Consider the following 115,343-nt stretch of genomic DNA (forward strand, 5'->3'; position numbering starts at 1 on the left):
TACAACTACCAGGCGTATTCCAAACCCACGTTCACACCGTGGTAGAACATCGTGCCGTTGGTGCTGAGGGCACCGGCGCCGGTGTTCACGTTGGTGGCCGCGAGCTGGTTTGGCGCGAGGGCCAGGCCGGTGACCCACAGCAGGTTATAGCCTGCGACAAATGTCAACCGATCGGTCAAGCGGCGGTTGGCATTGAAGCCGAGCTGGCCGACGAACGACGTTTGATTGCCGTTGAAATTGATCAGCGCCTGAGCACCAGGGAAGCCCGCGGTCTGCGTCACCTGCTCGCCCGAGTTGCTATAGATGCCTGCCTTGCCGACGGCGTTCACGTACCAGCAATCGCCATCGAACAGCACCGCATCGAGACCAACCTGGCCGCCATACAAGCGGTTGCGAGTCGCCACCGTGTGCGTCGAAGCGCCGGCGTTGACGCTGGCCGTGAGGAGTTCATCAACGTTCAGCGCGCGGAAGCCGACGAACCAAGTCACCCAGTCGTTGTAGGCGCGACGGCCGTTCACTTCGAAGTTTTGCAACTCCGAGGTGTAAGTCATTTGCAAGGGCGCGGCTGCAAACACGAGCGGCGGAGTGGTGAGATAAGTCGTGGCGCCGGCCACCGTCTGCGTCCCGCTCCAGCCGTTGATGCCGAAGTACGAAACTTCGAGATCCCAGCAGCTATCGAAAATGCCGTGCTTGATCGCCGTCAGCCGCGGCCCGGCGCGCCAGCCGCCATCCAGATCGGCAGAGTTCACCGCGACCGGAGCAGCGATGAGAGGCACGCTGGTGCTTCCCGCCCGATCCCAGATGATGGCTTCGGCGCGAATCGTCCAGTTCGGAACGCAACTGCATCCGCACACTTGTTCGGTTACACCGCAAGCGTTGCCGTTGTCGTAGGCGCCGCAACTAGGGCTCGCAGTGTACACGCCTTCGTCATACACGCCTTGTGCGCAAGTGGGCGCAATGCCCATCGCACAGCCAGGCGCATAGACCGGCGGCAGCGATTCAGGATAAACGGCCAGCGGCGATTCGATTATCGGCATCGGATCTGGCGGCGGGATAGGTATGGGCTCGCGCCGCTGCGGCGGGAATGGGATCGACGAGTTCGGTTGATAGACAATGTTGTCGCGCCCATCGAGATCTTCATCGACGGGAGAGTGCACCGTGGGCGCTGCCGACAGCGGTTCGATGGTCACCGGTTGCGGTGATCGGCGAGCGCGACTATCGAGTTCCACGCCGTCGGTATCGACAGGTGGCCGCGGGGGCTGGAACAACTCCACACCCAGGCTCAGGCCCGCCGAGCAAACGACGCCAGCGAGAGGCAACATAAAACGACGATACAGCCACGCGCGTTGCATGGGAGAGGTCCTCCTTGAACCTGAGATAGCAGAATCCGATTGCGCTGCCGCAGAGAGTGAATGGCTGACAACTGCGACTACCTGGAGCGGTTAGAGTCGCAGTGCTGGCGCAGTCACGCTGGCATCACGGGTGCTATCGGGTGGCTGTCTTGCGTCAAACGAGAAGAAACAAGTCGCGCGGTGCTAGCCCTAGGACAGCATTTGCCAGCACTTGAGGATTCCCGCGCGCTTTCGGCGGCGTCCGTACGACGCGCGCTCACGGATTTCGAAGCGCAAGTAGGTTTTTCCGTAGAACAGGAATCGAGTTGAGAGCGCGCGTTTGCTACAGACGGTAGAGTTTTCCCGAGCGGTAAACTTGCGGAAGCAAAGGGCGAGAGGGCGAAGCTGCTTCGCCCTCCCGGTAATCGCACTTGCTTAGTAACGGTTATCAATCACTTCGCCGTCGTTCATTTGCACCAGGCGGCGGAGATCTTTGCGATCGATCGTCGCAGGGAGTGTGCGGACGCTGCCGTCGCAAAATGCGGTGAGGAACTTTGTTCGTTTGCCGTCGAGCAAACCAGCCGCAGGATCTTTGGGATCGAAGTTCCAATCGTCGGGCTTGGTCCAGATCACGGCAGACTCGGCGGGTAGCGTGACGGTCATGATCGTGTTGCTCGTGCCGTCGACAATGCTCGCAAACTTGATGCCTCCCGGAACCGAGAACGCCGACTTCTCGCCGACCGGCACGGCGTAGATTGTTTTGCCTACTACGGCGATCTCTGGATGCACGGGATCGAGATAAATCTCCGGCATGAAGGGGATCAGTTTGCGGTTGTGTTCGCTGTCCCATGGCTCGTCGAGGTGAAACTCCTTGAACAGCGCCTCCTGTTCAACGAAAGGCAGAATGTGAACTCGCCAGGAGAGTAGCGGCTTGCCGTCTTTGCTCAGCGACGCCGCACCGGGGAACTTGCCGTTGGCATCGGCATAGTTATGCATCGCCAGCGCGATCTGCTTCAAGTTGTTCATCGATTGCGCCTGGCCCGCCGCTGATCGCATGAGCTTGAGCGGTCCGGCTTGCAGCTGCTTGACGAGGGGCTCGATGTCGGCGCCAGCGAGATTCAGTTCCAGGCGATCGCCTTTCACGGCTGGAGTCAGTCGGATGGCGAGTTCGGCGAAATCGGGCATCAGCTCTTTCAGCTTCGCCTGGTCGCCGGCCAGGTTGATGCCGGCGAGAATCCGTGGCCGCAATCCGGCAGCAGCCGCTTCGGTCTTCGATTGAATGGTCCATTTCAAACTCAGCTTCGGCGGCGGCTCGAGCGCGACGCTCATCCATTGCAAAGCATCGAGCAGATCCTGTCCTTGTCCACCACCAACTTCGGGCGGCAGCTTGCCGACAAGTTCACGTACTACACGCTGCACATCGGCGGGAATGGCCGCGGCAATTTGCACGGGCGCGCTGGCCACGTTTGTCATCGCGGCTGCCAGGTCGGGACGTTCGACCGGCTTGTTTTCGCGCACGCGTTCGATCGTGCGCGCCGAACCGAAGATGAGCAGGTTCTTCTGTCGCAGTCGATGATCGTAAGGGGCAACCGTCAGTGGCTTGAGATGCGTGGCAAGTAAATCCTCATTGCTGGCTGCCGGCTTAAGGGTGAGTACGATCGGCGGCGGACTCTCTGGAAAGTCGGCCAGGCTGAGGATGACATAGGCGTCTTGGGCACCATACTCCCGCAACGTGGCGAGAAAGCCTTGCGCCTTCGGAGCAGTCGCTTTGATCTCGTCGGCGGCATGACCTTCGCCGACAACATTGGCTAAGAACTGCAGCGCAGCGGCGGCATCGATCTTGCCGAGGTCCACTCGCAATACAGCGCAGGTCTGGGAATCGAGCAGTGGAGCCACGGGAGCGAGCGGTGATTCTTGCGCTGTAAGAATCGTCGGTATCAGGAACAGGAAAACAGAGAGCCACTTGTGCATGACGAATGTCCTTAGGTTATGGAAGAGGCTGATGAAGTCATTTGACGAGGCGAATCACGTATCGTTTGCCGGCATTGCGAGGCTGCTCATCGGCGAGCAGCGGAATCTCGAGAACGGCTTCGTTGTCTTTGACTTGATAAGGGTAAGGTTCGCGAGTGATGGGATTGAGCGGCACGGGGACGACCGTGATTTCGGCGAGCGTGGCCGGAAGTTTGCCGTTCGTCGCCGCGTGCATGCGGATTGCTTCGATGGCTTGCAGCGCGGCGAACTGCCGTGGGCTGCGGATCTCGGCTCGTTTCACCTGCAGTGTGCCGGGCAGCAACATCTGGGCAATCGGCAGTCCCTGCGTGCCGAAGAACACGGTCGCCGACATGCGTCCCTTTAGCGACTCATCGACGCGTACGGCCATCTTCAAACTTTCGGGATAAGGAAGGAGCGTGACCTTGTAGACATCGTCGTAGGCTTCACGGGTTTTGCGGGCCGTTTGAATTGCGACGACTTGGGCCACCGACATGGCTTCGACACGCTGCGGATCCATCCCTTGCTCGATGAGTTCTTTCTTGGCGAGCGGATAGGCTTTCGCCAGCATCAATGTCATGCCGGCGTGCTGCAGCCAATTTGGCGTTTGGGCGTTGGTGAGTTGCATGTCGTTCGAGAGCTTGCCGATCTCGTTGACTGTTTCCTCCAACACGCGCTGCCATTCCTGTGGCGAACGATCGACGGTTTCGGCATCCTTGAGGAAGGGAAAAATCTGTTCGGGAAAGCCCCGTTCAAATTCGAGGGCTCGCCGCACATCGACCAGCGGCTGCGGCAGGGTGGCGATGGCCCAATACATATTCGGTGCGCCGGGAGCTTTAATCAGCTCAGTCAACTGCTCGGTCATAATGGCCGAGATGGCAATTCCCACCAGGTTGCTGATCAGCAGCGGCTGTTCGGCACAATCGTGGGCCAGGCGATAACCCCAGCGAAGCGTTTCGATCGCATCGTCGTAACGCCGCTCGGCGATTTCAATGCGGGCTTTCAGTCGCAGTACGCGAGCTAGGGTGCGCGCGTCTTGCATCTCCGGCAGGAGAAAGCTGATGACACTGGTCCCTTTCAACCCCTGGAGCTGCAGGTCCCAATCGCAGTGCTCGCGATAGACGGCCGTCTTCAACTCGCCAAGCGTGGTGCCGAGCGGATTGAGCCACTCTTTCATCGCGGCAAGTTTTTTGTCGTCGAGCGGTTCTTCGAGCCAGGCCTTGTCATTCTCATCGAACTGCTTCCAGTGCGTATCGGGAACGAACCGCCGAGCCATGAGCGCCCGGTAATAAAACTGCGCCGCATTGCCCGGGACGCGCTCACGCAGACCGATCTCGAGGCTGTACTTCAGCGCCGGCCGCGGTTCGGCAGCGGCGGTAATGTTCATTTCGATCCGCTGCGGTTTGTTCGGATCGGGCTCGGCTTCGTCAGCAAAGACGAAGCCTGCGCAGTGCAAGCACAACGCAGCCACAAGGACGCGTGCGATATTCATGAGAAGAACCAGAATGAGGAAAGAATGAAATCAAAGAGATGAGTCGGGATTTTGCGGCGACTCGCGCAACTGTTGCCAAGGCTCGATCGGTGACAAAGGTTGACCGGCCGAAGTGCTGGTCGCGTGTTCGCTAGGAATGGCGTCGACCCCGAACCGCAATGCCATGTTGCGCATCTGCAGCAACCCGCTGGCGGGAAATGAAGACGGGAACGGCGAAGCATTGTTGGATTTTGCCTGCGCGATCACCGGCACTGGCGGCGTTGCGGCGGTGGTCTCAGCTGCCGGCTGAGGCACGTGAATTTCGCGGACGACAATCCGCTCGCGCGGCGGCTGGGCCAGTTGCAAACCAAGCGCGATCGCAAAGCAGGCGGCCAAACCGGTCATGGCAAAAGTGGAGGCGGGCCACAGCCAGGCGGCGCGTGTGCTTGATTGCGACGGCCGTTCCGATTCGCGGCCGGCCAGGAACATTAGCCGATCGCGGTCGAGATTCGCCCGCGGCGTGAATTGTTGCAACGACTTTTCCAGCGAGTCAGCGGGTTGATTTATTTCTTTGCTGTCCATGGAACACCCAATTGTGTGCGCAGAGCTTGCAGCCCCGCTTCGTAACGTCGATGTGCAGTGCTCAAACTCGTGCCGATCAACTCAGCGATTTCCTCGAATCCCAGATTTCCCCAGACGCGCGCGACCACCACTTCCCGCAGATCGCCATCGATCTGCTCAAGGGCAGCCGTGACATCGGCGGTCGACCATTCCGGTTCGCGGCCTTTGACCTCGAAGGCGACATCGCGGCTGGCCGCAGTCTCGTGTCGTTTGCGGCGCTGCCGGGCGCGGGCTCGCGCGATCGCCCGATTGCGAGTGACGCGAAACAGCCAAGCTGGCACATTCGCAGGCAACTCACGCTGGCGAACGAGTTCCAGCAGTGCTTCTTGCACGCAATCGTCGGCGGCGTCGGTCCACTGGCTGGCGTACAGCGACAACACTCCCCCATGCTCGTCCAGCAAGCGACCAAGATATTCCGGATCGGCAGCGGGGTTCATGGCGAGAGTGAGAAGAGGTACGAGCGTCGGCGATTGTCACCATGACGCGCGCCGACCTCATTTTTTCCGCCCGGCGGAGAAATTCTAAGAGAATCTTAGAAAATAGCGGGCAGCTATGTGAGAGTACATCTTCTTAGGCAGTGCGATGGTCCGACCGCGATTGCCGCTCGGCAAAAAGTTGCGGAACCAAACCGCCCAGTTGTTCGCGGAATGATCGCGACGGCTTGGCTGTCTTTCGGTCGTGTTCGGCCACTTCCGCTGGAACTGGTTTAACGACGCCGTGATTTTCCGCCGCTTCGTCTGGCAGATAGGTTCCCATCCAGCGATCCCACACGTTGAAGAACGAACCGAAGTTTTTGTTGGGGTGGGTGTGGTGCAGATCGTGATGCGTGACCGTATTGCAGCCCTGAAACCAAGGGCTTTGCCTGATGAATCGCGGCACGAGTTCATAGCCGGTATGGCCTGCCGTGTTCACCTGCGCGTCGATCCAAAAGAAGAGAAGCATTCCCAGCGGATGGAGCGGCACAATCATGATGACGACGGCAATTCCCAAAAATTGCAGGAACGCTTCGGCAGGTTGAAACGCATAGATCGCCCAGGGCGTGGGACTCACCGAGCGATGGTGGCCCAAGTGCGTGTACTTGAAGACGGGCCGCCAGTGCATGAAGCGGTGCGTCCAGTAAAACCAAGTGTCATGAACTGCGAGTGCTGCGAATACACTCACAAACAAGAACCCGTACGGGTAATCACGCAGATTCCAATAGATGTTTGTGTAGCCCGCTTTGTAAAGTTCGTAGAGAGCCGTGGCCATCACCGAAAAGATCACAACCGTGCTGATCGAGAGTTGCACTTCGCGGCGGATGTCTTTCGCCGTCGGGCGCCGATGTTGGATCGGGTCGAGGTGACGGTCTTCGGCGTGAACGTGAAACAGCCAGTAGTACGCGCCCGCTGGTGCCAAATAGCCCAGAACGAGCACGATCGCGAAGATTATCGCGAACTCAATTAGAAGCGTCATCGCATCCATGGCAGTACAATTTTAGTGACGAGCTGAATCCCTGCTTGTCGGAGATTTGCAAATGGTATGCCGTTCGGCGGAATCAGACAATCGCGAATTCGGGGGTGACAGTTTTTGGCCCTGCTGCTCGCCCTTCGCAAAATAAGACACTAAAATCCAATTTGTCTCGTGAAGAAGCCGTGAAGGGGCCGGAATGTTTCACTCGCGACTGCTCAGTTTCGTTTCGTTGGCAATCGTCATCGTCGGTTCGGCGGCAACGACTGCACAAGATTTTGAGCAAGAACCGATCGCCTACAGCAAACGCCAGCCAGACAATCGCGTTTCACGTTTGATCGAACAGATCAAGCAGGGCAGGCAGAAGCTGAACTACGACGAAAAGCAGGGCTATTTGCCGGCGCTGCTCGACGTCCTGAAGGTGCCGCGATCTTCACAAATGCTTGTCTTTTCGAAGACCAGTTTGCAACGGCAACGAATTGCGCCGCGAACTCCGCGCGCCATCTATTTCAGCGACGATGTTTACGTTGGCTATTGCCACGACGGCGATGTCCTGGAAATCTCCACGGCTGACGATCAACTCGGCGCGGTGTTCTACACGTTGGCTCAAGACGATCAGCCGCCGCCGCGCTTCGTGCGGCAAACCGACAGCTGCCTGATTTGCCACGGCATGTCGACCTCGTTGCGAGTCCCGAGTCATGTGGTTCGATCCGTCTACAGTGACCCGCAAGGTTTGCCCATTCTCGCATCGGGTTCCTATCGCACCGATCACACCAGCCCTTTCGAACAGCGCTGGGGCGGCTGGTACGTAACAGGAACGCACGGCGAACAGAAACACTTGGGCAATTTGATCGTTCGCGGTCGCGACCGGCCCGAAGCAGCCGATAACTCCGCTGGTCAAAATGTGACCGACCTGAGCAAATGGCTGGCAACCGAAAACTATCTCACGCCGCACAGCGACATCGTTGCGCTGATGGTGCTCGAGCATCAGGCTCTCGTTCACAACCAGCTCACGCACGCCCGCTTTGCTACCGAGCAGGCACTCTACTTCGATAAGGCCTTGAGCGAGCAATTGAAAGAGAACTCAGCAGACTTGCGCGATAGTACGAAGAGTCGAATCAAAAGCGCCTGTGAACCACTCGTTGAATGTCTCCTCTTCAGTGAAGAGACGCCGCTAACAGAAAAAATCAGCGGCACGAGCGAGTTCGCCGCGGACTTCATCAAGGCCGGCCCGCGCGATGACCGAGGGCGGTCTTTGCGCGAGCTTGATCTCACACGGCGGATGTTCAAGTATCCATGCAGCTACCTCATTTACTCTTCGAGCTTTCTCACTCTGCCGCAGCCGGCAAAGGAATATGTCGTGAAGCGGATGAAGGAAGTCCTCACGATGGCAGCGCCCGGCAAAAAATTTCAGCACCTGTCGGAGTCTGATCGGGCCAATGTGCTGGCCATCTTGGAGGCGACCCATCCGGACTTCAAACGGCAGTAGTTGGTGTTTTTGCTGCGGTGTGCGGCTATGATGCGGCGATTCACGCTTCTAACGGAAGGCGATCGCTCATGCGCTGCATCTTGTTCCTTTTTTTCTTTGGCAGTTTGTCGGCTGTGGCTCATGGTCAGGTTGGCGATCCCACGCTGCGAACCGATCATCCGCAGTACGCTGGCGAGGGCGCCTTTCAAACGGCTACGGACTGCGTGAAGTTTGCCCTCGGCGACCAGAAACTTACTGACCAAGAGAAAGCCCTCGCCATCTACAACTGGCTGCTGACGCATCAGTGGCACCTGCTGTCGCCGCAAGAGAATTGCGTCCCCGGCAAGCAGGCCGATGCGGCGAAGACGCAGGAAGATCTGATTGTCTACGACGCTGCCCGCGCACGGTTTTCATACGGATATGGCTTGTGCGGCACCGTGCATGCGTGGAACGAGCCCTATTGGAAGGCTGCTGGCTTCAACGCGCGACGAAGAGCGTTTCCCGGGCACGCCAATAGCGAGATCCTCTACGGCGACGCCTGGCATGCGTTCGACACCGATATGGCCGGACTTCTCTTTCGCAAAGACGGCGTTGTCGCCGGTTATGCCGACATCATTGCCGATCCGTCGCTGGCCACTTCGGTGAAGCCGCCGTTTCCGCACTATCCATTCGCCTGGCCCAGCGATTTTCAATCGATGAAATCCGGTTGGCAAGAAGTGGCGAAGAACCCGAACAAGTGGTTCGCCATGTACAACGGCGGCTACGAATGCCAGCCGGGCATTGTGAACCTGCGCAAAGGCGAAACCTTCACTCGTTGGTTCGACCCCGATCATTACGGCGGCCCAACGAAGCGCCGCTTCTGGCACAACTTGAAAAACGGGCCCGTGCGTGATTGGACCTTCGCCAACAACGGCGAACCACGGCATGATGGCAAGGATCACAACGCCCGCGGCAACGCTGCGTATTGCAATGGAGAATTTGTTTGGCAGCCTGATCCGAGCGAAATCTTGCCTCCCAGGAAAGGACGCGATTGGGGAAAGGATCACGTGCTGCCAGAGATTGAGTTTAGACACTGGTCGCCATATGTGATTTGCGGCGATCCCGAAGACGACGCCAATCCCATGACCGGCAAAGCGACCAACGGCTTCGTGGTGGAAGGGGATGCGACTGGCGATGTGTTGATCAAGATTACGACCGCTCGCGGCACCAAGCAACTCGATCACGTCACGTTTCCGCTCGACCTGACGGAGTATGTGAAAGGGGAATACGGCTGGAGATTAGCCGTCGCTTGGGACGGACCAGAGAGCGGCGTGAAGGATTTGAAATTTACGACCACGACGCAAATCAACCAGGCGATCTATCCCAGGCTGAAACCCCAGGGAAGCACGGTGAACTATCGAGCCACGAACCAGGCGGTTCTCGAGCAATTGCCCGATTTTTCGCTCCCCGAAGAAGAGACCAAACGTTTCGAACGCACCGAGATGCGGAGCAGCAATCTCGCTTATCGCGGGCGTGGCGCGAACTCGCGATTGGCGTACGAGACCACCAATAACAAGCCAGCGAGTGTCGTTTTTCCGGTCACTTATGAGGGGAGCTCGCTCGAGGAGGTTCGTGCGGCCATCCGTTATCAGGTGCGTGTTCCGCCACCGGAACAACACGACTATCGCCTTGATGTTTCGTGGGACGATGGCCAGACTTGGCAAACATTCGCCAAGGCCGAGATTCCCAAGGACAACGAATTCTCCAGCGGTTGGTTGGCCGGTTCGGCAAAGAGGCCGAACAAGAATTCGGGGAAAGCACTCGTCCGAGTGACGCTCTATGCCGGCGGTTACAAGACTGGCTTGATCGATGCGCAGCTGTATGGCATCTGCCGCGCGGCTGAAAAAAACGGTCCGCTGCTGATCACTTACGGTTGGCGAGAAAATGGCGAACTCAAAACCGCCGAACAAAAACTCCCGGCCGGTGTGAGCGAGCAGACTTGGAAGATCGCAACCGGGGCAAAAATCCGCGATGAGTTTGTGCGGATGACGGCGAATTAGCAACTCATCGACCCTTCGGTTACAACGGAACCATTCAGCCACGATCACGGAGTTTCTATGAAGCGATCTCCCTTTCTCTGGGCTTGGACTTTACTCTTCACGATTATCGGCGCTTCCATTGCCGCCGATTTGCCTTGGCCGCGCTGGCGAGGGCCGCAAGACAACGGGAATGTCACTGAGGGTGAATATCCAGACAACCTGCTCGATCAAAAGTCGGTCGCTTGGAAAATAAAGCTTTCGGGCATCGGCTGCTCGACCCCGGCCCTACTGCCGAACCGCATTTATTTGACCGGCCCCGTCGATGGTCAGAACGGCGTGATCGCGCTCGATTGGCAGGGCAAGGAACAATGGCGAACGAAGCTCGCCGGAGAACGCCGCGGCAAACATCGCAACGGCTCGGCCGCAAATTCGTCACCGGTGACCGATGGCAATTTGCTATTCACTTATTTCAAGAGCGGCGAACTCGCGGCGCTCGATCTGAGCGGCAAGATTTTATGGACCACGAATCTGCAGGATCGGTTTGCCAAAGATACCCTCTATTGGGATATCGGCACCTCGCCGGTGCTCACCGAGAAAGCGGTCGTCGTCGCCGTGATGCATACCGGCGAGTCGTATCTCGCCGCGTTTGAAAAAGCCAGCGGCGAGCTTCTCTGGAAGGTTTCGCGCAACTACAAAACGCCCGTTGAAGGTGATCACAGCTATGCCACGCCCATCGTCATTCGTCGCGACGGCGAAGAGCAGATTCTGGTGTGGGGTGCCGAGCATCTGACGATTCACTCGACGGCCGATGGCAGCAAGCTCTTCGAATGCGGCGGTTTCAATCCCGATAAGAAGGGAAATTGGGTGCAGGTTGCATCGCCGATTATCGCTGGCGAGATGGCCGTCGTTCCCTACGGCCGCGGCGCAAAGATCGCCGGCGTCAAACTGACCGGCAGCGGCGACGTGACGGAAACGAACCGCATTTGGACCCGCGATGACCTCGGCTCGTTTGTACCGTCGCCAGCGGCAGATCAAAGCAAGGTCTACGTGGTGCGTGACGAAGGTGAAGTTGTGTGCCTCGACATCAAAACCGGCGAAACGCTCTGGACCGATCGCTTCCCGAAGAATCGCAACAAGTACTACGCCTCGCCACTGCTCGCCGCCGGCAAGCTCTACGCGCCACGCGAAGATGGCGTCGTATTCGTCGCCGATATTCGCGACGGCTTTAAGCTACTAACTGAAAACGACATGGGTGAGCGAATCATTGCTTCGCCGGTGGCGGTCGCAGGAAATCTCCTGATTCGTGGCGAAGAAAATCTCACTTGCCTGCGCAAAGCAGCAGCTCCCTAGGTTTGCTGTTACCGGAAAAGACAAATGACGAGCGAAATGAATAGACTTATTCTCACGATCGTTTGCACCCTTTCCGCGTTGTTGTTCGTCACCAACGCGAAGGCGCAATCCATCACTGCCGAGACCGTGGCTTCCAAGGTTCAACCGCCGGCCACCGATGGCAAGCTGCGGATCATCGTCTTCGGCGCGCACCCCGACGACGCCGAGTTCAAAGCCGGCGGCACGGCATCTTTGTGGGCGAAGCAGGGGCATCACGTCAAACTCGTCTCCGTCACGAACGGCGATATTGGTCATTGGCAAATGGCCGGCGGCCCGCTCGCCAAACGTCGCACGGCGGAGGCCAATGCTGCGAACGCCAAGTTCGGCAGCACCAGTCAGGTGCTCGACATTCACGACGGCGAATTGCTGCCGACGCTGGAACATCGCCAGACGATCTGCCGCTTGATTCGCGACTGGCGAGCCGACATCGTGATTGCGCATCGGCCGTGGGACTACCATCCCGATCACCGCTATGTCGGCGTGCTCGTGCAGGACGCGGCGTTCATGGTCACCGTGCCGTTCTTCTGCCCCGATACTCTGCCGCTGAAGAATAATCCGGTCTTCCTTTATTCAAGTGATGGTTTTCTCAAGCCCTACGCCTTTCGCCCCGATGTCGTTGTGGCCCTGGATGATATCTTCGATCAAAAGCTCGCAGGGCTGCATGAGTTGACCTCTCAAGTTTACGAAGGAGGCGCTAGTGGCAGCGAAGAGTTCGTCAGCAAAGTTCCTCCCGAGCGCGACGTTGCCGGTCGCAAAGCATGGCTCCGCGAAAAGTGGGAAGACCGCCAAAGTCGCGAAGCCGATAAATTTCGCGATCAACTTGTCAAACTCTACGGCGAAGAACGGGGTAAAAAGGTTCGCTTTGCCGAAGCCTTCGAATTGTGCGAATATGGTCGGCGGCCCACGCCCGAAGAACTCAAGAAACTGTTTCCCTTTTTCGACTAGCGTTGTCTTTCGCGCCGCGAAAGAACGCGTCTCCCGCGAGGTAGCGATGCGACTTCCCGTTTGGTTCTTCTTCGCCCTCGTTCTGTGCACGGCGAGCACTCGTGCCGAAGATGCGCCAGCTAAAACCCATCGCCCCAACATTCTCTGGTTCATCGTCGACGACATGTCGGCGAACTTTGCCTGCTACGGCGAAAAAACAGTCGCCACGCCGCACGTCGATCGGCTGGCTCGCGAAGGAACCAAGTTTGACAACGCCTTCGTCACCGCGCCGGTTTGTTCGCCCTGTCGCTCGGCGCTGATCACCGGCATGTATCAAACGACGATCGGCGCGCATCATCATCGCAGTGGCCGCGGCGTAGAGAAAATCAATCTGCCCACCGGTGTGCAACCGCTTCCGGTGTTGTTTCAGCAAGCCGGCTACTACACCTGCATCGGCAGCGGATTGGCCAATGTCAATCGCAGCGGCGAAGCGCCAAAGAAGAAGCAAGCTGCCGCGGCGACGGCTTTGGGAAAGACCGATTACAACTTCGAGTACGACGAGAAGATGTACAACTCGGCCGATTGGTCGGGGCGCAAGGAAGGTCAGCCATTTTTCATGCAGGTGCAACTGGCCGGCGGCAAGCTTCGCGGCAACAATTCGGCCAGCTGCCAAAAACTAGCTGAGCGTGCCAAGACGGAGTTTGGCGCGGCAACCGATCCAGAAAAAGTAACGCTCCCTGTCTATTACCCGCGTGATCCCGTGCTACTCGAAGATTGGGCCGCGTACCTTGACGCGGTTCGCTTCACAGACGATCACGTTGGCAAAGTGCTGGCTCGCCTCGAGAAGGAAGGGCTGCTCGAGCAAACGCTTGTCATTTTCATGACCGATCACGGCGTGAGTCACGCCCGCGGCAAGCAGTTTCTCTACAACGAGGGAACGCACGTGCCGTTAGTGATTCGCGGGCCCGGAGTCGCAGCGGGAAAAGTTCGCGGTGACTTGGTTCAGCACATCGATCTCGCAGCCATTTCGCTCGCCGCCGCGGGCATTGCAATTCCCGCGAAGATGCAAGCGAAAAATATTCTCGCCGCTGACTACCAACCGCGCGACGCCGTCTTCGCCGCCCGCGATCGTTGCGATGAAACGGTCGAGCGACTTCGCAGCGTACGGACCGAGCGTTTCCTCTACATTCGCAACGGCTATCCGCAGCGGCCTCATCTCCAGCCGAATGCATACAAGGAAGGAAAGGCGATCTTGCAGCGATTGCGCGCGATGCACGAGGAGAAGTCGCTGACTGAACTCCAAGAAAAGTTGCTCTTCTCGCCAACGCGCCCCGCCGAAGAACTGTACGATTGGCAGGCCGATCCGCAGCAAGTGCATAACCTGGCCAGCGATCCGAATCACGCGGGCATGCTGGAAAAGTTGCGTGCGCGTCTTGACCGCTGGATCGAAGAAACGGGCGACCAAGGTCAGCGACCAGAAGCCGAATCGCGTTACGATAGCGACATGGCAGAATACCTCGGCAAGGGAAATCCCGTTGTCGAAAAGAACATCGCGCTCATGAAGCAGTGGGCGAAAGAAGGAAAGTAAACGCCAGCGATGGAACTGCCGGTTATTCGGACTGCGGGTGAAGAGCATTGGGATTGCCAGAGCTGCGGCGTGTGCTGCCGCGGCTCGCTCATTCTGCTGAGTGAGCAGGATCTGCATAAGCTCCGCGAGCAACAATGGGAGAACGATCCGGAGTTCCAGGGAAAAAAGTTGCTGCTGCGCGACGCTCGCGCCGGCAGCGGACAACGCCTGGCTCAGCAGGCCGACGGCAGCTGTGTGTTTCTCACTGCGGCCGGTCGCTGCCGCGTGCATGAAAAGTTCGGCGCCGAGAGCAAGCCGCTCGTCTGCCGCGTGTTTCCCTTGCAACTCGTGCCGCGTGAGAAACAGGCCATTCTCACGCTCCGCCGCGCTTGTCCTTCGGCGGCCCTCGACACGGGCCGCGAGCTGAACGAGCATCTGCCGGAAATCAAACGTCTGGTCGCGGCCGGCGAGCTCGAAATCTCGCTCCCCACTGCCGAAACGACCGCGCAGCCTGCCTGGCAACAAGCCAATCGCGTGATGGCTGCCGCGGCCCGCATCTTTGGCGATGAACGTTTCCCGCCGGTGCGACGCGTCGTGCATGCACTGCTGTTCGCCAGGCTGCTCGATCGGGCTCGCACCAGTCAACTCGACACAGCGAAGTTCAGCGAGCTGATTACCCTCCTTGAATCGGGCGTGGCCGCCGAAGCATCGTCGTATTTCAGCGATCGCCGACCACCGAGCGCGCTGGGTGGATTGCTGTTTCGCTTAACGGCTGCAGAGTACGTGCGGCTGCATCCAGACTATCTTCCGCCTGGCGGCGTCTTCGCGCGATTGAAGTTGTTTCGCGCCTCGGTTCGCATGCTCCGCGGCCATGGCGAATTACCGACGCTCCATTCAAACTTTCCGCGCACCACCTTTGCCGCGCTCAATGAGCCTCTCGCGACGACCAATCCCGCGCTCCTCTCCACCGATATTCAACAGCCGCTCGCGCGCTACCTCGCGACTTCGGCGGCTTCTTATCAATATGCACTCGCCGGCCGTAAGCACTGGTCAATCGTGCAAAGCATTCGCGCGCTCGCGCTGACCTTTCCCATGGCGATGTATTTGCTGCGGTGGGCGACTGCGGGAAGAGAGCCGACGCGGGACGATGTCGCCCGCATCGTCACCGCGCTCGACCGCGGTCAAGGCTTTTCTTCGCTATCGGGCCCGCGCTACCGAATGGTGCTCGGCTTGCTTGATTTTCAAAACGATCTCGAGCGAATTGCCGTGTGGTATGCCCGTTAGTCGCGCGCGAGCTGAACTTCATTAAGATGCAAGTATGAACAAGGCCTTTGTCCGCGAACCCGATGGCGACGATGTTCTGTGTCCGCGCTGCCGGTCGCTAGGCGAATCGGTGCTCGCCAGTGCGTTCGCGGCCGCCACGACGGTGGAGCAGCGCCGGCAGTTGGCTGAGCGAGTTTTCTTTTGTCCAGCTGCGAGTTGCCCGGTGGCGTATTTCGATGCGCTCGAATCGGCCATCGAAGCCACTGCGCTGCCGCAGCCCGTTTATCCCAAGGATCCTACGGCGCCGCTGTGCGGTTGCTTCGGCCTCAAGCTCGAAGACATAGAAGACGACCTTGCTGAAGGAGCTCCCCGCCGCATCCGCGAACTGCTGGCCAAATCAAAATCGCCGGCCGCTTATTGCGCCACCGCCTCGCCCACCGGCCGCTGCTGCATGCCAGAAGTGCAGCGAGTTTATTTCAAACTGCGGGGCGGCACGTCTTGAAGGCGAGCACACGGCGGCACGGTTTTGCGGCCTGTAACGTTCGTGCGAGCCTCAGCTGCCCATCTGGGCGAGCGAACCTCTCCGGCGTAAACTATCTCCATCCCACTGCCGATAAGCAGTGAGCCACCGGGAGGGTAAGCGAATGGCTAGCGGCCACACTGGAAATGTGGTGCCCCGCAAGGGGTTGCGAGTTCGAGTCTCGTGCCCTCCGCTCTTTTAAAGCTAGGCGTTGCAATATTTTGCAACGCCTTTTTTATTGGCTTCGTTTGCCGATATTACTTCCCGCCAGACAAATACGATCCGCTGTTGTGGCGTCCTGCTGGCCACCAAACTTGGCCGGCGAATCCAGGAATGCGGAAGGCGCGGATTTGGGCCTGGGTTTCGGGGGCGATAAGGAAACGCTCGAAGGCTTTGGCGTCATCGGCATTCACGCCAGCGACTTTGTCCGGCCGAACGAGAATCGTGACCATCAGTCGTTGGAATAGCGCATCGTCTGACTTCAGGGCTTTCATTTCAATCTCGGGGTGCTCTTCACAATACTTCAGGAACGGCACGAGCCCCCACAGCGTGTAACCCTTTTCCTCGATGGCTGCTTTGATGGCATCTTTGGTCTCTGCCTGATTTCGCAGACCTTTGTCTCGGTACCAACCGGCTCGGTCAGGTTTGTCAGCTGCATGCCAGAGTACTTCGGCGAGGTACTTTTCAGTCTGCGAATTGTTCACGACGAATGGCGATTTCGTTTCCGCGATGCGGCGAAACGCGTCCACTGCATCACGGGCATCGGCGATTTTTGCTGGATCCGACGCCGGTCCAATGAGTGCCGCCTGATTCGAGAAAACCGGCCGAGGCCAAGCTCCCAGGCCCTCAGTGAAGAATTCTTCCGTCCCGCGGTGGCCATAATGCGAGATGACCAAATCGGCTTTACCATCGCGAGCCAAGCCGAAGACATCCTGACGACTATCAATCTGAACGGCCGTGCCGGTTTGCTTCTCAAACTCGGCGGCGAGTTGCTGCAGCAACCCGCTGCTCTCCGGCGTAATTACAGCCGCGACCCGCACAACACGCTTCTGCGGCGGATCTGCCGCAAATGCAGCAGTGGAACATACAAGTGATGCCAGCAAACATGCGCGGAGGAAACTCATTTGGATCTCGATGGCAATGGTAGTCTGGCGAAAAAATTCGGCCGCCTTTGCTTCGGCGGCGACAGGTTTTGTTTTACTCGCTGGCAGCGAATGACGGTCGTAACATTAGCTTGTTGCTCACTTCAGTTCTCGGTTTGTTCACCGTCGCGGCTACTCGCATTCAGCAGCTGTAATCGTTCCACTCGATGAGCAATTGCCGGCAAGATTTCCAGTTCGGTATAGAACATCGCACTGGGATCAATTCCCAGCCGCTCTTGCTGCTGAATGTGCTCGCTGACGACCGGCTGGCGGCCAATCAATGGCAAGATCACAAGCCAAACGACCGCCAAGCCCGCGATCGCGAGCAGCAATCGGCTGAAGCCCGCCAACGAACTCGGCTTGCTGGATGTGGTCATTTGGAAAGCGCCTCAGCCGCATGCGGAAAGACTTTCTCGAACATGACCCAGGCCATCAGCAACGTCAGTGCCAGATTTAGGGCTTGTCCACAAACATACAGCACGAGCGGCTTACCACCTTTCATGTACTGCGAAAGTTCGCGGAAATTGGTTTCCAATCCAATGCTGACAAACGCCAGGCAGAAGAACCAACCGCGGAGGATTTCCGTCGTGCCGCTGATTGTCGACTCGGTCAACGATTGGCCAGCGAGGTCGGTGGAGTAGATTGCAGAGAAGACAATCGACGCCCCAACAAAGCCCAAGACGAACTTGGGAAACCGGAGCCAGATTTCAGAAATGCCGGGACGCTGGCGGTCTTCGGACTTTTCGACATACATCACCCAATACACGGCAACGCCGAAGGCCACGGCGCCGATGAGGATGTTTTGAATCATCTTGACTGTGGCAGCCACTTCCAGCGCCGTGGGGCTGATCATGCCGCCGGCTGCCGCCACAGCGCCGGTCGAGTCGATCGTGCCGCCGAGCCAAGCGCCCGCCAGCACGTCGTTCATGCCCACCGCGCGAATGAACATCGGCATGACGACCATCATCACGACGGTGAACGCCAGCGACAAACCGATCGCGAGCGACAGTTCTTCTTTCTTTGCGCGACAGGCCGCCGCCGTGGCAATTGCTGCCGAGACCCCGCACACCGACATGTCAGCCGAAATCACCATATTCAGCGAGCGCGACGACATCCGCAGAACATACTGCCCGAAGGCGTAGGTCGTAATCAAGGTGATTGGCGTGACCACCCAAGACACAAAAATGCCGGGCAAACCGAGCACGAGAAGCCGGCTCAACAGGATCTCGGCGCCGAGCAACACGAGTCCGGTCTTGATGTAAAGTTCCGTGCGCAGCGCCGGCTTGAGGAATGCGGGCGTGCCGATCGTATTGCTGATGATCATGCCGATCAGGATGGCCCAGAGCGCATATTCGAGATTGTAGTTCTTGATGACTTCCTGGCCAGCGAGCACGTACGAGATCACCGCAAAAGCAAATAGCACGATAAAGGCTGCCGAAAACTTCCACGGATTTTCGCCGTTCAGTGCCGCGCCGATGCCGAATACGGTCATCGACGCCAGCGCCGCGCCGAGCAGGCCGTAATAAATGGGCTTGTTGTCGCGGAAGAAAGCCGCGCGCGGGTCATTTTTCCACGAACCGACTTTGGCGAGCGCATTTTTGAACGGGTTGGTATGCAGGCTCTTGAAAACCGACTCCAGCTTCTTTTCGGCTTCTTTCGTCTGCTTTTGTTTGGCAGTCTTTTCCTCGGCGGTGTTTGTCACAACCGCCTTTTCATCGGCCAGCGCTAACTTGAGGCGTGCATACTCGGCGGCTTTGGCATTGAAGTCAGTAGCGCGGCCCCGATAGGTGGCGACCAAGGTGACGGTCAGAATCAGGCCGCCAAGCAGGACGGCCAACCAATCTTCGGATTTGATCAGGGCCCACCTATTTGCTACCGCCACTTCTTCTTTTTCCGCCTCGCCCATCACCGCCCCTTTTTTGCTCTTGCTGCTCGTGGTTGTCCAATTGCCGCGACATAATCATATCGTATAGTGACACGATCATGTCGCAGCGGATGATGCAAACCAACGGGTAGGCGCCTAATGGCGGCTCGCATTTTCGGAGACTAACTCATGTCCCAGGCAGTTCTTGAACGTTCCACTTCTCCCCAGGTCCGGCTCACGAAGCTATTCATCAACAACGAATGGGTTGATTCCGCGCAGGGGCAGACGTTTGAAACATACAACCCAGCCACGGGCGAAGTGATTGCGGAAGTCGCTGAAGGAACTGCCGCCGATGTCGATCGCGCGGTGAAAGCAGCTCGCGCGGCACTGGAGAAGGGGACCTACGCCAAGATGGACGCTGCCGATCGCGGGCAGCTGCTTTTCAATCTGGCGGACTTGGTGCTGAAGAACAAAGCGGAACTCGCCGCGCTGGAATCGCTCAATTGCGGCAAGACGATCACCGATTCGCTGGGCGATATGCAAGGCGTGGCTAATTCGCTGCGCTACTACGGCGGCTGGGCTGATAAGGTCGAAGGGCGCACTCCGCCGGTGCGTGGCAGCTTTCTGACGTACACACTGCGGCAGCCAGTCGGCGTGGTTGGTCAGATCATTCCCTGGAACTTTCCGCTCGCGATGCTGGCTTGGAAACTCGGTCCCGCGATTGCTTGCGGCAACACGGTGGTGATGAAGCCCGCGGAACAGACTCCGCTGACTGCACTGCGCATTGCCGAACTCGCCATCGAAGCCGGCTTCCCGCCAGGCGTGCTCAATGTCATCAACGGTTTTGGCGAAACGGCTGGCAATGCACTTTGCGTCCATACCGATGTCGACAAGATTGCCTTCACCGGCCACGTCGACACAGCGAAGATCATTCAGAAGGCGACAGCCGACACGCTGAAACGCACTTCGTATGAGCTGGGTGGCAAGAGCCCCAATGTCGTTTTTGCTGACGCGAACATCGACGAAGCCGTTGACGGTTCCTTCCATGCCATCTATTTCCATGGTGGTCAGTGCTGTACCGCCGGCAGCCGGCTGTTTGTCGAAGAAAAGATCAAGGACGAATTCGTTGCCAAGCTGGCTGCGAAGGCCAAGGCTCGTCGCGTCGGTGATCCGCTCGATCCGAATACGCAACAAGGGCCGCAGGTTTCGCAAGAACAACTCGACAAGATCCTGGGCTATGTCGATTTGGGGCGCAAGCAAGGCGCCAAACTCGTTGTGGGCGGCGAGCGCGTCGGCGGCAAGGGTTACTTCGTCGAGCCGACGATTTTCGACGGCGTGCGCGATGACATGGCCATCGCCAAGGACGAAATCTTTGGACCGGTCGTCAGCGTTCTTCCCTTCAAGTCACAAGACGAAGTGTTTGAACGAGCCAATCGCACCAATTACGGTCTGGCTGCGGCGATTTGGACCAAGGACATCGACAAAGCGCACCTCTACGCCAAGCACGTCAAAGCGGGAACCGTGTGGGTGAACTGCTACCACGTGGTCGATGCGACAACGCCCTTCGGCGGGTTCAAGCAATCGGGGCATGGCCGCGAAAACGGAGAAGCCGCACTCGAACTCTACACCGAAACTAAGACCGTTACGGTGAAACTCGGCTAATTGGAAAGGCGGAATATGGACGCGGAACGAAGCGTTTTGGTGCTGCAGCACGTCGCGTGTGAGACCCTCGGGACAATCGAGGGAACATTACACGCAGGGGGTTTGTGCCCGCAATACATTCGCGTCCATGCCGGCGAGCCAGTTCCCTCGCAGATCGGAAACGCTGCAGGACTGATCGTTCTCGGTGGGCCGATGAGTGTTTACGAGTACGACCGCCTGCCGCATTTGATGCAAGAGATGCGGCTGATCGGCTCGGCACTCGGCAGCCATCGGCCTGTGCTGGGCATCTGCCTGGGGAGTCAATTGCTCGCGCATGTGCTTGGCAGCAAGGTCCGCGCTGGCCCGCGCAAAGAAATCGGCTGGGACGACGTCACCCTAAGTGAGTCCACATCCGTTGATCCGCTCTTCAGGACAGCTCCTGCGCGCTTCACGGGTTTTCATTGGCATGGCGATGTGTTTGATGTTCCCGCGCAGGCAACTTGTCTCGCCTCGTCGGACATGACCGACTGCCAGGCATTTCGCTATGGCCAGAACGCTTACGGGATCTTGTTTCACCTCGAAGTGACCGAGCCGCAGATCGACAAGATGGTGGCGGCTTTTGAGGACGAATTGACTGCAGCCGGCGTCAACGTTCCGGCGATGCTGTCCCAATCGAAGACGAACTTGCCCCAACTCACTGCCCTCGGTCAGCAGGTGTTTGGTGAGTGGGCGAAACTCGCTGCCGGCGTTTCGATCGCCTAGGGAGAATCCATATGAAGCAACGCGTAGTCATCGCAAACCAGCAGTATTTTTACACGCGAACCGAAACGCGTTTCTATGGCGGTCCGCGCGATGGTGAACTTCTGGCTTGCCAAGATGACACCGTCAGCATGACCGACGCTGACGGAATCCTCTGGCAAACGAACGGCGGGATGCCGGGCGAGTTCTATTTCACGCTCAGCGAATACGGCAGCCAATTCTTGAATCGCCGCTTGCCGAAGTCGCATTGTTACCAGGTGACGGCCCGCTGGATTTGCAAGGAGGCGCTCTGCCTCATTCTCGCCTATCGAGGTCTAGAAAATGTGGGCGAAGTTAGCGACCGCTAGTTCCGCTTGTCGATTTTCGCTGGAGGCATTCGACTAGGGATTGGTCTTTTACCACCGCCTCTCGCTAGAGATTCATCATGGAAAACGTGCCACATCCCCCGATTGTCTCGCAAGCCGAATGGCTCAGCGCACGCAAACACCTGCTGGCTGCGGAAAAACAACTAACGCAGCAGTCCGATGCAGTGAATGCCCAACGCCGCCGGCTGCCGATGGTGAAGATTGAAAAGGAGTACGTATTTAACGGACCGCTCGGCCAGGTTCGGCTGCTCGATCTGTTTGAAGGACGACGGCAACTTATCGTTTATCACTTCATGTTCGATCCCAATTGGGACAGAGGCTGCGACGGCTGCACTGGTTTGGTCGATGCCTTTGGCGACCTCTCGATGCTCGCCAAGCGCGACACCTCGCTGGTGCTTATCTCGCGCGCACCGCTCGAGAAATTGGAGCGATACAAACGCGACCGCGGCTGGATCTGGCCTTGGTTTTCATCCTTTGGCTCCGATTTCAATTACGACTTCCATGCCACGTTCGATCCCGCAGTTGCACCCATCGAGCATAACTTTCTCACGGCTGCCGAAATCGAACAGAAGAACGGCAAACCTTGGACGTTCAAAGGCGAGTCGCACGCGCTGAGCGTCTTCTTCCGAATCGACGTCGACGTCTATCACACGTATTCCAGCTTTGCCCGCGGCTGCGAGTCACTAACCGATTCTTATCGCTTGCTCGATTGCACTCCCTTTGGTCGGCAAGAGGATTTCGAGGATTCACCGGATGGTTGGCCGCAAAAGCCGACGTACGGCTAATATCGCCGTGAGGCTTGTTCAAAACGAATGCTTAAGGTGACCTCACAGTTGCTGCATTGATCTTAGTTTTGCGGCCAGTTCTCGCAGGTCTTCCTCATTGATATCGACAAAAGAGTCTATCGATCGAATCGCAGCCAGTACGCTGTCGTGCGTCTGGCCTGGGCTCGGGACTTCTGGTGGGATCGAGTGCCTGTTGAGGATCGAAGGATAACGCCGCCAGCGTAGCAGGTTGTTGATGATGATGGCCAACAGCACCATGATCAGCGCGTTAGCTAGGACTGGTTGACTTACAAAGCGGAATCCCATCTGACGAATCCCGCTGCCGCCGATGACCGCGGTCAGGGCAGTAGCGCCGCCGGGTGGATGAATGCACTTCAACTGAATCATCGCAGCAATAGACAACCCTACTGCGATAGCCGCCGCGGCATTTTGATCGGGAATGTACTGCGCACAGGCGACGCCGATTGCTGCCGAAACGATGTGCCCTACCAACACAGGCCAGGGTTGAGAAAGTTGCCCATGCGGTACAGCGAACAGCAGGACGGCACTGGCTCCCATCGAAGCGACGATCGCCATCGTTTCTTGCTGTGGCACAAAGTGTTGGGTGATGAATGCGAGCGCTAAGATGGAGAGCCCACCGCCGATGCAAGCCACAAGTGTCTCGACGCTACTGACCTCAATTAACTCAACTCCAACCAATCGGCGAACTACGTCCAGAATCATCAAGTGCCCCTACGATCACGGTCTTCGATCAAAGCTTCAACTGCCATGAGCAACGCCAGTTCGGTTGCAGATTACGGTTGGGATGATTTTTTGAGCGGAATGGTAATCGACAATCCTGCCTTGCGATCTTTGTTGCTAGTCCGGTTCGGCGCATGACATTTCAGGCAATCGGAAGTCAAAGTAACGAGGCCGACGTAGCGGAACACATCGGACTCGCTCTGGGCGAATTCTGCCTTCCCGGACGCTAGCGCTTTGGCGGCTTCCTTTTCAAAACTGCTGCTGGGACGGTTGTCGGCATTCATTGCATCCAAGTCGATGGATAACCATTTCAGTTTCACCTTCTGCCGATTTTCCAGCTCGCGAAATACCTTTTGCAGCGACACGGCGGGGATCGCTAAGCGTTCGTCCTCGCGGTAGTAGTCCGCATGCACAACGTGCAAAGTCGCGTGCAGCGCTTCGTGCAGAACCCGCGCTTGTTGTTTGGCTTCTGTTTCCGTTAATCGTTCTACAGCCGTTGCGGTTTGCTCTTCAGCAGGGAGGCGCTTCTGCGACCAACCGATTGCCAGTAGCAGTGCAACGATCAGGGGCGTGCAAATGAAGCGAACTAGTTTCATGTTCAGCTCGGAATATTTTCGTGGATACGCGACGGCATTACTCAGCAGCGACGGGCACGCCGATGACGAGCGCTGCAAAGCGCGGTGACTTCGGCGAATCTTTGAAAAAGCCGGTATGGCAGGCAACGCAACCTTCGCCAAGAGGAATGGCTGCAGCCCGCCAGTAGTAGCCATCCCGCGTTTCTTCGACGGCCGTCTCTCCTGCGGAAATCTTGGTGGCAGCGTGTTTTTCGAAAGCTGACTTCGGCTCGTGACCAATACTCATCGCCTTGGTATTGACTGCGATCCAACGCGTCTTGAGCTTAGAGTCTCGTCCAACTTCGGCGAAGACATCCTCCAGAGCGCGGGCGGGCACAATCGCTCGTTCGCCGTGAAAGTAGCGCTCATGCATCACATCGAGCGTAGCCGCATAGATCTGATGCATGAGCTTCGCGCGATCACGGGCGACGGCGACCGGTACCTGAGTGTGGCTATCGGATTGATCGCTTCGAGCGGGTGGTTCTTCCGAAAAACTGCGACTCTGCAAGACGCCGCAGGCTAGGCTCAAGGCGCCGGCAATCAATATCCCGGCAAATGCGAATCGGCAAACAGGATTCAAGATTCTATTCCTTTCGGTTAATGACTGACGGCGTCTGTGCGAGCAGGCCAGCCGGACCAGTTGGATTGAGACTGCAGCGATACTCTTCAATCGCGTGGCCAAGTTGCGCAATCAAGGCCCCAAATAGTCCGCGATGCTCCAAGAGAAATATTTCGGCTTGCTGCAGTTCGTCGGGCGAAGGGTAATGTTCTGCAGAGAGCGGTAGGCGAATCGCCTTGAAAACTGCGAAGGGCGCTAACAGCAATTGCTGCAGGCCAGCCAGGCAACACTGGATCGCTTCGCTCTGCGGTGTCCAAGCCAGTTGATGCAGTCCCATGGTGCTTCGCGAACCGAGCCGATTGGGCTTGTTTGTTTCGACTCGATAGCGATTGAAGAGCGCGGCCGACAGACATTGCAGTTCGAAGGTCTCACAGCGCTCGTGCCCAGGGAGCAACCACTCTCCGACACACTGGCCGTGTTTGTAAACCTCAGCGGCAACTTGCAGCGGGTCGACTTCGGCCACCGACTCGCGCGCTATCCAACCCGGCGGCGAAACTTCGATCCAGTAAGACATAGGCCGCTGCTCATGCCGCGAGTGTCGGCGCGTCCGCTCACCAGCCGTGTCCACGATGATGCGAAGTTTCGCGCCCACGACAGCCACGCTGGTGTTGGCTTCACGGCAGGCTTGCTCCAGAGATTTGCCCGCGCAGAAATAATCAATCGAAAATTCTTCGAAGACTCTCATTGACTCGGGGTAATCGATCACCCAGTCAACTACGGAAGCAATGATGTCGACCTCGGGCAAGTGCATGTGCGGCTCGCGCTGGAAAGTGCAGACCGATTGCTATCTCCGCTGACGAAGTCGCCTTGTTGAGAGGATAGGCCCTTACTGATGTTTGGACAATATATGTTTAAACGTCTATTGTCAAGTGATTTGCTGTAACGTCGTTTGTGAGGTGGAATCGCTTCGGCATACCAGCAGCGATAGTCGCGACGAGATTGACTAGGCGCGCATTTCCTTCAATTGCTTGGTTGCGATTCCAATCGGGCGGTCCAGCGGAATGCCGGCGCAGGTGAGTATGGTGGTGAGTAGGTCGCCCTGATTTCCGCGGGTGTCTGGCAGAAAGCGCCCCGTACGCAGGGAACCGCCGCCTTTGCCTGCGAGGATGAAGGGCAGGTTCTCGCGAGTGTGCTTGTTGCCATCCTCCAGGCCGGAGCCCCACATCAAGATGCAGTTGTCTAGCAGCGTCCCTTCGCCTTCGCGCAAACCGTGCATTTTCTTCACCATGTACGCGAACTGCTCGATATTGAAGGACGTGATCGCGGCTACTTTGCGGACCATCTCCGCTTCGTTGTTGTGGTGGGTTTGCGAGTGATGTTGGTTATTGAATCCGAGTTCGGGATAAGAAACGCCGTTCGGCGTCGAGCCGATGTAGGTAAACACACGAGTTGTGTCAGTCTGCAGCGCCAGCACGGCGAGGTCGCACATCACCTGCATGTACTCGCTGCGCTTGTCTCCCTCTGGAATCTTGATTTCGATGGGGGGCGAATCGGAATCGTTGCGCCGGCTGGAACGGACGCCCGCTTTCTCCAAGGCGGCATCTTTCTGGCGCGATTCGATGGCCGCAATCCGCCGTTCAACTGAGCGAACGCTGTCCAGGTATTCATCCAGTTTTTTCTGGTCGGTTGACGGCAAGGTGCGCCTGAGATCCCTCGCGCCTCCCAAGACCAAATCCAGCATGCGCTGATCAAGAGAACTCGTCCCTATTGGACTCTGTTGACTCGAGCCGCCGCCACTCGATTGTTCCTTCGTGCTGAACAACCGCTTGAGCACATTGCGCGGATTGATCTCGGCAGGAACAGGTTGCGTCGGCGATTTGAAACTGCAGTGCGAGTAATAGGCCTCGTTCAATCCTTCCTGGTTTTCCTTCCACGTCTGCGGCATCGTGGCGAGTTCCAGAGACGTCAACGTCGTGGACGCTCCCACGTAGTTCGCGGCAACTTGATCGGCAGAAATCGAGATGTCGATCTCATTTCGCCTGGCCGCGTTCGGCAGCGCCGCCGTCAGCCAGGTTGATAGTTCCAGGGCGTGAGGTGCACCGTTGAAAGGAGCAATCGGAACGCCTGAGATTCCCTTCATCAGGAGACATTGGTCGAGCACAGGCTGCAGCGACGTCAGCGCTGGTGGTGGCGATGACAGAAAACTCTCCGCATCGGCGGGCCAGAACTGATCCATGATGACGCCGTGAGGCATGTACATGAATCCAAGTCGGACCGGTGGCTTGTGCGATTTACTGTCGCCTGATTCCGCTGCCATGGTCTCCAAGAGAGGCAGGGCCAAGGAGAGGCCCATTCCTTGCAGACAGGCACGACGACTCAGAATGTTCTTAGTCATTGGAAATCTTCTTTTCAGGTCCCGCTGCAGGGATTCGACGATGTGTGAAGGGATAACTGGTCACAACCGCGCTAATGAGGGTTTGCATGCGATATTCATCGGCGGCGAAGTCCTGCATCAAACCATCAACCACAATTTCGTCATAGCCTTCCAGCTTTCTGCACAACGCATAGGCCAATAGCCGTTCTACCAGGTTACGTGAAAAATCTTCCCGGCGTTCGCTGATGATCGCCTTTAACTCTTTCGGGCTGGAAAAGCGTTTGCCACCTGGTAGCTCACCCGACGCATCGATTGCCGCGCCGTTCTCTTCCCGCTCACGCCAGCGGCCAATCGCGTCAAAATTCTCCAGGCCAAATCCGATGGGGTCGAGCATCTGATGACAATTTGCGCACACCGCATTCGTGCGGTGCAGTTCAGTGCGCTGGCGCAAGGTCAGGTTTGCGACCTTCGACTGGTCCTGTTTCTCTAATGCCGGAATATCCGGCGGGGCCGGCGGCACGTGATCGCCTAGAACCTGCTCCAGCACCCACACACCTCGTTTCACAGGGCTCGTGCGATTGGGAAACGATGTTGCCGCAAGCACGCCGGGCATTCCCAAAATGCCGCCGCGATTGGCATCGGTTAGTTGAACTCGCCGCATTTCTGGTCCCGCGACCTTCCCTTCCAAGCCGTAGATCTTGGCCAGCGGCTCATTAAGGAAGGTGTAGTCGGCATCGATAAAATTCATTGCATTGCGATTTTCACGCACGATGCTTTCGAAGAAGAGCCGGGCTTCGTCATACATGGCCGAACGCTGCTCCCTGGTAATCACAGGGAACTGCGCAGCGTCGTAGGTCTTGCCCGCGAAATTTTCCAGGCCCAACCACTGGGCCCCAAAGCCGTCGAACAGCGCGCGCGAGCGTGGATCCTCCAGCATGCGCTTCACTTGCGCTTTTAGAATCGCCGGCTCGCTCAGCTTTCCGTTGTCCGCCAACGCCATGAGCTGATCATCGGGCATCGTTGCCCACAGCAGATAGGACAAGCGTGAGGCGAGTTGATAATCGTCCAGACGAACGACTCCCGCGCCCGGCTTAGCTTCTGCGGGAGTAATGAACAGAAATTGCGGCGAAACGATTATGGCCTTGAGCATCAACCGCAGCGACGCGGAATAAGCGAGCTTATTTTCCCGCCCCAGATCGAACACCTTCAGCAGAACATCGAGCTCGTCCTGCGAGGGAGGGCGACGATATGCCTTGCGGGCCAGCGAGCGGGCGACTTCTCGCGCCGCTGCCCGCTCGTCTGCTCCGGAGGGAGGTGGCTCACCAAACAGCCGACGTTGCATTTCGGTCGGCTTCGCATCGTCCGGCGATACCACCAGATCGAGTGCCTTATTGGCGATTGCGAGACACTGCTCCAGTTGCAAGGGCGAAAGAGAATTCAAATATCCAGCGCCACTGACCTCGTCTGGCAACTCGCCAGCAATTGCGGGATCGACACCCAGCAAGTCATGCAACGTGTTCGCGTATTCGGTCTTCGTCAATCGCCGAATGACAAAGAGCCCTGGATCCTTTGGACTAAGAAACTTGATCTTCGTCAGCCAATCGACGAACATCTGCCGATCCGCATCGGCGGGCTGATTCTTTGCGTAGTCCGGCGGCATGTCATGCGCCTTGGCCCGCGCAGTTGCCTTTTTCCACAGCTCGCTGAACGCCGAGTGGCCAGGACTGTTTAGCGCCGGGGAGAAGTTGACTCCGGCTTCGGTCGGTCGCTTATTGGAGTGACACTCTAAGCAATAGGTTTTAACAAACGGTGAGACGTGATCGCGGAAGTATTTCTCGGCGTCGGCTTTGCTGGCAACTTCGCCATCGGCAGCAGGCTGAGCGAAGCCCTTGAGTGGCAGCGCGCACAAAACGCCGAGGACTGCCATGGCTGCCAAACCACCGCGAAAACGTGCTGCTAACATCGCCACCCCACTGGCCAACTACACCAATCTCTATCGAGTTGCTCTAAGAGATCCATTCTCGCTGGCTGTTGGCTATCCAGCAACCTACTGATGCCTATTGATGCGAGATTGAACTGCATCGGAGCGAGCGGGGCGAGCCAAGTGGCAGGCAACGCGAATGCGTTGCCTGAGAACTTTGCAGTGCAGAGAGCCGTCGGCAATCGCCGGCCGGCTCGTAGGTGAGAATTTACCGCTGAAGACTTACTAGTTTCGGCGGTCGCCATTGGTGGCGTTGGTGTTCAGGTCCCAGATCAGGTCCTGCAACGCGTAGTCGACGATCCAGTCGCGGCCGTCGTTGCCGTAGATCGTGTCCACGGCATTATCGCTGGTCACGGTTGTGGAGTTGATCTGGCCCGCGAGGTTGGTGATGCGAGTGGCAAACGGCTGGTTGGCAGCCCAGAGTGCCTGAATCGCCTGCAGACCCGACAGGTTATTGGCCTGAGCAAGGTTGCCGCCGATCAGGAGATCTTCGCCGCTGAAGCCATAAAGCTGATCGCGTCCGGCGCCACCGTTGAGCACATCGTTGCCGAAGCCGCCCCAGATGAAGTCGTCGTTGTCTCCACCGAGAATCACGTCGTCGCCATCATCCCCGTACAGGTAGTCGTTGCCGCTGTCGCCGAAGATGAAGTCGTTGCCGCCGCGGCCTGCGATGTAATCGAGACCTTCGCCACCACGAATCAAATCGTTGCCAGCACCACCGATGATGATGTCGTCGCCCGCATCGCCGTTGATGGTTGTCGGCTTGGTGAAGAGCGGATCGATCACGATCCGATCGCTGCCAGCAAAACCATTGATCAGCACGCGATCGAAAGCGCTGTTGTCGAAGTAGCGAATAATGCCGCTGAGCGGAACCAGCACGAGCGTGCGATCGCCGACGCGAGTCACCGTGATCGCGTCGATCTTCGCCGTGCCATTGATCACCAGCAAGCGGCCGCCAGGATTATCCGGATCGGGAACGATATCGACGAGCCCGGGAGTGTTGATGCTGCCGGAGACCGTGACCGTGAAGGTCCGAGTCACTGTGTTCACGCCGCCGTTGGCGGTGCCGCCGTCGTCGGTCACGGTCACGGTGATGACCGCCGTGCCTGACTGACCTGCGACGGGTGTGAAGTTCAGCGTGCCAGTTGCGTTCGGCGACGTGTAGGTCACCGTTGGATTTGCGATGAGCGCCGGATTGCTCGACGTCGCGGTAACGGTCAAACCCTGGGTCTCGCCGCCGCCGGCGGTGATGCCCGTGAGGCTGACCGTTTGAGCTCCGGCGTTCAGCGGCAGTGCAGCAGGATTGCTGATCGCTGCCAGCGTCGGTGCGTCGTTGACCGCGTTGACGGTCAGCACGAAGGTGTCCGACGTGGTCGTCGTGCCATCGCTGACGGTCACCGTGATCGTCGCCGTGCCTGACTGATTGCTGGCCGGTGCGATATTCAGCGTACGGTTGGCTCCGCTGCCGCCGAAGGTGAGATTCGCGTTTGGAACCAGCGTCGTATTGCTCGACGTCGCAGTGACGGTGAGGCTGGCCGCAGCCGTTTGCGCATCGCCGACCGTGAAGGCGATGCCGTTCAGCGGCGTGTCTTCGCTAGTCGTCTGATTGGCGATGTCGGAGATCGTCGGCGGCGTGTTGTTGCCGGCAGTGTCATTGTCGGTGTTGGTGACCGAAACATCGGCAGCGTTCAGGCCGCTGTAGTTCACATCGGTGCTGGTCGCCGCACCGGTCACGATCAAGTAGGCGATGTTGCCATCGACAAGCGCGTCGTCGACACCAGTGATGGTGATCGTCTGCGGTACGTTCCAGTTGGCCGGAGTGAAGGTAACACTCGCCGCCGAAACGGTTCCTTCGGTCGTGTCGTTGCTGCTGAGCGGAATGGTGACATTCGAGGTCGGCTGCGAGTTGAGCACGATCGTGAAAGTGGCCGTGCCACCGGCTTCGGTCGTGGTGAGCCCGGCAGTCGGGGTCACGGTGATCCCCGCCGCTGGAGTTGCGACTTCGTTATCGTAGTTTGTCAGCGAGACATCAGTTGGGTTGACGCCGGTGTAGCTCGCATCGGTGCTCACGGCTGCGCCTGTGACGATCGAGTAGGCCACGTTGCCGTCGACGAGGGCATCGTCGACGCCAGTGACGATCACCAGCTGCGGAATGTTCCAGTTCGCCGAGGTGAAGGTCACGTTCGTTACGGTGATAGTTCCCTCAGTCGTGTCACTGCTCGACAGCGGGATCGTGACATCGGCAGTGGGTTGCTTGGTGAGCACGATCATGAAGGCAGCCACGCCGCCAGCTTCGGTTGTGCTCAAACCCGTCGACGGGGTCACGGTGATTCCGCCAGGAATCGGCGCCTCGTTGTCGTTGTTGGTTACCGTCACATCTGCGGCATTGAAGCCGTTGTAGCTCGGATCGGTGCTGGTGGCCGGGCCGGTGACGATCGTATAGACGATCGGACCGTCGACAAGCGCGTCATCGGCACCGGTAACGGTGACCGTTTGAGCCACGTTCCAGTTGGCTGGAGTGAACGTCACGCTACCTGGCCCGACGGTTCCTTCGGTAAGATCGCTGCTGCTGAGAGCAATCGTGACGTTCGCGGTCGGCTGCGAGGTGAGCACGATCGTAAACGTGGCGGTTCCGCCGGCTTCGGTCGTGATCAGGCCGCTGGTCGGAGTGACGGTGATTCCCACCACTTCGGCAACGTCGGTCAGATTGATGGTGATCGTGTTGCTGGCCGACAAGTTGCCGGCGTCGGTCACGCTGACCGTCAGGCTGAAGGTCGGAATGGCTTCGAAGTTGAGCGCCGTGCTATTGGCCACCGTGATGGCGCCGGTGCTGGCGTTGATTGCAAACGCGCCACCCGTGTTGCCGCCCGTGATGGCGAATGTGCGGGTATCACCGGCGTCGACATCGTTGGCGAGCACCGTTCCCACGGCAGTATTGTTCGCAGAGTTTTCGGCAACGGAGAAGGTCTGCGGAGCAATCGTGGGAGCTTCGTTGACGTTCGTCAGATTGACCGTGATCGTGTTGCTGGTCGACAGGTTACCAGCGTCGGTCACGCTGACCGTCAGGCTGAATGATGGAGTCCCTTCGAAGTTGAGTGCGGCGCTATTAGCCACCGTGATGGCGCCGGTCGTCGCGTTGATCGCAAACGCACCACCCGTGTTGCCGCCTGTGATGGCAAACGTCCGCGTGTCGCCCGCGTCCACATCGGCAGCGACCACCGTACCAACAGCAGTAGTGTTGGCCGAGTTCTCAGCGACGGAGAAGGTCTGCGGAGCAATCGTGGGAGCTTCGTTGACGTTCGTCAGATTGACCGTGATCGTGTTGCTGGCCGACAAGTTGCCCGCGTCAGTCACGCTGACCGTCAGGGTGTAAGTCGGAGTTCCTTCGAAGTTCAACAACGAACCATTGGCCACCGTAATGGCGCCGGTGCTGGAGTTGATCGCAAACGCACCGCCGGTGTTGCCATCGGTGATGGCAAAGGTCCGAGTATCGCCAACATCCACGTCGGCAGCCACCACCGTTCCCACGGCAGTGTTGTTGGCCGAGTTTTCGGCAACGGTGAAGGTCTGCGGAGCAATCGTGGGAGCTTCGTTGGCGTTGACCACCGTAACGAGCAGCGACTGGCTGTCGGTCAGACCAGTGGCGCTCGGCACGCCACTGTCTTGGGCCGTGACGGTCACTTCATAGACGTTGTCGCCGTTGGTGTCCGTTGGGCTTTCGAAGTTGGGAGCCGTGATGAACGTCAGGACGCCATCGGGAGTAATGTTGAACTTGGCGGCGTCGAGACCGCTCAAGGTGTAGGTCACAAACTGCGTCGGCACTTGCGGGTCGACGATGGTGACGGTCGTCACAGCCGTTGCATTTTCAGTTGCCGTCGCAGTGCCGGTCGCGCCCGCTCCGTTGCTGGTGATTCGCGGCGGAGTGTTGCCGAACCGAAACGTCGAAGTCGCTTCATCGTCCTGAACCGGATTACCCGGCGTGCCATTGTTGGGCGTGGAATCGCTATCGGTTTGATCCGCAGCGGTCACTTGCGCGAAGTTAACGAGCTTGAAGGGAGCGCCAACGCTGAAGGCCTGGGCCGCGCTGGTCGCGGTTGGATTCCAGATCGTGTCGACCGAAACCCGATCCAAGCTGAACGACGATTCGCGAGCTGCGAAGTCGATGGTGTATTGGTCGGCATTGCCGGGCACCACAAACTCGAAGGCCCACGTGTCGCTGGCCCCCATGCCGCTGCCCGTGCGAGCGATCAACGCGTATTCGGTCGGCGAAACGGTGCCGTTGAGGAAGATGCTGTCCGGGTTCAGTTCGGTACCGCCGTTCTTGACTTGCACCAGAATGGTTGTGTAGCCGTTGGCATTGTTGCCAGCGACGCCGTCGATATTGTTCGGCACGACGATGCGCGGAGTAACAACTCCCGTCGGCGAGTAAATGTTACCGCCGCCGGTGACGAATGCGCCATCGGTTGCTGCTGTAGTATCGAACGCGTTAGCCGTGCCGCCTGGGTTGATCGGTGCCCAGCTATCGCCGGTGGATCCACCAAACGCTGGTCCGGGGAGAGTAGCTCCCGGTGCATTCGGTCCGCCAGTGGTCGCGAAGACTTCCCAGCCTTGGTAAGTGGCGTTCGGATTCGGGTTGGCCGCAGTCGGACGATCCCACGCGCCGTTGGCCGTGGTCGGGGCGATGAATCCACCGGCGAGGGCGGCGGAAACTTGATAGGTCAAGTTGATCGAACCGCCGGAAGGAATAACCAGGCCGGTCCACTGCACATCGTTGCCATTAACCACCGTTCCGCCGTTGCTGATCGCCGTTGGCGTGCCAAAGTAGGCAGGCACCACGTCGGAAACGCTCACGCCAGTCGCGGTGTTCGGGCCGGCATTGCTCACCGTGACGTTGTAGGTCGTCGGCGTATTGACCGTCAGGAACGTGGAACCCAGCGAAGCAGCGCTGTTATTGTTGTTGCGAATGCCGTGCAGGAAGGCGTTACCCGAGGTGTCGTTCTTGCCGGTCAGAGCAATCACGAGTTGGGTGTTCGAGCCGTTCGCCCAGTTCTTCACCAGGTTCGTTACGTCGAAATGGATCTGGCCGAAGTCTTTGACAACGGTCAGCGCGGCCGGGTCGGCTGCGAGGATGTTGTTGTTGTAGAAGTCGAGCCAATTGATTGGCCCGGTGGGGTTCGTATTGTCGGTGATGCTCGTGAACGGATCGGCGTTCACGGCATGGGCCGAAATCGTGAAGGGGTTACCTGGGCTGGCATCCGCGCCTTGGCCGCCCGGAATGCTCGTGACCGTCAGAATCGCGCGGTCAATCGTGCTGCCGAGGGCCGCGATCTGGGCAGGGCTAAACGAGATATAAACCGTCTCAGCGCCTGCTTGTCCGAATGGATTATCCGTCGACACGCGGAACGTCGCCCGGTTGAGGTCGCCTGGGTAGCCGCGAACAAGGTCGGTACCTTGGAAGAAGCCCGAAGTCATCACGTCTTCGAGCGGAGCCAGGGTATGCACATTGGCGCCCGTCTTGGTGATCGACAGGTCAATGATGGCGGGGCCATCGGTGACAGTGATCGTGAACACCTCTTCGAACGACGCTCCACCCTGGTCGGTGCTGCGAACTCGGATCGAATAAATGCTTTGCGTATCGAAGTCCAAGCTGGCTGTGGCCCGCAGCGTGTTGCCGCTGATGTTGAACGCGCCGTTGCCCGTACTGCCCGTGCCGGGTACGAGCGAATAGGTAAACGTGTTCCCGGTATCCGGATCGGTCGTCGTGAAGTTGCCGACCGTGGCGTTCGCGCCTGCGTTCTCGGCGATCGTATTCGACGACAGCGCGATGCCCGTCGGAGCTTCATTCACGTTGGTGACGTTCAGCGTGAACGTCGTCGTCGCGTCCGGCGTGCCGCCGACTGCCGGGTCATCGACGCGCACCGTCACGGTGTAGGACGGCTTGGCCTCGAAGTTGAGCGAAGTGCCCGCATTGAGGAATAGCTGATTGCCAACAATCGTAAAGGAAGTGGCATCGGTGCCCGCGAGCGTCAGGTTGTTCGTTCCGAGGTTGTCGTCGGTGACGCTGATCGTGCCCACCAAGAGGTTTGCTGGAATCGCCGTGTTCTCGGCAATGGTTGCCGGGTTGGGCGTAACGCTGACCGCCGTCGGAGCCAAGTTGCCGTCCGAGACGGTTACCGAACCATCGACATTGGCGTCGTTTGCGGCGGCAGTCGCTGCGGGAGCGATGGTCAAATCGTTCGTGTCGTTGTCGCTTGCACCCGCCGCGGTAATGTTGAGCGCCGAAGTACCAATGGGCGCCGCAGCCAGTGCATTCAAAGTCACGGTTGCCAGCAGGCCATCAAAGCCATTGGCGAGGCTAGGGCCTGATTCGCCGGCATACACCAGCCGGATCTGGCCGGGAACTCCGGTGTTGGTGCTGTTCGAGAACCCGAGCCCTTCGATGACCGAACCAGCGAGCGACACGCTGCCGAGGGTGAATCGAGTTGTGTCGTAAGTGAAATTGACGTCGAAGCCGGCCAGCGAAATTCCGGCCGGTTCGGTGACGTTGATCCGCACAGGCACTTGCAGCGTCGCGCCGGGCAACACCGAAAGACCGGTCGGAATGTAGATCCGTGGATCGGCGCCAGTTGTCGGCGTGAGCCCGGTTGGCAACGCAGGAATCTGCGGAAATCCGCCCGAACTACCCGAGATGAACCGCAACAGACCCGTTCCATCGCCCGTGGCCAGAGCGCCGTTGTCGTTCATATCGCCGGCGAGTGCGGGATCAACATTGTTGAGGATGGGGAAGCCGGTGGTGTTCAACGATCCGGAGATTGCCCGCAACAAAGCCGTCACATCGCCCGTGGTGATCGAGTTGCTGTTATTCAAATCACCTCGGTAGGCCGCAATCTGCACGCCGTCGTCACCGACCGACGGCAGGTCAGCCGTGCTGACGTCGGAAACATTGACGTTCGTCAGATTCAGAAAAGCCTTCGAGCCAAGCGGAGCCGTGTTCGGCACTGTTGCCGTCAGGTTCACAATCGTGAGGGCGCCCGCAGTGGAGGTAAACGCGGTGGCGCTGCTCAATGCCACTGTCACCTGTCCAGGGACACCGGTGTTGACCGAGATCGAGGCACCTGGAATCGGCGTGGTGCCGCCCGTGATCGTGAGTAGCGCGGGATCGTAGACGAGCGTGAAGCTTGCTCCAGCAACGTTGACGCCCGAGCTCAAAGTGATTGGAATGCCGTTCGTGCTGTTTGCCGGCAGGTTCACCGCCTGGCCAGCGCCACGGACGAAATCGCCCACGCCGACCGTGATGGTGCCCGCTTGCGGCGCGGCTACCGTAACGGTTGTCGAGAAGTTATCGCCAGGCGTGCCATCGGAATTGCCATCGAGTTGGGCACCGCCGACGAGAGCTACGAAACCGTTCGCTGCGCCGCTACGGAGCGTTACCGTGTAAGTGTCGGCTGCGAGCACACCACCCGTCTTGATGAATTTGAAGCCTTGATTGTCGGCATCCATCACCAGCGAGCCGGCCACTGCACCGGTGGTAGCGCCGACGATCGTGACGTCACGCGGTCCGAGAGCATTGTTCGAATCAAAGAGATTAATTTGTGCCGGATCAATCGGCTTGCTGAGTCGGACCGCAATGTGCGATGGGCCCGAGGTCACGCCAGAAACGAACAGCGTGGTGACCGCTCCCGCTTCGGTAACGGCAATCGTGAACACTTTGTCGAACGACAAGCCGCCCTGGTCGGTGCTACGGACGCGGACCGAATAGCTGTTCTGCGTAGCGAAGTTGAGGCTCGAGGTGGCTCGCAGTGTGTTGCCGCTGATGTTGAAGGCGGCGTTGCCCGTATCGTCCGTTCCGGTCACGAGCGAGTAAGTGAACGTGTTGCCGGTTTCGGGATCGACCGACGAGAAGGTGCCGACCGTAGCATTGGCTCCGGCGTTCTCGGCAACCGTCGCCGACGACAGCACGATGTCTGTCGGCGCTTCATTCACGTTGGCGACGGTGATGTTGAACAATTGGCTGTCGCCCAGGCCAGGCAGTAGCGTGCCGCCGGCACCTGGGCTTACCGGCACACCGTTGTCGCGGACGCTGACGAACACCTGGTAGATGTTGTCTCCATTGGTGTCCGTCGGGGCCTCGAAGTTGGGCGGCGTGATAAACGTCAGCACACCCGCAGGCGAAATGTTGAACTTGGCGGCATCGTCACCGCTAAGGCTATAGCTCAGATACTGCGTCGCATCGGCGTCAACGGCAGTGACGCTGGTGATCGCATTCGTGCTGTTTTCATTGAAAGAAACGCTGGCCGAGCTACCACCGCCATTGCTGGTGATCCGCGGTGGGGAATTGCCAAGCCGATAGACGGAAGTTGTTTCGTCGTCCTCGGCCACGTTGCCCGGCGTACCGTTGTTGGGAGTGGAATCGACATCCACTTGGTTCGCGGCCGTCACTTGGGCATAGTTGACGATCTTGAAGGGAGCTCCCACGCTGTAGGCTTGCGCGGCGGTGGTGGCAGTTGGATTCCAGATCGTATCGACGGCGACGCGGTCGAGGCTGAAGGACGATTGGAGCGAAGTGAAGTCCATGGTGTAGACGTCGGCATTGCCGGCTACCCGGAACTCGAAGGCCCACGTGTCACCCAGCGCCGAGCCGAAGCCCGGAGAAGCAGTTTCCAGACGCGAAGTGAGGGCGTATTCAGTCGGGGCAATCGTGCCGTTCAAGCGCACGCTATCTGGGTCGAGGGCGCTGCCCGTCGAATGGACTTGCAGCAAGATCGTGGTGTAACCGTTGGTGTTGTTGCCGGCAACGCCGTCGATGTTGTTCGGCACAACGATCCGTGGCGAAAGGGGCGCGGAGAACGAATAGATGTTGCCGCCGCTGGTTAGGAACGCGCCGCTAGTTGCAGCCGTGCTGTCGAAGACGTTGGCAGTGCCGCGCGCATTGACCGGATCCCAAGTCACGCCCATGCCGCCACCAAACGAGCCATCCAGACCCGGCAGAATGTTCGGTGGAACCGGAACGGTTTGCGGGGCATTCGGGCCCGCTGCGTCAGCGAAGTACTCCCAACCCTGGAAGGTGGCGTTGGGATTTGGATTGGCGGCAGTCGGGCGATCCCAAGCGCCGTTAGCGACACTAGGAGCCATGAACGAGCCTGGATAGGCTTCTGAAACTTGGTAGGTCAGGTTGACCGATCCGCCGGCAGGAATGGTCAGCCCCGCCCATTGCAGGTCGTTGCCATTAACAACGGTGCCGCCGTTGCTGATGTTGGTCGGCGTGCCAAAGTGAGCGGGCACAATGTCCGATACGCTCACGCCAGTAGCCGTATCCGGCCCGGCATTGTTGACGGTCACGATATACGTCGGCGGTGTGGTTACCGTGAGATACGTCGAGCCAATCGGCGTCGTCGTATCGCTGTTGTTCTTGATTCCCTGGAGGAATTCATGACCGGAAGTATCGTTCTTGCCAGTCAGGGCGATGACGAAGATGGTGTTCGTACCACTTGCCCAATTTTTCACCAGGTTGGTCACATCCAACCGGAGCGAACCTAAGTCTTTGGTGACTGTGACTGCGGCGGGGTCAGCAGAATTGATGTTGTTGTTGTAGAAGTCAAGCCAATTGATCGGCGCGGTGAGGTTCGTATCGTCTTTAATGCTCGTGAACGGGTTGGCATTGACGCTATGGGCCGAGATTTTGAAAGGATTCGCTGGGCTTGAGTCCAAGTTGAAGCCGCCGGCTACCGTTTCGACAGTCAGAATGGCTCGGTCAATCTGACTTCCCAGCCCGGCGATTGAGGCGGCGTCAAACGAGATGTAGACGGTTTCTGGTCCAGAAGCAGCATTCGAGACGCGGAGCGTGGGCCGGTTGCCTTCACCTGCGTATCCTCGGACCGTGTTGTCGCCCTGGAAGAACGCAGAAGTCATCACGTCTTCGAGAGGCGCGATGGTATGAATGTTCTCGCCGACCTTGGAGATCGACAGATCGACCGCCATCAGCGTCCGATTTTCCAGCAACTCCACCCGAGCCTGGCGCTTCTTGGCTTCGGCGCTGCGAGCCTTCAGCTTCCGCTTTTGATTCTTGCTGATCTTGCGAAGCCAAGCGGGTAGAGCGACAAACATGGAGCGATCTCCTTAGGAAACTGAAAGAAAGCGAGAATTTGGAAAGGCGTCCCAATCGGCGGGTCAAAAGCCGTGTCGTTTAAAAGCCTTCCGGTACCGCTCGGATTACGAACGCACCGAAGCCATGCCGTCCGTGGTGGGGCCGCTACTCAGGTGGATGGAAGCGGCTGCGCTTGCCATACCGAGGAGGATTGAAAGCAGTTAGCGACTGCGTGGCTGGAGGCGAAGCAAATTCGCCTCGTGGCGGAGCAGGCTGGTGGGATTGCGCTGGTGAGACTGAATCTCAGTGTCGGGACGAGTATAAGCACCCACACGGCAAGGTCAACCAGGAACCCCGCAAAAAACAGATAAGACCTGCAATTTCTCTCAATTAGAGAATACCCCGGCCTAACTAGGGCCGGCGAGTCTTCAATTTGCCCTCTTGGCGCAGCACTTCGTCGTTCAGATCTTTCAAACGCTGATCAGCTTTCACGGGGTCGCCTGGAGGAGGCGGGGGCGATCCGCAACCTACGCAAACACCAATCGAGAACAACAAGAAGAAAAGTCTCGCGAAAGCTCTACCAGTCATATTTCGCTACTTCCCCGCCGTTACGAGTCGCCAGCGCCCTAAAGGTGGGGCCGGCTGCATAGGGATTAGTACCGCTCAGCGGTGGCGGGACTGCTTCCGGAACAGCGTCGACGTTGACGTTTTCCGAAAGGAAGCGAACCGATCCATCGGCCAGGGCGAAATTGCATCCCACTGGATGGTCGCTCCGGAACGAACCCAGTCCGCTGGTGCGGATCGGATTTAAGACGTGCTGCTTGTGGTTGAGCTTGTTATAGGCCGAGCCATAACTGCTCGCCGGATAGCCGAATGGCCACGACGTTTCGCCCCCCGTCAATCCTGCGGTGGGATAGTCCTTCAACTGATAACCTTGCTCGCCAACAGCTAGCGTGTTGGACAGGCCATCAGTAACGTCTCGCAGGGCGATTTTCTCGGTAACCGCAAAGAAGCCATTAATCGGCGTCGTCGTGAATATGTCCCAGTTGTAGCTGCTGCCGACGCTGGCCACGTAACTGCTGTAAGCAGTAGAAGTTGCGCCAGGTGGCTTACGCATGGACGGGCAGAGATAAGACTTCAGTGGGAGCGAGCTGATGGGCAGGTTCGCAGGATCTGTCGGAGCTTTCGTCGGATCATATCGCCGAGCCATGCCCTCTTGTTCCAAATAAGGAAGCACGGAAGTGAACGGGCTGAACAGGGTCGTGCCCGGTTCTTGGTAGGGTATATAGCCCTTCGAGTCGTGGAAATTGTGAAGCGCTAGCGCAGTCTGCTTGAGATTATTGGCGCATTGAATGCGACGAGCAGCTTCGCGGGCAGCCTGCACGGCGGGCAACAGGAGCGCGACCAACGCCCCGATGATGGCGATCACCACCAGCAATTCGACGAGGGTGAATGCGTTTCGATGTCTCCGCATGACGGGTACCTGCTGATTCATAAATTGGATTGCTCCAAACTCGGAGTCCTCGATTTCAGGCACCGAAGAAGAGGGAGCAAAGCGACCGCTGGCTGGTTTTGGTAGGAGCAAACTGCGAGGAAGTTAGCTGGCGGAGTCAGCGGCTTGGGTGGTGAGATTGGTTCTCAGTACCAGCGAGTATACGGACCTGCGCGTCGTAGTCAAGCATCAGCACCTCGAAGCTCGGCAAGGTGCCGTTCACGCTGGCACTGATTTCGGGAGGGCGAGATACCGCTGAGCCGCGCCGGTTGAATGCAGTCGCCAGCGGCCTTCGCAATTCCACCTCGACGGCTCGGTGGGAGCCTCACACTCCCGTCGCTCGCCGCGACAGGTTGCTGGCGTGAACAGTTACTCGGCAATCGGCAAGAGAAGTGCGGACCGGAGTTATCCACGCGGGGGTGTGTGTCTATTAGATAGATGCCGGAGGTTGGGTGATGGCGTGACGCGCGAGGGGGTGATTGCTATGGGCCAGAGCGAGGTGCAGCGACCTGTTCAGGCGATTTTCGAGCCACCCGTTTTGGCTAGAATAAATCGCAATATTGGAACCCCCGATATTGCAGTGGATTTTCGGCGTAAGTCTTTCGGGTGAAATGTTTTACAGGGAATACAAAAAGTTGCGTTACCTGAAATATTCTGGGGGGTATGAAAGAGGGGTGTTCAGGTTATTCCAAAATTGCTGGCCACTCTACCGCGCAGCTCGAAGCCGAAGAGAGTGGTACAGCAGCGATTTGGTTGACATTCGCAGTGGGCGATACCCCAGTTGCAATCCGCCGCGGTTTGGGAGACCTTAATACGACCCTTCCCTGGTTTGCGGCCAGCCTTCCAATCCCTCGATTTAAATGAGTCTCATGAGCATTTCGAAGTTCGCCCTTCTTACGATCACGGCATTGGCCATGACGTTGCCAGCATTGGCGCTTGCAGCCGATTCGAAGGTTCCGACGACCAAGTCGACTGAGCACGGAATCGAAGCCCACACACCGGCGGTCACCAGCTTTGGCGCCGTCATCGCTGGGAATCAGCTCTACGTTTACGGCGGCAACATGGCCGGAGCTCACTCTTATTCCAATAGCGAGCAAGGCCGAAATCTCTATTCCGCAAATCTGAAGGGCGGAGCTTGGACCAAGGGCGAAGATGGCCCGCCGCTGCAAGGTTTGGCCTTGGTCGAACACAAAGGCAAGCTCTATCGCATCGGTGGCTTCACCGCGCAGAACGCCAAGGGTGAAGAACACAAACTGGAATCGCAGGCCGGGGTCGCCGCTTACGACATTGCTACGAAGAAGTGGACCGATCTCGCGCCGCTTCCCGAACCTCGCTCCAGCGCCGATGCTGCCGTCATTGGCGACACCATCTACGTCGTCGGCGGTTGGAATCTCAAGGGAGGCCGCAGCGGTGATTGGCACAAAACGGCTTGGAAACTCGACTTGACGCAAGCCAAGCCACAATGGCAATCGCTGCCCGAACCGCCCTTCCAACGGCGCGCTATCTCGGTCGCAGCTCACAACGGCAAGCTCTACGTCATCGGCGGGATGCAGCCGCCGGGCAGCCCCTCTCGGCGCACCGACGTGTTCGATCCTGCGACTGGCAAATGGACCGAAGGCCCAGAGCTCCTTGGCGAAGGCCAGATGACTGGCTTCGGCAACTCGTCGTTCGCAACCGGCGGCAAACTCTACGTCAGCACGATCAACGGAGATCTCGAACGTCTCTCGGAGGACGGCAAGCAATGGGAAATCATCGCCAAGATGCCGACGGCTCGCTTCTTCCACCGTATGCTGCCCGTCGATGACAAGCATTTGCTCGTCGTGGGTGGCGCCAACATGGCCGAAGGCAAATACGACCAGGTTGAGATCATTGCGATCCCCTAAGACCTCCAACTCAACTTTACGCAAATAGGACCCCGTCATGAATCGCCGCTTGTTGTGCATCGCCGCGCTGCTTGGAGTTTTCTTGGCAACGCGTGCGGCCGACGCCCACTTCCCGTGGTTGGTTGTCGATGACGCCGGAAAAGCCAACTTCTACTTTGGCGAAACGCTCGCCGAGCGGGCGTATAAACTTCCCGCTTCCTTGGAAGCTGCTGAAGTTCAAACCATCGCTGCGGACAATCCAGCCAAAAAACTAGCACTGGCGAAAGTCGAAACGGATGACTTCATCGGCTTGAAGTCGACGGACGCCGTGGATCGCAACTCGACTCTCACGTCGAGCGTCACTTTCGGCATCTATCAGGGAGCACGGCTCAACTACTACACGATCCACCAAGGTGGCAAGCTGCCAACCGAGCGCGAATCACTGCCGAAATTGCCGCTCGATCTGCAAGCTCGCGTTGTCTCCACCGATAAAGGCGCCGACGTTTTTGTTCTTTGGCAAGGTAAACCATTCGCCGACCAGGAAGTCCAATTGTTTGACTCCAAAGGCAAATTGAAGGGTAAGGTCAGCACCAATAACGATGGAAAAGCATCGTTCTCCAGCGAACAGCTGTCGTCTGGACTCAACGGCCTGATGCTTGGCCATACTGTCAAAGGTGAAAAGGGAGACTTCAATGGCAAAGCCTATGAGTCGGCCGCTCACTACCTGACAGTAACGTTTCATGCGGCCTCGAAGTAGAAAGACGGCTGGCGCGCCGCTAATCAACCATAGGCGGCGTGACGCGGAGGTAGCAGAGCTCAGCGTACTGTCGCTCAAAACTCGGCGGCAACGTGTGCCGCCCCCACCGCCAATCGCTGCCGGGGAATTTCACCAAGCTGACCTCTGAGTCGCACCAAGCTACACAGCGGCCACTCGCCAGTCCATCAGCGCCACGCGGTTGCACGAGCACTTCGAGTCGCACTTGGGCCGGCCCTTGCGCTGCCGCCACCAGCACCGTCAGTTCGACGGCCCAGATTCCCTGCTGCTCCAAGAGCCAGGCCCGTATGCCGTCGCTTTCGAACACCTGACGAAAATCATCCCCAGCCATCTACCGCTCCCTCCGATCCGCCTGCATAGCTTCTCTTCTTGAGGAAGTGCGGGCAGATTTTTTTCTGCGGGTTCCAACTTTTCTTGCGCCAGCCGTCGAAGTTCATGCGTCGGGCATTGGCCGATTGAGCTTGCATTGCCTGCGCCAGTTCAGGTATACCCCGCCGGTCATCCGGTTATTGCGCCTCGAAACCTGCCATCACTAAAGGCACTACCGATGTCCACTACGACATCTGCGCCGGTACCTTCTCCGTCCGGCGCCGGCTGGCGTTCTTGGGGATTCGCCGTTCTGCAATTCGCGACTCGACGTCGCATGGCGTTTACGACGGCTATCTTTGCAGTGGTGCTCGGCTGCAATCTGATGATCTGGCGAACACGGCCTTGCAATCTGATCGATTGGACTCAGGAAGCCACGATCCTCGGCGAAGCGCTGCTGCTATCGGGACTACTGCTCCGTGCGTGGGCCGCGGGCACTCTAAAGAAGCGCCAACAAATCATCACCACCGGGCCGTATCGTTACGTACGGAATCCACTCTACATCGGCTCGTTTCTGCTCATGCTCGGTTTCAGTATCCTGCTCCGCGACTGGCTAGCGATAGGAATGGTGCTCGGCCCGATACTCGCGATGTATCTCAACAAAGTACGCCAGGAAGAAAAATATCTGGCCCATCACTTTGCCGAGGAATGGCAGGCCTACGCGCGCAGCACTCCTCGCTTCATTCCGGATGTATTTGCCCGGCCTTCACTGAGCGGCTTTTCGCTCCACCAATGGGCCCGCAACCATGAGTACCAAGCACTAGTCGCGTCGATCGCCGGACTGCTGCTGCTCTTCGCCTGGCAACGAGCTTAGCAGCGATCACCGCCGCGCATAAAAAAGACGGACCAAATGGTCCGTCTTGCCGGCACAGCCTTAGCTGTTCAAATTCTTCAGCGCCCCAGTGCTGTCGCCCAGGAATGGCAGGCGAACATCCATTCGCTCGAGCATCGACAGCCAAAGGTTGTTGAGCGGCGTTTCGTTCTGATACTTGATGTGGCGACCGGTCTGAATGGTGCCGCCACCACGGCCCGCCAGCAGGATCGGCAGGTTGTCGTGATTGTGGGCGTTGCCGTCGCTGTTGCCGCTGCCGTAGGCAATCTGGCAGTTGTCGAGCAGCGTACCGCCACCTTCCGGAATCGACTTCAACTTCTTCAGCAGGTAGGCGAGTTGCGTGGTGTGGAAGGTATTGATGTCGCGAATCTTTTCTTTCTTCTTCGCGTCGTTGCCGTGGTGCGAAAGATCGTGGTGGCCTTCCGACACGCCCACGAACGGATACGGCTTGTTGCTCCCTTCGTTGGCGACCACCATCGTGCAGACGCGGGTCACATCGGTCTGGAACGCAATCACCATCAGGTCGTACATCAGGCGAATGTGCTCCTGGTAATCCTTGGGCACACCAGCGGGAAGTTCCATTTCCGGCGCCTTTACTTCTGGCAATGAAGCGGCACGGGCGATGCGCTGTTCGATGTCGCGCACGGCAGTGAAGTATTCATCGAGCTTGCGAACATCGCTGCCGCTCAACTTGCCGTGCAGATCCTTCGCATCTTCACGGACGAAATCGAGCACGCTCTTTCGCTTGCGGTCGCGCTCGACCCGTTCCTTGGCCGGCGTGGTTGTAAACATCCGCTCGAAGAGCAGCTTCGGATTGATTTCCTTCGGCAGCGGTTGCGTCGCCGATTTCCAAGCCATCGTTGAAGAATAGACGCAGCTGTAACCGGAGTCGCAGTTGCCGGCCATCGCGCCGGCCTCGCAACCCATTTCGATGGAGGCCAGCCGAGTTTGATCGCCGACTCGCGAGGCAGCGACCTGATCGACCGAGACGCCGGCGCGAATGTCCGTGCCGTCGGTCTTGCGCGGTTGAGCGCCGGTAAGGAACGCGCCGAGTGCGCGAGCATGATCGCCGCCACCATCGCCGTGCGGACGCGCCTTGTCGGCAGTCAGGCCGGTCATCACGTTGAAGTCGTAACGAACTTCTTCGAGCGGCTTCAAAATGTGCGGCAGTTCGTAACTGGTCCCTTCGGTCGTCGGCGTCCAGTCGGCCATGTTCTTGCCGTTCGGCACGTAGATAAACGCCATCCGAACCGGAGCCGTGCTCCCTTTCGCGCCGGCATCGGCAGCCCACGCAGTTACCGGGCCCATCGCTTCGAGCCACGGCAAGGCGAGCGAGACACCGAGGCCACGCAACAGTGTGCGGCGAGAAATCAGGTTCGAGTTGGCAGCATGCGTCACGGGGTGGGATCCTTTCCTCGACGGTTACGGAAGGGGTCGCTTTTGGCGATTTCGATAATCAGGCGGGAGAACTTGTAATCGTCGGCTGCAGTTGCGGCGACGATCTTCTGCACGGTGGGACGGTCGTAGTATTCCAGGCCGCGGCCCAGACCATACGTTAATAGTTTCTCTGACAAGTTGCGGGCAAACAACTCTTTTTTGCCCTGAATGATCTTTTTCAGCTCGGCTGGCCCGGTGAAGGCCTGCCCATCCGGCAGGGTGCCCGCCGGGTCGATCTTTTCCTTGCCGTCTTCATTCCGAAAACGGCCGATGGCGTCGAAGTTCTCAAACGCAAAACCGATCGGGTCCATCTTGGCGTGACAGTTTGCGCAGGCCGGATTGGCCATGTGCTGGGCCATCCGCTCGCGCAGCGTGCCCGTCAACTCGGCACCTTCCTTCAGCTCCGGCACGTTTGGCGGAGGAGGAGGTGGCGGTGTGCCGAGGATTTGTTCGAGAACCCAACGACCACGCTTCACGGGCGACGTGCGGGTGGGATTCGAAGTGACCGTCAAAATGCTCGCCATCGTCAGCAACCCGCCGCGCAAATCGTTACGATCCGATTCGGTTGCCAGTTGCACCCGCTCAAACTTTTCGCGATCGATCTGCCGACCGCGCGGACGTTTCTTTTCCGTCGCCCAGGTCGTGCCGGTCACATCGAGAATGCCGTAATGGCGAGCTAAGTCGAAATTCAAGAAGGTGAAGTCGGCCGAGATCAAATCGAGAATGCTGCGGTCCTCTTGCACGATGGCCAGGAAGAAGAGCTCCGTTTCCTTGAGCATCGCCTGCCGCAGGCCGTCGTTCCACTCTTTAAACATCGCCTTGTCGGGCGCATGGGCCGACAAGCGGCCGAGCTGCAGCCATTGCACGGCGAAGTTCTTGTAGAGCGAAACAGATTTCGGATCCTTCAACATCCGCCGAACTTGCGCATCGAGATTGCTCGTCAATTCGTTTTTCGCAGCGAGCGCCGTGAGTTCGTCATCCGGCATCGAACTCCAGAGGAAATACGACAGTCGCGAAGCCAGTTGAAACTCACTGATTGCCCGCGGCTCGTCCGTTTGCGGCCGATCGTCGAGCTCCAGCCGGAACAAAAACTTTGGCGACACCAGAACCGCCTGCATGGCGAGCTGCATCGCGGCTTCCCACTTGTCACCATCCGCGATCGCCTGCTCGGCGAGTGTGCATACGCGATCGACTTCTTCCTTCGTCGCCGGCCGACGATACGCCTTGGAAACGAATCGTTGTAAAACTTCGCGCGACTGTTCGGCTTGTGGCTTGCTCGTATCGCAAGCGAGCAGCTTTCGTTGTGTCGCGGGCCGCGTGTCTTTCGGACCGGTGAGGGCAAAATGCTCGACGTGCAGTTTTTGCAGAGGTTCACTTTCAGGAACTTTTAACAGACCCACGGCAATGCGGCTCATGCCCGCAGGCATGGTGAACTCGACTTCGAGATTCTGAGCCTTTTTCTCTTCGCGGGCTTCGACCGTCAGCACTTTCAGCACCTTGAACTTGCTGGAGGTGAGGAACTGCGTGGAACCCGCGATCTTATCGGCCGCTTCTGGCGCGTCGCCCCCTTCGAGACTGCTGCCAACTGCGATCACCGCGATTTGCACCGGCTCGCTACCCTCGGTCGTGGCATGGGCGCGAACGCGAAAGGTGTACTCACCTTCCGGCAGGTTCGAATATTGATTGTGCAGCGGTCCGGTGAATTGCGGCGGGTCTCCCGCCTTCGGCGAGATGTCGCGAATCTTTTTCTGCGGCACGTTGCCACCGGCCGGCTCCAGATACTGCCCACCCTGCCAGCGCGACGGCGACTTCGGCGGATCAACGATGATGGCCCGCTGCATGATGCTTTCCGCCGCGGCCAGATAGCGCTCCATGAGCACCGGCGACAACGTCAGCACGTCGCCGATGTTATCAAAGCCATGGCCCACATCATCCGAGGGGAAATCCTCTGCGGGATTAAAATCGACGCCGACGAGATCGCGAATCGTGTAGTTGTATTCGGTGCGATTCAACCGCCGAACCGTCACGCGACCCGGATCGGGTTTCGCGTTTTGATCGGCCTTCAAAAAGACAGACTTCACCGCCGCGAGGAAGGCAGTTGTCTCGCTTGCGTTGGGCTGCGGCTTATCTTTGGGCGGCATTTCGCCGGCCTCGACCATATCGACGACGCTTTCCCAAACCTTGCGTCCCTTGATGATGTCGAGCTCGTTCTTGAACTTGTGCAGCGCGACGTCGGCCTTGGCTTCTTTCTCGCCATGGCACTTCAGGCAGTTTTTCTCCGCGTAAGCGAAGAGGTCCTTCGCCAAGTCAGGCGCCTTCTCTTGCGCAGCAACGATTCCCATCGAGAGAAAAAAGGAAGCCAGCGCGCAGTAAACAGCAAAACGCATGCGACTCACCAACAGGCGTGAAAAAGCGGGCGGGACCGGAGCAGGAGCTACCGGTAGCTTTCATGATAGCTGTTGGTAACGGGAAAGAGAAGTTCGCTGCAAGTGGTACCAGCACCAATTGGCGTGTTAGCCACCGGCTTCAGTCGGTGGCCACGTAGAGAAGAGCGCCTGGCTATATTGCCACCGACTAAAGTCAGTGGCTAAGGATAAGTGATGGAATAAGCTGCTCAGAAATTACTTCAAACTCACGCTCATCAAAAACTCCGCATTGCTCTTCGTCTTTGCGAGCTTTTGCGTGAGCATGTCCATTGCATCGGGCGGGTTTTGATCGGCGAGGACTCGACGCATCAGGCTGACCCGTTTGTATTCCTCGGGGTCCATCAAAATTTCTTCGCGGCGGGTGCCGCTCTTGTTGATGTCGATGGCCGGCCAGATCCGCTTGTCGACCAGTTTGCGGTCGAGGTGGATTTCGAGATTGCCAGTGCCTTTGAACTCTTCAAAGATCACGTCGTCCATCTTGCTACCGGTTTCGACGAGCGCCGTGGCGATGATCGTCAGCGAGCCACCTTCTTCGACCTTGCGAGCCGAACCGAAGAAGCGTTTGGGCTGTTGCAACGCATTGGCGTCGAGACCGCCGGTGAGCAGCTTGCCGGACTGCACGCATTCACTATTCCAGGCTCGGGCCAGCCGCGTGATCGAGTCCAAGAAGATGATGACATCAATGCCGCACTCGACCAACCGCTTGGCTTTTTCCAAAACCATGTGCGCGACTTGTACGTGACGGGCGCTGGCTTCGTCGAACGTGCTGCTAACGACTTCGCAGTTGCGGCCTTTCACTTGCCGCTCCATATCGGTGACTTCTTCCGGTCGTTCGTCGACAAGTAGCATCATGACGTAGGCATCGGGAAAGTTCTTCAGCACCGCCTTGGCCATGCGCTGCATCAAGATCGTCTTGCCGGCGCGCGGTGGGCTGACGATGAGTCCGCGTTGACCAAAGCCGATCGGCGTGACGAGGTCGACCACGCGTGTGCAAACATCTTCGGCGTCATGCTCCATCACAATCCGCTGATCGGGATGCAACGGAGTGAGATCATCGAATGTCACCCGGCCCGAAGCTAGACTCGGATCCTGAAAATTGATCGCTTCGACGCGCAGCAGCGCGAAGTAGCGTTCGTTTTCTTTGGGCGGCCGAATCTGGCCCGCGACGGTGCAACCGGTTCGCAAGCCAAAGCGGCGGATCTGGCTGGGCGAGACGTAGATATCGTCTGGGCACGACAGATAGTGGTAATCAGGGCTGCGGAGAAACCCGAAACCATCGGGCAGAATTTCGAGCGTCCCTTCGCCATACATCAAGCCGCTTTGCTTGACCCGCTCCTTGAGAATGCGAAAGATCAAATCCTGCCGCCGGACGCCGGCCACTTCTTCGAGCTTTTCTTTGCGAGCTTCTTCCATCAGCTCGCTCATCGTCATCTTCTGCAGATCGGCGATTTGAAAGCCGCTCTTCTTCAGTTCTTCATATCGCTCCTCCGTGCCGGCCTCTTCCCGGTGATGAGCCATCATGTCGGCCAGTTCTTCGGCCATCGACAACGGCTCGCCCTCCTGCTCGATCTCGCGCAGGCGTTGGACGTGCTTAGGAAGATTCGGATTGCCCGGCGAATTGGGAGCACCGTCGCGGGGAGGACCAGAATCGGAACGAGACGAATCGGACCGACGATCGCGGTCGCGACGGAAGTTTTTGAACGTGGCCATACCTGGCGCTCCTGATGAGCGAATGCTATGTGCGCGCGAATGGCGCTGGGGTGGGAAAGCGGGCTTTCGATCCTTCTGCGAGGCGAAAGTGCAATCGCGCCGAATGAACATCCGGCCGAAAGGCCAACGCACCGCAAGTGTGCATGTCTCACAGGCGGGGAAAGTTGCCCGTGATGTTCCGTAAACGAGGAGTTAGTGAGCAGACTCCGCCATTATGTTCCGCCGCGTGGGCTGGGGAAAGGGCGGAAATCAAAAATGTCAGGTAGGAGCTAAAATGACACCGCAGCGTCAGGTGACATGAATCGACGCTGCTGTTGCTGAAAGAGATCAACCAACGTCGATTAGCAGCCGCCGTGGGCCGCCCGTTCACAGGCCGAAATCTTGTCGACGCGCGTGGCATGGCGACCACCGTCGAAGGTCGCTTCCAGCCAGGCTTTGACCAGCGTCGGAAATTCCTTGATCTGCTCTTCCGAGAGAGCGAGCACGTTCACGTTGTTGTGCTGCACGCACAGCCGAGCGACTTTTTCATTCGGCACGATCGTCGACCGCACGCCGGGAAACTTGTTCGCCGTGACTGCCATGCCCACGCCGCTGCCGCAAACGAGAATGCCGCGGTCGACTTCACCACGCGAGACTTTGCCCGCAACAACGGCAGCATAGTCCGGATAGTCGACGCTGCCGGCCTCGTTGGGCCCTTCGTCGGCAACTTCGTGCCCCCAGCTTCGTAGCAGCGGCACGAGTTCACTCTTGAGGGGCACGCCGCGATGATCACTACCAACGGACAAACGCATTTCAATGCCTTTTGATGTAGGGTGGGCCTCACGGAGTACCGTTCGCCCCACCGTACGAAGAATTACTGTTCCAGATCCAACGTCGCCACCCACTCGGCCAGATATGCGTCGATCTGATCGGCGCACTTGCGATACAAGTCGGCTGGCCCGCCGATGGGATCGGCGACGTCACCGCGATTGCGGCTGAGGACAAAGGTCCGCGGCGCCGCATCAGGCCAATGATTGACGATGGCTTCGCGATGGCCGCGGGTCATGGTGATAATCAGATCGGCATAGCGGACCAGTCGATCGCTCAGGGGTTGGCTTTCGTGCTGCGAAAGATCGAGGCCGCGCTCATTCATGATCGCGATGGCTTCGGTCGCAGCGCGTCCACCAGGTGCTGCAGCGATACCGGCCGAGAGCACCAGCACGCCATGGTCTTCCAGCTTATCGGGCATTCTGCCGAGCTTCTCCGCCAGTCGCTTGCGGAGCAGTACTTCTGCCATGGGACTGCGGCAGGTGTTGCCGGTGCATACCACCACAACCATCCAACTCGCCATCCGTTTTAGATTGGCTTCGGTAAACATGCCGCTGCGAACCACCTTCAATTGATTTCCCTCGATGCGCACCAGCGACGATCGTTGTCCGAATCGGCTTCGACCTTCGTCGATCAGCAAATCGACTTGCGAGCCGAGTCGCTCTAGCGCTTCTTTGCCGGTGATCGTATCGGGATCGTCAGGCCGGCGCGCGCCGCACATCACGAGCGGTCCAGCGACGAGCCGCAACACTCCCAGCAATAGATCATGCGCGGGAACTCGCATCCGGATCCGTTTTTCCGGCGCGACGAGTGTTTGCACTTCTTGCGGCAAACGTTGAATAACACTCTCGATTTGGGCGTCTTCCACTTCCAGCGTCACCGGCCCCGGCCAGCATCGGCGGGCCAGGCGTAAACCGAGCGGCGGCATTTGCGGCGCGAAATCGAGCGCGTCGTCAGTGCTGCGAATCGCCAGCGTCAGTGGCTCGTTAGCCGGCATCTTGCGGATGGCGGCAAGTCGCTGCACTGCCATTGGATTAAGGGCGCTAGCCGCGAGGATATAGACCGTCTCCGATGGAAACGCGACAAGTTTCCCTTCGACGAGCGCTTGCACCGCGCGATGCACCACATCGCGTGGGTCGTCGGTCTGTTTGACATCAATGACGAGAGGAGCCGGCATTTCGTCCCAAGTATTTCGACCAATGGCCTGAGTGCGAAAGACGTAATTTCTTATTCTATGCGGGGTTGCGCGACGTGGCAAGGATGCAGGTCTTTCGAACGGTGGACCAGCATGACTTTAAACTCTGCATTTTATTCCGCAAATTCTCTCCTACTTCTCCCGTTCGCCAGGCACTTACCCCGAAAGGCGTGATGCAGCGACTTCCGCCTCGCCGATGAAAGAAAGGCATCGGATACTCTGCGCCGTCGGGCAAGCTAGCGAACTCATGCGAGCTTGCTTGTTGGTAGCAGAATACCCGGCAAGGGAATGCCGGAACGATGCAACTTCGGGGAATGAAATGATTGCAGGCGGAGGGAGCCGTATGAATCGTGTAACGCCCATGTTGGGCGGACTCTTCTTGATGTTGGCCATGTGCCTTAGCGCGGCCGCCCAACAACCAGGGCCGGTCCCGGGCAATGTGCCCCTGGCGCCTGCGGTGGAAGCTCCTGCCAAGGTTCCGAAGAATCTGCTGCAAACATTTTACGACGGTGGGCCGCTGATGTATCCCATCGCGCTCTGCTCGTTTCTCGTCGTCATGTTCACGTGTGAACGGATTATTACGCTGCGCCGGAGCCGGGTCATTCCTCGCGACTTCGTCACGCGTATTTTCGAACAGATCCGCGAAGGACAACTCGATCGCGAAGATGCAATTGCACTCTGCGAAAAAAACGGCAGTCCCGTGGCCATCGTGCTCGCTGGTGGCCTCAAAAAATGGGGCCGCCCAGCCGTTGAAGTAGAACAAGCTATCCTCGACTCGGGTGAACGAGTTTGCAATCAGCTCCGCAAATATCTGCGACTGTTCAACGGCGTGTCGCAAGTCGCGCCGCTATTTGGATTGCTCGGCACCGTGATGGGCATGATCTCATCGTTCCAAGGCATTTCTGGTTCGGCTGCCGCGGGTCAACGCGAATTGATGGCGGGCGGCATCGCTGAGGCGCTGATCACGACGGCCTCGGGCATGTTCGTAGCAATTCCCGCACTGTTGGCTTATCTCCACTTTCTCAGCCGAGTTGACTATCTGGTCACGGAGATCGACTCCGTTGGCCAGCGCCTAGTCGATTTGATTTCCGCCGACGGCTTGGAACGCGCCGCTCGCGAACGGGCGCCCAAGAAGAAAGCTGCGTAGCAGCGCCAGGTAGCCCGACGCACAAGCGAGGAAGAAGCGGGTACACACCCGCAGCCGGAGATCGATCATGCCTTTGAAAATGAACAACGACGAGCTGCCGATGATCAATCTTACGCCGATGATTGACATCGTTTTTCAGCTCATCATTTTCTTTATGGTGAGTGCCCAAATATCGGAGTCGGACAAGCAGGTCGACGTCAAGGTTCCTTCCTCGAATCAAACAAGTTCGCTGCCGAGCGCCACTTCGAAAAACGTTGTGCACGTTCATCGCGACGGCCAGCTGACGTTGAACAACAAGCCGGTGACGATCGATGGGCTCACGGCCCAACTGAAACAACTTCGCACCACCACTGTCGACATGAACGTGATCGTCCGCGGCGATGCCGACGGCCCGTTGCAGAACGTCGCCGTTGCTCTGGCCGCCTGTCGCGCCGCCGGCGTGTCCGATGTCGGCATCGCGGTTCGTCCTGCTGACCAAGGAGCAAACCGCCGGTGAGCTTTGGGTGCCATTCCATCCTCGGTGCAATCGGGCCGGACTACACCTTGCAATGGGTGTTGTTCGCGGGGCTCTCGATTTGGACCGTGCTCCTCATGATCCTCATGTGGACCCGCTGGGGGCAGGCTCGACCGCTCGTCAAATGCATCGCGCTGTCGTTCTTCGCCCACATGCTCCTATTTCTGTTCATGTGGGGCACGCGCGTTTTGAATTCGCTGCCGCCGGGCGAATCGTTGACGGGCACCACGCACGTGCGGCTGATCGATGAACCTGGCAATAGCGATCACTTCGCCGGCCCTGACGGCAGCGAAGGAGTCCTGCCTGGCGATTCCGTGGAAAAGCCGATCACCGCGCCCGATCTCTTGCCCGCGCCGCCGCCCGAAGAAACCAAGCCGGCTGTCGAAGCGGTCGCTCAAAACGAGCCGCTGGCTCCCGCGCCAATGCCGGAGCAAGGTGCAGCGCCAGTTGAACCGCCGCTCCCCATGGATCCGTCCATGGAAGCCACGCCGCCGGAAAACCAGCTGCGACAATCGCCCGATCAGCTAGCCGGCAATCAACTCCGCGAACAACCGCTGCCCGGCGCTGGAACAAACGAAACGGCTGCGAATACGCCGCGGTTCCTCGAAGATCCGCTCAACCCGGCTCGGCAACACATGCCTGTTTCGCAACCGGCTGCCATTCCCCGCCGTGCTGCCGATGGCGAAGCCATCGCGCCGCAGTTGCAATTGCGCATGCGATCTGATCGCTTCGAACGGGCCCGCCAATTCGGCGCAACCCCAGACACCGAGCGTTCGGTTCAGCTCGCTCTCAAGTGGCTTGTCGCCAATCAAAACGCCGATGGTCGGTGGATCGCAGCTGCCCACGGCGCGGGTAAAGAAACTCGCGCACTTGGGCAGGATCGTCAGGGCGCCGGCCAAAAAGCCGACATGGGCATCACCGGTCTGGCGCTCCTCGCCTTTCTCGCTTCGGGCCAGACGCATCTCGAGGGCGAGCATCGCGAGACCATTCAGCATGGCCTCGAGTTTCTCCTCGCCAACCAGGCCGAGGACGGCAATCTCTCGGGTGAAGCGGAACTATTTGCGCGGATGTACTGCCATGGCATCTGCAGCCTCGCACTTTCCGAAGCCTACGCGCTCACGGGCGATCGGCGTTTGCACGAACCGGCTCGCCGCGCGGTGCAATACACTATCTCGGCGCAACACGTCGGCGGCGGCTGGCGGTATCAGCCGCACGACGCCGGCGATCTCAGCCAGTTCGGCTGGCAGCTGATGTCTCTCAAATCCGCTGAAATGGCTGGTATGCGCGTGCCCGACGAAACCCGCGTTCGCATGATCCGCTTTCTGCGCAGCGTGACAGGGGGCCGTTACAAAGGCCTGGCCAGTTACCGCCCCGGCGAACAAGTCACTCGGCCGATGACTGCCGAAGCGCTCGCCTGCCGTTACTTTCTCGATGCCGAAAACAGTCCTGAAACCATCGAAGAAGCCGCCACCTTCATCAGCCAAGAATTGCCCCGCGGCGACCGCGTGAATCTTTACTATTGGTACTACGGAACGCTCGGACTGTTTCAAAAACATGATGCCGACTGGGTGCGCTGGAACAACGCCATGCAAGCCGCCCTGCTACCGAAGCAACGGGGCGACGATCAGTACCTCGGCAGCTGGGACCCCGATCAGGTTTGGGGCGGCTACGGTGGCCGCGTTTACAGCACGAGCCTCGCTTGCCTCTGCCTCGAAGCCTATTATCGCTACCTGCCGGTGTACGCCGATCCCGTGGGCAGCGACCGTTGGACCGAAGTGCCGGGCCAACCTGCTCGGCCTCGGTAGTGCTCGGCGAATCACTAGGCGAGCTTCCAGATTTGAATCATCCCGGCGATGTCTGCCGCAGCAATCATTTGCTGATCGGGTGAAATGGAAACTGCGGAGAGCCAATCTTTGAACTGACCACCGCGCGAACTGCCCAGCGCTGCGACTTCTTTGCCGTCGCTGACTTGCGTAATGCGGACCGTGGTATCGCGCCCCGTGCTGACGAGCAGCTGGCTATCGGCTGAGAATTTACAATCAGTCACGCCGTATTGGTGCCCCGAGATCTCACGCAGAACCTTGCCGCTCTCGACTTCGACGATATGCACTTTGCCTTTGTCATTTTCGCCCCCTTGGCCCGCAGCCATCAGCTTGCCATCGGGTGAGAATTCAAGGCAAACGAGGCCGTTCGAAAAGAACTTGCGCCAGGTCTGGGCCGCATCGTAGCTGGTCTTCGCCGTATCGATTTTCGGCAGCTGGATCTTGGCCACGTCGTGCTTCAGTTCGCCGGTGCTGACATCATTAATCTTGAGAGCCGCGGCGGGAATATCGAAGTCGTCGCGCTTGTAACTGAACTCACTTACGCCGGCGAGCTGACCATCGGGGGACAAAGCAGCCGCTTGAATCCAGTTCCAGGCAAAACCTTTCCAACGAGTGATCTCTTTCGCGGTCGCTGCATCCCAAGTAATCACGGCTGACTGTCCGTCACCGCTGATGAACCGCCGTTCGTCATCACTCATTCCTAGCGACATGACCCAATCTTTGTGCGCGTCGAGCACCGTCGCTGCCGTCATCGTTTCGATCGTCACGCCGGGAGCGGTGAGCAACTCGGGCTTCTTTTCACGCTTGGCTTTGCTGCGGCGAGCATCCATATCAAGAATGGCATCGGCTTGGCCGGCGGACGCTTCGAGCGGTTTCCAAAAGCGAATGCTGTGATCAAGACTCGCCGAAATGAGCAACTTGCCGTCGCGCGTGGCTCGCAACTGTGTAACGCCATTCGTATGACCATCGAGTCGGCGCGATGGAGAATGATTCGGCGCTTTGCGCTCACTGTTTTTTTCGGCTTCAAACTTTTCCGGCGGTTGCTCCGGCAGATCCCAGACAAACATCTGGCCGTCTTGGTTCGCCGCGGCCAGCTTGCGACCAGAACCGAGAAACGCAACCGCGCTCGGCCAATTGCCTTCGAAGGTGAGTTGCCAGAGAAGTTTCGGGTTGTCGATTTTCATCTTTGTCTTTCTCGCACCTGCAACTCGCCGCTTCGGATCAAGAGAGAAGGTCACTCACCACCTTGGACCCAAACGGCGCGAGCGGAATCGGTCTTACGCCGGTGTAATTCTCAATCTTCGGATCAATTCCGAGGGCTTTGTAAATCGTGGCGAAGAAGTCCCCTTCGGTCACAGGATTGTCCTTCACATCGTGCCCTTCCTCGTCGGTCGAGCCGTACACGAGACCACCCTTCACGCCGCAACCGGCCAGCGCTGTCGACCAGGCGCGAACGTAGTGGTCGCGACCCGCGCGGTTGTTGATGCTCGGAGTCCGGCCGATTTCACCCGCCCAGACAATCAGTGTGTCATCGAACAATCCACGCTGCTTCAGATCGGTGATGAGCCCTGCCCAGGCATGTTCCATAGGCGGTAGCAGTCCCTTGTGACCAGTGAAATTGTCGCCGTGCGTGTCGTAGCTGCTTTGGCCCACTTCGACAAACGGCACACCGGCTTCCACCAATCGGCGAGCGAGCAACATGCGCCGGCCCATCGCACTGTCGCCATACAGCTCGCGATATTTTTCCCACTCGGTGTCGATCTTGAAGACGTCTTTCACCGCGCCGAGGCGGCGGGCCGCTTCGTACGATTCGCGGTGCATCTTGGCCACTTCCGACTTGTGATTGGCCGCGAATTGATCTTCGAGAAACTGCCGCACTTCATGCCGTCGCAACTCTTTATCGGGCGCCATCCCCGAACCTGAGAACGTCGGCAGCTGTCCATCAGGACTGAGAGCAAACGATTGATAACGCGGCCCGAGAAAACCCGCGCCGGCATCGCCATGACCAAATATCTTGATAAAGTTTGGCAGATCGGTCTGTTCTTGGCCTTGATACTTGGCCACGATCGCACCCATCTCCGGAAAGCGGACGTTCGGCGTCGGCGCATAGCCCGTATGCATCAAATAAATGCCGCCGGGGTGATCGACCTGGCTGGTTCGCATCGAACGGATGACGGCGATGTTGTCCATCTGCTGCGACATCTTGGGCATCAGCTCACAAACCTGCGTCCCGGCGACGTTTGTCGAGATGGGCCGGAATGGCCCGCCGGTCGGCCGCCCGACTTTCATGTCGAACGTTTCAAATTGGCTGCAGCCACCATTCATGAACAGATAAATGCAGTGCTTCTTCGCTTTGGCGACTTCGGCTCCGAGCGCTGTCTGTGTCAGTCCACCCCAATTCATCACCACGCCGCCGCCGGCCACGCCGAGGGCCCCCTTCATCAGCGCGCGACGCGACATATGTTCTGCGGGAGTGCATTGTCCGAACATGGCTTGTCCTCCGTATTTCACAACCCGCGGCGTCAGCCTAGGGTTTGGCGAGGGCGGGTAGATCCGTCAAAGTCAACTCAATGATTGAATCGAAACTCACTGCAAGTAATCAGTGACCAAACCAAATCACGGCGAATGTCTTCCGTTTTTTCACCACTCGCCATCAGCGGCTCGAAACGTTCGCGCTCGGCAGCTGACGGGAGTCGACTCAGCGTTTGCAAAAACAGCCGATCGATTTTCTCGTTCGCCGCTTTTTCTTTGTCGCTAAGGGTTGCAAACAATCCACCGGCCGCCGTTGAAAATAGGCTACTCAGTTGGCCATTGTTCAAATACAAGTGCTCCGCCAGACCACCCTGAAAATCACCAGTGCCGTTCGTCGGCGTGCCGAAGTAGCGCACGACATAATCGCGAGTGAGAGGATGGAAACGGCTTTTGTCTTTTTCCTTATCTTTGCTCGATTCCTCATACCCAGTTGCCAATCGCCAACTCTCGGCGAGTTCTTCGGCCGATAGCGGCCGCGTTCGGCCATGCTGAAACCACAACGGAAACGCCTCGCCGTTGCTGCCTGCGCTCGACAGCTGATAGGTATTGCTATTGAGAAACTCGCGCGTCAGCGCTTTCAGATCGAACTGATGCGCGACCAGCCAACCGGTGAGCGTCTCGAGTAGCGCCGGATGACTCGGGGCATTTGCAGGGCTCAGATTGTCGACGGGATGCACAATGCCGCGGCCGAAGTACTGGCCCCAAATCCGATTGGCGATTGCGCGGGCAAAGTACGGATTGTCGGCCTTCGTAATCCAATCAACGAGCTGATCGCGCCGCGAAAAACTCGGCGTCGGCGGCAACTTATTCCCCTCGACTTTCGGCTCCTTGAAACCATCCGGCAGCGCCGGCTCGGCGAGCGCATCGCCATGCAAAAACTTCGGCTTGATCGGCTCACCCTTCTTCCCCGGCGCCTGGTCCTTGGCCGGGCCGGTAAAAAGAACTTCGCCGGTCATCTTCTCGCCGACAGCGTACAGTGTGAGGTTGTCCTTTTTGCCGACCTCGGCGACTGTCAGACGAGCGAAAAACGCTGCCATGCCGAAAAAGTCGGTCTGCTTCCAATCGTCAAACGGATGATCGTGGCAGCGGGCGCATTGCAACTGCACGCCGAGGAATGTTTGCGTCACTTTCTCATTCAGATCCTCCGGCTGATTGCGATATTGCACGTAATACATCGCCGGACCTTGCTCGACCGAGTTCCCCTCGGCCCGCAGCAATTGCTTGATCATCTTGTCATAAGGTGCGTTCGCCGCGAACTGATTTTTCAGCCAACCTTGAATCCCCTCGCGCCGCTCGGTGCCAAAACCTGGTGGATTGCGGCCGAACAGGATTAAATCCCACAGATCAGCTTGATGGAGCGCGTACCGCGGCGAGTCGAGCAACTTATCGATCAGCTTCTGCCGCTTGTCGCTGCTTTCATCCTTCAAAAACTCTGCCGCTTCGGCATACGTGGGAATCACACCGGTCAGATCGAGGTAAACCCGCCGCAAAAATTCCGCGTCGCTGGTCCGTTGCGTTGGCGTAACCGATTGCTTCAGCCAAGCCGCCGAGATCTCCGAATCGATGATCTCGCGAAGGACCTTCTCCTCGGCCTTTGCCTGGTCGCAGTAGGAGAGCACGCCCACAAGGGCAATTGCGAGCAGCCGGTGGAAGGAGAGATTCATAGCAACCTCGGCGGGAACACACTGACCGCTCGCAAGGTGATTCGGCGGGGTGCAAGCGACATTGGTACTATCGGCAAGCGGCCACGCGGAAGCAAGCGATTTGACGCTATGACAGGCGGATTGTATATGTGTAAATGAATCAACCTCCCATCGTCGAGCCGATGATCCAGCATGGCCAAACGCTCCGCCAAATCTGACGCCAAACTTTTGTCCTTCACTCCGCCGCCGAGCAGCGACATGCCGCGGCTTGATCGGCCGTTGTCTCTCTCGGCGCAGGTCGAACGCTTGCTCCGCCAATCGATCGCCGAAGGAAGGTTCGCCGGCGGCAAATTGCCGACAGAAATCGAACTGGCCGAACAACTGGGCGTGAGTCGCGAAACGGTGCGTCTCGCCGCGGAAGTGCTGCAGCGCGAAGGACTACTCGTAAAAATCCGCCGCAAGGGAACCTTCACGCGCGAACAGCCGAGGACAATGCAGCTGCGCGGACCAGAATCAACGGTCCTGGCATTTCTGCAAGCGACTTATCCCGGTTCGCTTGGCGCGGAAGAAGCAGTCACCTCCGAGATCAACGCGCTGATGCTGCACGGCGCTGTCGCCGAAGCAGGCACTGCAGGCTGGGAACTGCTGGTACGTGAAGCAGCCAGCGAGCAGATGCGGCCCGCGTTCGAGCGACTGAAACAAAAGGTCGTTCTTAGCGGCATCATCTTCGCCTCCTTCGGTGAGGAAAAACTGCTCCGGCGCGTGATGGGACTCGGCATTCCGATCGTGCTGCTCGATCACGTGGCTCATCTGCCGCAGATCAGTTCCGTGGGTGAAGACTCGACCGGTGCAGCGCGAACTGCCGTGCAACATTTGGTCGAGTTGGGGCATCGGCGCATCGCCATTGCTTATTGGCGGCGGACCGATCTCAATCCCTGGCGACTCGAAGGTTATCGCACCGGCCTGCGCGACGCCGGCATTGCCCGTAAACGCTCCTGGGAAATCCCCGCCGAACTCACTGAGCGAGGCGCGAAGCTCGTCGTCAAACAATTTCTCGATCTGTCGCCCCGGCCCACTGCAATCTACTGCTTCAATAACACGCTGGCCCACCGCATCATCACCGCCTTCCGCGCGCAATCGATTCGCATCCCCGAAGACATCAGTGTGCTCGGCGGCGGCGGCGAAGAAGTCGGCGATCTAACCTGCCATCAAGCTGACTGGCAACAGATGGGTCGGCAGGCTGTGCAGTTGCTGATGAGTCGTGTCGATTCGCCTAGCGCGAAAGAACCAGAGCAGTTGCTGTTTCCACATCAACTGCGGGCAGGGACCACAACTGGCCGAGCAGAGGCGTGAACATTCAAGTGCCGTAGATCAACGTTGGAGCATCGATCACCGCTGCCGCAATAACCAGAAAGGTTGCCAGCACCCCAAGCAGACCATTCACGAGCGCCCGTCTGCTTTCTGCTGCCGCGAGAAAGATCGATCCGTGCGTGAGAAAGATCACCACACGCGCGAAGGCGATCAGAACTACCAAAAATGCAACTATGAGCAACAGCCCTTCCGCCTTAAGGAGTGGACTGCCGACGTAAGCTTCGTGATCGCCAAGCTGTGAGCGATGCAGCGCAGCAAACAGCAACAAGAGCAGTGGTTCCCCCAGCAGAAACATCTCCAAAGGCCAATCTCGCCACGAAAAATTGGACTGATCTGGCTGGTCTTCCCCGGCCGGTGATTCGTAGGGGTTCGGCTGCATGTGATAATCAATTCAGGGGCGAGCCGCAGGAAAACCAGTTGCTCGAGAACGCCGCAATAAAACTTTGGGCTGAACGCGAAATAGCTTTATGACCAAGCCGCGCAGCAAACGCCCGACACTCGCCGACCGCTATCCAGCACTCCAAAGTTGGTTCGTGCCACTATCGATCCTGCTCGTTGTCGGTTTGCTCATCGTCTTCATTCACGCTGGCTGGTTCAAGTTCACGATGATGCCGGCCAATGAAATTCTCGTCTTGGTCGGCGCGCTGAACTTCTTGCTTTATTGCTGGGTGCGCGGGTTTTCGGCCTGGCCATTGCAGTCGCAGATGATCGCCATCACCACTCTCGTGGCAACACAGGCGGGCGCACTTCAAATGGTGCGTTTAGACGGCTTCGCGGGGGACGGCAGACCGATCTGGGAATGGCGATTCAAGCCCACGCCGCGACAGTTGCTTGAGGAGCATCAGCAAAAACGACGCGATGATCCTGAGCCCGAGAAAATTGATCTCACGCGGACCACGCAGTTCGACAGCCCCGGCTTTCGCGGCGAGTTTCGCGATGGTGTGGCCCGGAACGAAGCCTTTGCCATCGATTGGCAGGCGGAGCCACCCCGCGAATTATGGCGACAGCCGATCGGCAGCGGTTGGTCCTCATTTGCCGTCGTCGGCGAATACGCGGTGACCATGGAACAACGGGGCGAGGATGAAACTACGGTCTGTTACGAAATCAACACTGGCCGGCAAGCATGGGAGCATCGCGAGCGGTCACGATTCTACGAAGTCACCAGTGGCGAAGGTCCCCGCGCCACGCCGACCATTCACAACGGCTGCGTCTTTTCGCTCGGCGCGACCGGCATTCTGAATTGCCTGGATGTCGCCACTGGCAAGCCAAAATGGACCGTCAACATTCTGACCGACAACCAAGCCGAGAATCGAATCTTCGGCGTGACGGGTTCGCCGCTGATCGTCGGTTCGCACGTCATCGTCAATTCCGGCGGCCGCGATAGTTCGCTGTCCGCCTATGATCTCGCGACCGGCGAGCGGGTTTGGAAGGGTGGCGCTTCGCGGGCATCCTACAGTTCGCCGCAGCTCGCCAATTTTCTAACTAGCCAGCAGGTACTCGACTTCAACGCCGATGGCCTAGCGGCGCACAATCTGGCCACCGGCGAGCTTCTCTGGCAGGTACCCTGGGTCAGCAATCCCGCCGAGCGAAACAACGTCTGTCAGCCCGTCGTATTGAATGAAATTGACGGCCGGCGTGGCGATTTCATCTTCATCGCCTCGGGCTACGGCATGGGTTGCGCATTGCTGGAGGTCACACAGCACGCCGGAAAATGGCAAGCCGAAGAACGCTGGCGCAACCGCAATCTAAAAGCCAAGTTCAGCAGCGTGGTCGTTCACGACGGTCATGTGTATGGATTTGACGAAGCCATACTCACCTGCCTCGACCTGACAACAGGTCGCCGTTGCTGGAAAGGTGGACGTTACAACTACGGTCAACTGCTGCTCGCGGGTTCGCACCTACTCGTGCAACTCGAGTCTGGCGAAGTCGCCATCGTGCAAGCCGACCCAGAAAAATTCACGGAGCTCTCGCGCTTCACGGCACTGCGGTCGCGAACGTGGAATCATCCCGTGCTCGTTGGCCGCCGACTTTTAGTTCGGAATGATCGCGAAGCGGCCTGCTTTGAACTGCCGATCGCTCGCAACGCGGCGATCGAAGAATAGACTTTCCAATCGTGGGAGAGAATCTTTGCGTTTCTCCCACGATCGACTTTGACAACGATATCTCGCTAATTACGCACTGCTGAGCCCACGCTCTCACCAATACCACGCGTTCCCGAGCTGTTGCTGTTACCACTGCTCGGCTTCGGTGGAGCTGTCGGGCTGGTGCCAGATGAACCGCCACTCCCCGTGGATCCGCTTCCAGTCGAACCACCCGACGATGGATTCGTCGGCGCGGTCGGTGGCGGTGGAGGCGGTGTTGGTTTCGTCGGCGGAGTCGTGGGCTGCTGAGGAGCAGTCGGAGGCGCCGGCGGCAACGTCGGCGTCGTCGGTTTGGTTGGTGTCGTAGGAGTAGTTGGCGGCGGCGGTGGTGGAGGAGCCGGCGGGGTCGGCGGGGTGGGAGTAGTTGGCGTCGTCGCCGTTCCTTGCGTCTGACCGAAGTTCACTTCCGTGATCCGTTGATCGCCGCGAGTCAGGCGAATCGCTTCCTTCGGCGCTGCGGTTTCCGTCCAACCGCTCGGCGTGACTTCACGAACCGTATATTCGCCCAGACCCAACCCACTCTGCACATCAAAGCGATAGCGACCAGCCGGATCGGTGGTCGCCTGCGCGATTACCTCCAGCGTGTCGGAATCGACGAGTTCGACCGTCCGCCCCTTCAACCCAGGTTCGTTCTTCGTCAGCAAGCTATCGGCGTTGGCGTCGTTTACCACGCGGCCGGAGATCTCGACCTTGAAGACGAACACGTTCTGCTGCACGTTCGTCAGGTTCGTATTGCGACGAATGACATCGGCTAGCGTCGTCTTTTCCACATCCTGCAGTTCCTTGCCGCTCAGCGATCGCTGGTACCAAAAGCGATCGCCATCCCGCACGCGGCTGAACTGATCGGCAATGACTCGCTGCACTAGCGGCCCGACGCTCGCGCCGCGAACATGATCCTCGGCCAGCATGCCGACCCAGGCGTCGATATTGTCGACCGTGCCATACAGCGATTGAAGCTTCCCCTGCAACAGCGGATCGGAAGTGATCTGCGCGAAGTTCGCCACCTTCGGCAATCCATAAGCAGCCCGCAGCGAGTTGTAATCGGCCAGGCCGTGATCGCGGCCGCGCTGAATATTCAAACTAGCTAGATCGAGGCCACCAGCGCCGGGTGGTCCGAACAAAAAGTTCCGCACACTGCCGACCACCTGGTTGTCGATCTTCGACGAAGGATCCGAAGCGAGATACTTAAGAATCGGATCGATGTTGTTGTCTTCAATCAGCGTCGGATTGAAGAAAGCCTCGGCTAGCGACACTTCGTCGCGCACTTCTTCGCCGTTGTTATCGAGAAACTCGATGTCGTCGCCGAGCATGCTGTGTCCCAGCCGAAACGCCGCCGTGGCAAACTCATTAGCGATGCTCGGATTCACCGTCGCGTCGTAACCCTTGTACGGACGAATCGCATTCGTCCCCAGCAGCGTCGGCAGCCATTCCTTATAGGTAATGACCTGCACTTCACCGATCACGATGTTACGGGCCGCCTGATACAGCTGCTCGTCGGTCCAAGTCGGATTCTTCTGCGCTAGGTCAGCCGCAACTCGATTGTGCTCGCGCACAAACAGCGTTTGCAGTGAGCTGAGCTCCGGATTTTCATTCGCCCGCACATCGCCGGCCATGAAAAAGCCCGTCGCGTCCGTCGGCAGCAGCCCGTCTTCTCCTTGCAACATTCGACCGCCGGCAAACTCGCGCAGGCTGGCCGCGGTCGCATCATCCGAGCCATAAATCATCGAGCCATCGATCCACGACGTGATGCTCGTCACCTGCTCGCGCGGATTGCTCGTGTCGGTTCCCGTGGTGGGATCATATTGCGAGCGCGTCAGCGAAATCGTTTGCGTCCCCGTTCCGTTCGGATCGAAATACGCATCGCCTGTCGGCACCTTCACCGCGAACGACTCCGCCGGTGTCGCCGTGTTCGTCAAATCCAGATCGTGATCGATGAACTGCCCCCAGGCGTACATCATCGCCGACAAGCCGCGCTCATCCAGATCGCGCACACTCCCTTCATTGGCCAGCGTGTTGCTGATCACCCGAGCGCTCGGCCGATCGGCTCCAGCGGGCGTCGAGACTCCATCGCCATAAGCGACCAAATCGTCCTTGCGAATGAATTGCTCGCCCGTCGAGCCCCATTCGGGATTGGTCAGATTGTTGCCGGTTCCGTCGAACGAGCGGATGTCAGCCGCCATCAACGTGCGAGTTTCCAAGCCTTCCAAAAACAGCCGCCGCTGCTTGATCTTCTCAGCCGCTGCGGCGCGGGCTTGGGACTTCTTCGAGGCGGTGAGCGAAAACCAAGATACCTGAAACATGAGCTTGCCTCCTCAATGTGCGGCGATCAGTCCGCCGCGATGACAGGTTGCGAGCAGGCACGAACGTCCCGCCGCGCTCAAGCAGCTGCAGCTTCGGAATCGCCCTTTCCCAAGATGAGTTGGAAAGGCAGCGACCGCCAAAACCAGGCTCGCAGAGGCGGCTGTGAAAGGCCTTGTTCCGAAGACCTGACGCACCCTCCGCCCGACTGCCACCAACAGCTGGCTGGTTCTGCCAGCCGCGGCAACTTGCTCGTTGGGGCAAAATTTAATGCCACCAAGCTGAAGAGAACGTGAAGAGCGCAGAAATGCTCAGAATCTTTGAAAAATCTCCGCCCGGCATCTTCCTTACTCCCTCTCCTCGGTACTCCGGGGAGAGGGTTGGGGTGAGGGGCTGAAGTGCTAACGGCCTTTGCGGTTCAGAGCGACCGATCGCTTAGAACAACTCATCGCTGCCCATGCCGTTGGCGTTGAAGTCTTGGGCTTCGCCCGCTGAGACGCTGAAGTCGTCGTTGCCGGTGTAGCCCCAGACCTGGTCGAAGATCGCGTCGCTGGTGATCGCGGCGAGGCTGCTGCGGTCGTTGGTCGATGACCATTGATTGAGCAGGATCAACAGCGCGGCGTCGTTGTCGGTTGAACGGCTGTAGAGCGCGGCGCCGAAGGTTGCGTTCACGGCCTGCGATGTCCAGCTGCTCGATTCGTTGGCGAGGCGGCCGCTGATCAAGAGGTCGTCGCCGGCGTTGCCGTTCATGTTGTCGGCACCGCCGCCGCCAATCAGCACGTCGTTGCCGTCGCCGCCGATCAGCAGGTCGTTCCCTTCGCCGCCGCTGAGCAAGTCGTTGCCGACCGCGCCGCTCAGTATGTCGTTGCCGCCACCGCCGTAGAGGCGGTCGTCGCCGGTGCTGCCGTCGACAGTGTCGTCACCCTCGCCGCCGTAGACATAATCGTTGCCGCCGCCGGCGCTCACCTGGTCGTTGCCGCCGCCACCATAGAAGACATCGTTGCCGCCGAGCGCGCTGAGAATGTCGTTGCCGCCGATCGCGGAGTCTTGCGCGAGAGGCAACGTGCCGGTGAGTTCTTCATCGCCGATGACGATGTTGTCGCCGCCGCTGGCGTTGATCTGATCGTTGCCGAGGCCGCCGACGATGAAGTCGTTCCCCATGCCGCCCGAGATGTAATCGTCGCCATTTTCGCCGTGGATCTCCATCGGGAACGTGACGTTCGAGTGCGTCACGTAATCGTTCGCGTCACCGGCGTACGTCAGCGTTTTGCCGTTCATCGGGAAGTCGACGAACGTCGTGTTCAAACGGACGCGCACGCCGTTCGGCTGCGTCGGCGACGGGTTCAGCGAGAAGATGATCGTGTCGGGCCCGCTCGAACCACGCACCAGCGTGTCGCCGAGTTGCAGATTGAGCAGCTGATGATTGGTGATGAAGTTGAGATCTTCGATCTGCGTGTAATTCAGCGGCTGGAGACCGGGGCTCGCGATCACGCCCGAGAGGGTTGCGAGCACGAACGACGAACCGAGCGGCACGCCGCTGAGATCGAGATTGAGCACGTCGCCGACGCTGTCGCCGATGGTGCCGATCGGCGCGGTCGGTTGACCGCCGTCGATCGTGATCGCCGTGCTCGCGCTCGGACGAATGCCGCGCACGCTGTCGGCAACCGTGAGTCCCGCGTTGCCAGAGCCGGTGCCGACGATGCCCGGCGCGGTCGCGCCGAAGATGTCGTTGCCGTCGCCGACATTCGGATTCCCCGGCGCGTCGCCATAAAGCGCGATCGTCGAAACACTGCTCGCCGTCGCGGTCGGCGCGGGGCCGGTGCCGCCCTGTTGATCGGAAGTGAACAGCAGGAACTGATCGGCGCCGAGCCAACCACTGAGCGACACGATCGACAGATCGTGCGCGGGCGAAGTGTTTACGAATTGGGCGTCGATCGTGTCGTTGCCCGCCGTGCCCGTGTAATTCAGCGTATCGATGTTGCGGAAGATCACGTCGTCGCCAGCGGCTGCGTTCACACCTTCGACGCGATAATCAGCCGATGCGGTTGGATTCACCGCGTTGATGAACACCGTGTCGCCCGTCGCGTCGGCAGTATCGATGATCGTCAGCGTGTCGTTGTTCGCGGCGAGCGAACCATCGGTGCCATCGACGATGACCGGCCCGACGATGTCGTCATCGGGACCGCCGGCGGCGCTCTGCAGCACGAACGAATCGTTGCCCGTGCCGCCGATCAGCGTCACCGTGCCCGTGTTGCCACTCGTGCTGAAGACGCGAATCGTGTCGTTGCCCGTGTTGCCGATGAGAGTCACGCTCGGGTTGTTCGTCTGACCGCTGCCGAAGCTCGCGAGGTCAATCGTGTCGGCATTCGCCAAGCCGTCGATCGCAATCGAACCGAAGTTATTGCCGCTGAACGTGAGCGGCGTGTAGCCGGTGGCGCTCACGATGGTGTTCGCGCCGCTGCCGTTGATGCCGATCACATTCGCGGCCGAATCGCCGATGATCTGCAGCGCGCCAGGAGTCGCGCCCGTGCCGGTTCGCTCGGCAGATTCCGTCCGCACGAAGTAGGCTTGCAGTGAAGCCGCGCCGGAAGCCACCAGCACTTCGCCTTCGTTGCCAGTCGCGCCAGTGCCGTTGCCGATCGCATACGACAGCGCCGCATTCGCGCCGGTCAGATTGAAGAGCAACTTGTCAGCACCGCCGTTGCCATCGAGCAACACCGAGCCGACTCCCGCGAGATTCAAGTTATCAGGAATGCTCGGCGCGCTGCCGGCGAACGTCGGCAAGCCGCCCACGTCGCTCACGGTCAGCGTGTCATCGTCGCTCGAACCGAGATAAGTGAACGACTGAATCTGCGCGCTGGCGCCTTGGAAGATCACACCGACGTCGTCGTTGTCCGGCACTGCTGCCGAGCCCGTCCGCTCGACCACCAGGTTCGCGCCGTTGCGGCGCACCGTGATCAGATCGGGCACGCCGGTGTTGCCCCACGCTGCCAGGTTCGCATCGAGCGACAGATGGAACGGCGCGTTGGCGTTCATCTCTTCGATGCTCGTGTACGTCACACTCTTCAGCGGACTGTTGAGAGTCCACACGCCGCTGCCGATGCTGCCCAGCGTCAGCTGCCGGCTCGTCGTCGCCGACAGATCGAGATTCAGAATGTCACCGGTCAGCGTCATGTGCGGCGCGAGACCGTTCACCGTCACCGCAGCGTTCGCTTGCGGCGCGAGATTAAACGTATCGTTGTCGCCGTTGCCGTTGAGCACGGCTCCACTCGGCGCGGTGATCGTTCCCGTCAGCGCGAACACACCACCGACTCCGGCGTCCGCAACACCGACGTCGATGTTCACCGTCGTCGTGGTCGCGCTCACGAGATTGCCAGCGAGCGTCGCGTTATCACCGGCATTCAACACGATCGCGCCAGCCGAATTCACATTCACGGCTGCCGTCAGCACAATGTCTTGCCCCACACCCGCCGCATCGATGGTCGACAACGTCACATTGCCGCTTGTCGTAGTGCTCACCGTTTCGTTCACGGTCAGACTGCCGGTCGCACTCAGATTCACATCGCTGGCCGTCGCGCTCACACCCACCAGCGCGCTCACGCCACCGATGATCAAGTTGCCAGTGTTCGCCAAAAACACCCCACCGCTGCCGCCGGCGGCTTCGACATTCGCCAGCGTCGTCTCAATCGGATCCGCGCTCGTTCCCACACCGGTCGCGGCTTGCAGCACGATGCTCGTGCCCGTCACATTATTATCATCATCCGCATCCGTGATGCTCGTGCCGGCGACAATCGAACCACCACTCGTCGTCACATTGGCAATCGCCGCGCCAGCCGTCGTCGTCAGCGTGAACGCGCCAAGCGCCAACGTCGAATCATTCGTGCCGACGTTATCACCCGCACCGGCATAGCTCGACACCGTCTCATTCGCGAGCAGCTGCACCGTACCGCCAAGCCCGACATTCACCGCACCAGCAGTATCAAACACCGCCGCGCCACCGCTGAGTTGCAACACCCCCGCGTTAGCATTCGTCGCGCCCGTGTAAGTATTCACGCCCGAGAGCGTGAGATTCCCCGCGCCGATCTTCGTCAGCGCGCCCGCTCCACTCAGCACGCCGCTGAGCGCGACATTGAAGCCGTTCGTATCGATGATGGCCGGGCCTACCGCGTTCGTCAGATTGAAGTTGAGAATCGACGACCAACCTGCCGTGGCTCGCAGCGTACCGCCACCGAGGTTCGCCGTGTAAGGCCCACCGCCGCCGTCGGTCACGATGCCGCCGTTCCCCAGATTGAACACACCGCCGTTAAGCGTGAACGTGCCGTTGCCCGCGGTTGCGGCGCGGCTGTTCAAATCGATCTGCGTGGCATTCGCCGTGCCGCCGGTCTGCAAGAACGTCCCCGTGCCATCGGTCGCCGTCGACAACGCAAACCCACCGTTCACGTTCAGCGTGCCATTGCTCAAGTTGTAGAACGTCGTCGCCTGCGGATAGTGCCCCATCCGCACGCCGTTCCCTTCGCCGGCATCGCCGGTCGTCGTCACCGTGCCACCCGTCTGATTGATCGTGCCCGTCACCGTGCCGCCATCGGCATTCCCCATCAAGATGCCAGCCGCCGTCAGGCTCCCGGCGCTGACGTTCAGCACACCGCTCGCCGTGCTGCCCGTCGTCATCCCCGCAATCTCGTCCGAGCGATTCGAGCCCACCACCACCACGCCCGTCGAGGTGACGTTCGCGCCATTGATCGTTGCCGTACCACGGCCGACGCGTAGCGCGCCGAACGAGATCACGCCCGTCGAAGTAATCGTCAGATCGCCACCGATCGTCCCAGCAGTGCCGAGCGTTACCGCGCCGCTGACATTCACCGCGGCCGAACCGCCGATGCTCAGCGAGCTATTGACGAACTGCCCAATCGCAATGCTGCTCGCCGTGACGTTCGCCGTGCCAGCAATCGTCGACGTCGTCGAGTCGGCGATTCGCAAGCCACGAGCGCCGATCGTGCTCGTGCCGCCAGTGATGCTGAACGACGCATTGCCGGTCGCGTTACGATGATCGACCATGATGCCCGGCACATTCAAAATGCCGCCGGTCTGGCTGAACGTGCCATCGCCGTCGGTCGCAATCGCGATGTCGGCCGTGGGGTCGGTGAGCTGCAGCGTGCCGCCCGAAAGCGTGTAAGTGCTCGTCTCGTTACCCCAGTGACCGAGGCGAATGCCTGCGTTTTCGGTGGAGTTGCCGGTCACCGTCACGGTGCCGCCGCTTTGATTCAAAAAGTTCGTCTGCGCCGGCCCGCCGTTGTTCTCGCCGAGATGAATCGTGCCGGTCGAGATCGTCGCCGTCCCTTGAACATTCAGCGTGCCGCTGCCGCCGCCGAGAATGAACGACGGATTCGCGCCGACGCCGATCTGCCCCGCCGTCACCCCCGCGTTGCCGCGGATATTCGTCACACCGCCGGCAGCGTAGAGCGTGCCGATGGTCGTGGTCGAACCAGTATCGAACGACAGCGCACCCGCGCCGATCTTGCCGAGAATCTGTCCGCCGCCGGCAACAGTGCCGGTCAATTGCAAATCGCCGGCCGCATTGGTCACTTCAATTCGCGGCGAGCTCGCCCCCGCCGACGCCGTGAGATTAATCGTCCGGTTCATCGCATCGGCAGCGCCGCCCGTGAACTGCAGCACGCTGTTGCCGCTGATCGTCACGCTGTTGCCACTGCCCAGGTGACTCGCCGCGCCGCTATTCGCCACATCGGCCACGCTCAGCACACCGCCGTTGATGATCGCCGCGCTGGTGAACGTATTCGCGCCCGAGAGCGTGACCGTTCCCGTGCCATTCTTGATCACACTGCCGCTACCGCTGATGACCCCCGGGAACGAACCACTGGTGACAATCAGATTCGCATTCGCCGCATTCAGGAACCGCGTGACAATCTGATCGCCCGCGCTGCCGGTGAGCGCGCCGAGGATCACATCGACTTCACCCAGCGTCAGATCCTGCACGAGTCGCAGCGTCACATCGCCGCCACCGGCGAGCGCCGCCGGCGTGGCCGAGTAATCGCCACCATTCACAATGATCACACCGGCGTAACCGGGCAGCGCCGTAAACAACGCGGCCAACGACTGAAACGCCGTCGTCCCCATCGTCGCCGACTGCACCCCGGGAGTCTCCCGATCACCATCGACCACACCCGAAGCCGGAAAATCATCATCGACATACAGCGCCGCGATCGGCGCCAGCGCGACGAGCACCACATCATTGCCATCGCCCGCATGATATTGAATCTGCATCGGCTTGCCGTCGACGGTCACCGTGGTCCCTTCCGCGAGACCGTTGAACGTTCCCGTCGTGTCGGCTGCCGCCGAACCATCGTTATCAATAATCCGATAAATCGACCCGACCGTCGGATTGAATGTTCCAGGAGTGCCGGTGTAATTCACGGTCAACGTGCTCGTACCGCCGAGCGTCAAACTGCCGCTGCCCGTAATCCGCAGCTGATCAAAATCCGTCCCCGCCGTCGTGCCAGCAATCGAACTGATCTCGATCGTCAGCCCACCGTTCTGCACGTAGTTCCCCTGCACGTTGCCGAAACCAACAGCTGTGCCGACGCCCGGTTGATGCACGCCGCCCGCATTCACCGTCACCGGTCCCGTCGTGCCAGCGCCCGTGAGCGTCGCGCCAGTCTGTACCGTCGTCGCGCTCGGAATGTTCGACCCCGTCACACGCAGCGTGCCACCACTCACCGTCGTCGCGCCGGTGAACGTATTCACGCCGAGAAGATCCAAAACACCCGCCGTGGTCTTCGTCACGCTTCCCGCGCCTGAGATCACTCCGTTGAAGGTTCCTTGCGCCACAATCAAATTCGCATTCGCAGCGTTGTTAAACCGCGTCACAATCGCATCGCCGGCATCGCCCGAGAGATCATTAAACTGCACATTCAAATCCGCCCCGCCGGCCACCAGATCCTGCACCAACCGCAAAGTGACATTGCCACCGCCAGCCAGTAGCGCCGAAGCATACACACCACCATTCACCACGATCGTGCCCGCGAAACCCGGATACGCCGCGAGCGCCGCAGCGATCGAAGCAAAGGCGTTGACTCCCACCGTCGCCGTCTGCGTGCCGGCCGTTTCCAGATCGCCATCGACGTTGCCGGTGGTGAACTGATCATTCACATACAGCGTGGTGATGTTCGGCGCGACGAGTACCACATCGTTGCCATCGCCGCCGTGATAGTTGATCTGCAGGGCCTTGCCGTCGACGATCACGAACGAGCCATCGGCGATGCCCGTGAACGCGCCGGTCGTATCTGCCGCTGCCGTGCCGTCGTTATCGATGAGCACATACGTGGCGCCGACGGTCGGATTGAACGTTCCCGCTGCGCCGGTGTAGTTCACCGTCAGCGTACCGCCGAGAGCAACGCTCCCCGTGCCCGTCACGCGCACCTGATCGTAGTTCGTCCCCGCCGTGGTGCCGTTGATCGAGCTGATCTCGATCGTCAGCCCGCCGTTCTGCACGTAGTTGCCCTGCACGTTCGCAAAGCCCACCGCCGTGCCGACGCCAGGCTGATGCACGCCGCCCGCGTTCACCGTCACCGGCCCGGTCGTGCCAGCGCCAGTCAGCGTCGCGCCGGTCTGCACCGTGGTCGCGCTCGGAATATTCGAACCGGTCATTCGCAGCGTGCCACCGGTCACGGTCGTCGCGCCGGTGTACGTATTCACGCCCAGCAACTCGACCTGCGTCGCGTTGATCTTCGACAGCGTGCCGCTGCCGCTGATCACGCCGTTGAACGTTCCCTGTGTGACGATCAACCCCGCGTTCGCCACGTTGTTAAACCGCGTGATGATCGCATCGCCGGCAGCGCCCGAGAGATCGTTGAACTGCACATTCAGTTCGTTGTTGGTCAAATCCTGCACGAGTCGCAGCGTGACATTCCCGCCGCCGGCCAGCAGGGCCGAAGCATACACACCACCGTTGACAACGATCGTGCCGGCAAACGTCGGGTTCGCCGCCAGCAGCGCCACGATCGATTGAAACGCCGTCGTTCCCATCGTCGCCGTCTGCGTCCCCGCCGTTTCCAAATCGCCATCGACGGTCCCACTCGCCGGAAAATCATCGTCGACATACAGCACCGTCGGCGCCGGCACGGTCAGCACCACATCGTTGCCATCGCCACCGATGTACGACAGGATCAGCGCCCTGCCATCGACGGTCACGGTCGCCCCTTCGGCCAAACCGCTGAACGTGCCAACCGTATCCGCCGGCGACGTCCCATCGTTGTTGATCAGCACATACGAATTACCCGCCGTCGGATTAAACGTCCCCGCCGCGCCTGTGTAACTCACCACCAGCGTCGCCCCCGCGCCGATCGTCACACTGCCAGAACTGAGAATCCGCACCTGGTCATAATCGGTCCCCGCCGTCGCGCCGCTCACCGAACCAATCTGAATCTGCAGCGCGCCATTCTCGACATAGTTCCCATTAACCGTCGTCGTCCCCACATTCGTCCCCGGCGCGTGCGTGCCGCCCGCATCCACCGTCAACAACCCCGTGGTCCCAGTCCCGGTCAACGTCGCCCCAGTCTGCACCGTCGGCGCACTCACCATCGTCCCTGTCACCGCGAGCGTCCCACCCACAACCGTCGTCGCCCCGGTGTAAGCATTCACCCCCGCAATCGTCGCCGTCCCAGCCCCCGTCTTCGAAACCACCGCCCCATCGTTGTACTGAGCCAAATTCTGCAACGTGCCCGCCGTGAAGACGAAGGCGATCGGAGCCGCCGCAGTGCCGATGTTCTTGGCGGTTGCATTCAAGGTGCCGCCGCTAAGGTTGATCGTCGAGGTCGTTGTGCCACCACCTTGAGTAATGTTTGCGTTGGTGGTGAACGTGCCGCCCGTAATATTCAGCGTCGCAGTTGCAGCACCAGCAGTCGCTTGCGAACCTAGGATGAGGGCCGTGTTCACCGTGAATGTGCCGCCGCCCACTTCCAGCAACCCAACCGACGTGCCAGTGCCTGCTGCCGTCTTGGGAGCAACGGTCAGCGTGTCCACCGTAAATGTGCCTGCATCGAAGCGGAGAGTGCCCGATGTACCGCCGGTGCTGCTACCCATGTTCAATCGGCCCAGCGTCACTGCGGTAGCAGTGACCGTCGCCACGTGTCCACGCAGGTCGAGCGTTCCCACAGCGCCACCCGCCGTCGCCGTGCCGTTGTTATCACCAATCTGTACCGATGCGACAGCACCCGAGCCGGCAGCGTTGTTGATAGTGACCGTGCCCGGACTGCCGGCGGTTTGCGAAGCAAACTTCACAATGCCCGTACCGGTGTTCTTGCCACGGCCGATGTTCAAGTTGTCGACGCGGAGAACGTTCGTACCGGTTCCCAGTGTCAACGTGCTAGTACCACCGCCATTATTTCCGCCCGTATCACCCACAGCCAGCGTGGTCGCGGTGATCGTGTTCGCTGTATTCGACAGCAGAACGTTACCAGCGCCAGACGAAGTGCCACCCACGCCCAAGTTGAAGTTCGTTACCGTCGCGGTGAAATTGCTCAGTGCCGTGACATCCAGGGTGCCGGTGTTGGTCCAGGCCACATTCGTGCCGGCTTGGTTCACGCCGATCGTGACGGTGGTGCCCGCAACGGTCATCGCGCCGCCGCCATTCACCGTGAGCTTGGTTTGCGTCGCAGCGCCAGCAGTATTGGCGATACCGATCGTCATGCCGCCGGTGACGTTCAGCGTCTTCGTGGGGGCGACAGTGATGGTGTTGACGGAGGCACTGTTGCTGAGCGACGTCAGCGACGTGAATACCTGATTGAACGTTCCCAGATTGAGCGTGGCCACAGTCGTCCCTGTGCCGATCGTCAAGGCTGTGTTGGGAAGGGCGTTGTCCGCGCCGGTCGTTACCGTTCCTTCGCTCAGAGTCGTCGAACCGGTGTAATTGCTGACACCACTCAGCGTCAATCCGCCCGCGGTGGTCTTGGTGAAGTTACCCGTGCCAGAAATCACACCGGCGAAGTTACCTTGCTCGACAATCAGATTGGCGTTGGCCGTATTGAGATAGCGACTGGCAATCAGATCGTTGCTGTCGCCAGTCAAATTCTGCACAGTGACGTCAAGCTCTGAGTTGGTAAGATCCTGCAGCAGCCGAACCGTTACGCTCCCACCGCCAGCCAGCGGAGCGGAGGCGTACGAGCCGCCATTCAGAAAAATGATGCCGGTGTAGTTGGGATATGCCGTCAGGGCCGCGCCGATCGAAGTGAATGCGTCCACGCCCAAGGTGGCGGTTTGAACGCCGGCGGCTTCCAGATTGCCATCGACGGTCGTGCCCGTGAAGTCGTCGTCGACATAGATGAAGACGGGAGCTCCGGCCACCGCCGATAGCGTGACATCGTTGCCGTCACCGCCCACGTACGAGAGTCGCATCGCAACACCATCGACCGTAATCGTGGTGCCTTCTGCCAAGCCGTTGAACGTGCCCACGACGGCGTCTGTTCCGTCGTTGTCGATGAGCGTGTACAGCTGCCCGTTAATTCCAGAAAAAGTCCCAGGCGCGCCGTTGTAAGCTACGCTGAGGGTCGAAGCCGCGCCCAAGGTGACGGTGCCTGTAACCTTGATCTGGTCAAAATCGGTTCCCGGTGCTTCGCCGGCGGGAGTAGCGATCTCGAGATTCAACGCGCCGTTCTGCACGTAGTTGCCCGAAACAATCTGCGCGATCGTGCCCGCCAAGCCGGCAGACAACGTGGCTCCCGCATTCACTGTCAGCACGCCTGACGTGCCCACCAAGAACAAAGAATTGGCTGCCACGGTTATCGGGCCTGGAATGGTGCCAGTGAGGTTGCCATTCGTGCCTGCCGCCTTGGTGATGGTTCCAGTGCCGTTGTAATCGTCGAGGTTCAGCAGCGAACCACCCGTGAAGTTGAGCACAACCGGCGCGGCTGCCGTTCCGATGCTGTCGTTCGTCAGGTCGAGTACACCGCCGCTGAGGTTGATTGTCCCCGTGACCGTGCCCGCACCCTTGAAGAGGTCGGGATTCATCGTGACGGTGCCGCCAGTGATATTCAAAGTCGCAGTCGCCGAGGCCGCATTCGCCTGCGAGCCAAAAGTAACCGCGGTATTGACCGTGAAGGTGCCGCCGCCCACCGTCAACACGCCAGTGATGACGCCGGTGGCGCCACCGGTCTTGTCGGCGAAGATCAGCGTATTGACTGAAAATGTGCCCGCGTCGAAAAACAAATTGCCCGCAGCGCCGCTCGTGCTGGCACCACGATTCGATCGTCCCAACACAACGGTATCGGCTTGCACTGTGGCGACGTGGCCACGCAAGTCGATGTTGCCGATAATACTCGCGCCCGTGTCGACTTGAGTGTTGATGCCCACGCTGATGTTGGCCGCGCTAGCGCCACCGGTTCGCCCCGTCAGCAACAATGTGCCGGGACTCCCTGCCGTCTGCGACGCGAATTTCAAATCTCCGTTACCTTTGGCCGCACCGACGAGCAGGTTCGTCAATTGCAGCACATTCGTGCCGGTTCCCAGTTCGACCAAGATCGGCGTGCCAGCGTTGTTCGTTACCGAGTCGCCGATCGACAGTGTGTCGGCAGTAATCGTGTTGGCCGTGTTCGAAAGTCTGACCGTTGCGGCAATGCGAGAATTCCAACCGACGCGAATGGTTTCGGCGTTGATGGTCACATTGCTGAGCGCGGTCATGTTCACATCGACCGAGTTCTGCGTCGCGTTCTGATCGGAGTTTTGAATGCCGAAGACCGCGATCGTACCGGCGGTCGCATTCGAAACATTGAGCGCACCGCCGCCGATGAAGTTGACGTTGGTTACCTGCGCGGTCGTGCTGGGAACACCGATCGAGAGCGACGTCGTGCCGGTCACGTTAAATGTCGTGCTCGGCGCAATATCGATCGTGTTGTACGACGCAGTGTTGCTGCGAATTTGCAGACCGCCGATCGTTTGATTGAAGTTGGAATCGATCGTGCCGACTTCGGTGAGCAGACCGAGCGTAACCACTGTCGATGCTGGTAGCGCGTTCGCGGCTTCGAGGGCCAAGACACCGGCGCCACCCGTTCCCGTGATGGTGGTCGAACCACCGTACGTGCTTTGGCCGCGCAGCGACAACGTCCCTGCTGTCGTCTTAGCGAAATCGCCAATGCCCGAAATGACGCCGGAGAAATCCCCTTGCTCAACCGTCAGGTTGGCATTCGCTGCGTTCAAAGACCGCGTGACGATCGTGTCGCCCGCCGAACCCGTCAGATTCTGAATCGTGACGTTGGTCTCGGCTGCCACCAGGTCCTGCACCAAGCGCAGCGTGACATTGCCACCGCCAGCCAAGTTGGCCGAGGCATAGGTGCCGCCGTTCACGACGATGATGCCGGCGAAGCCAGGGAGCGCCGTCAGCGCATCATCAATCGTGGCAAACGCAGTCGTCCCGATGGTGGCCGATTGCGAGCCCGTCGTCTCGCGATCGCCGTCGACCGTGCCACTTCCGGTGAAGGTTGCATCCACATAAATGATCGGCACCGCGGCGACTGCCGTTAGCGTTACATCGTTGCCATCGCCACCGACGTAAGAGATCGCCAGACTGCGGCCATCGATCGTCACGATCGCGCCTTCGGCGAGTCCGGCAAACTTGCCCACTGTATCGGCTGCTGCCGTGCCGTCGTTGTCGATCAATATGTACGACTGACCCAACGGCGGATTGAAGGTTCCTGCTGCGCCGGTGTAGACAGCGTTCAAAAACGAAGTAGCGCCCAGAGTCACGCTGCCGCCACCCGTCACACGCACCTGATCGTAATCGGTGCCGGCCACATTTCCCGTGGCGCTGCCGATTTGAGCGGTCAGCCGACCGTTCATTACATAGTCGTTGGTCGTCGTAAACGTTCCGACGGCCACACCCGGAGCCAGCGTGCCCGCAGAATTAACGGTCAGCAAGCCAGTGGGACCGGTTCCTGTCAGCGTCCCGCCGTTCACCGTGGGCGCACTGACCAAAGTGGAATTCACTACCAGCGTGCCCGCGGAAACCGTCGTTGGGCCAGTGAACGTATTACCGGTGCTGTTGATGGTCCACGAGCCAGCCCCCGCCTTGGTCAGGCTCGTGGCACTCGTCGACTCGTTCGTGATTCGCTGTGCGAACGTATTCGCGCCGGTATTCGAGCCCGTCAACGTGAACGTGCGAGTGCCGGCCGTGTCGAACCAATTCGTATTCGCGGCGCTGTAGGTAAACGACAAAGTGCCGCTGCCAGTCCCCGAGGCGTCGATCGTGCCGCCCGTCGTTTGCACGCGAATCTGCCGGTCAGTGCTCTGTGCCGTGGAGCCCGTGTATTGCAGCGTGCCGCCGCGGAACACCAAGCCGATGCCGTCGCCAGTCGCCGTTTCTTGTGCCGCCGTGCGGGCACCGAGCGCGCTCGCTGCGCCGTAGTTACCGATGGAGGTGGCATTCAAAATACCACCGCTAAACGACGTGACGCCGGTGTAGGTATTGCCGTTGTTGCTGAGAACAAGCGTGCCGGTGTTGGTCTTGGTTACGTTGCGCGCACCGCCCGAATCTGCCAGCAAACTGCTGACGGTCATGGTGTTCGAATTGATCTGGAATGTTACGTGATCGTTTAGCGTGATCGGACCACTGATGGTGGAATTGGCGGCGGCCGTGATGCCGATGCGTTTCACGCCGGTGCTACCCGCACGCAGATTGATGCCACGGCTGATCGTTAGCGCGGCGTCGGTGAAGAGGCCAGCGCCAGCTGTGCCGGTGGTGTCGCCAAGGAGAATCGGATTGGCCGAGTTGCCGAGGTTGCCGTTCGTCGAAGGGGCGATATTGCCGGCGACGAGCAGCGGGCCTTCCAAGATTGTGGTGTCGCCGGTGTAGGTGCTCACACCACTCAAACGCAGGTTGCCAGTGCCGGTCTTGATGAGACCAAAGGCGCCATTGAAGACATGGTTGACATTCACCTGACCGACGGTGGCGTTGACCGTGCCGACTTGAATGGTCAGCGCGCCTGTTAAGTTGGTGGTGTTGGCGCCGCTCAGCGTGATGGCCGCCGTCGCGCCGTCGTCACGATTGAAAATTACCGTGCCTGCCGTGGGCAACGTGACCACGCCGGACAGCGTCAACGCCACGCGCGCGGCAATGCCGCCCCCCGACTCGACCGTAATCGGATTTTGGATCGTCGAAGCCGTGGTTTGCAGATCGAGCGTGCCGCCACTCTGAATGAGAACTGGAGTGGTAGTAGTGCCGAGGTTCGTCTGACTACCATAAAACAACCGGCCGTTATTGATCGTCAAGTTGCTGAAACCATGGGTAACAGCTGCTGTGTTGAAAATCAGATCGCCAGCACCAGTTTTCGTAAACGGCGCCCCGCCCGTAATCGTGCCGTTGTAGGTGAAGCTGGCCAGAGCCGCGGTGTTGACATTGATCGTGCCGCCCGTACCCGCGAGCGTGATCCCGCGGTTGGCATTTAGCGTAAAGGCCGCCGTCGTCGTCAGCGTGCCGCCGTTGAGCGTGATCGATGCCGGTGTCACCGCGCCAGGAGCCGCACCGATGTTGAGATCGGCGCCGATGCTGATCGCACCACCGTTGATCGTCGTGCCGCCGGTGAATGTATTCGTGGCCGAGAGCGTCAGTGTGCCGGCGCCCTCCTTCACCAGTCGGCCGTTGGTGCTCGAGATCACGCCCGAAAACGTGGTGTTCGATCCGTTGCCGGTGGTCAGAGCTTGGCCGTTGAGGTTCAGCGTCGGTGTTGCGTTCGTCGACGACAGCGCGCCGATGGTTTCGCCGTTGGCGGCGTTCAAAACGAGCGCAGCATTCCCTGCCAAGTTCAGATTGGTTGCATCGGGAATGACGTTGCCCGTGCCGAGGTTGTATGTGTTGGTGCTTGTCGTTCCTTCGAGCGAAATGAGCGGCGTATTGAACGCGGCATCGAAGCTAGTGACATTCACCGTGTCACCACCATTGGTGATCACCGTCAGCGACGTCGTTGGCGCGGTAAAGTCGACCGATTCGCCCAGCGTGCTGTTGATGCGCGTCAAACCATCGCCCGCGATGTTGTCGGTAATCGCGACAGTTTCAGCGGCACCAGTGAAAGTGAAGCTACGGGTGGTTGCGGAAAGGTTATCGGTGACCGGTTCAAGACCCACGTAGCTGAGGTTGCGGCCATCGACCGCAATCGAGCCATCGTTGTCATTGATAAACGTGTAGTCGACGCTATCGACCGTGCCGTTTTGCAGCACGATCTGATCGCCCGGATCTAGGCTGTTTTGGTCGCCGCCATAGAAAAACAGACCGTCGGGCAGAATGGCATTGCCGTTCGAAAAATCGAGCGTGAGCGTGTCGTCGCCATCGCCGCCGTATATGTATAGCTGCTGCGACGGCAACAAGCTGGCCGGAATCCTCAGCGTCTGCAAATCGGCCAACAACTGCGCGCCAGGAATCCCCACGGCTTGGAATGGCAGCAGACTGTCGGTGATCAGCAGATTGCCATCGGCATCCTGGCTGACCACAATTTGGTTGTTGTGCGCAGCGCTGGTGGCGGCATGAATCTCAAACTTTCCATCGGGACTGAGGAAAGCGACCGGGTTATCCGGCAGCGGAAAGATCGGCGTTACTTCGCCGTGCAGCACCAAGCGCGGTTCCAACGATTCCAAAAAGCCCCGCCGACGAATTTTCGCTGGCTGCGCTGGCTTGCGAACGGAAGTGCCCAAGAAACGACGACTGGCAGACCGAAGTCGGTTGCGCATGGAGAGAGTAGTGGGTTGAAGGGGAGTGGCACGCGCTTCGTCAACCCGAGCGTAAGATGATGTGAGAGCGCATCATCTCCGGAAACAGCCTGGCCGACTATTCGCGTGAGGGAGATTATTCAACTAGGGCGGAGTATAACGTAGGCAAAATGAATTTCCAGCTATTTGCGAGAGATTTAGCTGGCCACCTACCTCCCAGCGTGGGGGAAACGCCTTCCTGAGGCGATTTCCCCGCTTTTTGGCCTGTTTTGGCTCGATTCGGCCACGCTTACTGCTTGACCCGGACCAGCTTCATGATGCGGCCGTCGGTATTCCAATCCTGGATATAGAGGTTGCCGTCCTTGTCCCAGTACGCCCCGTGGGTGCCGCTGAAGACCCCTTCGACCCACTGATCTTGCTTAATGCCGAAGTTACGACCCTTGTTCGGATCGGGGTTCTCGCCGAGGACCGAGATGACCTTGTTCTCCTTGTCAATGATTGTCAGCTTCCCGGATAGATCGGGAATGGCGACGTAGTCGCCTTGCACGGCAGCCGAGGTGGGCATGCCAAGACCTGTCACCACTTCGCCCAGGAAATTGCCGTCGAGATCATAGTGCACCAACCGGCCCTTCGGCGTGTGATTGCGATCGCAGATGAGTAGGCGCGGTGGATCGTAGCGGGTGTCGAGCACCATGCCATGCGCGGTGTTGAACTGCTTGAGATCGTTCCCCTTCTCACCGAAGTGCTTCAGGTACTTGCCGGTCTTGTCGAACTTGAAGACGTAGTTGCTGGCATAGCCATCCGACAAAAAGATGTCCCCATTCGGCGCGACGGTGATCGCGGTCGGGCTGAACTTCGTCAGGCCCAGACCCGACTCCTTCGGAAACGGCAACTTGAACGCCACCTCGCCGGTGTGCGCGTTGAACTTGATGCCCTCGGCATTGTTATTGCGTGCGCCGTAAATGAACTCGCCCTTGTCTTCGGCGACGATCTTCATGTCGTGCAGATTTGTGTAATCGCCACCCAGGTATTCCTTGACCACTTTGCCATCGGGCGAAAAGACTACCACGCCCTTGGCGGCGCTGGTGTAGATGTTTCCTTCCTTGTCGATCACCACACCACCGTGCGTCGAACCGAGCGACGATGAGCCATCGGGCCGCAAGCCCCAGCCCGGCACTGTTTCGAATGTCATCACACCAGTGCCCGTGCGCACCGGCGCTTGCTTATCTGCGGCGAATGAAAGCGAACCAACAAGGAGCGCGGCAAATGCCAACCAGCCAGTAACAATCTTCATGGCGATTCCTGAATCGAGGCAGCCAGGGGAGGAATGAACCGGACAGTATCCGGTTGGCCGCGATCAATTTCAACTTCCTGTAGCTGAATTCGCCAGAATTCAGAACGAATACAAAAAAAGGGACCGTCTTTCGACGATCCCTTCGGTTTACTCAGCGTGTTACGCACTCAGCAGCAATTAACCCTTGCCCGTGTACTCAGCAGCAAAGAACTTCTTGCTGTCGTTGACCGTCGGCTTGATCGTGCGCGAGCCTTCCTTCCAGTTGGCCGGGCAAACTTCGCCGTTCTTTTCGAAGAACTGCAGAGCTTGAACCATCCGCAGGGCTTCTTCGACATTGCGGCCGAGCGGCAGGTCGTTGATCAACTGATGGCGGACCTTGCCTTCTTTGTCGATCAGGAACAAACCGCGGAGGGCGATGCCGCCAGGCAGCAGCACATCGTACGCCTTCGAGATTTCCTTGTTCAGGTCGGCGACCATCGGGTAATTGATCTGGCCGAGACCGCCATCGGTCCGCGGCACGTTGCGCCAAGCGAGGTGGGTGTAATGGCTGTCGACCGACACGCCGAGGAGTTGCACGTTCAGCTTCTCGAAATCTTCGGCGCGATCCGAGAACGCAATGATCTCGGTCGGGCAGACGAAGGTGAAGTCGAGCGGCCAGAAGAACAGCACGACGTACTTGCCCTTGTAATCGGCCAGGCTGACCGGCTTGAACTCGCCGTTCGGCATGACGGCCGTGGCTTTGAACTCTGGGGCGGGTTGGGTAACCAGAACGCTCATCAAAGACTCCTTGTATGGCAATGAAAAAACTGTTGAAGTAGCAAGGACACGGTGCTTGTCCGAACTAACTAAGCTACCGGTTTCAGCCCCATTTTGACAGGGGATAGCAAGCGCCCGATGACCGCCGTTCTTCACGCCATCTTGATCTCGCTCGGCATCATCTGGGCTGCGCCCTGGACACTCCTTGGTTGCACGCTCGGCGTCATCAGCCTGGCAACCGGCGGCTCATTTCAACTCCGCGGCCGAGTGCTGGAGTTCGAAGGCCGATTCCTCTCCTGGCTCCTCTCGCGCGCACCACTCATCGGCGGCGCATCGGCCATGACGCTGGGCCACAGCGTGATTGCCCGCAGTCGTTACGATCTCGACCGCACGCGCGCCCACGAGTTCGTCCATGTGCAGCAATATGAACGCTGGGGGCTGCTCTTCGTCCCCGCCTACTTCGCCTCGGCCTGGTGGGTGTGGTGGCGCGGCAAACATCCCTATTGGGATAATCCGTTCGAGCGCGAAGCCTACGAACGAGCTCCCTAACGTTGCGCAGCAACGAAAAGAAAGCCCGAGGCGTGAGCCGAAGGTTTGGGCAACCGGACTCCACGTTTGCCCTCGTGCGGCAGCACCAAAAGAAGCGAGTTGGAATCAACTCATCAAACCGGCTCGCTTAAAAATCATACTGAGCCCGCATCCCATACCCAGTCGTTTCGCTCTGCACACCTGTGCGAGCATCGAGCCAGCTGTGCACGCAGTTGAACACCACTTTGCAATACGGATTGCAGTACCAGTTCACCCCCAGCGTGGCGTTGCTCATCTGGCCGCCGACGATGTTGCCGTCGTTCAAGTCGATGTACGACCAACGGGCCGCCACTTCCCACGCACCCAAGCCGTAGCAATGCGCGCCGTCGGTGCGGAGCATAAAGAAGTCTTCGAACGGCTTCACCCGATCGATGGCCCCTGCAATGCGATCGTAAGGCCGATGCTCGCCGGTCAGAAAGTAGCCGACCTGCATGTAACTGCCCCACAGCGTCGACGTGGGACCGCCAATCTGATCGACCACGGCTGCCATCGCTTCGGCTTGAAACGACAAGGCTCCGTGAACAGTCAGGTTTTCAGCGCCGAAGGTGTGTACGTTGCCGGCGAGGATCGGCAGCGTATCGACAAAAAACGGCGTGCCGTTGATCGGTCCCGGCAGTGCCTGGCCCGATGTGCCAACCGCGCCCGCGCCGTTTTCGCCGACGAACAGTTCGGGAATGGACCGAAAGCGAGTTAAGTCGCGCGGCGGTGAGTTGTAGTAATAAGCGCCGCCGATGTGGCTGTAATAACGACCGTCGGCTGGCTCGTCATACCAGAGCAAATGCGTCAACCGCCCGACCACGCCGTTGCCGCCGTTGGTGCTCAGCGAATCTCCAAATTGGTCCTGCCCGGTGCGAATTAGCGACGCCGCCCAGGTCCAATTCAGATCTTCCGAGTGATCATAAAAGCCGATGCCCATGTGCCGGAACGGCGTGAAGGCTTGAAACAGCGACGAACGTTCCATGAACGTCGTGTAACGAAAGCTGCTCACCACTTCCAGGCTGAAGGGCTGCTTCCATTGACCGACGCGCACGTTGCCGAGCAACGGCAGCTGCGTCCACTCGACCCACACGTCGGTAAAGGTTGGCCGCCCGGGAAAAGCGAAGTCCATCTGAAAGAAATAGTTCATGTTGTCGGCGATGGCGCCCTTGGCGCTCAATCGCGCGCGGCGAAAGTCAGCACCGTTCTGAATCGGGCCGCCTTGGATCGGATCGAATGTCGCGCGACTCGCGGCATCCTGACTGAACGCCACCGCATCCATCTGCGCTACACCGTTGATTGTCACGCTCGGCAACTTCTTTGAAGCGGCCTTCATCGCGGCGACTTCTTTTTCGAGCGCCGCCACCTTCGCCGTAATGGCCTCATTTGGTCCAGCGGCAGCATTGCTCTCCAGGAAGTCGTTGGCCGACATCGTGGCGATCATCTGCTCCGGCGGCACCGGTAGCCGCTCTAGCAACTGCTCTGGATTCACAACCTGCTGAGGATACGGCTGCGGATATTGTTGCTGCGGAAACGGAGCCTGCGCCGGAGGAGGTTGGGCTGGATAAGGCTGGGCAGGGTGCGGTTGTGGTTGTGGAAGCTGAGCTGGAGCGAACTGCTGCGGCGCGTACTGGGGCGGCAGTGGCAGCGTTGGCGCTTGTTGTTGATAAGCGGCTCCCGGCGTCGGCTGCTGCATGCTCTGGGGAAAGATGCCCTGCGCGCGGGCTAGCTGAGCGCTAGCCATGATCGCGAGGGCAGCGCCCAGAAAGCAGAGTTGCAATCGCTTCATGACAGCACATTTCGTCGATGGTTCGCAGCGAAACTAACACAAGTGTCACCCTCTATCGGCAGGAAAATCTTCACAACTGATATACACCGCGGAATTGTAATATTCGGCGCAGCCGCGCCAGTTTGACAGACCGGCAAAGTCGATGATCGGCTGCTCACGGCAGCACTAGCTCCAACGTTTGGTCGCTAGCGGTCCAAGTTCTCCTCAGCGGCGAGTGCTGCGGGTGCGACATTACCGGCGGCAAGAAAATAGTCTCCGGACCGGTCGCTTCGAGCGTGAAGACATACTCGCCCGGCTCCAGGTGCAACGCGCCTTGTGCGCCGGGCTGAAACAGTTCGAACTCCCCACCCTCGCGCGTCATGCCGAAGCCGATCGATTGCATCTCGCCGGCGCGATAGACGTTCACTTGCACATCGCGCAGGCCGCTCTCGCCGCGACGAAGAACACCGCGCGTGCCTCCCGGCACCGATCGATCGCGCGAACAACCGCTCAGCCACGCGCTGCAGCCGAGCACCAGTACCAACAAAATTCTGCCGCTCACATTCGCCTCAATGTCCCGATGACTCGCCAATGGTTTCGATCTTCGACGGCGTGCCGCCGACCTTAAACGTGCCGACTTGTTCCCACCGCCGCACGCGCAACAACCCGAGGGTGCCATCGCCGGGGTTCGAATAAATCGCATGCCGCGAGTCGCCGACAAACGCCGCGTCGTGATGCCCCGCGTGGCCGTTCACTTTGCTTTTGCCAACTGGCATTACCTTCACCACGCGAGCATCGTTGAACGCGCCGTCGAGATTCGGATCGAGCTCGATCAGCGAAACCTGCTCGCCTGCATCGGTAGCCGAGTTGTCATGAAACACCAGCGCCATCGGACAGCCACCAACGAGCAAACTCGCCATCGGGCCGACAGGCCGACTGCCATCGCTCAATTTCAACTCCAGCTTCGTCGGCTGCGGCGCGGCTGCCTTCGCCGGCAACGTATGCAGCGCCGCGTGCGCTCCTTGACCTGTTACGAAAAGGACATGCTCGCCAAAGGTTGAAAAAGCTCCGGTCCGAATCGGCTTATCGCTGTCAGGTTCTTTGCCGAGCGAAAGATGTTGCACCTTCACCGCATCCGCGCCGAGCGCGCCGGTTGCGTCACCTTCGACCCAGCAAATGCCGTCCGTCGGTGCAAAGAAAACTTTGCCGCCAAGTGCCGTGGCCCCGTGAATGCCACCCGTCGGCAAGCGGAGCGAATAGCCGATCTTGCCAGTCGCGAAGGGCGTCACATCAACGCGCCCGGCGTTGTCTCCTTCGCGATCAATCCAGCTGGAGTAACCCACCGCGCGATTGAACGCAGCCAGCGTGATGTGGCCACCGCCGCCGGGAATAAACTTCGCTTGCTGGCTGACGGCAGCAGCGTCATCGGCGGGTCGAATCGCGGCAGGATCGATCCGCGTGTAGCCCCCGAGTTTGTCGTTGGCCAGATAAAAGATGTCGTCGTAGACGTACAGGTGCGCCGGATTCCCTTGCTTGTCGTCGAGCACTTTCGCCCGAATGCGCGGAGCCTGCGCGTACGTCGAGTGCGAATGATCGCCGTGCCCCTCGGAGCCAACGCCCGAATCGATCAAGATCCAGCCGCTCTCTTTCTTGCCGTTTTGTTCGTCGCGGACGCCGACCAGCAGCATGCCACGGGCCGCCCCCATTTGCACCAGCGATTGCTCTTCGACGTCGAGCTTCGGAAAGCCTGGCACGTCTTGCACCTTTCCCAACGTCGGCGGCGAACCGGCATACAAATCGGCCCACCGCAGCGAGCGGGCGTCGTCATCTTGAAAGAAGACGCGCGTCAAAATCACGCGATCTGTCTCTTCAGCGTGACTCATGCCGATCCAAACCGTGCTCAATAGCGAACAGCAGACTATCCACCACAATGTTCTCTTCATCAGACAACTCCAGCTCGAATACGTTTCAGAAAATCGGCAACGCTTAATGCACGGCGACCACTTCACCGCCGTTGATCGAAAACAGTGCCCGCTGCACCGTGCGATCGGTGGCTTCACTGAGCGTTCGCACGCTGCCGTCGATCAGCGCGACGTTCGCGCCGCCGGGATGAAAGCTCCGCGGGCCGAAAAAGCCCGTGCCGTGAATGACGACATCGGGAATGCGGCTGTTCGGGCTGTTGTAGCCGTTGGTCAGTACGTTGTGCGCGAGACCGCGCAGCCACGAGATGCCGCGGCCTGTTCCTGCCTGTCCGCCGCGCCAGTTCGTTCCCGCGGCCGCCACCGCGCTCAAGTCAGGATCGGCAATGATGCCCGACGGCCAACCAGCACTGCTGCCGGTGTAACCGGGGCCCGCGCCCGGAGAAGTGCCGCTCGGACTGAGAATCTTGCGATAAGGAAACGTCGGGAACATGCCGGCAGCGAGCGTAAGATCCTGGCCATCGCCGCGAATCGCTTCGGCCGCAAGGACCGAATTGGAAGTCCCATCGACCACATCGGCCAGCCGCAGCGCGGAGCCCGTGAAGACCACGCCGTCGGTTTGAAAGCGATCGTCGTAGTTCGTCCCCGCGCCGCTGCCGGTGCTCAGCATGTAGTTGTTGCCGGCAAAACGATACGGCTGCGCGGGACTGCCGAGCGGCACGGTATAAACCCGCGGCGCGGGGTCGCTCGGGCACATGAACATCGGCACGACCTTGTCGAACACGCTCAAGTACGCCGCGTTCGGCACCTGGCTGCCACCGGGGCCCGTGTAAGTGGGCTGCGAAAAGTCGAGCAGGTCGTACAGATTCCCTTGCTCGAGAAACGGCAGCAGCCGAGCATGCGGCGAGTAACCAGTCGAGCCGGTGTTCATCGGCAACCGCCCGTGGGAGCTCTCGTAGTTGAGCACGGCAAGCGACAACTGCTTGAGATGATTCAAGCATTGCGTTCGCCGCGCCGCTTCGCGTGCCGACTGCACCGCGGGAAGGAGCAGCGCCACCAAGACGCCAATGATGGCGATCACCACCAAGAGTTCGACCAGTGTGAAACCAACTCGAGCCGTCTTCATCGTCCCATTCTCCGGAAGTCGCTAATGCAATCAAATTGCAATAATGACGTTTTACGCAAATGCAATTGACTTGCAATAGCACTGCCGGAGAAATTTGCGTGAGGACAAAGAAGATCGCGAAGGCGCAAAGAAGTAGCTGAATTCGCCAGAATTCAGAGGCGGCTAGCGAAGGTCATCATCTGAATTCTGGCGAATTCAGCTACTTGGGGAGTCGCTACTCTGCGGTGATCTGCAGTTGCGGTTTGGGATAGCGATCGCGATGCGCGGCCCACCAGCCGCGCCACTCGTCGAGGGCCTTGGCTTGATCGTCGTTGGGTTTTTCTTGCCAGGCGTTGGGGCCGAGATTCATGTCGAGCGCGGTCAGCCGATGGAGCGCGACGGCGGCTTGGCGGCGGACGGAGGCATCGGGATTCTCGAGCAAGTCGATCAAATCGGGAATGAGCCAGACGGGCGCAAGATCGGCGACAATCTCCATCGCCGCCGAACGCCGCGTGGGATCCTTTTCACCGAGTGGCGATTGAATGAAACGGACCAGCGGCAACACGCCGTACTCGCCCAGCGAGCGAATCTCTTGTTCGTAGAGCGTGGCGATCTTCGACTGGCCGATCTGCGCGAGGAGCGCATCGACCCGATGCTTCAACTCGGCGTCGTCAGGACCGCGACGCATCATTAGCGGTTGCATCCAGCGAGTCGACAACATCGGATCGACATGCCGCACCGGCTTGATTTCGCCGCCGGAAATTTCCGCCACCTGCCCCGGATTCAAACGCTGCTCTCCCGCCGTCGTGCGAAGATTGATTTCCCCTTCCGCATTCACCACCTGCACTTCGCCCGCGGGTTGAATGCCGGTCATCACGCAGGAGGGTCCGACGCACCACATGGTTGGCAGGTCCGATTTCTTCTGCTGATTGTTGGCGGGATTGGTGACACGCACTTCAAGCTGCGTTTCGCGAGGCGAACGGCACCAGACTTGGCCTTGCGATAACTCAATCGAACTGCTGCCGCGCAGCGTCACTTCGGTTTGATCGTTGAGGCGAATCACACAGCCGTCGCCGGTTTGCAACTCGCAGCGCACATCGGCAGTCGTTCGTACGCGCGAATCAGTCGGGCAAGCAAAGTAATTGATTTTGTTTTTGGAAATAGGCACCCAGTTCTGCTGCTGCTGATCGAACATTTCGACCGTTCCCGTCGCGGCGACCAAATGCGCGACCGGAGCCGGAGCGGGAATGGGCTGAGCGATCGACGGCGCTGGATCGTTCTTTTTCTCAGGCCGCGGCAGCACCAGCAGTGCCAACAAGAATCCTGCCACTAGTGTTAGCAATGGCGTGAGCCAGGTGCTCCACGCGATCGTGCGCGCGGCAACTGCTGGCGCAATCGTCGTTGTCGAGAGGCGTTCCATCACGCGCTCCGCGACTCGCGCTGCAGCTTGCGGTTCGGCGAGCGCGGTTTTCAGTAGCGGCAAATCTTGGGTCTCGGCGTTTTCGCGTTCGAGCAGCGCGAGGCAATCGGCGCATTGATTCAAATGCGTTTCGAGCGCGCGGGAGACCGTCTCGTCGGTTTCGCCCGCGAGCCAGGCCTGCAACTGAGATTGAAACTCTGCACAGTTCATCGCAACTCTTTACCCAAGTTCGCCACCGCTCCCAATCGTTCGCGCAACATCGCGCGGCCCTTGGTCAAACGCAAATTGATCGTTGCCCGCGAGGTTCCCTGCAACTCCGCGAGTTCCTGATAGGTCAATCGCTCGCAGTAATACAGCCACAACGTTTCGCGATACGCTTCCGGCAACTCAGCAACCGCGGCCCGCAACCGCTCGCACTCTTCGCGCCGCTCAGCCACCGTTTCGGCTGTTTCGCCGTGGCCTGGCGGATCGAAAACTCCCGCGCCGTTATCGAGCACCGAAAACGGTTGCTGTCCGGTTTGCTTTGCCTTCCGCCAATCGAGACAAGCCCGCACGGCAATGCCGCGGAGCCACGGCCCGAATTTGTTTTGATCGGTGAGCGTCGCCAGTGCCTGAAACGCCCGGACGAGCGACTCCTGCGCGAGGTCCTCGGCCATGTGCCCTCGTCCCGTATGCGACCGACAAACCGCGAGGATGGGCGCAGACCAGCGGCGGACCAACTCGGCGTAACTCGCCAAACGGCCGGCAAGCGTCTGGCGGACCAGTTCGCCGTCGGTAATGTCGCAATAATCCTGCAAGCGGTCGATTCTCCGCCAGGCCCACCTCGGCGCGTTTCTCCCAGGCCACAACCTGCTGCGTCATTCTAAAGACGAGTGAGCGGTGAATGGTAATAGTCAGAATTTGCAGCCGGGAGCCTCGCCCGCCTTGCGCTCCTGGTGGACGTTGGACCTGAGTTGTCCGAGCGCCGGGAATAATGAGAGACATCCCTAACTCGGGCGCGAGGTACGCGCGGCTGGAGCTAATGACTGCTGCGCGGATCGAAACTCAGAGCGATGAGAGGACGGGTGATCGAATGTTTGTCGCGAGCGATCAGGAGGTTATAGGAGCGGCCGAGAGGGGTTATACGAGGGTATATCGGTGTGATAATGCGTTATTGGACGATCGCCAGAACTTAACGCGCAAGTCGTTTCTAGAAAACACGTTAGGTATTCTTTCTAGCCAATCAAATTCGGGCGCGCTGTTATAATATTTTCAGGCGTCTTTGGCGTAAGTCCTTTAGCGGTAAAGCTTTTCACCGAAAACAAAATTGCCTGAGGTGTTATAAATCCATCGGCTGAAATGGGGGCAAAGGCTGGCGATTGCTGGCTTATTAACTTCGGCGGGTCGGTCTACTTCCTCCCAGGGAAAGTTTCGCGGTTCGAAGGGTGGGCAATCACAGGAGTGCGAACATGAAACGCTGGGTGCTAGGGGGATTGGGAGTCGTGTTGCTGGGGGCGATGGTCTGGTCGTTCAGCGGAGCGGCGGAGAGCGTCTTGCCGAGTCGCAATTCCACGCCGAACGACGGCCGGGCGGCGAACCTGGGAGATGATCCGCTCGTCGTGCATGAGTGGGGGACGTTCACCAGCTACTCGGGCTCCGATGGTGGGCGGCTGGAGTTTCGGCCGTTGTTCGACGACGACCTGCCTCACTTTGTGCAAGACCGGAGCACGGGTTCGGGCTTCGGCGTGTTCTCGAAGGTGAGCTACCGGTCGCTGGTGCGGATGGAAACGCCGATCACCTACTTCTATACGAAGCAGCCGCGCGACGTGCGCGTGAAAGTCGCTTTTCCCGAGGGGTTGCTGACGGAGTTTTATCCACCGGCTGCAATCTCGCCGCCGTACAAGGGTTACACCGAACCGCAGAAGAACTCGGCGCTCGACTGGGGTACCGTCCGGTTAATTCCTGAAGACTATCTCGCGCCGAAGATGGACGATGCACGCTTGGCCAAGGTGATTGCCAAGCGGACCGCTCAAGCCCTGCCGCCGCATGCCGATTACAACAATCACTACGCTTACGCGCGACAAACCGATGCGGCGCTGGTTCATCTGCAACAGCCGGCACTTCCCAAAGCGTTCATCTATGAGCCCGTCGATCACTTCGAAAAATTCTTGTTCTATCGCGGCCTCGGTAATTTCAAGTTGCCGATGAAGGTGCAAGCGCTCGGCAAAGGCAAAGCACTGGTGAATAACAGTGGCGCCGAACCGATCGCCTGGATGATGCTGCTCGATGTGAATGGTGAGGAACTGCGGTTCGCTTCGTTCGATGGCGTGGGCGCTGGTCAGCAGCGCGAGGTGGCGTTGCCAGCGAACGTCAGCACGATCGATGATCTGGCAGCCGAACTAACGTCTGCGCTGGTGAGCACTGGGCTGTATGAAAAAGAAGCGGTGGCGATGGTCAACACATGGCGGTCGTCGTGGTTCGGCGAGCAAGGGACGCGGCTGTTGTATTTCGTGCCGCAATCGCTAACCGATCAGCTGTTGCCACTCACGATCGAACCGAAACCGGCCGAGACGATTCGCGTCCTCGTCGGCCGATTGGATTTGATGACTCCCGAACAAGAAGCGGCGATCACCAAGCTGGTGAAAGAGAGCGCCGCAGCCCGTCGGGCTGGCCAACAAAAGGCGAACGACGAAGGCGTGGCATTTCAATATCAACTGCCTGATGCGGTTCGCAAGCTCGGCCGGTTGGCGGAACCTGCGCTCACTCGGGTGCGACACGCGTCGACCGATACCGCGCTGAGCAACGAAGCGACCACGCTGATTCACGAACTGCATCGCGACCTGGAGGAACAGAAAAAGTAGTCGCCGGCTTACTTGGTGAGTCGCAACAGACTCCACGCGAAAGGTGACTGTCGGCATTCTTTCCTGGCGCAGCGCGGGCAGTTACACTGGCCCGCGTTCCGTCAGCGACGATAACACCTTTCCCAGCGTGGAGTTTTTCATGCGTTCGACTTCCTTGCTCAGTTTGTTCTTTTGCGCACTGCTGGCCATCGGTTTGCAAGCGGCCGAGCCGAAGCTCAAAGCCCTCATCATCGAAGGGCAAAATAATCACGGCAATTGGCCGCAGACCACGAAGATGATGAAGAGCTACCTGGAACAATTCGGGCTCTTTGCTGTGGATGTGGCTACGACGGCGGCGAAGGGAACTGACCCCAGCTTCAAGCCGGAGTTCGACAAGTATGCGGTGGTGGTCTCGAACTACAACGGCGCCGATTGGCCGAAGGAAACGCAGCAAGCGTTTGTCGATTATGTGAAAGGTGGCGGCGGGTTCGTCGTCGTACATGCAGCCGACAATTCCTTCGGCAACTGGCCCGAATATAACGAGATGATCGGCCTCGGCGGTTGGGGCGGCCGCAATGAAAAGAGCGGCCCGTACGTCTACTTCAACGACAAGGGCGCCGAGACTCGCGACGAGTCGAAGGGGAACGGCGGCAGCCACGGCGCGCAGCACGCTTTCCAGATCATTACGCGCGACGCCGAGCATCCCATCACCAAGGGCCTGCCGAAGGCCTGGATGCATGTGAACGACGAACTCTACGACCGCTTGCGCGGCCCGGCCACGAACATGACGATTCTCGCGACTGCTTATGCCGCCAAAGGCAAGGGCGGCACCGATCGTCACGAGCCTATGCTGATGACGCTCAACTACGGCAAGGGGCGCGTCTTCCACACCCCGATGGGCCACGGCAACGACTCGCAAGAATGCGTCGGCTTTATCACCTGCCTGCAGCGCGGCGCCGAATGGGCCGCCACGGGCAAAGTGACCGTGAAAGTGCCGGAAGACTTTCCGACGGAAGATAAGACGAGCCAGCGGAAGTTTGCAGGAAAATAGAAAGTTCTTAAGTAGCTGAATTCGCCAGAATTCAGAACCGCACCCGCACGCAAGACTCCACCATCTGAATTCTGGCGAATTCAGCTACATTTTTCGAAAGTTCCTCACCATGAAATATCTCTCCCTCCTCCTCACGCTCCTTCCTCTTACCGCTTCGGCGGCTGGCGTTGTTTATGAAGGGACTGAAGGACCCGGCAAGGGGAAGCACATCGTGCTGATTGCTGGCGACGATGAATATCGCAGCGAAGAAGCCCTGCCTCAGCTTGGCCAGATTTTGGCGAAGCATCACGGCTTCAAGTGCACCGTACTCTTTCCGATCGGCAAGGATGGCACGATCGTTCCCAACGCCGGCGAGAGCGATATCCCTGGCACCGAAGTGCTCGATACGGCGGACTTGATGATTCTCGGTCTGCGGTTTCGCGATTTGCCTGACGAGCAGATGAAGCCGATCGCCGATTACATCGAATCGGGCAAGCCGATCATCGGCCTGCGGACGTCGACGCATGCTTTCAATATCAAGCCGGGCAAGACTTACTCGAAGTACACCTGGACCAACGGCGACAAGGAATATTCGAAGGGTTTCGGCAAGCAGGTGCTCGGCGAAACTTGGGTCAATCACCATGGCGCCCACGGCAGCCAGGCCACGCGCGGTATCTTCGTGAAGGGTGAGGAGAGCAATCCGATTTTGAAGGGAATCGCCAGCGGCGAGATCTTTGGACCGAGTGATGTCTACACCATCAATCTGCCGTTGCCGGGCGACAGCAAGCCGCTCGTCATGGGCGAAGTGGTGGCTGGGATGAAGCCGGAAGATAAGGCCCTTGAAGGCGCCAAGAACGAGCCGATGATGCCGGTGGCGTGGACCAAGACGTATCAGACATCGAGCGGCAAAACGGCTCGTGTTTTTACGACCACGATGGGGGCTGCTACCGACCTGACCAACGAAGCGCTGCGTCGGCTGGTGGTGAATGCCAGCTTTTGGTGCCTGAAGATGGAAGAGAAGATCCCCGAGAAGGCCAACGTCGACATCGTCGGCGAATACAATCCTTCGCCGTTCAAATTTGGCGGTTTCAAAAAGGGCGTGAAGCCTGAGGATCATGCGTGGAAGAAGTAGTTGCTTCGCCGCAGAAACCGGCAGCGAGAAAAAGACGCTGGCTGCGGGCAATCCTCCTGCTCGGCGGTGCGCTGATTCTGCTCGCCGCTGGCTACGTCCATTACTGGCTGTACCTGCCGATCGGCACTGGACCGGCAGGTCGAGCCGTGCCTCTCGAGCCGTTTCAGTCGCCGTGGACCGACCGCAAAGTCTTGCTCGTCGGCGTGGGCGACAGTGTAACGGCAGGCCTCGGTTCCACGCCGGGCCGATCTTATTTTCAACGGCTGCACGACCCTCGTCCAGATGATTTTGCGGACGTGAAGGGCCGCACTCTAAAGGCTGTGCTGCCGAATCTAACCACGCTCAACATCGCCCAGTCCGGCAGCAACTCGCTGCAGCATGTCGAACAGGTTGAGAAGAAATTGCCGCTGCAGCCGGCTGATGTCTTTGGCCTCGTCGTGATGACCAGCGGCGGCAATGACTTGATCCATTGGTACGGCCGAACACCGCCCAAGGAAGCGGCCATGTATGGCGCCACGCTCGCGCAAGCCGAGCCGTGGATCGCCAACTACGGCCAGCGGATGAATGAACTCTTCACGCGGATCGACGAGAAATTCCCCGGTGGCTGCTTGATCTTTGTCTGCGATATCTACGACCCTTCCGACGGCTACGGCAATCCCGAGAGTGCGTACCTGCCACCCTGGCCCGACTGCGTTCCGATTCACACTCGCTACAACGAAGCGTTACGAGCATCGGCCGCCAAGCATGCAGCCGTGTGTCTTGTTCCCATGCATGCGGAGTTCCTCGGCCACGGCATTCACTGTCGCAAGTTCTGGTCCAAGCACTATCGCTCGGCCGATCCGCATTACTGGTACTTTGAAAACCTGGAAGATCCGAACGACCGCGGCTACGACGCGGTTCGGCGGCTGATGCTGCTGCGGATGGTTGAAGAGCGCGAGACGATTGCTGCGAAACAGGGGAACTAGAGGGATCGACCTGGTGTGAACGACTGCCGTCAGTACTGGCCGAGCGCCTGCAGCAGTTACTGGACAACCCAGACGGTTAAGCAGTACGCGGTGCTATTCGCCAGCGTTTGGCAATCTCCACTACTCGCGCCTCCAGGTCGGCGAACGAACCATCGTTCAGAAGGCAGATGCTTGCGCGTTGGCGTTTAGTTTCCAGTGGCAGTTGCGTTGCTTCCCGGCGGGCGAGTTCACCGGCATCCCAGCCGCGGGTGCGTGCGCGGGCCAGTCGCTGTTCTTGGGGTACGTCGACGAATACGATTTGGTCGCAAAGCTGGTCCCAACCGGCTTCGAGTAACAAGGCTGCGTCGACGACTGCAGCGGGAGCGCTCGCCTCGCGAAGTTCGTCGAGTTGGGCCTTCAAACGCACAGCAATCCGCGGATGACTCACGCTGTTGAGGAATTGCCGCTCTGTCTCGTTACCCGGCGCGAAGACAATTTTGGCGACAGCCGAACGATTGATTTGACCCGAGTCGGTGAGAATGCCACGGCCCCAACGAGCGACCAGCTGAGCGATGACGGCGGGCTCGTGCAGCACTTCGTGGCCGGCCTGATCGGCATCGAGAATGACAGCGCCCAGTTGCGCAAAAAGTTTGGCTACGGCGCTTTTGCCGCTCGCTACGCCGCCGATCAGACCAATGGTGAGCATTCCCACAGGATAATCGAGTGAGGCGCCGACCGGGATGGAGGGGCAGCTTCCAGAGCCCGGCAGGCGCCTCGAGTGCTAGCCGGCGAAAAGCAGTGTACTGGAGGCGGAAGAATTTATCGCACGCGAACCAAATGTGAGTAACGTGAAAAAATCACCCGGCTGGGCCATTGACAGTCTACTGACACACATCTGTCAGCCTCCGTCAACCAAACGGGCAGGAAAGCTAATCGGAAGTTGAGCGAAACCGGCTACTTCGAGGGGCCGGCCCCGAGGATCAAGCGGACTAATTCGATGTCGTTTTCGACCTTCAATTTCTCGAGCAATTTGCTGCGGTGCTTCGCGACAGTTTGGATGCTCACATCGAACTCGGTGGCGATCTGTTTGACCGTGCGGCCCGCGACGAGGCGGTCCATCACTTCTCGCTCGCGCTCGGTCAGCGTACTGAGCAGCGGCGACAAATCGGGCTGCCCGCGCGATGCCTTGCGTACCGCCATATCGCGGGTGAGCGACGTACGAATCAGATCGAGCAGGGCCTGATCATCGAGCTGCGTCTTTTCCAGGAAGTCGACCGCGCCGTCGCGAAAGGCCCTCCGGCAGGCGGCCAGATCGCCGTGCGCGGTCAGGAAGATGATAGGAATCTGCGATCCTCGTTCGCGCAGAATCTGTTGCATATCCAGTCCGGTCAATTCTGGCATGCGAACGTCGGCGACCAGGCAGCCTGAACGCTCGAGGTCGAAACGCGTCAGAAATTCGCGCGGTGATTGAAAGCTCTCGACGGCCAAGCCGTCAGATTGAATGAGGAATGTCAGCGAGCGCAAGGCGCCCGGATCGTCATCCACCAAGAACACGGTTTGTGCGATCGACTCTGGCGTCATCAAGCGGATCCTCAGTCAATGGAATAGAAAAGTGAAAAGCAGCGCCCACGGAAAGGTCTTCGGCTTGCAGCATGCCGCCGTGGGCCTCGGCGATCGAACGACTGATCGATAGCCCCATCCCCAGCCCTTCGCGCTTGGTAGTAAAAAACGGTTCGAACAAACGGCGGCGAACTTCGCGGCTAATGCCAGGCCCCGAATCCTGCACCAGGCAATGAACATCTCCCGCACCGAGAAAAGTCGAGATGGTGACGTGCCGTAGCGGCGCTGGCAGGGCCTCCATCGATTCGATGGCATTCCGCACCAGGTTGACCAGCACTTGCTGGATTTGCACCAGATCGACATGGACCTCAGGGAGCTGCTCCGCGAGCGAGAGAATGACGTGTACCTTATGTTGCCGCAGCTCGCTGCCGAGCAGCTGAAGCACTTCGCGGACGATGGTGTTGAGCGAGATAAAAATTCGCTCGCCGATTTGCTTGCGGGCAAATTCACGCACACGGCGGATAATGACCGCGGCCCGCTGCGACTCGAGTGCAATTTGCGAGATGACCTCGCGCAACTCAGGGCGGCAATCCTCGGGAGACGACCAGCGCCGCAAAATGCCCGCCGTGTAGTTCTGAATGGCAAACAAGGGCTGATTCAATTCGTGAGCCAGACCGGCGGCCATTTCTCCCATCACGCTCAGGCGCGAGACGTGGGCCAAGTGACCTTGTTGTTGCTGCAGTTGCTCCTCCGCACGAGCTCGCTCGATCAGCAGTTGCTGCAATTGCCGGTTGGCTTCCTGCAGAGCAGCGGTTCGTTCGGCGACGTGGTGTTCCAGTTCTTCCTTGGCGCGTTGCAGCGTTTCGGTTGCGCGGCGCTGATCGGTAATGTCGAAGCAACTTCCGATAAAGCCGCGAAATTCGTCGCTGCCGACGAGCTTCGGAGCGCCGGTAAGATGCATCCAGCGATACTCGCCGTCGGCCCGGCAGAGTTGGAATTCGAGCGACAGCTCCGACTGACTTTGCTCGGCTTCGACATAGTCCCGGAGAAATTGCTCACGGTGGTTCGGGTGTACGCCGTCCAGCCAGCCGTGATCCAGCTCTTTTTCGAGCGAACGCCCGATGAACTCCAACCAGGCCCGATTGCAATAAGTCAGGCGGCCGTCGAGTGTCGTCGTCCAGATCAGCACCGGCGCCGAATCGGCCAGGCGGCGAAACCGCTCTTCGCTCAGCTGCAACTCGATCACCGCTCGCTTTTGATCCGAGATGTCGATGACGTTTCCCAGATAGCCGGTCACGGCTCCCAGATCGTCGCGAATCGGCACTGCCGTGCCATAGACCCAGGTCACGCCGCCACTGGGCGTGAGGTAACGATACTCCATCGCGAACGGCGCTCCGGTTCGGAGCGTTTGCGCAAATGCTTCGTTGACAGGCACGCGATCGTCGGGATGCAGAGAATCGATCCAGCCTTCTCCCTCGCCGCTTTCTGCCGGCCGGCCGGTTAGTTCGGCCCAGCGCGGGTTAAGATACAGCGTCAAGCCGTGCCGATCGGTTTCGTAAATGCCGACGTTCGACGAAGTCACCAGCGTGCGATAACGGCGTTCGCTTTCCGAGAGGGCTTCGACCTGCTCGATCCGCTGCGTGATGTCGCGCGAGAGGCCAATCAAGCCGATCATTTCGCCGGCTGCATCACGAAACGGGCTCTTCGTCGTCAGCATCGTAAACTTGCGGCCTTCGTACTGACCGCTTTCTTCATAAGTGAGAGCGTGCCCCGCGGCGAAGAGCAATTGATCGCGCTGCCGCGCATGGTCGGCCTGTTCGGGCGGCAGCACTTCCACGTCCCGCAGCCCGATGATTTCGTGCACTGGTCGCCGGGCGAGCTCCGCACCGGCGCGGTTCATCAGCAGGTAGCGGCCGGCACGATCTTTCACGTAGATCAAATCGGTGGTGTTATCCATCACCGTCTGCAGAATGCTGAGATTCGATCGCAACCGATCCTCGGCGGCCCGTTGTTCATCGATGGCCGTGGCAAACAGCAGCGGCGTGAGCATGGTCACCAGCGCAAAGGACTGCAGCGACATAGCCTGCAACTCCGGCATGCCCGACGCCAGGGCAAACAGACCGTCGCCGCGCGTGGTGTGATAGATGATGATCAGCAGGATGTTGCAGGAGGCGATTGCCGCGCCCAGCCGGCGAAACCGCAATCCGGCCCAGGCCAGCACCGGAACCAGATACAGCAAGCTGTTCAGGTTCCAGACCAGTGAATTCGTATAAGGACTGAAGGCTCCCCACGTCGCCACATTCAAGCTGATGAAGAGCAACACGGCCTCGAGGGTGCGGCCGTAGCCGGAGAACGACGGCCTCGACTCGAGTTGCAAAATCCTCGAAGCCAGCGTGATTTGGACCGGCGCGATAATCAAAATGCCGATCGAATCGGCTTGCCACCACAATTGAAATATCTGCCAGTAATTCGTGGTCGGCTCGATCAGCTTCACGCCCGCGGTGCCAATGACGGCGCCGAGCAGCGGCATGGTCAGCGACAAGGCCGCGAGCACGAGCACATCGCGCATCTTGGCAAACTGAAATGCGCCGATCGACCAGCGCTGCAAAACCAACGCGCCGAGCAGCGCTTCGATTGCGTTGGCCAGTACGAAGAGCAGCGACGGCAGCATCGACTGCCGATATACCAGCAGCTCCATCGAGAGATTCAGCACCGTTGCCGCCAGCAGGTACTGCCACCACTGTTTTTTGGGCGTGAGGGCCAGTGTGGCCAGAAACACTCCGGCTGCGGGCCAAAAGGTGGCGAAGGCGAGCGACTTGAACGACAACAGGTGGCCCGCAACCACGGCGCAGCAATAGCCGAGGGCGAAAAGTATTACGAGGCCGAACTGTCGCGCACCCGAGGATGTCCGCACGAAATCGACTGCCTGCACTGATTGGCTGAACCGCTGGCAGGCGGGTCTGAGCTGGCCGGGCGAAGGTCAATGAATCCGCTACAAGATACAAGCCGGCAGCTGGCTCAAATATGTGAGAATATCACCCCCCACGCCAGATTGTCGTAGTGGATTGAGAGGTGTTAGCGGCAAACCGCCGTACTGAGATCCCCGGCGGTTCTACTGACTTTTGCTCGAAACTACTTCGAGTCGTCCTTGTCGGGCTTCTTCTTTTCGAAGAACTGCTGCAGGTCGCCGAAGGAGCGCATCGGGGCCCGGCCGTCTTGCTGGGCCTTGGTGAGAGGCTTGTCCACCTTGGGCTTCGTCGGTGGCCGTTCGATGATGCGTGGTTGTGGCGGTTCATCGCGACGACGATCGTTACCGCGACCACGTGGCGGACCAGAACGTTGTCCTTGCGGACGATCACCCATTGGCGGCCGATCGCCGCGGGGCGGACCTTGTCGATCACCGGGCGGGCGATCGCCTCGGGGCCGGTCACGACGGTCATCTCGTGGTGGACGATCACCGGCAGGCCGATCAGCACGCGGTGGGCGGTCACCACCAGGAGCACCTGCGCCGACCGGTTGAGGACCACGGCCTGGACCTGGCGCGCCTTCCTGCCGAGGACGACGCGGACCCCGTTCGCGCGGCGGACGCTGAGGTTTTTCGCTTCCCGGAGCGATCGCGGTGAGCGATACGCGGCGGCGGTTCTTATCAACTTCGACGACCCAGACCTTTAAAACGTCGCCCACGCCAACCACTTCGTGTGGATCGCGAATGTAACGATCGGCCAGGCGGCTGATGTGGATCAAACCGCTGTCGGAGAGGCCGATATCGACGAACACGCCGAAGTCGACCACGTTGAGGACGGTGGCCTGCAACTCCATGCCAGACTGCAGATCCTCGAGCTTGGTGATGCCCCGGCGAAACAGCGGCGGCGGGAACGTATCGCGCGGATCGAGGCCAGGCCGTTTGAACGAATTCAAAATGTCCTGCAGCAAGTGCACGCCAATCGCCAATTCAGCGGCGATTTGCTCGACGACGATTTGCGCGGCCAACTCTGCAATGCGATTCTTCACCGGCTGCGGCGAAAGTGCTTCCGCGGCCGAACCAGCCGAGGGCTGTTCCTGCGAAGGAGCAATCGGCGTCAATGTTTCCGGCGTCGCCAAGGAAGACGTTGGCGTTTCGCTGACGGCAGGAGCAGCCGGCGCTTCGGTTGCCGGAGGCGAACCTGCGGTTTCTACGGCACCTTCCGCGGCAACGGCAGCGGGATCGATCACTTGCACCGGAGCCGGCGTTGGCGTTGGCTCGGCGGGCTTTTCTTCCGGCAGCGCTCCGAACTCGCTCTTCACCGGTTTCGGCGGCGGCGCGGGAACGATCTTGGCCAGTTCCGTTTCGTCCGTACCCATCTTTTCCAGCACGCTGCGGGCGATGGTGTAGCTTTCGGGATGGATCCAGGTGGCATCGAGCGGATTTTCGCCGCCGATGATCTTTAAGAAGCCTGCCGATTGCACGAATGTCGCCTCGCCGAAGCCGGGGACATTCTTCAGCTGTTCGCGATTCTTGAAAGGCCCATGTTCGCGGCGATATTCATACACGCGGCGCGCGGTCAGGGCGTTCATGCCCGACACATAACGCAGCAGCGCGGGGCTGGCCGAGTTGACGTCGACGCCGACGAAGTTCACGCACGATTCGACGACCGCGTCGAGCGAATCCTTCAAGTGCCGGGCCTTCATGTCGTGCTGATAAAGTCCGACGCCCAAGTTGGCCGGATTGATCTTCACCATTTCCGACAGCGGATCGAGCAGCCGGCGGCCGATCGAGATGGCGCCACGCTGCAAGGCATCGAAATGCGGCAGTTCTTCGCGACCGAGCGGGCTGGTGCTGTAGATGCTCGCGCCGGCTTCATTCACCACCGCGTAAGCGACGTCCCGGCCTGCAAGTTCCGACGACAGAACGTCGGCTACCAGTTGTTCGGTTTCCCGACAACCCGTTCCGTTGCCGATCGCAATGACCGAGACGTTGTATTGCTTGACCATGTCGGCCAGACGCGTGCGGGCCTTTTCGTGCCGCTCGTCCTTGCCGATCACATACATCATGCTGTGGCCCAGCACGTTGCCGAATTCATCGAGGGCCACGAGCTTGCAACCACTCTTGAAACCCGGATCGACGGCGAGCACGCGGCGGCCGTGGGTCGGCGGTTGGAGCAGCAGCTTGCGGAGATTGCGGATGAAGACATCGACGGCATGCTCTTCGGCATGATCGGTCTGTTCGCGGCGAGCTTCGCGTTCGAGGCTCGGCAGAATCAGCCGCTGGAGCGCATCGCGGACACAGCCCTTCAAAAACACGGCGTGCGGATGATCGGCGGGGACCAAGAATGTTTCCGCTTCGGTCGCCATCGCCTCGACATCGGCTTCGAGCTTCACGCGGATCGCGCGGGCCCGCTCACCGCGATTGATCGCCAGGATGCGATGCGGCGGAATCTTGCTGATCGGCTCCGAGTAATCGTAGAAATCCTTGAAGGCTTGTTCGGTGACGACCTTCTTCTTTTTCTTTTTCTTCTTCTTTTCGGTCTTCAAGCTCGGCGCCACGATGGGCATGGCGGGCTTTTCGAACAACCGACCTGCCGGAAGAGCTTCGCCGCTCGCTACAGCTTGCTCGCTGCTGGCGACAACTTCTGCTGCCACCGGAGTGGCCGTGGGCGACGTTTCTTCGACGGCGGCCGGTGCAATGGCAGGATCGACGGGCATGTCGCCGCCTGGTGGCGGTTGCTGCAATGACGCGGTGGCCGTGACGACGGGAGTCGCCGGTTCGGCAGGTGCTGGAGTTGCGGCCGGCAACGATGAAACTTCGGTTGTTTCAACCGGCGCTTCAGCAGCCTGGGCCTCGCTGGAACCTTCGCCCAGATTTTCGGCAGCAATTTCACCAGTGGCCGCAACTTCGGTCGCGGGCGTTCCTGGCGGAGGCGCTTCGATCTTCGTGCAAACCAGCTTGCCGGTCCGCTGGAAGATTCGCCGCAGGCGGCCGCGCAGTTCCGGGTTTTCGCCAAACTTTTCGGCCAGCAAATGGCCGACGCCCAACAGCACGTCGCCGATGGAGCTCAATTGCTTGTCGGCCGAAACAAAGTCCGTGGCCCGTTTATCCAGATCGACGGCAGCTGGATCGGCTTCGAGAATTTCCTTGGCGAGTGGTTCGAGACCACGTTCGCGGGCCACCGTCGCCAGCGTTTGCTTCCTCGGCTTGAACGGCAGATACAAATCTTCGAGCCGTTTGGGCGTGTGCGCCGAACGGATCTGCTCGGCCAGTTCGGGCGTGAGCTTGCCCTGTGATTCGATCGACTTGAGGATGGTCGTCTTGCGCTCGACGAGCATCTTCATTTTCTGAAAGCCGTCTTGGATCGCGCGAATTTGTTCTTCGTCGAGTCCTCCGGTTTCATCTTTGCGATAGCGCGTGATGAACGGAACGGTGTTGCCGTCCTCGAGCAGCGCGACAGTACGCTCGACTTTGTTCGCGGGCAAATTGACGTCGCGGGCTAACTGACCCAGGTCGACGCGTAAGGGCTCGATCATGCAAAACTCAACGAACAATAATTCGAATACGGATCGCGGCAGACGTAACCAAAAACCAGACACAACTTTATGCGCGCACGCCTTGCGCAAAAAGTAAGCCGCGCAATCTAGCGCTGCCGTGGCATCTTGTCAAGGTTCGGACTAGAGTTGCGACCACTTCTGGGGCCCAACTTACTTCGCCAATTCTTCACCAACCGTCGGTTCAGCCACGCCGACGGGCGGAGCATCGCCGCTGTTCTCGAAGCTTTCGACAAAGGGCTTACCGCCATCCCACGTCAGATCGATCCGCAGATCGCTGGTGGGCTTATCGACTTTAATGGTCAGTCCCGAAGTATTCACATCAGAATACTTTTTCGGAATCAACCAACGATTGCCGCGTGGCAAGCGTTCGGTCGAAACAATCTCAATTGGATGCTCGCCGGCAAACACACCATCGTCGACTGTGCGAGTGTAGAGGCGAAACTTTCCCTCTTTGTCGATCATCGCCTGCGCCGAGCGAGTGTGCGCGGGAATCACCCGGATGTGTCCACCCTGCACCGGCTGACCGTCGATATACACAGTGCCGGCAATCGGAATCGGCCGTTCCTGGCAACCGGCCAAGACGCCCAGTCCGCCCAGCACGATGAGTAAAAGTAATGTTCGCATGAGATGTCGCAATAAAAATCAGGGCTGAGCAGTTTCGCCGCCGCCTCGGGTCGAAAGAGCTCGGTAGAGCGTCAGGTTGATGTTGTCGCCGAGGAACTGTACGTGTCCGTCGCCGAACGCAAACAATCCGCCACGCGGATGCTTGCTGCTGAAGGCGCCGTTGACGCGCAAGTCATAAAGATCGAGATAAATGGGCGCACTGACCGGCGTGTTGAGCGGATTCTCGGTCGACCGCAAGCTGTCGCAGTGCCGCGAGCCAATCATCCACTGATTGCTGTTATTCGGGTTATGGCCGTCGATGACTTCGCCCAAGAAGAATGTATTCGACAAGCCGTCGGTCACATCACGCGGCTTGATTTCGGTGCGATACATAAAGACGCCCGTGTTGTAGTGCTTCAAATTTACCTTGTCGGTGGTCGAACTCGCGCCATAAGTGCCGTGGTTGAAGGCGTAGCTGCCAATGCCCCAGTTGCCGCTGGAAACTTTCTTCGCCGTGTTTGAGGGACACACGACCGACTTCGGCTGCATGGAAAACAACTGCGTGAGGCCCGTGCTCCAGCCGGCGGTATCGTCGGTCACTCCATCACAACCGGTCGCCGGCGCCACGGCCCCTTTCTTGAAGCCAAGTTGATCGTGCAGCCCTTGCTGCTCCATCTGCGGCAACAGCAGCACGAACGCGCTCGTGCCAGGTCGCGTCGACGATGGTCGTGTTCCGCAGACATCGCCAGTCCAGCAGTCGCATCCCATGCGACCCGTGGGATAGATTCGCAGCGCGTCCTCATAGTTGGCCACCGCAAGGGCCCACTGCTTGAGATTATTCGTGCACTGCGACCGCCGGGCCGCTTCGCGAGCAGCCTGCACCGCAGGGAGCATCAGTGCGAACAGCACACCGATGATGGCGATGACCACGAGGAGTTCGACGAGCGTAAATGCGCGGCGGGAACGAATACGCATGGGAAAACCTGGAACGGGGGAGAGCAGGCAGAGAGAGCCATCCATTCGGGCTGCATTATGGATGCGCAGCGGGCTCCCGCCAAGAGAAATCAAGCTTCAAAAAGCGAGACTCATGCCCTTCGCTCCCGTAGCAGTTCTCGACCCGCGCGGTGGGAATATATAACCAGTTATCAAAATTGCAGCGATTCCTCCAACCCCTTGCCAGCCATCGCCTTGCCGCCAAATCAGGCGGTTATATCGCGCCGGAGTTATAACCTTTTTATAACCGTCGCCAATCCTTCGAACACGATTCGAATGCCTCGGCAGCCGAGCGTCGTTCGCGCGGTGCCTGTTGCTGCCAGTGCGCACCGGTAGCGCAATCCGCTTCACGGATTCAAAAAACAACGATCGCAGTGAGAAAGAATGCGAGTCAATTAGATGGCAGATAGTGACAACTTAGGTCAGAAGTTTTCACAAGAGGCAAGTGTCCAAGCTCACTCACTCTGCCGCGTCATCAGGCGCAAACCAGCCGTCGACTTCAGGCCGATCCTGCTTAAATTGCCTGCCCCCCTCGCGTGTGATTTGCGAAGTTACTCTCTCGGTTGTGTAGGGGAGCGGGCGGAAGATGTAGAGATTGATATTTAACCGCCGGAGCGGCTTTGCGCTGCGCAGGGGATCGAAAACGCGATCGGTTAAGGCGTTGGAAACGACCGAGAGCTCTTGCAGGGCAGGAAGTTTGCTGACCGCGGCGATCCCTTCATCGGTCAGCTCATTCGAGCGAATGTAGAGATCGCGCAGATTCGGCAACGTCGCCAGATCGGCGAAAGCGGCCTCGTCCAATTGATCGGCCTCTAAGTGCAGACGGGTCAGTTTTGTCAGCCGCTTGAGTTCGGCCAACTCGGGACCGAGCGTCTTGGCGACCAGGCTCAGGCGTTCGAGCGTGGTGAACTTGGCGATCGTCTTCAGATCGTCACCCGTCAGATTGGTGCTTTCGATCTCGAGCGCAGCGATTCGGTCTTCTGACCTAATCAAAGCCAGCGCGGCAGCAGGCTGCGCTCTGGCCGGCAGCAAATTTTCGGGTCGCAATTTTGCCGGCCGCAGGAATGCTGGCTGATTTGGGTGGTAGAGCGTGAGATGCAACTGCTGTGCGGCTGCGCTTCCTGTCAACGAAGGTTGCCAGCCGGACTGAAAAAAACGTTGCGCAATTTCCAGTTGCTCTTGCCCATACTTCAGTTCGGCTCGCCGCTGTGTTTCGATTTCCGCGGCTCGCTGGCGCATCCATGCGACCCAAAAGCCACCACAGATCGCCAGCAGTGCTTGGGCGAGGATCATTCCACGCAGCGAGAATCGCCAGTATCCATTTTCAGTTGGCGACGTTCCTCGTTCGGTTGACCTTGGCGTGCGATTCCACCATGTGGCAACGCCTCCCGTCAGGCAGCAAACAGCGAGCGTCACTAGGTACCAATCCAGCCAGCGATACATCTGGTCGCCGGTGATGTAGAAGTAGTTGCCGGCGCACCAAGCAGCTCTCATCAGCAGATAAGCGATAAAGCCCCAGCCCACGCCGCGCCACAGGTGATTAGATACTTGCGGACCGGGATCAATCGCGTCGATTCGAACCGTCATCACGACTACGATGACGATGGTCATCAAAAAACAGCAAGCTAGTCCCACCACTTCGACAGGAATGGCCAGCAAATCGCGCAGCGCGAAATCGAACATAGTTTCCTCAAATAGCATCGCCGAATTTTAAGGCTGCTGCCGACATATCGCCAACTCAATTATGAAGACGACGTAAAGCTGCCAATTGTTACCGGCTGGCCACCTGCCCCTGATCGGCTAAAATCTCGGCTTGCGAATTGCATGGAGTTTTCGCACTCGGTTCTCGCACTTGAACCCGCACTAAGTTCTGCACCTCGTTTTTCCGCTCGTTCGGCCACAAGAAGTTGGATCGCATGACTGCCACGCCAGAGAATCGCTGCTGGGTCGGTTTTGACCTCGGCGGCACGAAGATGATGGCCACCGTTTTTGATGAGGCCTTCAGGCCTCTCGGCCGCAAACGTCGCAAAACCAAGGGGGCCGACGGCTCGAAGATTGGCATGGAGCGGGTGCTGGAGTCGATTCACGATGCTCTGCGCGAAGCCAATCGCTCGCCGGAATCGGTTCGCGGCATTGGCATCGGTTGCCCGGGAACGGTCGATCTCGAAAAAGGGCTGATCATCGATTCGGCCAACCTGGGTTGGAAAAATGTCCACGTCAAAGAAATTCTCGAGCGCGAGTTGCACGCCCCGGCCGTGGTGCTGAACGACGTCGATGCAGGCGTCTATGGCGAGTATCGGTTTGGGGCGGGAAAGGGCGCACGCTGCATGATCGGCGTGTTTCCCGGCACCGGCATCGGCGGCGGCTGCGTGTACGACGGCGTGATCATTCGCGGCAAGACACTCTCTGCGTTTGAGATCGGCCACGTGCAGGTGAATCCCACCGGTTTGCAATGCGGCTGCGGTCGCATCGGCTGTCTCGAAACTGAAGCCAGTCGTCTGGCGATTTCTGCGGCGGCTGCCATGGCTGCCTTTCGCGGTGAGGCTCCGCATCTCTATCAAGCGGTGGAAACCGATCTCAGCAAGATCCGCAGCAGCGCGATTGCGGCCTCGATCAAAGCGGGCGACAAATCGATCGAACGCATCGTCCAACGAGCTGCGCGAATGATCGGCCAGGTGGTAGGCGACACTGTCAACCTCCTCGCTCCTGAAGTGATTGTGCTCGGTGGCGGCCTGGTCGAAGCGATGCCCGAGTTATTCGTGCAAGGCGTCGAAGAAGCTGCTCGCCTGCGCGCCGCACCGCCGTATGCCAAGGGATTCAAAGTGGCCGTCGCCAAATTGGGCGACGACGCCGTGACCCGCGGTTGTGCGGCCTGGGCCGAACATTCGTTTGCCGAAAAGAAGGCGTGAGCCGTCCTTAGAAACGATAACCATGTCCACGACGCTTGATCCGGTCATCTCTCCCACGCCCCGCAGCGTGAAACCCGTCGCGGTGATCGATATCGGTACGGCCGCAATTCGCATGGCCATCGCCGAAATCAAAAGCAACGGCGACGTGCGCAATTTGGAGTCACTGTCACAAGCGGTTGGCCTCGGTCGCGATACGTTTACCCGCGGTTCGATCAGCAAAGCCACGATCGAAGACTGCGTTCGCGTGCTGAAGAGCTACCGCCGTATTCTGCGCGAAAATCTGATCGATTCGCCCGATCAGATTCGCTGCGTTGCCACTAGCGCCGTTCGTGAAGCGAGCAACCGCCTCGCCTTTCTCGACCGCGTCTACATCGCGACCGGCCTGCATGTGGAACCGCTCGATGAGTCGGAAGTCAATCGCGTCGCATTCCTCGGCATTCAGCCCCTCATCGCCCGCGACGAACGGCTGAGTAAATCGCATGTCGTGGTTGCGGAAGTCGGTGGCGGCAGCACGGAGTTGCTGTTGCTCAAGGGCACCGATGTGGTCTACGCGCACACCTATCGCCTTGGTTCGTTGCGGCTGCGCGAAACGCTCGAAGCCTATCGCGCGCCGACGCTCAAGCTGCGTAACATCATGGAGAATCACATCCAGCGCACGATCGAAGAGATCACCGAAACGGTGAAGCCGCAGGGCTCGCTGGAATTGATCGCCATGGGTGGCGATGTCCGCTTCGCCGCACGAACGCTTCAATCAGGCTGGGATGGCAAGGATCTGGCCCGTTTGAAAGTTTCCGCGCTCGAAGACCTCACCAACAAACTGCTCGGCCAATCCGAAGATCGCCTGGTAACGAAATATCACCTCACCTACCCCGAAGCCGAAACGATCGGTCCGGCGCTCCTCGCGTATGTGATGCTCGCGAAGCAATTGCAGCTCAAAGAACTGTTGGTTTCGAACCTCACGCTCCGCGACGGCCTGCTGATCGAGATGGCCGCCGGCGCTGGTTGGTCGAAAGAGTTCAGCAAGCAGATTGTGCGTTCGGCCATGGATTTGGGAGTGCGTTACAACTACGACGATGTCCACGCGGGACACGTGGCCGCGCTGTGCTCTTCGCTGTTCAACGAGCTGCGCGAGGAACATCAGCTTTCGCCGCGACACGAAGTCATCTTATGCGTCGCCGCGCTGCTCCACGAGATCGGGCTGTTTGTGAGCAACCGGAGTTATCACAAGCACTCGATGTACTTGATTCGCAACAGCGAACTCTTCGGCCTCGGCCGCAAAGATCAGCTTCTCGCCGCGCTCGTCGCTCGTTACCATCGCCGCGCTTCACCACAGCCGACGCACGAAGGCTATGCGACGCTCGACCGTGACGAGCGTGTGGTCGTCTCGAAGCTGGCGGCAATTTTGCGAGTCGCTATTGCTCTCGATGAATCGCGGAGCCAACGGATTCATCAGGTCAGCTGCTTGAAAGAAGACGGCCGGCTGGTGATTTCAATTCCCCTCGTCGAAGATCTCGCGCTCGAGCAGCTGGCCCTCAAACAAAACGGTTCACTCTTCGAAGAAGTGTTCGGCCTGCCGGTGCTGCTGCGCATGGCCAAAAAATAGCCAAGATAGGTTCTGCCTCTCATGACCGAATCGCCCACGAAATTTCTGAACCGCGAACTGAGCTGGCTGGAGTTCAACCAGCGCGTGCTGGACGAAGCGGCCGACGAAACCAACCCGCTCCTCGAACGGCTGCGATTTTTGGCGATCACGGCGTCGAACCTCGACGAGTTCTTCATGGTCCGCGTCGGCGGGCTGAAGGTGCTGATCGAACAGGGCATCGTCACGCCTGATCCCTCTGGACTCACGCCGCAGGAACAGCTCACCGCCATCAGCGCGCGGGCTCACAAGTTCGTGCAGGATCAGCAGACGATTTTCAAAGAAGTCGAAGCCAAGCTGCAAGAAGCCAATGTTCGTCGGCTGCGCGGCAACGAACTTTCCGAGCGCCGCTTGAAGGCGATGGAACAAGTTTTTGAAAGCGAGATCTTTTCCGTCCTCACGCCGATGGCGATCTCGACGGAAATTGAGTTTCCGCTACTGCAGAATGTGCAACTACAGCTCTGCGTGCAGTTGAAGCCCGATCCAGCCACTCCGCAGCAGCCGCGATTCGCGCTCATTCCGCTCGGCCGAGCGCTGAGCCGGTTCTTGACCGTCGGCGGGCCGGAGCGCGGTTATGCTTACGCGCTGCTGGAAGATGTCGTGGCGAAATTCCTCGATCGCTTTTTCCCGGGCGAAGTCATCGAGTCGCACGCCGCGTTTCGGATCACGCGAAACGCCGACTTTTCGCTCCGTGACGACCTCGCGCCCGACGTAATGGCCGGCATGCAAGGGATTCTCACCGCCCGCAAGCACGGCAGCTGCATTCGCTTGGAAGTGGCCGCCGATGTGCGCCCCGAGATGCTCGCGTTTTTGCAGCAGGCGCTGGAGGTGGGCGATGATGAGGTCTTTCGGATCGAAGGGCCGCTTGAGTTGTCGACCTTCATGCCGCTCGCCGATCTCAACGGCTTTGAAGCGCTGCGAAACGAAGCCTGGCCGCCGCAGCCATCGATCGATATCGAACCGGGCGAAAAGCTGTTCGACATCATCGCCCGCCGCGACGTGCTGATGTATCACCCGTATCAAACCTTCGAGCCGGTCGTGCGCCTCGTGCAAGAGGCGGCCGCCGATCCCGATGTGCTGGCGATCAAGCAGATTTTGTATCGCACCAGTCGCAGTAGCCCGATCGTCGCCGCCCTCGCCGAAGCAGCCCGCCGTGGCAAGTATGTGACGGCCATCGTCGAACTCAAAGCTCGCTTCGACGAAGCTCGCAACATCGAATGGGCCCGCAGCCTGGAAGAAGCTGGCGTGCAGGTGATCTACGGCGTGAAGGGTTTGAAGACGCACGCCAAGGTCTGCATCATCGTTCGCCGCGAACCGCACGGGGTGCAGCGCTACGTGCACTTCGGCACGGGCAACTACAACGAGATGACCGCCCGCGTTTACAGCGACGCGAGCCTGTTCACCAACAACGAAGAGCTCGGCGCCGATGCGGTGAGCTTCTTTAACGCCATCACCGGTTACTCTCAGCCGCAGCGTTATCGCAAGATCGAAGCGGCGCCGACTGGCTTGCGCAGTCGCTTGCTGGAACTCGTCGAAGGCGAAACGCGGCGGAAGAAGGAAGGACAAAAAGCCCAGATCGATGCCAAGATCAATTCGCTCGTAGATCCAGAATTGATTTCGGCTCTCTACGCCGCGTCGCAAGCCGGCGTGAAGATACGGTTGAATATCCGCGGCGTCTGCTGTTTGAAACCGGGCGTCGAAGGACTGAGCGAAAACATTTCCGTCATCAGCATTGTCGATCGCTACCTTGAGCACGCTCGCATCCTCCGCTTTTTGCACGGCGGTGATGATCTGGTTTTCATTTCGAGCGCCGACTGGATGCCGCGCAATCTCGATCGACGAATCGAGCTTCTCGCGCCGATCGAAGACTCGCATTGCAAGCAGCGGCTGATCGAAATTCTCGATATGTACTTCGACGACAATGTGAAGGCCCGCCAGCTGAAAGCCGACGGTTCGTACGTTCGCGCCAAGAAGGGAAAGGGCAAACGCCGCCGCGCTCAAGAGCTGCTCTACGAGCAAGCTCGCGACCGCGTGAAGGAAGCCGAGCAATCGCAGCGGACCACGTTCACGCCGCATCGCTCGGCAGCGGCCGGCGGTTAATTGATGATCTCGCAACCTGCTTCTTTGAGAAACACCATGCTGACTTTGTTGCTCCTCCGCCATGCCAAATCGAGTTGGAAAGATTCCGACCTCGACGATCACGACCGTCCGCTAAATAAGCGTGGCAAGCACGACGCGCCGCGGATGGGCCAGCTGATTCGCGATGAACAGCTGCAGCCCGACTTAATCGTTTGCTCATCAGCCAAGCGGACGCGGCGAACGGCTGAACTGGTCGCCGAAAGCAGCGGCTATCGCGGCGAAACGCGAATCACCGGCGACGTCTACGAAGCCAGCGGCAGCCAGCTCCTTGCGCTGATTCAGTCATTCCCCGAATCAGCCCAGCGGATCATGCTGATCGGCCACAACCCGGGCTTGGAAGAGCTGCTCGAACGGCTGACTGGCGAATATCGGCCACTCAGTACGGCCGCCCTCGCCCGACTGGAGATTCCGAGCGAAAAATGGTCGGAAATTAATGCAGAAACACGGGCCGAATTGCAGCACTTGTGGCAACCGCGGGAATTAGAATAAATCCAGCACTTTTGCTGCGATACCTCGACTCCCCTCCCGCCCATGTCCAAGCCGGCCCGCATTCCTGCTGCTGCTCAAGCCGACGCCGCCGCGCCGCAACTCGCGCGCAAGGTAGTCAAGCAGCGCGTACAGGCCGCCGTTTTCTACTGGGAACGCGTCGCCAAACGCGACAAGCCGCGGGTTGAAGACGTGCATCAACTGCGCGTCTGGTCGCGTCGCTCGATGGCTGCCGTCGAACTCTTCCTGCCGTTTTTCGCAGCCAAGCCCGCCGCCGAATTGCTCGGCATGCTGAACAAAGCTCGCAAGCGCGCCGGCAAAGCGCGCGATTGCGATGTGCTGCTGGCCAAGCTCGACAAGCGGACGCGCGAAGCGCTCGCCGAACATTTGGAAACGCTGAAGACCGGCCGAGCTGAATCGGCAGAGAAACTTCAGTCCGCCTATCGCAAAAAAGTTCGCAGCGGGAAAGTCGCCGATTGTCTGGCCGACTTGCAAAAAGAATCAGCAGCGAAGAACCATTCAGCGAAGAGCAACGGCCACGTGCCGCCGCAGGCTCAATTCGGCGTGTGGTTTCTCACGCAATTCGCCGCGAGCTCGGCCGATTTCATTCAGCAACTGCGACCGGCCAAGGCTTCGCTGCGGCGGATTCATCAGCTGCGGATCGACGGCAAGCATGTGCGCTATGCTCTCGAAATCGGCCTGCCAGCGCTGCCGAAGGCGGCTGGCAAACAGCTGTATGCTTCGCTCGAAGCTCTGCAAGAACAGCTCGGCGAGATCTGCGACGACCTCGCCTTTGCAGAGAGATTTCGCGAGTTGGCCGCAGGTCTGAAAGAAAAGCAGCAAGCTCGACTCGAAAAGGAAGCCGCGCGTCACGACGAACAAGCCCAAGCCGGCTTCGAGAAGTTCAGTCGCTGGTGGCGGGCCGCCAACGGCCGCAAGAAATTGCAGCGGCAGTTTGCAGCCATCTTCGCACCGCTCGCGGACATCAAGCCACGCGGCAGCAAACCGGCTCAGCGTCGCAAGAGCCAATAGAAATAAGCACCGATGATGGCGGCTCCGGCGATCAACAGCATCAAGACTCGCATGGCCCGCGAGTGATCTTCCGGTGGCGGTTCGTCTGGCGGCGTGTACCCTTCGCCAAAGTCGTGACCGCATTTCGTGCACTCACGAAAGTACTGCAACTGAGCAACGTCGTCGCACGACGTGCAGAACCGCAACTCGCCGGCATTTTCATCGGCTTGAAAGGCCTGCGGAAAGAAGTCTCGTTCGGCGCCGCAGAGCTGGCATCGCGCACAGCGCGCGGTTTGGCACTGAGGGCATGTTGGCCAGACATCAATGATTTCGGACGTCATATTGCTCGCTTAAAGTCGCTGTAAAAACTAGCTTCGGCCCCTCACCCCGGCCCTCTCCCCGGAGTACCGAGGCGAGGGAGGTAAGAGGAATCACGACAGATTCACAATCGCCCCACGAAAGAACCCACTCGACTCCGGCGATTGATAGCGAATATCGAGGGCGGCATTGGCAATGGTTTCCTTCTTCTCCGCCGCGGCCCGGCAAGCAAAATCGAGAATCGTCGAGGTCAACTGCGTTCGCTCCACAGGATACTGCGGTACGCCACTACGCAAAAAGCGTTCGATGTGCCAGGTCAGCGGATTGAAAAACGCAGCCCCTGGCGGCGCGGGGAGATAGAAGCACGACGAGATCGGCTCGGCCACGTTTTTGATTTTGCCGGCGAAGGCGAACTCTGAAACCTGCTCGATCAGATTGAACGCGGCTCCGCGGGTGCCGTCGTTGTATTCGACCAGAATCGCCTGCGGATGGCGGACGTTTTCCTTCAGCGGACCGACGTTGAAACTGCTGCAACGGCGCATCGCTTGATCGAGCAACTGCCAAGACCAGCGGCCGGCGTCGCCCGCTTTCCAAACTGCATCACCTTCGAGCCAGGTCACGCTCTTCACGCCGGTTTCGCCGCCGGCGCGGCGCTCGAGCATGCATTGCAGGGTTTCGAGCGCGTGAAAGAAATAAACTTCCGGCACGCCGCGGTCGAAGCCGAAGACGCAAACTCCTTCGCTGAACTTCGTCCCCAGCGGCGGTTCGATCTCTGGCATCCGCCACGTCACCGGCAGCGACGAGCCTGCCATCAGGCCGAATTTCAGCTCCTTCGCCGTTCGCACCATTTCGGCTGCGTGCTCGTGGTCGTAGCTCAAGTGCTTATCGACAAACACCGGCACGCTCCTGCCGACCTTACGAAAGACCTTCACAATCTCCTGAAAGTATTTGTGTCGTGGATAAAGGATCTGCTTCCGGTCGTTCACCGGATAGTCGCCGTGCTCGATGATCAGCACCACGCCGTCGACGTCGAGTTGGCCATCCTTCAGCAGTGTTTCTTCGACGGTCTTGCACAGTTGAATGCCATGGTCGCGGCAGAAGCCCGGCCCGAGGTCTTCAGCGGGGGACTGATCATCGAGCATCCGCACCACCTGCACGTTCGGCTGATGATGAAAGCCATCGACCGGATAACCGTGCACGAGTCGCCCGACGATGTGATACGCATGCGAGCGCAGCCGAAAAATCGAATTAATCGCCGCAACCCGCAACGGTTTCGGCGGCTGCGATTGGTCGGCTGCAACGGCTGCTGCGGGAGCGACCGGCTGCTGCGCAAGTGTCTCGTTCGCGACCACCGTCGCCACGGCAGAACCGGCCACCGCGGCTGAAGACATCGTTAAGAACCGCCGGCGAGAAAAATCAGGCG

75 protein-coding genes and 1 tRNA gene (1 of these 76 running past the window's edge) are annotated in these 115,343 nt (G+C 59.2%); 30 read left to right on the forward strand and 46 right to left on the reverse strand.

The window, feature by feature from the left end:
- Positions 1–5 precede the first annotated feature (5 nt).
- The 6 genes from M9Q49_RS10830 to M9Q49_RS10855 form a co-directional block, all read right to left on the reverse strand.
- On the reverse strand, positions 6–1,352 hold the full coding sequence (locus tag M9Q49_RS10830; RefSeq protein WP_254508758.1) for a hypothetical protein: 1,347 nt from the start codon (positions 1,350–1,352) through the stop codon (positions 6–8).
- Positions 1,353–1,766: 414 nt separating this feature from the next.
- Complete coding sequence (locus M9Q49_RS10835; protein WP_254508759.1) at positions 1,767–3,302, reverse strand: DUF1559 family PulG-like putative transporter; 1,536 nt, start codon at positions 3,300–3,302, stop codon at positions 1,767–1,769.
- A gap of 37 nt (positions 3,303–3,339) precedes the next feature.
- On the reverse strand, positions 3,340–4,812 hold the full coding sequence (locus tag M9Q49_RS10840; protein WP_254508760.1) for a hypothetical protein: 1,473 nt from the start codon (positions 4,810–4,812) through the stop codon (positions 3,340–3,342).
- Positions 4,813–4,842: 30 nt separating this feature from the next.
- Positions 4,843–5,373: a hypothetical protein gene (locus M9Q49_RS10845; protein ID WP_254508761.1), complete on the reverse strand. Its 531-nt coding sequence runs from the start codon at positions 5,371–5,373 to the stop codon at positions 4,843–4,845.
- The gene (locus M9Q49_RS10850; protein WP_254508762.1) at positions 5,355–5,849 is read right to left on the reverse strand and encodes an RNA polymerase sigma factor; all 495 of its coding nucleotides are present in this window, start codon (positions 5,847–5,849) and stop codon (positions 5,355–5,357) included. Before M9Q49_RS10850 ends, M9Q49_RS10845 begins: the two co-directional genes overlap by 19 nt.
- Before the next feature lie 133 nt (positions 5,850–5,982).
- Complete coding sequence (locus tag M9Q49_RS10855) at positions 5,983–6,864, reverse strand: sterol desaturase family protein (protein ID WP_254508763.1); 882 nt, start codon at positions 6,862–6,864, stop codon at positions 5,983–5,985.
- Between the two features lie 193 nt (positions 6,865–7,057).
- On the opposite strand from M9Q49_RS10855, the gene M9Q49_RS10860 reads away from it, so the two are divergent.
- The 8 genes from M9Q49_RS10860 (at position 7,058) to M9Q49_RS10895 (ending at position 16,200) form a co-directional block, all read left to right on the forward strand.
- A complete protein-coding gene (locus M9Q49_RS10860; protein WP_254508764.1) occupies positions 7,058–8,347 on the forward strand; it encodes a hypothetical protein in 1,290 nt (429 codons plus the stop codon).
- Between the two features lie 68 nt (positions 8,348–8,415).
- Positions 8,416–10,365 carry a hypothetical protein gene (locus M9Q49_RS10865; RefSeq protein WP_254508765.1) on the forward strand — a complete coding sequence of 650 codons (1,950 nt, stop codon included), beginning with the start codon at positions 8,416–8,418 and terminating at the stop codon, positions 10,363–10,365.
- A gap of 57 nt (positions 10,366–10,422) precedes the next feature.
- Positions 10,423–11,694, forward strand: coding sequence for a PQQ-like beta-propeller repeat protein (locus M9Q49_RS10870; RefSeq protein WP_254508766.1), 1,272 nt, complete (start codon positions 10,423–10,425; stop codon positions 11,692–11,694).
- A 36-nt stretch (positions 11,695–11,730) separates the two neighbouring features.
- The gene (locus M9Q49_RS10875) at positions 11,731–12,678 is read left to right on the forward strand and encodes a PIG-L deacetylase family protein (protein WP_254508767.1); all 948 of its coding nucleotides are present in this window, start codon (positions 11,731–11,733) and stop codon (positions 12,676–12,678) included.
- Between the two features lie 46 nt (positions 12,679–12,724).
- On the forward strand, positions 12,725–14,245 hold the full coding sequence (locus M9Q49_RS10880) for a sulfatase family protein (RefSeq protein ID WP_254508768.1): 1,521 nt from the start codon (positions 12,725–12,727) through the stop codon (positions 14,243–14,245).
- A gap of 9 nt (positions 14,246–14,254) precedes the next feature.
- The gene (locus M9Q49_RS10885) at positions 14,255–15,508 is read left to right on the forward strand and encodes a YkgJ family cysteine cluster protein (protein WP_254508769.1); all 1,254 of its coding nucleotides are present in this window, start codon (positions 14,255–14,257) and stop codon (positions 15,506–15,508) included.
- Between the two features lie 34 nt (positions 15,509–15,542).
- Positions 15,543–15,989, forward strand: coding sequence for a hypothetical protein (locus tag M9Q49_RS10890; RefSeq protein ID WP_254508770.1), 447 nt, complete (start codon positions 15,543–15,545; stop codon positions 15,987–15,989).
- Positions 15,990–16,118: 129 nt separating this feature from the next.
- Positions 16,119–16,200: transfer RNA gene (locus tag M9Q49_RS10895), tRNA-Ser, on the forward strand.
- Positions 16,201–16,264: 64 nt separating this feature from the next.
- On the opposite strand, the gene M9Q49_RS10900 is transcribed toward M9Q49_RS10895, so the two are convergent.
- The 3 genes from M9Q49_RS10900 to M9Q49_RS10910 all read right to left on the reverse strand — a co-directional run bounded on the left by M9Q49_RS10900 (position 16,265) and on the right by M9Q49_RS10910 (position 19,055).
- Positions 16,265–17,131, reverse strand: a complete 867-nt coding sequence (locus tag M9Q49_RS10900) for a substrate-binding domain-containing protein (RefSeq protein WP_254508771.1) — start codon at positions 17,129–17,131, stop codon at positions 16,265–16,267.
- 122 nt (positions 17,132–17,253) lie between these two features.
- On the reverse strand, positions 17,254–17,526 hold the full coding sequence (locus M9Q49_RS10905) for a hypothetical protein (protein ID WP_254508772.1): 273 nt from the start codon (positions 17,524–17,526) through the stop codon (positions 17,254–17,256).
- Complete coding sequence (locus M9Q49_RS10910; RefSeq protein ID WP_449224116.1) at positions 17,523–19,055, reverse strand: YeiH family protein; 1,533 nt, start codon at positions 19,053–19,055, stop codon at positions 17,523–17,525. The genes M9Q49_RS10905 and M9Q49_RS10910 overlap by 4 nt, the downstream gene beginning before the upstream one ends.
- Positions 19,056–19,202: 147 nt before the next feature.
- Between M9Q49_RS10910 and M9Q49_RS10915 the strand changes: the two genes are divergently transcribed.
- The 4 genes from M9Q49_RS10915 (at position 19,203) to M9Q49_RS10930 (ending at position 22,563) form a co-directional block, all read left to right on the forward strand.
- Positions 19,203–20,675 (forward strand): aldehyde dehydrogenase family protein, encoded by a 1,473-nt coding sequence (locus M9Q49_RS10915; RefSeq protein ID WP_254508774.1) that lies wholly within the window; start codon positions 19,203–19,205, stop codon positions 20,673–20,675.
- A 15-nt stretch (positions 20,676–20,690) separates the two neighbouring features.
- A complete protein-coding gene (locus tag M9Q49_RS10920; RefSeq protein WP_254508775.1) occupies positions 20,691–21,416 on the forward strand; it encodes a type 1 glutamine amidotransferase in 726 nt (241 codons plus the stop codon).
- A gap of 11 nt (positions 21,417–21,427) precedes the next feature.
- Positions 21,428–21,760, forward strand: coding sequence for a hypothetical protein (locus tag M9Q49_RS10925; protein WP_254508776.1), 333 nt, complete (start codon positions 21,428–21,430; stop codon positions 21,758–21,760).
- A 77-nt stretch (positions 21,761–21,837) separates the two neighbouring features.
- Entirely contained in the window at positions 21,838–22,563 is a 726-nt protein-coding gene (locus M9Q49_RS10930) for a DUF899 domain-containing protein (protein ID WP_254508777.1), read from the forward strand.
- Between the two features lie 42 nt (positions 22,564–22,605).
- On the opposite strand, the gene M9Q49_RS10935 is transcribed toward M9Q49_RS10930, so the two are convergent.
- The 8 genes from M9Q49_RS10935 to M9Q49_RS10970 all read right to left on the reverse strand — a co-directional run bounded on the left by M9Q49_RS10935 (position 22,606) and on the right by M9Q49_RS10970 (position 40,411).
- Positions 22,606–23,286, reverse strand: coding sequence for an HPP family protein (locus M9Q49_RS10935; protein ID WP_254508778.1), 681 nt, complete (start codon positions 23,284–23,286; stop codon positions 22,606–22,608).
- 71 nt (positions 23,287–23,357) lie between these two features.
- The gene (locus tag M9Q49_RS10940) at positions 23,358–23,900 is read right to left on the reverse strand and encodes a c-type heme family protein (protein ID WP_254508779.1); all 543 of its coding nucleotides are present in this window, start codon (positions 23,898–23,900) and stop codon (positions 23,358–23,360) included.
- Positions 23,901–23,937: 37 nt separating this feature from the next.
- Positions 23,938–24,324, reverse strand: coding sequence for a hypothetical protein (locus tag M9Q49_RS10945; protein WP_254508780.1), 387 nt, complete (start codon positions 24,322–24,324; stop codon positions 23,938–23,940).
- A 178-nt stretch (positions 24,325–24,502) separates the two neighbouring features.
- Entirely contained in the window at positions 24,503–25,288 is a 786-nt protein-coding gene (locus tag M9Q49_RS10950) for a DUF542 domain-containing protein (RefSeq protein ID WP_254508781.1), read from the reverse strand.
- A 192-nt stretch (positions 25,289–25,480) separates the two neighbouring features.
- Positions 25,481–26,872 carry a DUF1552 domain-containing protein gene (locus M9Q49_RS10955; RefSeq protein WP_254508782.1) on the reverse strand — a complete coding sequence of 464 codons (1,392 nt, stop codon included), beginning with the start codon at positions 26,870–26,872 and terminating at the stop codon, positions 25,481–25,483.
- A complete protein-coding gene (locus M9Q49_RS10960; protein ID WP_254508783.1) occupies positions 26,865–28,463 on the reverse strand; it encodes a DUF1592 domain-containing protein in 1,599 nt (532 codons plus the stop codon). Before M9Q49_RS10960 ends, M9Q49_RS10955 begins: the two co-directional genes overlap by 8 nt.
- A gap of 594 nt (positions 28,464–29,057) precedes the next feature.
- Positions 29,058–38,936, reverse strand: a complete 9,879-nt coding sequence (locus M9Q49_RS10965; RefSeq protein WP_254508784.1) for a cadherin domain-containing protein — start codon at positions 38,934–38,936, stop codon at positions 29,058–29,060.
- 557 nt (positions 38,937–39,493) lie between these two features.
- On the reverse strand, positions 39,494–40,411 hold the full coding sequence (locus tag M9Q49_RS10970; RefSeq protein WP_254508785.1) for a DUF1559 domain-containing protein: 918 nt from the start codon (positions 40,409–40,411) through the stop codon (positions 39,494–39,496).
- 866 nt (positions 40,412–41,277) lie between these two features.
- Here M9Q49_RS10970 and M9Q49_RS10975 point away from each other — a divergent pair.
- Together M9Q49_RS10975 and M9Q49_RS10980 are read left to right on the forward strand one after the other, a co-directional pair.
- Complete coding sequence (locus M9Q49_RS10975; protein WP_254508786.1) at positions 41,278–42,291, forward strand: Kelch repeat-containing protein; 1,014 nt, start codon at positions 41,278–41,280, stop codon at positions 42,289–42,291.
- 37 nt (positions 42,292–42,328) lie between these two features.
- Complete coding sequence (locus tag M9Q49_RS10980) at positions 42,329–43,027, forward strand: hypothetical protein (protein WP_254508787.1); 699 nt, start codon at positions 42,329–42,331, stop codon at positions 43,025–43,027.
- A 19-nt stretch (positions 43,028–43,046) separates the two neighbouring features.
- Here M9Q49_RS10980 and M9Q49_RS10985 read toward each other — a convergent pair whose 3' ends face one another.
- Positions 43,047–43,376 (reverse strand): hypothetical protein, encoded by a 330-nt coding sequence (locus tag M9Q49_RS10985; protein WP_254508788.1) that lies wholly within the window; start codon positions 43,374–43,376, stop codon positions 43,047–43,049.
- A 312-nt stretch (positions 43,377–43,688) separates the two neighbouring features.
- On the opposite strand from M9Q49_RS10985, the gene M9Q49_RS10990 reads away from it, so the two are divergent.
- A complete protein-coding gene (locus tag M9Q49_RS10990) occupies positions 43,689–44,225 on the forward strand; it encodes a methyltransferase family protein (RefSeq protein ID WP_254508789.1) in 537 nt (178 codons plus the stop codon).
- Positions 44,226–44,285: 60 nt separating this feature from the next.
- On the opposite strand, the gene M9Q49_RS10995 is transcribed toward M9Q49_RS10990, so the two are convergent.
- The 5 genes from M9Q49_RS10995 to M9Q49_RS11015 form a co-directional block, all read right to left on the reverse strand.
- Entirely contained in the window at positions 44,286–45,641 is a 1,356-nt protein-coding gene (locus tag M9Q49_RS10995; protein ID WP_254508790.1) for a DUF1552 domain-containing protein, read from the reverse strand.
- Entirely contained in the window at positions 45,638–48,067 is a 2,430-nt protein-coding gene (locus tag M9Q49_RS11000) for a DUF1592 domain-containing protein (protein WP_254508791.1), read from the reverse strand. The genes M9Q49_RS10995 and M9Q49_RS11000 overlap by 4 nt, the downstream gene beginning before the upstream one ends.
- Before the next feature lie 234 nt (positions 48,068–48,301).
- Positions 48,302–49,816, reverse strand: coding sequence for a transcription termination factor Rho (rho, locus tag M9Q49_RS11005; protein WP_261365046.1), 1,515 nt, complete (start codon positions 49,814–49,816; stop codon positions 48,302–48,304).
- A gap of 341 nt (positions 49,817–50,157) precedes the next feature.
- Positions 50,158–50,607 (reverse strand): ribose 5-phosphate isomerase B, encoded by a 450-nt coding sequence (rpiB, locus tag M9Q49_RS11010; RefSeq protein WP_254508792.1) that lies wholly within the window; start codon positions 50,605–50,607, stop codon positions 50,158–50,160.
- Positions 50,608–50,669: 62 nt separating this feature from the next.
- Positions 50,670–51,800: a Sua5/YciO/YrdC/YwlC family protein gene (locus M9Q49_RS11015; RefSeq protein ID WP_254508793.1), complete on the reverse strand. Its 1,131-nt coding sequence runs from the start codon at positions 51,798–51,800 to the stop codon at positions 50,670–50,672.
- Positions 51,801–52,161: 361 nt separating this feature from the next.
- On the opposite strand from M9Q49_RS11015, the gene M9Q49_RS11020 reads away from it, so the two are divergent.
- The 3 genes from M9Q49_RS11020 (at position 52,162) to M9Q49_RS35730 (ending at position 55,284) form a co-directional block, all read left to right on the forward strand.
- Positions 52,162–52,965: a MotA/TolQ/ExbB proton channel family protein gene (locus M9Q49_RS11020; protein ID WP_254508794.1), complete on the forward strand. Its 804-nt coding sequence runs from the start codon at positions 52,162–52,164 to the stop codon at positions 52,963–52,965.
- Positions 52,966–53,032: 67 nt separating this feature from the next.
- Entirely contained in the window at positions 53,033–53,461 is a 429-nt protein-coding gene (locus M9Q49_RS11025; protein ID WP_254508795.1) for an ExbD/TolR family protein, read from the forward strand.
- On the forward strand, positions 53,458–55,284 hold the full coding sequence (locus M9Q49_RS35730) for a hypothetical protein (protein WP_254508796.1): 1,827 nt from the start codon (positions 53,458–53,460) through the stop codon (positions 55,282–55,284). The genes M9Q49_RS11025 and M9Q49_RS35730 overlap by 4 nt, the downstream gene beginning before the upstream one ends.
- 14 nt (positions 55,285–55,298) lie before the next feature.
- On the opposite strand, the gene M9Q49_RS11035 is transcribed toward M9Q49_RS35730, so the two are convergent.
- The 3 genes from M9Q49_RS11035 to M9Q49_RS11045 all read right to left on the reverse strand — a co-directional run bounded on the left by M9Q49_RS11035 (position 55,299) and on the right by M9Q49_RS11045 (position 59,498).
- Positions 55,299–56,486: a WD40 repeat domain-containing protein gene (locus M9Q49_RS11035; protein ID WP_254508797.1), complete on the reverse strand. Its 1,188-nt coding sequence runs from the start codon at positions 56,484–56,486 to the stop codon at positions 55,299–55,301.
- 37 nt (positions 56,487–56,523) lie between these two features.
- Positions 56,524–57,792 (reverse strand): DUF1501 domain-containing protein, encoded by a 1,269-nt coding sequence (locus M9Q49_RS11040; protein ID WP_254508798.1) that lies wholly within the window; start codon positions 57,790–57,792, stop codon positions 56,524–56,526.
- A 77-nt stretch (positions 57,793–57,869) separates the two neighbouring features.
- Complete coding sequence (locus M9Q49_RS11045; protein WP_254508799.1) at positions 57,870–59,498, reverse strand: DUF1549 domain-containing protein; 1,629 nt, start codon at positions 59,496–59,498, stop codon at positions 57,870–57,872.
- 171 nt (positions 59,499–59,669) lie between these two features.
- On the opposite strand from M9Q49_RS11045, the gene M9Q49_RS11050 reads away from it, so the two are divergent.
- On the forward strand, positions 59,670–60,830 hold the full coding sequence (locus M9Q49_RS11050; protein ID WP_254508800.1) for a GntR family transcriptional regulator: 1,161 nt from the start codon (positions 59,670–59,672) through the stop codon (positions 60,828–60,830).
- 4 nt (positions 60,831–60,834) lie between these two features.
- Here the strand turns inward: M9Q49_RS11050 and M9Q49_RS11055 are convergent, their stop codons facing one another.
- Positions 60,835–61,227, reverse strand: a complete 393-nt coding sequence (locus M9Q49_RS11055) for a hypothetical protein (RefSeq protein ID WP_254508801.1) — start codon at positions 61,225–61,227, stop codon at positions 60,835–60,837.
- Positions 61,228–61,315: 88 nt separating this feature from the next.
- Here M9Q49_RS11055 and M9Q49_RS11060 point away from each other — a divergent pair, with 88 nt between their 5' ends.
- Positions 61,316–62,950, forward strand: coding sequence for a PQQ-binding-like beta-propeller repeat protein (locus M9Q49_RS11060; protein WP_254508802.1), 1,635 nt, complete (start codon positions 61,316–61,318; stop codon positions 62,948–62,950).
- A gap of 65 nt (positions 62,951–63,015) precedes the next feature.
- Here M9Q49_RS11060 and M9Q49_RS11065 read toward each other — a convergent pair whose 3' ends face one another.
- The 4 genes from M9Q49_RS11065 to M9Q49_RS11080 form a co-directional block, all read right to left on the reverse strand.
- Positions 63,016–65,289 (reverse strand): peroxidase family protein, encoded by a 2,274-nt coding sequence (locus M9Q49_RS11065; RefSeq protein ID WP_254508803.1) that lies wholly within the window; start codon positions 65,287–65,289, stop codon positions 63,016–63,018.
- A 433-nt stretch (positions 65,290–65,722) separates the two neighbouring features.
- Positions 65,723–81,010 (reverse strand): autotransporter-associated beta strand repeat-containing protein, encoded by a 15,288-nt coding sequence (locus M9Q49_RS11070; RefSeq protein WP_254508804.1) that lies wholly within the window; start codon positions 81,008–81,010, stop codon positions 65,723–65,725.
- A gap of 268 nt (positions 81,011–81,278) precedes the next feature.
- On the reverse strand, positions 81,279–82,283 hold the full coding sequence (locus tag M9Q49_RS11075) for a hypothetical protein (protein WP_254508805.1): 1,005 nt from the start codon (positions 82,281–82,283) through the stop codon (positions 81,279–81,281).
- Positions 82,284–82,460: 177 nt separating this feature from the next.
- Positions 82,461–83,060 carry a peroxiredoxin gene (locus M9Q49_RS11080; RefSeq protein WP_315861168.1) on the reverse strand — a complete coding sequence of 200 codons (600 nt, stop codon included), beginning with the start codon at positions 83,058–83,060 and terminating at the stop codon, positions 82,461–82,463.
- 117 nt (positions 83,061–83,177) lie between these two features.
- Between M9Q49_RS11080 and M9Q49_RS11085 the strand changes: the two genes are divergently transcribed.
- Positions 83,178–83,588 carry a DUF4157 domain-containing protein gene (locus tag M9Q49_RS11085; protein ID WP_254508807.1) on the forward strand — a complete coding sequence of 137 codons (411 nt, stop codon included), beginning with the start codon at positions 83,178–83,180 and terminating at the stop codon, positions 83,586–83,588.
- 127 nt (positions 83,589–83,715) lie between these two features.
- Here the strand turns inward: M9Q49_RS11085 and M9Q49_RS11090 are convergent, their stop codons facing one another.
- From M9Q49_RS11090 to M9Q49_RS11115, 6 genes are all read right to left on the reverse strand, one after another.
- The gene (locus tag M9Q49_RS11090) at positions 83,716–85,392 is read right to left on the reverse strand and encodes an OprO/OprP family phosphate-selective porin (RefSeq protein ID WP_254508808.1); all 1,677 of its coding nucleotides are present in this window, start codon (positions 85,390–85,392) and stop codon (positions 83,716–83,718) included.
- Between the two features lie 154 nt (positions 85,393–85,546).
- On the reverse strand, positions 85,547–85,933 hold the full coding sequence (locus tag M9Q49_RS11095; protein WP_254508809.1) for a hypothetical protein: 387 nt from the start codon (positions 85,931–85,933) through the stop codon (positions 85,547–85,549).
- 7 nt (positions 85,934–85,940) lie between these two features.
- Positions 85,941–87,314, reverse strand: coding sequence for a hypothetical protein (locus M9Q49_RS11100; protein ID WP_254508810.1), 1,374 nt, complete (start codon positions 87,312–87,314; stop codon positions 85,941–85,943).
- A gap of 43 nt (positions 87,315–87,357) precedes the next feature.
- Positions 87,358–88,416 carry a DUF1559 family PulG-like putative transporter gene (locus tag M9Q49_RS11105; RefSeq protein WP_254508811.1) on the reverse strand — a complete coding sequence of 353 codons (1,059 nt, stop codon included), beginning with the start codon at positions 88,414–88,416 and terminating at the stop codon, positions 87,358–87,360.
- Between the two features lie 214 nt (positions 88,417–88,630).
- Positions 88,631–90,025, reverse strand: coding sequence for a zf-HC2 domain-containing protein (locus M9Q49_RS11110; protein ID WP_254508812.1), 1,395 nt, complete (start codon positions 90,023–90,025; stop codon positions 88,631–88,633).
- Positions 90,022–90,612 (reverse strand): RNA polymerase sigma factor, encoded by a 591-nt coding sequence (locus M9Q49_RS11115; RefSeq protein WP_254508813.1) that lies wholly within the window; start codon positions 90,610–90,612, stop codon positions 90,022–90,024. The genes M9Q49_RS11110 and M9Q49_RS11115 overlap by 4 nt, the downstream gene beginning before the upstream one ends.
- 651 nt (positions 90,613–91,263) lie before the next feature.
- Between M9Q49_RS11115 and M9Q49_RS11120 the strand changes: the two genes are divergently transcribed.
- The 4 genes from M9Q49_RS11120 (at position 91,264) to M9Q49_RS11135 (ending at position 95,761) form a co-directional block, all read left to right on the forward strand.
- Positions 91,264–92,655, forward strand: a complete 1,392-nt coding sequence (locus M9Q49_RS11120) for a hypothetical protein (RefSeq protein ID WP_254508814.1) — start codon at positions 91,264–91,266, stop codon at positions 92,653–92,655.
- Between the two features lie 139 nt (positions 92,656–92,794).
- Positions 92,795–93,685, forward strand: a complete 891-nt coding sequence (locus tag M9Q49_RS11125) for a ThuA domain-containing protein (RefSeq protein WP_254508815.1) — start codon at positions 92,795–92,797, stop codon at positions 93,683–93,685.
- 109 nt (positions 93,686–93,794) lie between these two features.
- A complete protein-coding gene (locus M9Q49_RS11130) occupies positions 93,795–94,796 on the forward strand; it encodes a ThuA domain-containing protein (protein WP_254508816.1) in 1,002 nt (333 codons plus the stop codon).
- Entirely contained in the window at positions 94,784–95,761 is a 978-nt protein-coding gene (locus M9Q49_RS11135) for an SGNH/GDSL hydrolase family protein (protein WP_254508817.1), read from the forward strand. Before M9Q49_RS11130 ends, M9Q49_RS11135 begins: the two co-directional genes overlap by 13 nt.
- A gap of 76 nt (positions 95,762–95,837) precedes the next feature.
- On the opposite strand, the gene coaE is transcribed toward M9Q49_RS11135, so the two are convergent.
- The 7 genes from coaE to M9Q49_RS11170 all read right to left on the reverse strand — a co-directional run bounded on the left by coaE (position 95,838) and on the right by M9Q49_RS11170 (position 107,101).
- On the reverse strand, positions 95,838–96,446 hold the full coding sequence (gene coaE / locus M9Q49_RS11140; RefSeq protein ID WP_254508818.1) for a dephospho-CoA kinase: 609 nt from the start codon (positions 96,444–96,446) through the stop codon (positions 95,838–95,840).
- 248 nt (positions 96,447–96,694) lie between these two features.
- Positions 96,695–97,321 carry a response regulator transcription factor gene (locus M9Q49_RS11145; RefSeq protein WP_254508819.1) on the reverse strand — a complete coding sequence of 209 codons (627 nt, stop codon included), beginning with the start codon at positions 97,319–97,321 and terminating at the stop codon, positions 96,695–96,697.
- Complete coding sequence (locus M9Q49_RS11150; protein ID WP_254508820.1) at positions 97,278–100,214, reverse strand: PAS domain S-box protein; 2,937 nt, start codon at positions 100,212–100,214, stop codon at positions 97,278–97,280. The genes M9Q49_RS11145 and M9Q49_RS11150 overlap by 44 nt, the downstream gene beginning before the upstream one ends.
- Positions 100,215–100,432: 218 nt before the next feature.
- Complete coding sequence (locus M9Q49_RS11155) at positions 100,433–103,801, reverse strand: Tex-like N-terminal domain-containing protein (protein ID WP_254508821.1); 3,369 nt, start codon at positions 103,799–103,801, stop codon at positions 100,433–100,435.
- A 171-nt stretch (positions 103,802–103,972) separates the two neighbouring features.
- Positions 103,973–104,446 (reverse strand): hypothetical protein, encoded by a 474-nt coding sequence (locus tag M9Q49_RS11160; protein ID WP_254508822.1) that lies wholly within the window; start codon positions 104,444–104,446, stop codon positions 103,973–103,975.
- A gap of 18 nt (positions 104,447–104,464) precedes the next feature.
- A complete protein-coding gene (locus tag M9Q49_RS11165; RefSeq protein ID WP_254508823.1) occupies positions 104,465–105,400 on the reverse strand; it encodes a DUF1559 family PulG-like putative transporter in 936 nt (311 codons plus the stop codon).
- A gap of 477 nt (positions 105,401–105,877) precedes the next feature.
- The gene (locus tag M9Q49_RS11170) at positions 105,878–107,101 is read right to left on the reverse strand and encodes a leucine-rich repeat domain-containing protein (RefSeq protein WP_254508824.1); all 1,224 of its coding nucleotides are present in this window, start codon (positions 107,099–107,101) and stop codon (positions 105,878–105,880) included.
- Between the two features lie 233 nt (positions 107,102–107,334).
- Between M9Q49_RS11170 and M9Q49_RS11175 the strand changes: the two genes are divergently transcribed.
- The 5 genes from M9Q49_RS11175 to M9Q49_RS11195 are packed head-to-tail and all read left to right on the forward strand — an operon-like array spanning position 107,335 to position 113,623.
- Positions 107,335–108,327 carry an ROK family protein gene (locus M9Q49_RS11175; RefSeq protein ID WP_254508825.1) on the forward strand — a complete coding sequence of 331 codons (993 nt, stop codon included), beginning with the start codon at positions 107,335–107,337 and terminating at the stop codon, positions 108,325–108,327.
- A 22-nt stretch (positions 108,328–108,349) separates the two neighbouring features.
- The gene (locus M9Q49_RS11180) at positions 108,350–109,930 is read left to right on the forward strand and encodes a Ppx/GppA phosphatase family protein (RefSeq protein ID WP_254508826.1); all 1,581 of its coding nucleotides are present in this window, start codon (positions 108,350–108,352) and stop codon (positions 109,928–109,930) included.
- A gap of 21 nt (positions 109,931–109,951) precedes the next feature.
- Entirely contained in the window at positions 109,952–112,066 is a 2,115-nt protein-coding gene (gene ppk1 / locus M9Q49_RS11185) for a polyphosphate kinase 1 (protein ID WP_254508827.1), read from the forward strand.
- Positions 112,067–112,102: 36 nt separating this feature from the next.
- Entirely contained in the window at positions 112,103–112,594 is a 492-nt protein-coding gene (locus M9Q49_RS11190) for a SixA phosphatase family protein (RefSeq protein WP_254508828.1), read from the forward strand.
- 42 nt (positions 112,595–112,636) lie between these two features.
- Entirely contained in the window at positions 112,637–113,623 is a 987-nt protein-coding gene (locus M9Q49_RS11195) for a CHAD domain-containing protein (RefSeq protein WP_254508829.1), read from the forward strand.
- Here the strand turns inward: M9Q49_RS11195 and M9Q49_RS11200 are convergent.
- Positions 113,602–113,943: a hypothetical protein gene (locus M9Q49_RS11200; RefSeq protein ID WP_254508830.1), complete on the reverse strand. Its 342-nt coding sequence runs from the start codon at positions 113,941–113,943 to the stop codon at positions 113,602–113,604. The two genes, M9Q49_RS11195 and M9Q49_RS11200, sit on opposite strands and share 22 nt — an antisense overlap.
- A 90-nt stretch (positions 113,944–114,033) precedes the next feature.
- Positions 114,034–115,343, reverse strand: partial view of a hypothetical protein gene (locus M9Q49_RS11205; RefSeq protein ID WP_254508831.1) — the 3' portion only. Its footprint extends 7 nt past the window's final position; the window shows 1,310 of its 1,317 coding nt (coding positions 8–1,317); its start codon lies off the right edge, out of view; its stop codon occupies positions 114,034–114,036.

The organism is Anatilimnocola floriformis (assembly GCF_024256385.1).
Taxonomy (GTDB): Bacteria; Planctomycetota; Planctomycetia; order Pirellulales; family Pirellulaceae; genus Anatilimnocola; species Anatilimnocola floriformis.

What these genes read in the sequence shown, in the direction of transcription:
- M9Q49_RS10830 (WP_254508758.1), bottom strand. Translation starts at nt 1,352, where the DNA reads ATGCAACGCGCGTGGCTGTATCGTCGTTTTATGTTGCCTCTCGCTGGC.
- M9Q49_RS10835 (WP_254508759.1), bottom strand. Translation starts at nt 3,302, where the DNA reads ATGCACAAGTGGCTCTCTGTTTTCCTGTTCCTGATACCGACGATTCTT.
- M9Q49_RS10840 (WP_254508760.1), bottom strand. Translation starts at nt 4,812, where the DNA reads ATGAATATCGCACGCGTCCTTGTGGCTGCGTTGTGCTTGCACTGCGCA.
- M9Q49_RS10845 (WP_254508761.1), bottom strand. Translation starts at nt 5,373, where the DNA reads ATGGACAGCAAAGAAATAAATCAACCCGCTGACTCGCTGGAAAAGTCG.
- M9Q49_RS10850 (WP_254508762.1), bottom strand. Translation starts at nt 5,849, where the DNA reads ATGAACCCCGCTGCCGATCCGGAATATCTTGGTCGCTTGCTGGACGAG.
- M9Q49_RS10855 (WP_254508763.1), bottom strand. Translation starts at nt 6,864, where the DNA reads ATGACGCTTCTAATTGAGTTCGCGATAATCTTCGCGATCGTGCTCGTT.
- M9Q49_RS10860 (WP_254508764.1), top strand. Translation starts at nt 7,058, where the DNA reads ATGTTTCACTCGCGACTGCTCAGTTTCGTTTCGTTGGCAATCGTCATC.
- M9Q49_RS10865 (WP_254508765.1), top strand. Translation starts at nt 8,416, where the DNA reads ATGCGCTGCATCTTGTTCCTTTTTTTCTTTGGCAGTTTGTCGGCTGTG.
- M9Q49_RS10870 (WP_254508766.1), top strand. Translation starts at nt 10,423, where the DNA reads ATGAAGCGATCTCCCTTTCTCTGGGCTTGGACTTTACTCTTCACGATT.
- M9Q49_RS10875 (WP_254508767.1), top strand. Translation starts at nt 11,731, where the DNA reads ATGAATAGACTTATTCTCACGATCGTTTGCACCCTTTCCGCGTTGTTG.
- M9Q49_RS10880 (WP_254508768.1), top strand. Translation starts at nt 12,725, where the DNA reads ATGCGACTTCCCGTTTGGTTCTTCTTCGCCCTCGTTCTGTGCACGGCG.
- M9Q49_RS10885 (WP_254508769.1), top strand. Translation starts at nt 14,255, where the DNA reads ATGGAACTGCCGGTTATTCGGACTGCGGGTGAAGAGCATTGGGATTGC.
- M9Q49_RS10890 (WP_254508770.1), top strand. Translation starts at nt 15,543, where the DNA reads ATGAACAAGGCCTTTGTCCGCGAACCCGATGGCGACGATGTTCTGTGT.
- M9Q49_RS10900 (WP_254508771.1), bottom strand. Translation starts at nt 17,131, where the DNA reads ATGAGTTTCCTCCGCGCATGTTTGCTGGCATCACTTGTATGTTCCACT.
- M9Q49_RS10905 (WP_254508772.1), bottom strand. Translation starts at nt 17,526, where the DNA reads ATGACCACATCCAGCAAGCCGAGTTCGTTGGCGGGCTTCAGCCGATTG.
- M9Q49_RS10910 (WP_449224116.1), bottom strand. Translation starts at nt 19,055, where the DNA reads ATGGGCGAGGCGGAAAAAGAAGAAGTGGCGGTAGCAAATAGGTGGGCC.
- M9Q49_RS10915 (WP_254508774.1), top strand. Translation starts at nt 19,203, where the DNA reads ATGTCCCAGGCAGTTCTTGAACGTTCCACTTCTCCCCAGGTCCGGCTC.
- M9Q49_RS10920 (WP_254508775.1), top strand. Translation starts at nt 20,691, where the DNA reads ATGGACGCGGAACGAAGCGTTTTGGTGCTGCAGCACGTCGCGTGTGAG.
- M9Q49_RS10925 (WP_254508776.1), top strand. Translation starts at nt 21,428, where the DNA reads ATGAAGCAACGCGTAGTCATCGCAAACCAGCAGTATTTTTACACGCGA.
- M9Q49_RS10930 (WP_254508777.1), top strand. Translation starts at nt 21,838, where the DNA reads ATGGAAAACGTGCCACATCCCCCGATTGTCTCGCAAGCCGAATGGCTC.
- M9Q49_RS10935 (WP_254508778.1), bottom strand. Translation starts at nt 23,286, where the DNA reads ATGATTCTGGACGTAGTTCGCCGATTGGTTGGAGTTGAGTTAATTGAG.
- M9Q49_RS10940 (WP_254508779.1), bottom strand. Translation starts at nt 23,900, where the DNA reads ATGAAACTAGTTCGCTTCATTTGCACGCCCCTGATCGTTGCACTGCTA.
- M9Q49_RS10945 (WP_254508780.1), bottom strand. Translation starts at nt 24,324, where the DNA reads ATGCATCAGATCTATGCGGCTACGCTCGATGTGATGCATGAGCGCTAC.
- M9Q49_RS10950 (WP_254508781.1), bottom strand. Translation starts at nt 25,288, where the DNA reads ATGCACTTGCCCGAGGTCGACATCATTGCTTCCGTAGTTGACTGGGTG.
- M9Q49_RS10955 (WP_254508782.1), bottom strand. Translation starts at nt 26,872, where the DNA reads ATGACTAAGAACATTCTGAGTCGTCGTGCCTGTCTGCAAGGAATGGGC.
- M9Q49_RS10960 (WP_254508783.1), bottom strand. Translation starts at nt 28,463, where the DNA reads ATGTTCGTCGATTGGCTGACGAAGATCAAGTTTCTTAGTCCAAAGGAT.
- M9Q49_RS10965 (WP_254508784.1), bottom strand. Translation starts at nt 38,936, where the DNA reads ATGTTTGTCGCTCTACCCGCTTGGCTTCGCAAGATCAGCAAGAATCAA.
- M9Q49_RS10970 (WP_254508785.1), bottom strand. Translation starts at nt 40,411, where the DNA reads ATGAATCAGCAGGTACCCGTCATGCGGAGACATCGAAACGCATTCACC.
- M9Q49_RS10975 (WP_254508786.1), top strand. Translation starts at nt 41,278, where the DNA reads ATGAGCATTTCGAAGTTCGCCCTTCTTACGATCACGGCATTGGCCATG.
- M9Q49_RS10980 (WP_254508787.1), top strand. Translation starts at nt 42,329, where the DNA reads ATGAATCGCCGCTTGTTGTGCATCGCCGCGCTGCTTGGAGTTTTCTTG.
- M9Q49_RS10985 (WP_254508788.1), bottom strand. Translation starts at nt 43,376, where the DNA reads ATGGCTGGGGATGATTTTCGTCAGGTGTTCGAAAGCGACGGCATACGG.
- M9Q49_RS10990 (WP_254508789.1), top strand. Translation starts at nt 43,689, where the DNA reads ATGGCGTTTACGACGGCTATCTTTGCAGTGGTGCTCGGCTGCAATCTG.
- M9Q49_RS11000 (WP_254508791.1), bottom strand. Translation starts at nt 48,067, where the DNA reads ATGCGTTTTGCTGTTTACTGCGCGCTGGCTTCCTTTTTTCTCTCGATG.
- rho (WP_261365046.1), bottom strand. Translation starts at nt 49,816, where the DNA reads ATGGCCACGTTCAAAAACTTCCGTCGCGACCGCGATCGTCGGTCCGAT.
- rpiB (WP_254508792.1), bottom strand. Translation starts at nt 50,607, where the DNA reads ATGCGTTTGTCCGTTGGTAGTGATCATCGCGGCGTGCCCCTCAAGAGT.
- M9Q49_RS11015 (WP_254508793.1), bottom strand. Translation starts at nt 51,800, where the DNA reads ATGCCGGCTCCTCTCGTCATTGATGTCAAACAGACCGACGACCCACGC.
- M9Q49_RS11020 (WP_254508794.1), top strand. Translation starts at nt 52,162, where the DNA reads ATGAATCGTGTAACGCCCATGTTGGGCGGACTCTTCTTGATGTTGGCC.
- M9Q49_RS11025 (WP_254508795.1), top strand. Translation starts at nt 53,033, where the DNA reads ATGCCTTTGAAAATGAACAACGACGAGCTGCCGATGATCAATCTTACG.
- M9Q49_RS11035 (WP_254508797.1), bottom strand. Translation starts at nt 56,486, where the DNA reads ATGAAAATCGACAACCCGAAACTTCTCTGGCAACTCACCTTCGAAGGC.
- M9Q49_RS11040 (WP_254508798.1), bottom strand. Translation starts at nt 57,792, where the DNA reads ATGTTCGGACAATGCACTCCCGCAGAACATATGTCGCGTCGCGCGCTG.
- M9Q49_RS11045 (WP_254508799.1), bottom strand. Translation starts at nt 59,498, where the DNA reads ATGAATCTCTCCTTCCACCGGCTGCTCGCAATTGCCCTTGTGGGCGTG.
- M9Q49_RS11050 (WP_254508800.1), top strand. Translation starts at nt 59,670, where the DNA reads ATGGCCAAACGCTCCGCCAAATCTGACGCCAAACTTTTGTCCTTCACT.
- M9Q49_RS11055 (WP_254508801.1), bottom strand. Translation starts at nt 61,227, where the DNA reads ATGCAGCCGAACCCCTACGAATCACCGGCCGGGGAAGACCAGCCAGAT.
- M9Q49_RS11060 (WP_254508802.1), top strand. Translation starts at nt 61,316, where the DNA reads ATGACCAAGCCGCGCAGCAAACGCCCGACACTCGCCGACCGCTATCCA.
- M9Q49_RS11065 (WP_254508803.1), bottom strand. Translation starts at nt 65,289, where the DNA reads ATGTTTCAGGTATCTTGGTTTTCGCTCACCGCCTCGAAGAAGTCCCAA.
- M9Q49_RS11070 (WP_254508804.1), bottom strand. Translation starts at nt 81,010, where the DNA reads ATGCGCAACCGACTTCGGTCTGCCAGTCGTCGTTTCTTGGGCACTTCC.
- M9Q49_RS11075 (WP_254508805.1), bottom strand. Translation starts at nt 82,283, where the DNA reads ATGAAGATTGTTACTGGCTGGTTGGCATTTGCCGCGCTCCTTGTTGGT.
- M9Q49_RS11080 (WP_315861168.1), bottom strand. Translation starts at nt 83,060, where the DNA reads ATGAGCGTTCTGGTTACCCAACCCGCCCCAGAGTTCAAAGCCACGGCC.
- M9Q49_RS11085 (WP_254508807.1), top strand. Translation starts at nt 83,178, where the DNA reads ATGACCGCCGTTCTTCACGCCATCTTGATCTCGCTCGGCATCATCTGG.
- M9Q49_RS11090 (WP_254508808.1), bottom strand. Translation starts at nt 85,392, where the DNA reads ATGAAGCGATTGCAACTCTGCTTTCTGGGCGCTGCCCTCGCGATCATG.
- M9Q49_RS11100 (WP_254508810.1), bottom strand. Translation starts at nt 87,314, where the DNA reads ATGAAGAGAACATTGTGGTGGATAGTCTGCTGTTCGCTATTGAGCACG.
- M9Q49_RS11105 (WP_254508811.1), bottom strand. Translation starts at nt 88,416, where the DNA reads ATGAAGACGGCTCGAGTTGGTTTCACACTGGTCGAACTCTTGGTGGTG.
- M9Q49_RS11110 (WP_254508812.1), bottom strand. Translation starts at nt 90,025, where the DNA reads ATGAACTGTGCAGAGTTTCAATCTCAGTTGCAGGCCTGGCTCGCGGGC.
- M9Q49_RS11120 (WP_254508814.1), top strand. Translation starts at nt 91,264, where the DNA reads ATGAAACGCTGGGTGCTAGGGGGATTGGGAGTCGTGTTGCTGGGGGCG.
- M9Q49_RS11125 (WP_254508815.1), top strand. Translation starts at nt 92,795, where the DNA reads ATGCGTTCGACTTCCTTGCTCAGTTTGTTCTTTTGCGCACTGCTGGCC.
- M9Q49_RS11130 (WP_254508816.1), top strand. Translation starts at nt 93,795, where the DNA reads ATGAAATATCTCTCCCTCCTCCTCACGCTCCTTCCTCTTACCGCTTCG.
- coaE (WP_254508818.1), bottom strand. Translation starts at nt 96,446, where the DNA reads ATGCTCACCATTGGTCTGATCGGCGGCGTAGCGAGCGGCAAAAGCGCC.
- M9Q49_RS11145 (WP_254508819.1), bottom strand. Translation starts at nt 97,321, where the DNA reads ATGACGCCAGAGTCGATCGCACAAACCGTGTTCTTGGTGGATGACGAT.
- M9Q49_RS11155 (WP_254508821.1), bottom strand. Translation starts at nt 103,801, where the DNA reads ATGATCGAGCCCTTACGCGTCGACCTGGGTCAGTTAGCCCGCGACGTC.
- M9Q49_RS11160 (WP_254508822.1), bottom strand. Translation starts at nt 104,446, where the DNA reads ATGCGAACATTACTTTTACTCATCGTGCTGGGCGGACTGGGCGTCTTG.
- M9Q49_RS11165 (WP_254508823.1), bottom strand. Translation starts at nt 105,400, where the DNA reads ATGCGTATTCGTTCCCGCCGCGCATTTACGCTCGTCGAACTCCTCGTG.
- M9Q49_RS11170 (WP_254508824.1), bottom strand. Translation starts at nt 107,101, where the DNA reads ATGTTCGATTTCGCGCTGCGCGATTTGCTGGCCATTCCTGTCGAAGTG.
- M9Q49_RS11175 (WP_254508825.1), top strand. Translation starts at nt 107,335, where the DNA reads ATGACTGCCACGCCAGAGAATCGCTGCTGGGTCGGTTTTGACCTCGGC.
- M9Q49_RS11180 (WP_254508826.1), top strand. Translation starts at nt 108,350, where the DNA reads ATGTCCACGACGCTTGATCCGGTCATCTCTCCCACGCCCCGCAGCGTG.
- ppk1 (WP_254508827.1), top strand. Translation starts at nt 109,952, where the DNA reads ATGACCGAATCGCCCACGAAATTTCTGAACCGCGAACTGAGCTGGCTG.
- M9Q49_RS11190 (WP_254508828.1), top strand. Translation starts at nt 112,103, where the DNA reads ATGCTGACTTTGTTGCTCCTCCGCCATGCCAAATCGAGTTGGAAAGAT.
- M9Q49_RS11195 (WP_254508829.1), top strand. Translation starts at nt 112,637, where the DNA reads ATGTCCAAGCCGGCCCGCATTCCTGCTGCTGCTCAAGCCGACGCCGCC.
- M9Q49_RS11200 (WP_254508830.1), bottom strand. Translation starts at nt 113,943, where the DNA reads ATGACGTCCGAAATCATTGATGTCTGGCCAACATGCCCTCAGTGCCAA.